The organism is Paenibacillus sp. JT22N1 (assembly GCF_059692155.1).
On the sequence record NZ_JCAUAW010000003.1, the window covers coordinates 1 to 115,343 of the forward strand.

Below are 115,343 nucleotides of genomic sequence, written 5' to 3' on the forward strand. Positions count from 1 at the left end.
GCACAGCAAGCTCGGATATTTGTCCCCAGACAAGTTTGAAACGCAGTATTACAAGCAAGCTAAACTAATTTCTTAACCTTTTTTTGTGTCCACTCTATTGACTCAAGTACATTTCGGCGCTTATCGAGCGGGCTTGCGCGGCGCAACGAGCTGTAAGCGCCTTTTCGGCGCTTATCGAGCGGGCTTGCGCGGCGCGGCGAGCTGTAAGCGCCTTTTCGGCGCTTATCGGGCGGGCTTGCGCGGCGCGGCGGGCTGTAAGCGCCTTTTCGGCGCTTATCGGGTAAATTCTTATTCATATAAAAAAAGCAGTTTGCACATGGCAAACTGCATAAATTAAGCTTTTTAAAATCGAGGTAAATTAGATAAATTGTTGCTTGGATCGCCATCTGGATAAGATCTGAGCGTTTTTTGACCTTCCCGATTCCTGCCCGTATTCACATCTTCAATCAGTCCTGCTTCTGTCATAGCAATGGCATTAGCAATATCAACCACCCTACCATCTTGGAATTGAACCGCGCTGATGCCGCCATCTCCATAATGGACGGATTGAATAATAGCTTTATTGGGGTCTATCGTGTGTGGACCTGCACCATACTGCGTTCCATCCCGCATAAAAGTGCCATATTGGGTTGGTTGGCCATTCGCACCATAGCCGGTATATCCCCCTTGAAAGCCTACATTTCTCGCATCCGCGTGGTTGATTCCCGTATTTCGCTGACCATATTCGGCATTCATGTTGCCTGAAGAACCTGGAACCGGCATTCCACCTTGGGAAGTCTGTGTACCATTGTTACGAGCTTGAGGAATAAATGGCTGCTGCCCATATTGTCCAGCTTGCTGGTACATCTGTACGTTTGGAATCGGTTGACCATTCCATGCAAAATTCCCATTATGGGTAGGTTCGACCGCATTGCTATAATTTTGAGAGGGTTCAAGCTTTGTATTCGTCAACCCATACGGTTGATTCTGCATCATCTGTTGTTGCATTGGTTGTTGCAACGGTTGTTGTCCACGTCGGCGTCGCGCCATAGATATCAGCTCCTTTGTTAATTCTATAAAGCGGCTTCCACCTATAGCATGCGTCACCTATATGCAGCTTATCCCTTTTAACCCAATTAACGCCGAAGCCCCATCATATTGCCAGAAGCGTATCGCCTGAGTCCTGTGTAAAACAAATAGATGCCTCCCAAGCAAAGCAGGCCTGTCACAGCTATGGCACCTGATATAAAAGGAATATCCAGCTGACGTAACAACCCAATGGGTAAGTAACTGATGAACCCCGCTGGCAACACAGTAAACAGTACGATTTTGCCTATCCCTCGAAATATGCTCGTTGGATACGTGGTGAATGTCAGGAGCCCATTATATAGCTGAAAACTCAACCCATCTGAACTCCCTATCCAGAACGCAGGGCAGTTCACAATAACCGTGAAAAATAAGAAAATCAGCGTCGATAACGCCATAGCTAAACCAAATTTTACAAAGCCTATCATCGATTTATCTCCAAATGCGACGTAAATGATAAGTGCGAATAAGACATCCCCAATTGCACTTACCGACATGCGGCTAATGAGAACATGAAGAAGCACCGGCTTTGGCTGAGTTAAATATATATCAAGCTGTCCGGTTGCAATCAGATTCGAAATTCGCATAGCGTTACCGAAAAACGTAGCCATAACGCCAAAGCCGCCAGCCGCTACAGCCCATAGCATCATTACATCCTGTAGTTCCCATCCATTCAATACAGGAAATCGGCCAAAATAAAGTCCCCAGAACACAATCCAAACCACATTATTGATAATCATCATACCAGCCGTGAGAAAGAAGCTCATCCGAAACTCCATAGCGCCAGCAAGATTTAATTTCCAGCATTGCCAGACGAAACGAAGTAAACGCCCGAATTTACCTGGCTGATCAAATTCACTAATGGGTGTCAATTTACGGCTATCCACCATTAACATTGAGTTTTTTCACTCCTTTCCTATAAACCAATGAGACAATTATGCCAATGATAACAACCCATATTAGCTGTGTGCAGAGCATTCTTGGCAATTGAACTGCATCAAATGTCACTGTTGTCTTGGCCGGGATGTAGACAATGGCTTGAAACGGCAGCCAACGTCCTACCCGCTGCAGCATGTCGGGAAATAACTCCAGAGGCATCAGCATGCCACCAATCGTAAATAAAAATTTGTTGTATACGAATTCCAATCCGCGTGTCTCCTCCACCCAGAAAGAGCTTAGCGCTAAAACCATATTCAACATGAAATTAACTGTGAAACCGCACAGTGCCACAATAGGCAACCATAGTAACCCATAACCAAAATTAGGCGGACCCATAATAAGCAATCCTAACAAACCGCCAAGCGCCGCGTTAACGAGAAAACGAATCACAGCTTCACTCATATATTCGACATAGTGAAAGGCGACAAAATTGACAGGCCGTACAAATTTGAAAACGATATCCCCGCTTTTCACTTCTTCCTCTACGCGTGTGCAGAGACTTGGACTGGCGAGGATCATCGATTCCGTTATAACGAGATACCACATGATCTGCTTGAAGCTGAAGCCTGCTATGGTTTCCGTTCCCTCGCCATGAAACGTTGTCTGCCATAGTTGAAGAAAAATATAAAGAATCAACAGCAGAAACAACGAGCGGATAAGAAAATCGGCCACATAAGCAAGTTGATTGCGAAGTGTGATTTTGCCGATAAAGGCATATTTAACCGATTTTCTCCAGTTGTTCATGTCCTTTCTCCTCCTTACCGAAGCTCCCGTACATACGCGTGATGATGTCCTCCATCGGCGGATCTTCAACCGTAACGTCAATGATTCGGTGCTCAGCCATGATCTGGGACAGCGCTGCTTCTATCGTCGTTAGGCCCATATCGACGGAAAGCGAAATTCTTACACCACTTCGTTCGAGTACCTTCACCCCGACAATTTCTATGGAATCCGGCTCCTCTCCCAATACAAGGCGGACCGTTTTTTGTGTCAAAAACTGCTGCTTCATAACCTCGACACGGTCATCGAAGACAATCCGGCCATGATTGATAACAATCGCCCTGTCACATAGCCGCTCAATATCACCAGCATCATGTGACGTAAGAAAAACAGTTGTTCCTTCTTCACGTTTTAATTCTAAAATAAGCTCTCGTATTCGCTGTTTAACGACAACGTCAAGCCCAATCGTAGGTTCATCAAGGAACAGCACCTGCGGGCGGTGTATCAAGGAAGCAGCGATCTCACAGCGCATCCGTTCGCCTAGCGAGAGCTTCCTCACTGCCGTATGCAAATAGGGTCCAAGTTCAAATCTCTCTATGAGATCATCACGTCGGCGTACATACTCGCTGCGCCGCAGCTCGTAAATACGGCTCATCAACTCGAAGGTATCGATGGGAGGCAAATGATACCAAAGCTGCGACTTTTGCCCGAAGACAGAGCCTATTCGATAGCTCAGCTTAGTCCTCTCTTTCCATGGACAGCAGCCTAGAACTTCAGCCTGACCTACTGTAGGATGAAGGATGCCTGTCAGCATCTTAATAGTCGTGGATTTCCCGGCACCATTCGGTCCGAGAAAGGCAAGTGTTTCCCCCTGATCCACGGAGAACGTTATGCCCTCTACGGCTGATTTGTCTACATACTCCGGCTTTAACAGTGCCCGAAAACTCGCCATAAAGCCTTCTTCTTTTTTCTTGAGTCGAAAGGATTTCCCTAATTGTTCCACACGGATCGACGCCATCTCTGTTCCCTCCACTTATTAATTCGGTAAAGCAAAAAAGACCTCAGTCCGTTTCGCCTAAACAGGCGGAACTTTCCGAAGGTCTTTTATCCCTTACGGTGTAACACGTTATGTATCCGTGTCGGCTTCGCTCGGTTCGCCACCTTGTAGGTTCGGATCCCTAGAAGCCCTTCCGTTTATTTTCCACATATTAACACATGATGTCATGTACAGACAACACTTTTTTTGCGATCTTTCCAAGCAAAAAAAGCCTGTTGCAGATGCACAGACTTTTTACGCTAACTCTCTGACGTTACGTTATTGGGTTTGATGAGATGGATGAGATTGTTGTGATTGTTGAGATTGTTGAGATTGTTGAGATTGTTGTGATTGTTGTGATTGTTGTGATTGCTGCGATTCTTGTGTCGTTTGTAATTCTTGTTTTAAATCTTCCGTCTTTTGCTGGGCCTGCTGGATTTGTCCCTGAAGATCTTGCAGCTGTTGTTCCGCTTCGGACAGTGCAGCTTCAGTCGCCTGTGAATAAATCTCCTGAGCAACTTGCAGAGTTTGTTCAGCAGCTTGCTCAGCTTTTTGGGCAGCTTCTTTTATTTGCTCAAAACCTTGTTGATTTTGTTGCGGCGTTTGTTGTTGCATTGAGATACCCCCAGCTGAATTTTTCATACCCGATTAATTTTAGTAAATGTTCCTTTTTTTATTCCTATTGAATATACTCCCCTTTCATCGTCAAAATATCAGACAGCACAGAAGTCGGAATAATAAACTCGACAACGCCCATATAACCGGGAGAGACCTCGTATTTTTGGAAAGAGATAACGAGTTGACCATTCGTATTAATGTAGAAGTTTTGATTCTTCGTGATGGTTTTGAAGTATGAATTCACCTCATTTGCGACACCCTCAACCCAATAAATCTTCTTCGGGTCCTGCTTCATCTGCTCCTTCATTTGCTCTTTAATATTTTCACTAATAACACGGATATATTCATCATCTTTAAACAAAGTTGGCAAAGTGATGAGCAATTGTTTCTTCTTGTCGATTGTGTCGTATTTGAATGTTGTTGAGGAGGATCCGACCGTATTTACCACGTATCTACCCACTGAGAGGATGTGATCGTTATCGGTTTTAATGACATAACCGCTATCTACACCTACATGACCGCCGCCATTTTGCTTCAAACTTTCCATTTCGATTATAAAATCAGTATATAACTTCTTGCCTTCTTCCAGATATTTGTTATTCAGGGTATCTTCCAAGGTTTTATTATCCAAATTCGTGATTACAGGCACTTCTAAATTAGCTTTATAGGATCCATCATTGAACTTATATTCTCTAAAAGTTAGTACCTTAACGACGTCTCCAACGAGAGGCACTTCAGACAAAGCATGGGCCAAAGTAGGACTGGTATTGATACCTGTGACAAACAAGATAGCCGCCGCTGCAACTGCAAATCCCCATTTAAAATTGCTTTTTCTTTTCTTATTTTGCTTAATGGCTTGGTTTACAATAAAATCCAATTCTTTTGGAATCGGAATATCCATATAGTGCTGTTTCATTTGTTCTATTTTCTCATTCATTTTAGTTGACCTCCTCTAACTTATCGTCGACCATTTTAATCCGGAGTAATCGGAGAGCTTGATACAATCTTGTTTTTATCGTACTGCTGTTTTCTTGTAAAACCTCGGCAATTTCATCAATCTTCAAATCCTCAAAAAATCTTAGTACTATCACACTTCTATAAATTGTCGGCAAATCATCCAATGCCCTTTCCAGATCAATATTGGGATAGGCATCTTCACTTCCTTGAGCATACGATTCCATCGTGATTTCATCAACGACTTGAATTTTCTTATGCTTCCTCAAGAAGTCCAATGAAGTATTTACAACGATCCTGTAAAACCAGCTCTTTATGGATGCAGTGTCTTTCAGAGAGCCAGCTGAAGCAAAAGCCTTATGTATGGCGTCTTGAACGACATCGAGGGCATCTTCCGAATTTTTCACGTAACTGTAAGCTAATCGATACACATTTTCTTTATGTTCAGTCATACATGCAATCAGTAACTTTTCTAACTTGCCATTCATCGTCATGAGATTAAAAGACGCTCCTTTTTCTACGCGCGTATAAGATTTGGTCTTGTATGAGTTAAGACGTGCGAGTGCGCAGAATAGTTTGGTACACTAAATAATAGCACAGGGTCTTATGCTTCGAATCGACCTTCTTCTACCAATTTCCCTTACCCACTGCTATACTAACAGCAAGAAGAAGCTAGTGAGGTGACATTTACCTATGAACATCATTAAAGTCAAAGATCGCCTTGAATTAGAAAAAAGAATCCCTACCATGCCGTGGTATATTGAGAAATTTATCAATTATAAGCTGCCAGACCTCTCTCCGTCCTCATTACTTGAGTATGTACGTGATTACGAAATCTTTCTATCCTGGCTGCTAGCCGAAGGATTAAGTTCAGCACCATCTATGAACCAAGTTCCTCTTGAGGATTTGGAGAAATTACATATGGATAGCGTTGACAACTTTCGCATGTTCCTAGCAACTCGTAAAGCTCAGGCTAATGTGAAAACGACGATTAACCGTAAGCTTTCCGCATTGCGTTCCTTATTCCACTATTTAAGCCAAATTGCCGAAGACGATAATTTCTACCCGCTTCTGAAGCGGAATGTGATGGCCAAAGTGGAGATCAAACGCTCGCATAGGCCCAAGGACAGTGCCGCTAAACTCGAGGGCAAGCTGCTTCAAGAAGAGGAGATCGTTGAATTTATTGCGTATGTGCAGCATGGCTATGAGCACGATGTAGCTACTAATAAGCAAGCTCTTTACTCCTATGAGTTGAACAAAATAAGAGATACTTGCATCATTACACTCATACTTAATTCGGGGCTTCGTGTATCGGAAGTATTCAATCTGAACGTCGATGATATTGACCTTAAGAAGAAGCTTACCTATGTATATCGCAAAGGTAAGAATGATGACACGTTCAAAACTCCCGTATACTTCCGTAATGAAGCTATTCAAGCTCTAACGGACTATATCGCCATCCGCTCAACTCGCTATAAGCCGCTCAAAAAGGAAAAAGCCCTCTTCCTTGCCATCGCAAATGGCAAAAAAGAGGGCGAACGTATGACGAAACGGGCTATCCAAGAACTCGTTATCAAGTACGCTAAGCGCTTCGGCAAGCCCTACCTGTCCGTTCATAAGCTGCGGCACTCGTTCGCCACAGATTATTACTTACAGAATGACTTGTACAAAACACAAGAGCAGCTCGGCCATGCCTCCCCTGAAACAACGCAAATCTATGCGCATCTCACCGATAAAACAATGTCCGAAGCGATTGATAAACGGCTGGAATCCTGAAGATTACTTCAGGATTTCTTCTATTTTAGCCAATTCTTCTGGAGAGAATGCTAGGTTTTTAAGTGCAGCTACGTTCTCTTCAATTTGAGACACACGACTTGCACCAATCAACGCTGACGTTACTCGCTCGCCGCGTAGAACCCAAGCTAGCGACATTTGCGCCAAGCTTTGGCCACGACTGCTCGCTATCTCATTCAGTTGATTAATTTGAGCAAGTTTCTCTTCCGTAATATCTTTCGTGTTCAGGAATTGACTCTTCCCACCCGCGCGAGAATCACTTGGCACCCCACTCACGTACTTGTTCGTCAGCAGGCCTTGTGCAAGCGGACAAAACGCGATGCTGCCTACGCCAAACTCATCCAGCACATCCTGCAGTCCATTCTCAATCCAACGATTCAGCATGCTGTAGGAAGGTTGATGAATCAGCAGTGGTGTTCCCAGACCTTTCAGAATGGTTACCGCTTCTTTCGTTTGCTCTGCCGTGTAATTGGAAAGTCCTATGTACAACGCTTTACCTTGACGAACTATTAAATCCAGGGCAGCCATTGTCTCTTCGAATGGCGTATTCGGATCCGGTCTGTGTGAATAGAAAATATCTACATATTCCAATCCCATTCTTTTCAAACTTTGATCCAAGCTGGATACTAGATATTTCTTGGAGCCCCACTCCCCATAAGGACCTTCCCACATGTGGTAGCCAGCCTTGGTAGAGATGATCAACTCATCGCGGTACGCGGCCAAGTCGCTTTTCAATACCTTACCAAACATTTCCTCAGCTGACCCTGGTGGCGGCCCGTAGTTATTAGCCAAATCAAAATGGGTAATCCCTAAGTCAAAAGAGCGAAGCAACATAGCCCTTCCATTCTCATGGAGATCTAATCCACCAAAATTGTGCCACAAACCTAATGAAATGGCCGGGAGCTTAAGTCCCGATTTGCCTGAACGATTATATTTCATTTCTGCATAACGCGTTGAGCTTGCTTGATAGACCATGTTTGTCCTCCTCAGAGTTATCGTAGATAACTTACTTCGTAAGCTTCCACTAGAGTTTTCGTAGAAAACTTACTTCGTAAGTTTCTACAAAGTTTCACCAGTAAACTGGCTTCTTAAGTACTAGTATAGGTTAACCGAGGCAACAAAAAAAGAACTGAAAAAAACGTGTCTTACTTACCTCAAGGTTAGTCATGCATTTATTTTACCTACAATCAGAAATAAAACTGCCGAATTCCTTCGACAGTTATTTCAAATTTATTTACTTTTGCCACAACCGCAATTACATTTACGATTTGATTTGTTAGCCATTTTTCCTTTTGATTTCACAGTGGACTTTGCGCTTCCACGTAATCCACCACACCGCAGACAATCCGCAATACATTGATTGCGCCCAACTACAAATAATCGTGTACATACATTACGGCAAAAACGACCACAGTTAGGCACAGCGCGAACATTTCCCAGATAAACACCTTTAGGCATACCTAAGCACCACCTTTTTCATTTGGTACTATATGGTATGCCGACCAGCCAGCTATCGGTTGTATGAATGCACCGCATCTTTACCCTATTTGAATAAAGGAAGAACAAGCTCCGAGCCATTCATTTGCAGCCACTTCGTTTTTCCATACGTATTATGAATAATATCAACGAGCACGCCTTGATCATCCACACCATCTAAGTATCTTCCTAGAAAATGGATAAATACATCCAGCCGACGAAGCTCGATCAGAAGAGGCAATAACTCAATTTCTTCCTCCTCCAAAATGATCGACTGGTGATACCCCTCATAAAAGGCTGCACAATTGCGTTGCAATTCCTTTAATGGCATAGTCGGATCGATAAGATCCGATAAACAAACCGCTAACTCCATCACTCGGACATCTAAAGTTACGAACTCAAAATCAAGAACGGCCGTAATATACCCATAGGTATCAACCAACATATTAGATCCATTGATATCACCATGAACGAGTTGGTGAGGAAGCTTTCGAAGATCAGGAATAGCCTTATAAAAAGCAGCAAATCGCCCAAATATATAGGAAAGCTCATCGTGCTGCAGCCTGAACGGTTCTGGTGGATAAAGGCAGAACTCTTGAATCGCTTCTGGTGTGCAGCGCGGATGGATATGTTCAATTTCATAATAAGGTGGATAGACAGGTTTAAGTTCCATGGAAATCGCAGCCAGTGCACATGACAATTGTCCGACAGCTTCTCCGAATTGCAATAGTTGATGAGCTTTCTCCCAAGTAGGATTGCAGCCATCTGTGAAAGTAAATAAGGCAGCCAGTTTGCCTTCCCTAGCATCTACTCGAACAACCGTCCCCCCAGTCGGGAGCTCCACTGGCACAGGTACACGAAATGGAAGTTTATCTTTTTCTTTATCTAAAGCCAGAAGAACACTATGCTCGAAAATAATCTTGTCTATGTCACGATGAGTTTCGTACAATCGAAGTACATAGGAAGTGCCTTCCACGACAACGAACCGAGTTGTATTATTCATACCTCCCGCGCCAATACGCATGGACCACGTTTGAGTAGGAAACCAATATGTTGGCAGTGAGGCTAATTGCTCCTCTTGATCTTTGACTCGCATATTTACACACTTCAACTCCTCTTCCTAAACCTGATTGTCACCCTCTACCGCAAATTCGAAATCCTCTACGTCAAAAGCTTCGACAGGAATTCCTGCTTGAACCATTCGTTCAATGAGATCTAATTGATCCGTTAACAGAGCAGCCTGTTCTTTGATCGCGGTCAGAATTAATTCCGTCTCAATCGGGTCGAAATTGTCCCCGTACTCTTCATTATCGATCGCAAAAACGACCATCAAGGTGACATGCTCATTAATTGGCAAAGGAGGGCTTTTACGCCATGGAACAGTTAACGCCTTTTCAATTTTTTTCTTATTAAACGCTTCCTCGAAGAAAGCAATCAGTTCACCAATCATTTGCTTCACGAAGCCGTCGTCTTCTTCCTCTAACATGATCGGCTCGCTGCCTGTCTGAAGTTCATATAACTCCTGAATGCTGGTATAAGGAATCACATAAGTAACAGGCCGTTCTGGCAGCATTAATTGACCATGCACCGCTAGCATAACGGCTTCGATTATAAATGTTTTGCTCATCATATTCTCCCCTTTCTCTCTAAGCTTGTAAAAGCATTACTTCGCTAAGAAACTGAAGAAATCCTCTTTTCACAACTTTCTCAACCAAACAAAACCGTCAGTTCATATGATCGAGGTGACCACTTCGAACTAACGGTTTCTATTTCTCTTATAGGATGCCATCGATAACCTCATGATTCTCATAAATTGGCTGATACGGCTTCTTTGAAAAACGATTGGCATAGGCCGAAGCTACATAACAATCTGGTTTAATAACAGGAACCATACCGACAGATTCCACTCGCCGCACCATCTCTTGAACGAATTTAGCCGTCCGGTTCTTATTCTCATCATCACCCGCATCAATATGAATAAACATATCGATTGAGGCACCTTGATACAGATAAGGAAGAATAATGTTTTCCATATCCTGTCGCTTAGACTCATCAAAGTACATCGCAATCTCTTCACTCAAAGCGGTTTCCATCGACAGCTTTTCTTTAATCGAATGTAGGGCTCGATGAACGATGACTTGACGATAACACGCCCACGCTCCTTTTCCTAACCGCTGGATCACTACACCGGTAATGAATTTCGTATGACCTGAGTGCACCTGACAATCCGTACCAATAATAAATTTGTATGTTGCTACGGGGTCGTGACGCATGAAATGGAGAATACGCTCGTGTACGGTATCTAGGTTAAGTCCTCTTTCCGTTGTGTTCCGAAATTCCAATGGATGGGGCGTCGTCGAAGGTTTCAAAGATAAGGCTTCCTTTCTCCTTAGAATGAGGAAGAAGCGAATGCTGAAGCAGCATCCGCCCCTATCTATAGTATATGGCAAAGTTCCTATGATCGAACCATCACTTATTGTAAAATACGGCCACCGTACAAAAAGCGATTTTCCCATTGCTTCCCAGCGATCTTATCCGTACGAACACCGCCGGATTCAATCGAATACGTATGCAGCATATTTCCATTTCCTAAGTAAAGACCAACATGCGTGATCGGTTCTGTAAGAACATTCACGTTATCATAATCTGTTGCTTTGCTCCCTTTGTAGCTGCTGAAGAACATCAGATCTCCACGTTTCAAAGTTGTCCAATCCTTCTTTACGGGGCCTAACGATTTAACGTAGTTACCTTGTGCCTGAGAATCACTTGGAATGGAGAAGCGAAGGGCATCCCAGAACATCGTTTGAATGAAATCCGAGCAATCGAATGTCGTGGTATCGTTACGTTCCGAACCAAACTCATAGGGTGTGCCTAAGTAAACTTGGCCAGCTGCAATAACAGCTTCTATTTCTTCAGCAAGAGGTAGACTGGGTTTAATAACTGAAAAGTTAGTGTTTATGTATTTACTACTAGAAGATAGATACCCGCTAGTTCCATTAGCGTCTTGAATTTTATACCAACTGTCATTGACTTTATCTGTAACTAGGACATCTTCTCCTTTACTGAGCATCCGAATCACTTTGGAGCCTTTTTCAGAAGAAGGAAGTGTGCGAAAGTTTACGCCATAGATGATTTCCGCATTGCTAGTTATTTTTATGTATTTACTATTTGTCGAAACATATCCACTTACACCTTGCGCATCCTTGATTTTGTACCAATTCGTCGTTACATAGTCGGTGACGGTGACGATTTCGTTTGTTTTCAATACGCGTATAACATTGCTTGATGTGCTTGGTTGATTTCTGAAGCTTACCCCTGAAACAATTTGTGCTTTTGTCGTTACTCCTTCATCTGCCTTTATTGCCGCAGGAAAAACAAAAGTAAGCGCAAGCATAAGCATTCCGATAACCATTGTCCATTTTCTCATCTTCTCTTCCTCCATAGGTGGTGTGTCTCTAGCTGATTATGGGCCTTGTATAACCGATCTGACGATATGGGTACTTGTGTCTGACACCTCCAATAGATAGTAAAAAGGACAACCCGTCAGCCTTCATCGGGTCATCCTTTTCTATTAGGAAGGTCCCATCGTATTCGGCAGCTTGCTAGCACTGTAGGCACGAGACCCTTGTTTTACCCAAGCTTTCGCTCGGATTGCCATTTCGTTGTGATGTTAATTTTTTCTTCCGTACCCTTATTATAGTTTGAGGGGGTTCTTCACGAATATAGGCGAAAGGTTGCGTTTCTTGTCGAACTCATAGTGGCTGCGTACCTATTGACGCTAGGGTTTATTTTTCCAGTTTACGGACTTCCGGTTTTCGTGTATGAGGCCAAAACACTTGCAAATTAGGGTCATTTTTCAGCTTCACATTGCAGAGCTTCATTTCACCTTCCTCGAGCTCAGTCACATGCCAAGCATCCGAATCCATTCCCCCCATGTTGTGTAGAAAAGCAGGGAATTGCTGCTCAGCCTCTTCTAAATCCGGCCAAAATTTAACGCCATAATAGGCTAATCCGTAGTGATTGACAAGTGTACATGTGAAAATCTGCTGCGATATTTTGTGCTGTAACACATAGGGCATCTTTCATTCCTCCGATAAAAAGGCACGTTCACCACAGAGGTGAATGTGCCTTCATTTTTTACCACATAAGAAAGTATAAGTTTTCGGTTTCCGAAAACCGCTTTGTTATTGGCGATAAAACCTACATCTAAACGCGGTAGCTCATCTTTGAATGACCTCGATAAAGGTTTTCTCATAATGACGACTTATAAATAAGCATTCTCATGCTTCGCTTTTAACATATTCCAACGACGTTCGACTTCCGTTTCGAATGATTTCAGGGAACCCTCATATTCAGGCTTCGTCATATGCTTCGTTTTCCCCATCGTCTTGAGCCAATCCGATAGTGGAATCTTCTTGCTCTTATCCTCTGGATTATACGTGATGGACGTAACCCCGTGCTCCACTTCATAGAGCGGGAAGAAGCAGGAATCTACCGCAGCTCCTACGATATTGGAGCCTTCCTGATCATCCGACAACCAGTTCAGTGGACAGGCAATGAGAATTTTGCCATACACCAATCCCTCATTCTGAGCGTACCACTGTGCTTTCGCGGCTTTCTTCACAAGATCCTGCGGATACGCTTCCGACCCCGTAAATACATACGGAATATGGGTAGCGGCCATGATTTGGGCTGTATCCTTGTGATGGAACACTTTACCACCCTGATGCTTCCCAACATTCGAAGTCGATGTACGATGACCCATTGGTGTCGAATAAGACAACTGAGCGCCCGTATTCATGTATCCCTCATTATCGTACTCGAGAATAATCATTTTATGATTGCGCAAAGCCGCTCCGATCGCTGGACCCATGCCGATATCCATTCCGCCGTCACCAGTGATCATCACGAAGGTGAAATCGTCCTTCAAACCCAAATGGTCGAGCTCGCCACGTCGCTTGCGCTCCCAGAACATCTCCACAACACCTGAGAGGGTCGCTGCGCCGTTCTGGAACAGATTATGAATATAGGTCGCTTTGTGAGCCGAATACGGATAACCCGTCGTTACAACCATCGCACAGCCTGTATGGAAGATCGAGACAATATCGCCTTCAATCCCTTTGAAAAACAGCTCCAAGCCGGAGAAAATACCGCAGCCTGGACATGCGCCATGCCCCGGAGCAATACGCTTCGGTTTCTTCGTCAATGCACGTAATGGCGGGATACGTACATTCAGCTTGCCCGTGTTCTCATCCGGCGTTACCGTAATGAGTCCCGTCTTCAAATCCTCATACTTCATCGGCGTCAACACCCGCTTCGGCGCTTTCGATGGATCACCTGGCGTGTGGCCGTAGTAATCGAAGGGAACTTCCACCTTGCCGCTTTGTACAGCGTCAATGGCAAATTGGAACAAACTATGCCCGTCTTCGGCATAAAAGTCCTTGCCACCTAAGCCGTAGATTCGGCTTATGACTAGCGTATCTCTGTTCCCATGTGTGAACAGCGCCGCTTTAATTTCGTTGACCATATTGCCGCCATGGCCGCCATAGGAATCCGCGCGATCGCCAACGGTGATCGCCTTCACATTCTGCAAAGCTTCAGCGATCTGCTTTGCTGGGAATGGACGGATGATGTTCGGCGCGATCGATCCGGCCTTAATGCCCTTCTCGCGGAGCTGGTCGACGACGTCCTTGATGATTTCGGAAGCCGAATTCATCAAGAAAACGGCGACTTCCGCGTCTTCCATCCGATATAGCTCAAGAATCGGATAATCACGGCCCGTCAGCTCAGCATATTCTTGCCGAATACGATCATAAACACCTTCGGCGTTATACATGGCCATGGACTGCTGGTAGCAGTTATTAATATAATCTGGCTCATTCATATAAGGACCTACGGTAATCGGATTATTACGATCCAACGTATCTGGGAAGCCCTGTGGCTTCTCTCCTACGAAAGCATGCACATCCTCTCGATGTGCGAACGTTTGTACTCTACGTTTTTGGTGAGATGTGAAATAACCGTCTGAAGCAACCAATACCGGTAAACGCACTTCCGGATCCTCAGCCAGCTTTAAAGCAATGATATTCATGTCATAGACCGCTTGTGGGTCACGACACATTACAATCGGCCAACCCGTATTTAAAGCATAGTACAGATCGGAGTGATCCCCATGAATATTCAGTGGTCCGGATACAGAGCGGCATACCAAGTTCATCACCATGGGAAAGCGTGTCCCGGATTGTACCGGCATTTGTTCCAACATGTACAAATAACCGTTGGCGCTTGTCGCGTTAAATACGCGGCCGCCAGCAGTTGATGCGCCATAACATATGCCTGCTGAACCATGTTCACCGTCTGCTGGAATGAGTACGATGTCATGTTGTCCGTTGGACTTCATAAGATCTAGAAATTGGGCAACCTCCGTAGATGGAGATATCGGAAAGTATCCCATAACATGATAATTAATTTGATGAGCCGCATATGCCGCCATCTCGTTACCTGATTCATATACAATGCGCTGTTCGACCTTGGCTTGCCCTAATTCCTTCTTGATATCAATGGACATGCGAGTAGTTCCACCCTTCTCCCATAAATACTCTCTAAGAGTTTACAGCTAGATTGAATCGATGAGGCATGCGATTTAAGTCCGCATAACCATCTTCTTCCCGCTCACTTACGAGCGCTTCGGTCGGACAAGCCTGTACACATTTAAGGCAACCCTTACAATATTGATAGTCGATCCCCTGTAAGAACATTTGAGGCCGCCCCTTCTTGTCGGGGAGTTCATCCCAAACGAAACAGAAATCCGGACACACATTATCGCAGGAAGCACAGTGAATACATTTATCTTCATGGAAATGCGGCATCATCCCCGCACGTGAAATGCTTAAATCCTTCAGAATGCTGTTCCCAGGATTCGTAATGACACCACCAATGGACTGCGTTTCATAGCCAAGCACTGGCGTATCGAAACGAACGAAATCGGGCATCGTCTCCCCTTCTGGAAGCGCATACGTTTGGAACTTAACTTCATTGTAACCGCGGTCAAACGTTCGTAGGGCTGGTGCAACAGCAAGCGGATATTTCTTTTCTAACGATTTACGAATAACGCCTCTCATGACATCTGGATCAAGGAAATCACACAACCGGAATAGCGCACCAAGCATCGCCATATTCACGCGATTCTTCTCTTCTAATGAGATTCCAATTGCATCGATAACTGCAATGGTACCGCCCCGGAGCTTCATCTTTTCCTTCAATTCATCCGGTGTTTTTGTCGAATTTACAAGTACTGTACTATCTTCATAGATGCCACTGATAACGTTTACAGTTTTGGAAAGTGATTCGTGAAAAACACCCACAACATGCGGACGTTCGACCGGCGAAGTATCCCGAATTCTCGTATCCATGTCACAGAACCTAATATGTGCTTTCACTGCTGACCCTTTCTTCTCTGAACCATAGGAAGAAAAGCTAACCCCGTTCAAACCCACCCCAACGACTCCCGCTTCCGCCAACATCTTACCCGCTAGATTTGCGCCGAGCCCACCGATGGATTCCAGTCTAATCTCAAAAAAACCGAGATCGTTCAATTTAGGTAAAGTTACCATGCTAGGTCTCCTTTCAAAAATGAACTGCATAAATAATGAATAGTATGAATAGTAAATCTACTCTCATTGTAACAAGAAATCTCTGGTAATCAACCTTTTTTTGAAGGTTCCATTCATAGCAAATAATCGATGATGAGGCCGCACCCTCCCAAATAGTAACTTCTCGGCTCTGAGTTCTCGTCTAGAGCAGCATTATCCTTCTCGGCATCCTCACAATCCTCACATACGTCAACATAATCTTCATCAATCGGATTAAAGACAACACCGCAAACCTGTGAGCACGCCCGCATCCTCATCTCTCCTTGTTTGCTAACCAACTTAGATTGTAAACGCTTGCATTGTCGTGTTCCTTTATTATACCGCGGTTTATAGGAATTACACCATAAGTCTTTATCAAATCTTTAGCATTCGAAATGCCCCATTTCCCTTGATAAGGTCAGTTTTTGTGAGATAATGTAGAAATAAAAAAGATACTGTCGGACAGCGGAAAGGATGGCATTTCATTTGCTCCATTCAATCATTTCCAATGAACTACATGGTCTCTTCTACATCATGAGTGCTATATTAATCCATCTAGTTCTTACCCCTATTTTCATTTACAAAGAATATCAGCGTAGATTTCTATTCGCAATTATTTTAATCGTACTCATCTTTTTGTACTGGAAATTTGAAGACATTGATCCCTTAATTTATTCCCTCCATTTGTTTCCGATCAGCTTGATTGCTGTGATTCTGTTTGTCGGATTTATACCAGCTTTTATTACCTGGACCTTATTTAACATAGGTTGTATGGTCGTACTGAATTACTATTGGCAACCCGCTCTAATAAGCAGTGCTGTTTTATTATTAATAGGTGGATTTCTCTTCAGAAATATAATAAATCAACCTACACTCAAGATGAAATTAACTTATGCAACGGGTATGCTGCTCGTGTACGAAGTATTGTATGCACTGTTAACGCTGAACATACAATCTCCTATTTATTTGTATGCTGCATACACCGTAATTTTTTCCTTTTTCTCTCTTTGGATGATTACATACTTACAATTTTTTGTGAAAAAGCATGAGATTCACAAACAGAGACTTGTCGCATTGGAAAAGGATCGAATGCTCGGCCAGTTTGCAGCCACCATTTCTCATGAAATACGTAATCCTCTCACATCTACAAGAGGCTTTCTTCAGTTGCTGGATCAGAAAGAGTTATCCCTCAACGATCACAAGCGGTATGTCGACCTTGCGTTGTCGGGTGTGGATCAAGCAAATGCCATCCTGGGTGATTACTTAAACTACGCCAAGCCGTCATCTAACTTACAGGAACAATTAGAACTCAAGGAAGAGATAGAAGCCATGCTGCGTTTCATCACACCATTTGCTACAGATCACCAGGTTGCTATCCATATTAGTCATGAAAATGAAGATCCCCTTTACATCCTAGGTGAATCCAAAAAGCTGCGCCAATGTTTGATGAATCTTGTTAAAAATGCGATTGAGTCTATGCCTAACGGCGGTAAAATTTCATTAAGCACCTGTAAGCTGCCTAATGCTGTACAAATTTCTATTTCTGACACTGGTGTTGGAATGAGTAAGCAGCAATTAAATTCGATCGGTATGCCTTTCTACACGACCAAAGAACAAGGTACTGGACTTGGGCTCGTCGTGGTCATGAGTATTATCAAAATGATGAACGGAAAAATCTCCTTCTCCAGCAATTTAAACCAAGGCACGCAATGCTCCATTTTATTTCAGCAAAAGTGAGCACCCAGCGCCCTCCATTAACATACTTGATGATCTGTGCTATTCTGTTAAGACTAGCGGTCATCATGACTGGTAAGGAGGGCTTTACTATGAATTCAGATTTCATTCCGATTAAATCACTTGAGGGCGACTTAAAAATGTCTCATAAAAAGAGGGATTTCGGTCTTACTGTCTCTTCCAAAGAGTTGATCCTTCACAAACCTCACATTAATTATTATTTCAAGTTGGAACATATAATTAGCATTATTCCATACGATCATTCAGCTTTCAAAGCCGTCACCTTCGTAAACTCGCGATCAGCCAATCGAGAATTCACCCATGTAGCACCTGGTTCTGATTACTTCCGCATTTATGTCCAAGCAGCTACCGTCCATAACCGCAGCGGGCTGTTCGAAATAGGGCCAACCGATGTCATTATTCCCATCCATCCGAGTATGCTCAAAGCCATATCTGAATATATGCAGCGCATCGGTATAACTATATTTTAGAACTCCTCAAAAGGAAAAAAGCAAGGGTGAAAAGAAAAGAATCTTTTCTCACACTTGCTTTTTTTATTTCATAAGGGATCATCTTACATCTTTTCTTTCTCGATGATAAAGGCTAGTAAGCGTTCGCAGCTCTCTTCGACCATCTCGTACACCTCTTGAAAATTACCCGTGTAATAAGGGTCTGGAACATCTTTATTGGCACGATCAGGTGCAAAATCCAGCAATTTATGAATAGAAGCTCGTTTCTCACCTTCAACGAAAGCAGGAGCAAAAGATGCCAGATTAGTTACATTACTCTCATCCATCGCAATAATATATGTATATTGAACAAAGTCATCGGACCTAACTTGCCTTGCTTTTAGGCCCTCATGATTAATCTGATACTGATCCAATATGTCCCTAGTTCCTTGATGTGGGGGATGTCCAATGTGCCAATCACCAGTTCCGGCAGAATCAATAGTAATTACAGCATCGAGACCCGCTTTTTTTACCTGATGACGAAAAACAGCTTCAGCCATGGGAGACCGACATATATTTCCTAAGCAAACGAATAAGACCTGGATCATACTTCACCAAAGATGAGCTTTTTTTCACGCATGGTGAGCGACCTTGCTGGAATATCCAGCACAATTTTACCTTCAGAAAGTCCCCAAATACGAGTGGCATATCTCTCCGCAAGTTCAACTTGGTGTAGAGTAGCAATGACGCTCATATTTCGATCTTTGCAAAGCGATTTCAAATCCTGCAAGATATATTCCGTTGATTTCGGATCAAGACCAGACACAGGTTCATCGGCGACAAGCACCTTTGGTCCTAGTATAAGCGCTTTAGCAATAGCAACGCGCTGCTGCTCACCGCCGCTTAGCTGACCAACCTTCTTCTCTCCCTTATCAAGCAAACCCACTTTTTCCAAATAATCCATGCTGTCCACATGCTCATCTCTTGAAGTCATGCCAGTCAAAATACGCAAAGGTGTTTGATAGACACGACCCATCATAACATTCTTGACAGCGCTTTTATTTCGATTCAAAGCAGGCTTTTCTTCAAGAAATGCAAAATCTCTACCTAATTTGAAGCGTTCGAATGGACCTGGCTTCGAGATATCATTGGAGTTATAGATCAGCTGACCACTAGTCCATTTCTCTTGATGACTGATACAGCGCAATAATGTGGTTTTCCCACTTCCACTGCTCCCAATAACCGCAATGAATTCGCCTTCATCTACTTGAAAGCTCACTTGTGAAAGTACCTCATTGTCCGGAGGATATACTTTACTTAAATTACGAACTGTAAGCATGGCTATGTCTCCTTCGAGTAAGTCTATTCTTCTGTCTTTCCGATAGAAAGACTCATTTCATAAGCTGCCCTTTTGGGAAAAAATCGCCACTCATTTCAAGCGATAAGCCTGAGTAGAGGGCGATTTTCTAATTCCCAAAGGATGTTATCTTAATCGCAAGATGTCGGAGCTTCCGCCGTGCCTGCTTCTACATTAATTTTATCCGAAATCGTATCACGAATAACCGACATAACAAGCTGCAATAAATAGTTGATGTCCTCTTGTGTTTGCTTGAATTCATTCACAATCGGAATCTCATCTAATTGATCCTGCAGCACTTCAATCTCATTCTCAATTTTCTCGATCATTTTAGCATTTTGGAAAGTCTCGAAAGCAACGACTTCCTTCTGCTTCTTTTTGATCGCACCAATTAGCACTTGAATATCCGGATTCGTAGCGATTTGCTTCTCAGCCTTTTGATAAAACTGCACCTCATTCGAAGTAGTTAACAATTCAGCCAATTCCTTGGCTTTGGTTAAAATATCTTCGCGTACGATCATTTCCGTATTTGTAAACTCCTCTACTTTAAAAGCATGAGGCTCATTATCGTTATGTTTGTGATCACATTGAGACACTTCTAAACACGCTCCTATCTGTTTCAGCTTCAAATTAAATGGACATTTTCATGGGTTTGTGTACAATCTCACCCTTCAAAATCCAAGTTTGTGCATGCGTCACTTCCACTTCAACCATTTGACCAACTAAAGATTTGTCGCCAGTAAAATGGATCAATTTATTCGTCCGCGTGCGACCAGCTAGTACATCAGCATTATTCTTACTTTCGCCTTCAACAAGCACTTCAACGGTCTGTCCTAACAATCTCTCGTTGCTCGCTTTACTGTGTTTATTTACTAGCTCATTCAAGCGATAAAGACGTTGTTTCTTTACTTCCATTGGTACATTGTCTTCCATATCGGCAGCAGGCGTACCTTCTCGCGGCGAATAAATAAATGTAAACGCGAAATCGAAGCCTACTTCCTCATAAAGAGACATGGTCTCATCGAACTGCTCATCCGTTTCACCTGGAAAACCAACAATAATATCTGTTGTCAGAACGACATCGGGCATCGTTTCTTTAATTTTACTGGCCAGCTGTAAATAATGATCTCTGGAATATTTTCTACTCATTCTTTTCAGAACCTCGGTATTGCCCGATTGAACTGGTAGATGTATATGCTCTACAAGATTACCGCGTTTACCTAGTACTTCAATCAAGCGATCATCAAAATCTCTTGGATGCGAGGTAGTAAAGCGAATACGTGGCACATCAATTTTACGAATATCGTCCATTAAATCAGCGAAAGAATACGTAATATCCTCAAAATCTTTACCATAGGCATTGACATTCTGTCCAAGCAGCGTAATTTCCTGAAACCCTTGACGAGCCAAGTCTCTAACTTCAGCAAGCACATCTTGTGGACGGCGACTTCTCTCTTTACCCCGAGTATAAGGAACTATACAGTATGTACAGAACTTATCGCAGCCGAACATGATGTTCACCCAAGCACGGATACCTTCACGCTTTTTTGGTAAATTCTCAATGATATCGCCTTCTTTGGACCAGACCTCAACGACCATTTCCTTGTTATAGAAGGCATCCTTCAATAAGGTCGGTAGTCGATGAATATTGTGCGTTCCGAAAATCAAATCTACAAAAGCATGCTTTTGCATAATTCGATTAACGACCGCTTCTTCCTGCGACATACAACCACAAACACCAAGAACAAGGCCTGGTTTCTGTGCTTTCAGTGCCTTTAAATGTCCGAGCTCACCGAACACCTTGTCTTCGGCATTCTCCCGAATCGCACAAGTGTTGAGCAGTATAACATCTGCTTGGTACTTGTCCTCTGTCGTTTGATAGCCCATTTGCTCGAGTAAACCCTTCATTACTTCTGTATCATGCTCATTCATCTGACATCCGTAAGTGCGAATCAAATAATATTTATCTTTGCCGAACTCCTGCATGTCCTCAGGAATGGTGAAGTCATAGTGTACGGCGATCTCTTCTTTTCCGCGCTTCTTTGCATCTGTCAGTGAAGGAGGCTGAAAATATTGGGAATAATCCTTGTCGGATTTCACTTGGTTAGCCACTTTCTTTCCTCCTAAAGGTTTTGCTTTAGCAAAACTAACTTCGTAAGCATAAGCAGAGTTTTCATAGAAAACTTACTTCATAAGCGTTAACTGAGTTTTGCTGGTAAACTGACGCAACTTTTATTATAGCATCTCAAGCCTGCATAGTACAAAAGGAAATTAACATATATATGAATATTTACTTACAGAATTAATCGATTAGTTCAGCTAAATCGCCAGTTTTCACACCAGCAGCATTCCCCTCATCCGTGTCAATGTGCATGTCTAATGCATAGTTATCAGATACACGCGCAATGACATTCTCGAAAATTAAAGGTCGTTCTCCATTCACTTTGACACGCAGAAGCTGTTTATCTTGAATGCCCCATTTCTCAGCATCCGAAGTATGAAAGTGAATATGTCTTGCCGCGACAATTACGCCTTTCTCCAAATCTACCTCTCCCTTTGGACCAATGACACGGAGGCCAGGAGTGTGCTCTATCTGTCCGGATTCACGTACCGGCGGGTTTATCCCTAAAGAAAAAGCATCCGTTCGAGATACCTCGATTTGTGTATTAGGTCGTGAAGGTCCAAGAATACGTACTTTCTCGATCATACATTTGGGTCCAACAATCGCGACCGTTTCTTGAGCCGCAAATTGTCCTGGTTGTGAGAGATCCTTAAACGTCGTCAATTCATAACCCAGGCCAAATAATATATCAATATGAGCGGGAGATAGATGTATATGTCTAGCTGAAACCCCTACCGGGACTGTTTTCATAGTAACCATCCTTTACCTTTTGTGATAGTAGCCAGTATTGCCGCTCAGCAAAAAAGGCATACGGAAAATCTCCATATGCCCTCAAAGGTGTAACTATTATTTGAATTCAGTAAGCATTTTGCTGAAATCAGCTTCTGAAAGCTTAAGGTCTTGTTTCGAAAGTCCTTCTTTAGCAAAGCTTGGAATGGAATCTTCATAACTCTTTTTCTCTTTGTTTTGATAGATAATACCCGTCAACATGGAGTTTGTTTCCATGATTTTGGTCATTGCCATCACGCGATTCGTATAATCGTAATCCTGAATTTCATCCAGATCCACGATGTTCTCTTTGAACCAGTCATACGTGTTTACTTTATTGAAAGTTACGCATGGGCTAAACACGTTAATCAAAGAGAAACCTTTGTGATTCAAACCAGCTTCGATAACAGCCGTTAACTGTTTCAAGTTACTGGAGAATGATTGTGCTACGAAAGAAGCACCGGCAGCCATCGCAACTTCTAAAGGCGAGATCGCAGACTCAATTGTACCTGATGGCACACTTTTCGTTTTGAAACCTTCCGCACTACGTGGGGATGCTTGACCTTTTGTCAAACCGTAGATTTGGTTATCCATAACGATGTACGTTACATCAATGTTACGACGAATCGCATGTACAGTATGTCCCATACCGATTGCGAAGCCGTCGCCGTCACCGCCTGAAGCGATAACAGTCAAATCACGGTTAGCCATTTTCACACCTTGTGCGATTGGCAAAGATCTACCGTGAATACCGTGGAAACCATAAGCGTTGATGTAACCAGAGATACGACCGGAACAGCCGATACCAGATACGATTGCTAAGCCTTCAGGCTCTAAACCAACATTAGCTGCTGCACGCTGAATTGCCGCTTGTACGGAGAAGTCTCCGCAACCTGGACACCAGTTAGGCTTTACATTGTTACGGAAATCTTTTAATGTTGCCATGCTAAAGTCAACTCCTTACATTTTTGTTCAATTTCTGCTGGCAAGAACGGGTTACCGTTGTATTTAAGAACATTTTTAATTTTATCTGCATGACCAACATGCAGTTTAATTTGATCTGCTAATTGTCCAGTTGCGTTGTTTTCAACAACGATAACTGTTTTCGCTTTTTCAACAAGAGGTCTAAGCTGCTCTGCAGGGAACGGATGAATCAAACGCACTGTAGCGTGATTTGTCTTAATTCCTTCTAGTTCAACGCGACTTCTTGCTTCATCGATCGTTCCGCCAGTTGAACCCATTCCGATAATCAGAAGATCTGGATTCTCATGAGGTGCGTCGAATTTAATGGCATCTGTTACTTGTATGTGTTTTAGCTTCTCAAGACGTTTATCCATCATACGTTGGCGGTTTTCAGTGCTTTCCGAAGGACGACCTGTTTGGTCATGCTCAACACCTGTAACATGGTGAATACCATGCTTCACGCCAGGAATGACACGCGGTGAAACACCGTTCTCAGTGAACTCATAACGTTTGAACAATTGATTCGCTTCTTGTTCAGGAGCTTCTGATACTAGCGCTCCTCGGTCAATCACAATGCGGTTGTAATCTAGCATCTCTGCAGATTGTTTACCCAGGGAAAGCTGTAGGTCCGTCATCAGAATGACTGGAACTTGATATTTCTCAGCAAGGTTGAAAGCTTCAATCGTATCATAGAAGCATTCTTCAATCGTGCTAGGGGATAGAACGATTTTCGGGATTTCACCGTGTGTACCGTATACCATTGCGTTCAAGTCGGATTGTTCTTGTTTCGTCGGAAGACCCGTACTTGGACCACCACGTTGTGTATCTACGATAACAACAGGTGTTTCAGTCATACCAGCCAGACCAATGGCTTCCATCATCAAAGATAGACCAGGACCAGCAGAAGCTGTAAGTGCACGAGCACCTGCGTAGTTAGCGCCGATAGCCATTGTACATGCTGCAATTTCATCTTCCGTTTGGATAACAGTTCCGCCCAATTTAGGAAGTGCTTTTTGCAAGTATTCCATAACTTCAGACGCTGGTGTAATTGGGTAAGCTGGCATAAAGCGGCAACCTGCTGCTACAGCTCCAAGAGCGATGGCATCGTTACCGATCATGAACAATTTTTGATTGCCGTCAGCTGGTTCCAATTGGAAGTCAGCAATAGGTCCACCGGCCAATTCTAGGACGGATTCTGCACCTTTACGAACAGCTTCAATATTTTTTTCTACAACAGCTGCGCCTTTACGACCAAATTCTTCTTCAACAGCTTTATTAAACACGTCAAGCGGCAAACCGAGCAATGCCCACGAAGCGCCTGATGCGGCCATGTTCTTAAATAAGGAAGTTCCTAGTTCTTCTGCAATCGCAGTAATTGGAACTGGAAACAAACGTGCTTTAATTCCTTCAGGTAAAACGGGGTTAAACTTAGCATCTGCAACGATAACACCGTTATCACGAAGTTCGTGTGCATTAAAATCGATACTCTCTTGGTCGAAAGCGACCAGAATGTCTAAATCGTCTGAAATTGCTCGAATCGGTTTAGTGCTGATGCGAATCTTGTTATTTGTATGTCCCCCCTTAATCCGTGAAGAGAAATGACGGTACCCATACAAATAGTAACCGAGACGGTTCAATGCAGTAGAGAAAATGCGGTCTGTACTTTCGACCCCTTCACCCTGCTGACCTCCGATTTTCCAAGATAACTGACTAATCACCGTACGTCCACTCCTTTTGATTGTAGCTGCATGAAGACCTAAAAAAGCTAATTTGTAGAAATTTAAGATAACGCTATAAAAATTTTCTTTCACTTGTCATCCAAATTCTATGCCTTTACAGAGCAAATTGCAAGGGGTTTAAACGATTCTAAAACATAGAGTTTTTAGATCGAATCCATATCAATATTAGAATGATTCCCAACTTTCATTTCGGAAGATTGGTAAGCATGAAATTCCGCCAATTTCCATAGAGGAATGCCTCCACTTGTGTTTCCTTATAGTTTTTACATAAAGCTTCTATTATATTTCCGTATTGACCGACATGTCTCAAACCTTTCATCCATTGCTCAATCCCATCAAAATCCGATCCAAAGCCAATATGCCCTTCCCCACCCAATGAACAAACATGATCAATATGCTTTAGCAGTGCCGTAATGGGAACAGCTAAATTAGCGCTATCTACAAAGTAAGGAACAAACGTAATCCCGATCAGTCCTTGACACTTGATGATAGCTTTGATTTGATCATCTGATAAATTTCTTGGATGAGGACAAACTTTTTGAGCATTCGAATGGGATGCAATAAATGGTTTAGCATACACCTCAACCAATTCCCAGAACGCCGCAACTGATAAATGTGATACATCTGCTATTATACCCATAGTTTCTAATTCTTTTAACATCAGTTTGCCTTTTCTTGTAAAACCACTTTTACGCGGCTCCATAACACCATCCGCAGCCCAATTTGCATAGTTCCAAGTCAAACCAATACTTCTAACACCTAGGTGCTGAAGAATCCTTAAATGCGTCATGTTACCAGCTAAAGCATCTAATCCTTCAAGAGTGAGAATAGCTCCAATCTGCTCCCCTGCTTCAACAGCACGCCAGTCTTCTACATTCTGAATAAATTTCATTCCTGGATGACGAACAATTTTCCGATGAAATAAATCAATCATTTGCAAAATATGATCGAATGTAGGCTGCTGAATGGAGTCTGATAAATAGATGGCAAAACACTGAACTTTTACTCCTGCTTGCTTAAGCCTTGGATAACTAACATCCAACTCCTGCTCCTCCTTATCGAAGTCCAGCTTGGGGTTCATATACAATTTCGTAAGCGCATCGCAGTGACCATCCATTATTCTCATCCTAGCAGCCTCCTATACACCATCTTATAGACAACACAAAAACCCCTAAGCAGAGGTTTGTTAGGAATTGTGAAAAACCTGTCTACTAGGTAAACAGGCTAGTTATTTTAGTATGGTACGGTGTATTACCTTGGCTCTACAATAAGTTTAATGGCCGTCCGATCTTCCCCGTCAATCACGATGTCTGTGAAGGCTGGTACACAAATTAAGTCAACTCCACTGGGCGCCACAAATCCTCTTGCGATAGCTACTGCTTTGATGGCTTGGTTTAAGGCGCCTGCACCTATAGCTTGGAGCTCAGCAGCTCCACGCTCACGCAACACACCTGCCAATGCACCTGCTACGGAGTTTGGATTGGACTTTGCTGAAACTTTTAATACATCCATGAATAGTACCTCCTCGGGAATGATGGATAGATTCCATTACCCATCATATTCTCAAGGTTGAACAAACATGCTATCGTATCCAATTTAAATGTTCACAAAATTTGGAATTATCTGCTAATCCATGAAAACTTGATCTTCATCATAGCGGATAAGGTTAATTCCTTTTGCCAAACCTGTCTGATCGTTCAATTCAATCACAACAGCATGGAAATGCCATTTGCCTTCATCCGTTACGAATCGAACTGGAAGCTGTGTTTTGAACTTTTGCAGTACAGCATTACGCTCAACGCCAAGAATACCATCACGCGGCCCTACCATCCCTACATCGGTTACATAAGCTGTTCCTTGCGGCAAAACACGGTTATCATTCGTTTGTACATGTGTATGAGTGCCGACAACTGCTGATACTTTTCCATCCAAATGCCAACCCATAGCAATTTTCTCAGAGGTTGCTTCCGCATGGAAATCAACAAATACAAATTTATGTTTCTTCTTATCTGCTTCAAGAATTTCGTCCACTTTACGAAAGGGACAATCAATCGGCGGTAAGAATGTGCGTCCTTGCAAATTAATGATCAGTAATTCCTGATCCTTGACCTTAATGACCGTATGTCCTCTACCCGGTGTTCCAGGAGGAAAGTTAGCGGGTCGAACCATCTTCTCGTCACGATCAATGAAATCAAAAATCTCTTTCTGGTCCCATGTATGATTACCCATCGTCAGAGCCTGAATGCCCATCTCATAGATTTCTTTAGCAATAGCCGATGTAATACCTTTCCCAGCAGCCGCATTCTCACCATTAGCAATGAACACTGCGTGAGGATGAGCTTGTTTTAATCTAGGCATAATATTTTTCAACGCTTTTCTTCCAACAGATCCTACAATATCTCCAATAAATACAATTTTCATAACAAATTAATAGCTCCTTTATAAACAATAGATGCAAAGGCCAGCAATTGATGAATGCAATGACCAGCCTGAAAATAAGGAAAAGTGGCTATATCAGCCACTTTTCGCATTGGTATCTTATTTAGCGTATTCAACAGCCCTTGTTTCACGAATAACCGTAACCTTAATATGTCCTGGATAATCGAGTTCACTCTCGATTTTCTTCGTAATATCGCGGGCTAGACGGAACGCTTCGGTATCATCCACTTTCTCCGGCTGAACCATTACGCGTACTTCGCGACCTGCTTGAATGGCGTATGATTTCTCAACACCTTCGAAGGATTCCGAAATTTCTTCAAGTTTCTCCAGACGTTTAATATACGTTTCGAGCGTCTCTCTGCGTGCTCCAGGTCTTGCTGCGGATAAAGCATCTGCAGCTCCTACTAACATCGCAATAACAGAGGTTGCTTCCACGTCACCGTGATGCGAAGCAATACTATTAATAACGACTGGATGCTCCTTGTACTTCTTACCAATCTCAACACCGATTTCCACATGAGATCCTTCAACCTCGTGGTCTAGCGCCTTACCGATGTCATGAAGCAGCCCGGCACGTTTCGCCAAAGTTACGTCTACCCCGAGCTCCCCGGCCATCAGACCAGCCAGATAAGCTACTTCCATGGAATGTTTCAACACGTTTTGACCGTAACTTGTTCTGAATTTTAAGCGACCCAAAATTTTGATCAAGTCAGGATGCAATCCGTGAACACCAACCTCAAACGTGGCTTGCTCCCCATATTCGCGGATACGTTCGTCCACTTCTTTACGGGATTTCTCAACCATCTCTTCAATGCGTGCTGGATGAATACGTCCATCAGCAACAAGCTTTTCTAAAGATGTACGAGCAATTTCGCGTCGGATTGGATCAAATCCTGATAAAATAACTGCTTCTGGCGTATCATCAATGATAAGGTCGATACCCGTCAATGTTTCCAGTGCGCGAATATTACGTCCTTCACGACCGATGATTCGGCCTTTCATTTCTTCATTTGGCAGTGATACAACTGAAACGGTTGTTTCAGCAACATGATCTGCAGCACAACGTTGAATGGCGAGCGTGATGATTTCACGGGCTTTCTTATCGCCTTCTTCTTTGGCTTGCTGTTCGATTTCTTTAATAAGCTGTGCGGTTTCGTGACGAACTTCCTGTTCTACATTTGTAAGAATGATACTCTTAGCTTCATCCATTGTAAGACCAGAAATTCGCTCTAACTCCGAAACTTGACTTTTATAAAGCTGATCAATTTGTGATTGTGTATCCTCGATCCGCTTCTCTTTGTTGGCAACTTGCTCTTCTTTACGCTCGAGAGATTCTAATTTTTTATCCAGCGATTCCTCTTTTTGCAACAATCGTCTTTCTTGTCGTTGAATTTCATTTCGACGTTCACGAATGTCTTTTTCAGCTTCGGACCTCAGTTTATGCACTTCGTCCTTTGCTTCCAGAACCGTTTCTTTTTTCAGTGCTTCTGCTTCCTTCTTGGCAGATTCTCTAATCTGTTCAGCGGCTGTTTCAGCACTGGAAATTTTCGCTTCTGCAAGAGATTTACGGATAAAATAACCAATCCCTAAGCATGCAGCTCCAACAATGAGAATGATCGCGATCCAGATGAATGACATCATCTTGTTCACCTCCTCGTTGGTTTCTCCAAGGTGTTAGCCTGGGGATTCCCTTCGGTTTTTTAATCCGATTTTTAATTGTTTGACTAGTCATACATACCCTACTTATTAAGAGTATGGCTTTTAAATGAATGCGCACCGTGCGTTAGAGGCACTATAGTGCTAATAATCCATAATCAACAGTGTAAAAATTGGCGGTTTCTACATCTGTCCCCTCAAAATCAATGAATTGAGTATGATTTTGAATACATTATGAAAATATACACTGTTATTTTATCTTTTGTCGAAGAAGCTTGTCAAGCGAATGTCCCTAAGATGACGGAATAAGTATTTCCAGCACTTACACAACACTTAATGCCGTTAACTAATTTGACATATAATTAATGACATTAACAATCAAATGGATCATCTGAGGTTTCAAATTCCTCTTCACTCGATTCACTGCTTAATACCCCCAAAACCTTGTTGACAATAGAGCCCGTATAACCTCTCCGCATTAGAAAAGCTCCCGTCTTTCTTTTACGATCCATTGTCTTGCCTGAGGTTTGCTTCCATTTCGTTTGGCCCAGCTTCATCGCCCCCGTATACTCATCTTCGGGATCGATAGTCTCCATAGCATTTTTGACCAATTCTTTATCAATGCCTCTTTGTTGGAGCTCCTGTCGTATGAGATTACGACCTTTTCGCTGCGAAATAATGCGATTATCTGTCCACATTTTCGCAAATTCCTCATCATTGATATAATTTTGCTGGACTAGCTTCTCACATGCCCATGCAATAATAGGCACTTCGAATCCTTTCTCTTTCAGCTTACGTTTTACTTCACTTAATGAATGAGGTCGTCTGCCTATCATGTTTATTGCCTTTATATAAGCCATATTCTGTTCCTCATCAAGCGTTATACTTTCGATTTCTTGTAGATGTATGGTTTCCCCTTTATTTAACCGATGCTTGATTAAAATGTCTTCATGAACCGAGAATGCATATTCATCATTTAGAAATATATTGTATCGATGCTTACCAAGCTTCTGTTTCTCAACCTTGGTGATGATTAACAATGGTTGTTGCTCTTCACTATTCAAAACTAACCAACTCCTTCAATGAAGAAAGCACCTTAACACTAGGTTTAAGGTGCTTTCTTGTATGCTCATTTATACTTATTCGAAATCCGGTTCCAACTCATCGTCTTCTTCGTCAACATTAAGCGGGACTGCTTTGATTAAATTACTGTTCTCTCGAATCCGCAATTCAATCGTTTCCGAAATACTTTTGTTATCTTTCAAAAACTGCTTCGAATTCTCACGGCCTTGACCAAGACGCTCACCTTCATACGAATACCAAGCTCCGCTTTTATTAACGATATCCATCTCTGTTCCGATATCAATAATACTGCCTTCGCGTGAAATTCCTTCACCGTACATAATATCCACTTCCGCTTGTTTGAACGGCGGAGCTACTTTATTCTTAACGACTTTAATTCTTGTGCGGTTACCAACCATATCATTACCCTGTTTGATAGTTTCCACACGACGAACATCTAGTCGAACGGATGAATAGAACTTAAGTGCACGGCCACCAGGTGTTGTCTCTGGGTTACCGAACATAACGCCAACTTTTTCACGTAATTGGTTAATGAAAATCGCGATAACTTTGGACTTGTTAATCGCACCAGACAGCTTACGAAGTGCTTGGGACATCAAACGAGCCTGCAGACCCACGTGAGAATCACCCATATCGCCTTCAATCTCTGCTTTAGGCACTAATGCCGCCACAGAGTCAATAACAATAATATCTACAGCACCACTTCGTACTAGTGCTTCAGCGATCTCAAGTGCTTGTTCACCGGTATCCGGCTGAGAGAGTAGAAGCTCATCTATATTAATACCAAGCTTGCTTGCATAAGAAGGATCCAATGCGTGCTCCGCATCGATAAAAGCTGCTTGTCCACCATTCTTCTGTACTTCTGCGATAGCATGTAAAGCTACCGTAGTTTTACCGGAAGACTCGGGTCCGTATACTTCAATAATTCTTCCGCGTGGAAAACCACCTATTCCAAGAGCGATATCAAGCGCGAGAGAGCCGGATGAAATCGTTTCAACTTGCATATGTGTAGATTCTCCAAGCTTCATAATGGAGCCTTTTCCGAACTGTTTTTCAATTTGACGTAAAGCATTATCAAGTGCTGCGCGACGATCTGACAAAACACTCACTTCCTTCTTCTATCATTATAGGTATATGATAACTTGTTTTCAGGTGTTTGCCAAGCATTTTTTCGAACATACATTCGACTTTTTAGCGAACAAACAAAAAACCGCAACAAAGTTATCGCTTTGCTACGGTTCTTCCGTTAACACTTAGTCTCATTATATGCGAACTCTAGCTATCTTTCAACTGTTTCCATAAATGATAGAGTGCGCTTTTGGCCGCTCTTTGCTTGATGGACTCCCGATTACCAGATAGCTGCAAAGTAATTACCCTTGTTGCTGCGTCTTTTTGAGCAAAACCTATATAAACAAGCCCTACTGGCTTACCTTCAGACGGACTTGGACCCGCTACACCCGTGACTGATAGTCCAAAGTCACTTCCGGTCACAGTAATCAATTGTTCCGCTAAGAGGGTCGCTGTCTCGCTGCTAACGGCACCTGGGGAACCCTCCCCTTCTAGCACTTCCATTGGAACACCGAGGAGCTTATGCTTCAAGGCATTAGAATAACAAATAATTCCTCCAAGAAATGATTGGGAGCTCCCCGGCACTGCTGTAACCAAATCACTAAGTAAGCCGCCTGTACAGCTTTCGGCCACAGCAAGTGTCTGGTTCTTCTCGCCAAGCAATTGCAGTACAATCGTTTCGATGGGAACATCTTGGTCGGCATAGAGATGCTCTCCTAATCGCTTTCTAATCTCTAGTTCAGTCGCTTGAAGATTCCGTTCACCTTCTGAAGCTGTCTGTGCACGCGTTGTTAAGCGAATCGTCACTTCGCTTTCTTTGGCATATGGAGCGATCGTTGGGTCCGTTTGAGCTTGGATTAGATCAAGTAATTGATGTTCTAAGTTAGATTCACCGATGCCGGCAAATTTGAGCATTTTAGAATAAAGCGGAATCTCAACAGTCATCCGTGCACGCAACCAAGGAGCCGCATACTTGGTGAACATCGGCTTCATTTCTTTTGGCGGGCCTGGTAGAAGAATAAAATGTGTCCCTTCGTATGTAAATGCAATACCAACGGCAAGCCCTGTTTCGTTATGCAAAGGATCGCTTCCCTCAATCATCATCGCTTGACGTCTGTTGCTTTCCACCATATGGATCCCGCGTGACTGGAACATATCTGTAATTGTTTTCATTGAAGGCTCATGCACAGTCAATTCACGGCCTACAAACGCAGCAAGCACATCCTTGGTCAAATCATCCTGCGTAGGTCCAAGACCTCCTGTACAAATAACGACATCAGCCCTTGAAACGGCTAATTTGAAGCTATCTAGCAATCTCTGTTCATTATCACCAACGACCGTTTGGAAATACATATCTACGCCAAGCGCAGCACATTCTCTGGAGAGAAATTGTGCATTCGTATTTACAATTTGGCCTAGTAAAAGTTCCGTTCCAACAGCGATAATTTCTGCTTTCATCTCGAATTCCCTCCTTAAAATGAGAAAACCTCTATCGAGGCCATTCAAGATGAGCGACCGCGTTTAGAGGTAGGTTTTATCGCCAATAAGAAAGCGGTTTTCGGGAACCGAAAACTTATACCTTCTTATGTGGTAGAAAAAACCAATAGGATGCCCTATTATGCCTTTTCTGAAAAATCTATGACATGCTTATTCTTTACAAAGTACTCTACACCAGAATACACGGTAATAATTGCTGCTGCCCAACTAGCTATAACATCAAAAGGGAAGTGCATAAACGTAAAAGGAAAATTATTAATAAGTAGAGCAATGATGGCTGTAATTTGAGCTGCCGTCTTCGCTTTTCCCCATTTGCTAGCCGCCATCACGGTACCTTCCAATAGAGCAATTTGGCGAAGTCCTGTAACAGCCCACTCCCTACTGATAATGACGATGACAATCCAAGCATCTACTTTATCCATTTCCACTAATGAGACGAGTACAGCCGTAACTAGCAGCTTATCCGCTAAAGGATCAAGCAGCTTGCCCAAATTGGTTACAAGATTACGTTTTCTGGCAATGTAACCATCTAAACTGTCTGTACTCGCTGCAATAATGAAAATTAAAGCAGCAATAATTTGATTATACGTTATGCTAAATTCCTCTATCCGTATATGAGGGAATTTCACCTTAATCAACAGAAAAAACATGATGATAGGTACTAATAAAATCCTCGCCACGGTGATGCGGTTGGCCAGGTTCATGCAATTACCTCCCCGGATAAGTCAAACTCATAAGAGTGGGTAATACGAACTTTAGCTAGTTCACCAATGTTAAGCTTCGCATTTGACACGAATACTTCTCCATCAATCTCAGGAGCATCAAATTGGGAACGTCCAATGTATACATCACTTCTGCCATCGTATCTTTCTATAAGCACGTCAATTTCTTGCCCGATGCGGCGTCCGCCACGCAGGTTCGAGATTTCACGCTGAATTTCCATAATCGCGTTCGCTCGATACTCTTTAACATCATCAGGGACTTGGTCCGGCAAACGTGCTGCTGGCGTATCATCTTCCTTGGAATAGGCAAAAACACCAAGACGGTCAAACTGAATGTCGCGAACAAATTGTTTTAAGTTTTCAAAATCTTGTTCAGTTTCACCTGGAAAACCTACAATGAGTGATGTGCGTAGGGCAACATCAGGAATCGCTTCACGAATTTTCCGAACAAGTTCACGCGTATCCTTCTGGCGGCCAGGTCTACGCATCCGTTTGAGAATTGAATCTTCACTATGTTGAAGTGGCATATCAATATACTTACATACCTTCGGATTAGATGCCATGACAGCAATCAATTCATCGCTAAAGAATCCAGGGTAAGCATAGTGCAATCGTACCCACTCGATGCCTTCCACTTCACTAACCTTATTAAGCAAAGTAGGCAGCATGAAACCATCATAAAGATCTGTTCCATAATTCGTGGAATCCTGCGCGATTAGACTAATCTCTTTAACGCCTTGTGCAGCAAGATTAGCTACTTCCGCAACAATGGACTCCATACTTCTGCTTTTGAAATTGCCTCGCATAATTGGAATACTACAGAATGTACATGCATTATCGCAGCCTTCTGCAATTTTCACATAAGCTGTATATCGAGGAGTAGTCATAAGTCTTGGCAGGTCCGCATCATAATTAAACACCGGATTCCCAACAAGAACCGGTTTCTTTCCGCGAAGCGCTTCATCTACGATATGGTTGATTTTATCGAAATCTCCGGTACCCACGATGCCATCTATCTCAGGCATTTCTTCCATCAACTGCTTTTTGTAGCGTTGAGTCAAACACCCTGATACGATAAGCGCTTTGAGATTCGCTGTTTGCTTTAGTTCTGCCATATCCAAAATTGTATTAACGGATTCTTCTTTTGCTGCATCAATGAACCCGCAAGTGTTCACGATAATAACAGTGGCATCTTCCTTGTTCTCAACAAGCTGAAAACCACGGCCATGAATTAATCCTGACATAATCTCGGAATCGACCAAATTCTTTTCGCATCCGAGAGTAACTACTTTAACCTTTTCTGTCATGAAAGAAACAACCTCCAATAGTCCTAAAAAACACTCCCTACCAGTATAATACAAGCCCTATAGGGTGTCAAAATGTAAAAACCCCCTACATGTAGGGGGCTGCTCTCCAAAGAACATCTTATGTATGCCTATTTCAAGTTTACAAATTGCAAATCAAGAGGAATTTCCGCCTTACGCAGCAAGGCAATAACGGCTTGTAAATCATCTCGACTCTTACCGGTTACCCGGATTTGATCCCCTTGGATTTGCGTCTTAACTTTAAGTTTGGAGTCACGAATTAGAATGTTAATTTTTTTCGAGTTCTCCTGATCGACACCTTGCTTCATGCTGATTTTCTGCCTTACCGTGGAACCAGCCGCCGGTTCTACTTTACTGTACTCGAGATTCTTAATCGAGATACCGCGCTTCGTCATTTTGGCGTGCATAATATCAAGGACATTCTGAAGCTTAAACTCATCATCGGAGGTGACAACAAGCTGGTCCTTATCCAATTTAATGCTGCTTTTACTACCTTTAAAGTCAAAGCGGGTAAGGATCTCTTTTTCCGCCTGCTGTATGGCGTTGTTTAGTTCCTGCATATCCACCTTGGATACGATATCAAACGAGCATTCTGAACTCATCTTAGACAAAACATCCTTTCCATCAAATTACAATAGCATTATAGCAAGAAGCCGTAAAAAAAGAAACATCCCAAGCCCTCTCGGCCTAGGATATCTCTTGGTATTATTCATTACCCGGGAAAGCGCAGGAAACGTCAAAAAGCTAGTTTTTTTGCAAATTGAGCTGTACCCTCTTGGGGTTTGGAGTATCCCCGACAGGAACGATCGTACCATTCACAGTAAGCTCCAAAGCACTGGCTGCACCTACATTTAAATACGCAGAACCAGTTAAATCAAAAGAGTCCGTGTCACCGGCTTTGTAAAGTTTCTGTCTAAGCATTTCTTTACCGCCTGCCTCTGTAAGAGAATCCACACGAATCCAACAGGAACCTGTTATTTTCATCTGAATATTCAGATTGGAAGCACCGGTTATCGTGTAATTATCTACACCTTTCTCGCTGCTGCTAAACTTAACCTGAACAGATGGCGTTGGTGTCGGCACCGGTGTTGGAGTAGGAGTCGCAAGAGGCGCCACTTTACCGTCACCGGACGCATTCATTGTCGTACTTGGAGCAGCGCCAGTCGCAGGATTCGTAGAATCTGTGATTCTCGGAGATTGCGTTTGAGAAGGTTTTTCATCCGCTGGCGTTCCCTTATAATTCTTGTATGTATAATAGTATACGATACCGAATATAAGCAGAATGAAACAGACAAACATCGTACCAGAAGCCCAGCGGCTCAATTTCTCGGTATTACGGACACTTGTTCTATTTTTACGAATCGTTTCTACAACTGGTTTCTCTACAGCTGGGGAGGGGTTCGTCGTTTGGTACATGCCCAAAACTTCAGCAGGGTCAAGTCCAACTGCTTCAGCGTAGCTTTTAATAAAGGCACGTACATAGAAGCTGCCAGGCAGAACCTTGTAGTTTCCTTCTTCAATCGCTTCCAAGTATCGTTTACGAATTTTCGTAACTTCTTGAAGATCGTCAAGCGAGATCTTTTTTTCCAGGCGTGTTTTGCGTAAAATGTATCCTAGATCAGACATATGGTCACCTCCTCGCAGGATCTTCTTTTATTTAATGACGTTACAGACATTAAAAAGGTTCGGACGTATACGTAAATGAATCATAATTGATTTCTTCATCCGGGCTATTTCGCAGCTCAATAATATAATCGAAGTGATTATATGTGTATTCCGACTCCCTAATAAATATATCCGGATGCTCGATAACCTTGGTAGAAGGCATACCCATAATGTCCTGTAAAAGGCTGTAATGCTTCTCATTCGAACGTATAGTGGATACGATTCCATCAATAATATATACATTATTTGGAGTCATTTCATCTTCTGATAGTTGGCTGCGTACGGTTTGTCTGAGTAACGTAGAGGAAACAAAAGTCCAACGTTTGTTTGCGCATACACTTCCTGCAATAATCGATTCCGTTTTACCCACTCGCGGCATGCCGCGAAGACCTACAACTTGGTTCCCTTCTCGTTTGAAAATCTCACCAAGGAAATCAACTAATAGCCCCAATTCATCACGAGTAAAACGGAATGTTTTGCGATCATCCGAATCACGCTCAATATACCGACCATGACGGACAGCCAAAATATCAACAAGCTTTGGGGGTCTAAGAGCGGTAATAGTAATATTATCTACTTTTCTTAACATTTTACCCATTAAGTCAATTTTTTCTTCATCATTGGTTTGTAGAAGCATACCACGTGTACGATCTTCTACCCCATTAATGGTTACAATATTAATATCCAGCATCCCCATCAAGGAAGCAATATCCCCTAATAAGCCGGGACGGTTTTTGTGAATTTTGTACTCCATATACCATTCTTTAACGTCCAATCTTTCCACCTCATCGCAATATCTGTAACGAACAAGTCGATACCTATTCAAATAATTTCTACAATTTGCGTCAATGTCCTTCTTTTATCGCGTAAAAATTCACGAATTTATTTCATTTTTAGTTCTTTAAGCTCTTGTTCATTGTAAATCATACCACCTTTTTTCCATGAACTGGTTTTCATCATAGCGAGACGATTGTCCAAGATTTGGGCCCAGTTAAGTTCAGCCGATACAGCTCCTGTAATATCCACAATCGATACTCCGATAGACTTAGCTTTCTGTACTTGTGCCTCATCTACTGGTGTATAGAAAATAATCGTGCTGGAGTGATGCTGCCTCGTTTGGAACGATAACTGCTGAAACCACTGTTCATTATTATCGAGCAAAACGATATGATCCGCTTCCTCCGAAGGTGCCCATGCAGAAGGAATGGGACGATCACTTCGAGTCACCCACTCCACGAGAACGTTTTGTGCTAATAGGTCTTGGATCCATTTATTTTTCAAGGTCTCAATCTGAAGAGAATCAATTTGTAAGAACGAAGCTTGCTCATTTACCTGACTTGTGATTCCTTTGGTATCAAGCTGACTTTGTAATAAGGTCCACTTACCCATCGAAAGTCCTTGTCCAATCACCCCATTAGCAGAAGGAAACAGTTCATTACCAATGACATATATGTAATCATACTTGCTTGCTTTCAACTTTGCTATAACGCTTTCATCCAGTTGATTCAAATCCTTGATCCAATCAAAGGCTATAAAATTAGCATCTCTCCACTGCTGAAGCGCATTTCCTACCGACTGCTTAGCCGGTTCAGACACACTAGCTCCTGTCAGCATTAACACAGATAATTTATTATCCAGCAATTCCTGCTTAATGGTTGGAATTCCACGATTTCCACACCCTGCTACGATAAAAGATAAGAGCAATAATGTAAGCGCAAAACGTTTGATTGCCATGAAGTTACAGTTCCTTTCATCCTTATAAAGCGTGCAAAAGCCTCCGAAAGAGGAGGCTTTCACATAGTACCCTATTGAATTGTAAAACGGTTATTAACCTTTGTCTACTAATTTTACCATGAGGCGGGCAATTGTAAGCTTTTCTTGCTCATCCCCTGCATCCCACAGCTCTTTGAGCACTCGCTCTTGTTCATTTTCGGGATCCACCTTATTTGCCAGAAATTCACCGATTTGAAAAGCGAGCTTAGAAATGGTTTCCTCACTCATCCCCGCATGTCCAGCCTGACTCACACGTTCAGCCAAAAACTCTTTCCACTTATCAAATACCTTAAGTACAGTAGCCATTGTAAGAAGCCTCCTTTGAGTTATGAGAAATGGTCATTACATACGTAATATTCGCTTCTCAGCTTAAAATTATGCGCGAGGCTTCCTACACTGTACTCAGGTTAACCATCCACCATTTGGACTTATGATTTGACCCGTAATATAGCCGGATTCAGGCAGTGCTAGAAAGTATACAAGCGAAGCAACTTCATCAGGCAAAGCAAAACGGCCTACCGGAATTTCATTGGCGATCGCTTCCCGCTCCTCAGGTTGAAATCCTGCCATCATTTCGGTATGTACCGCACCAGGCGCTACGGCATTCACTGTCACGCCAGAAGGAGCCAGCTCCTTCGCTAACGCCTTCGTGAAGGCGTTCAACCCACCTTTGGCTGTTGAGTATACAACCTCACAGGAGGCACCTGAGATGCCCCATATGGAGGATACGTTAATAATGCGGCCGTACTTTTGTTTGACCATTGCCGTCATGAACGTTTGTGTACAAAGAAAGGCGCCTTTAAGATTAACATTCATCACCAGGTCCCAATCTTCTTCGCTTACATCAGAAAGCATACCAAAGTGAGAAATCCCCGCATTGTTCACGATAATATCAGGGACCATGTCTCTTTGTTCCAGCTTTTCTTGCATCTTGTTGATTTGCTCACGAGATTTTACATCCGCGGATACGGTTAACACCTTGGCACCATGCTTCATGCAGGATCTGGCCACTTCATTAGCAGCTTCATGTGACTCACGGTAATGAATAACAACATTCATGCCTACCGCGGCAAAACGCTCAGCAATAGCTGCACCGATCCCCCGGCTAGCTCCTGTTATAAGAACTGTTTGTTCACTGAATGGCTTAGGAAACGTCACGATGGCTTACGACTTTGCACAATCGAAATAGCAAGTCTGCTCCAGTCAAAATGCTCGCGGAACCGACGGTTCACGTCGTCTAGTGTAATTTGCTCGTAAACAGGCAATATATCGAATAAATCAATATCTTTGAAACGGTATTTAGTGAATTCATTCGCTATGGATTCCGGTGAGTTCATCATCCGTAGGAAATTACCAATTTTCTTCTTACGACTCCGCTCGAAGGTGACTTCATCGAGTCCTGAATCCTTACGTTTCTCAACCTCTTCGCGTATGCGCGCTACAAGTTGGTCAGGATCTTTAGTATCTCCGCCAAGAATGGAGAAAGCATAACCCTCACTGCAATTATATTCATGACCAAAATTATCAGAAATCAATTGCTCATCATATAGTGCCTGATAAATATCAGAGCTTGAACTGAACAAAACATCCAACATTAATTTTGTCGTCAATTCTCTAACAAGTAAGTCTTTCCCACTTACAGAAAGCGCAGGCTCCTTAAATCCCATTAAACATTTTGGCATTGAAACAGGAAGTAATGTTACTCTGCGCGATTCTTTCACTTCTAATGGCTCTTCTGGGAAAAATCGTTGGATATTTCCTTGTGGTGGAAAAGTTTTTGCAGCTTGATTCCCTTTAACTAACGAAATAACCTCTTCTGGATCTACACCTCCAACCACAAACAGGCTCATATTGCTTGGGTGATAGAATGTGTTGTAGCACTCATACAAGGTTTCTTTTGAGATTTCGGCAATGGACTCTACTGTACCAGCGATATCGATATGGATGGGATGTTTAGCATATAAGGATTCAATTAATCCATAATAGCTTCTCCAGTCCGCATTATCTTCGTACATTTTGATCTCTTGACCAATAATGCCTTTTTCCTTTTCTACATTTTCATCTGTAAAATAAGGGTTTTGCACAAAATTAATTAATGTCGTTAAATTTGTTAAATAGTGATCTGTGGATGAAAATAAGTACGCTGTCCGATCAAAGCTTGTAAAAGCGTTTGCCGAAGCGCCGTTTGAAGCGAAAGTAGCGAAAATATCACCTTCAGGCTCTTCAAACATTTTGTGCTCCAGAAAATGAGCAATGCCATCCGGAACTTGGACTGCCTCTTTCCCTTCAACTTGAAAAAAGTTGTCAACAGATCCGAATTGCGTCGTGAACGTCGCATAGGTTTTCTGGAAACCATCTTTGGGTAGTACAAACACATGTAGCCCATTATCAAGCTTCTCGTGATAAATGGTTTCACCAAGGTGTGGATAAGGAATAACCTGCATCTTCTACTCTCCCTTCTGGTCCCGCAAAAAGTATATCGTATCCAGTTGAACACGCTTAGCAGCTTCTGCAATAGCCGTAATATCTACCTGCTGCACAGATTCAATCAAGCCTGAAACCGTACGTTCTTTTCCAGATAAAATAGCATTAAAGTCAAATGAAATTAATTCAAATGCGGAATCCTGAATTTCACGCAGTTGATTGGCAATCATGGCACGGGTTTGATTCCATTCAATATCACTGATCTCACCTTGCTCCATGGCAGTCAGCTGCTTTTTAATGATATCAACCGCTTTCTCATAATTCGCCATTTCAATCCCCGATTGAATCGTCAGAATGCCTTTGTGACCATCAAACCGAGAAGAGGCATAATAGGCTAGACTCGCTTTCTCACGAACATTCGTAAACAATTTGGAGTGTGGGTAACCTCCGAGAACCCCATTATACATAAGAGCTACAGGGTACAGCTCATCTCGATACGAAATATTGGTACGTAGTCCCATGTTCAGTTTCCCTTGATTAACATCCAGACGTTCAACGATAGTCTTTACATCACCAGAAGCCCCCCGCGGGGCAGATGTTACATAGCCAACATCCACTTTACGTTCAATGGAGAATGCCTGCTTTACGATACCCTCTACTTCAGAGAGCGTCGTATTTCCAACGACATAAATATCGATAGGAGCCGTTTGAAGCCATTGTTTATATTGTTCGTAAAGTTGCTCAGCATTGATAGGGTCCAAATCATCTATTTTACCCAAAGGGTGAAGCCGATAAGGATCATCACTGCACATTTCTTCGATACAGCGTTCAGCCGCGTAACGAATTTTATCGTTAATGACTGATTCTATACGCTTCTGGAGAGTCTGCTTCTCAGCATCCACATATTTGTTACGAAAATGTCCTTCTTCGAGCGCAGGCTTCGTCAAAGTTTCTCCAACGAATTCAAGTCCCTGCTTTAATAAAGATTGTGCTGATTTCACGAATCGGTCGTTGATGATATCCATGCGTAACTGAACAATTTGGTAATCGCCACGTTTATAAATATCAAAGCCGAATCCTGCACCATATAAATCATCTAAATATTCTCGAAATTGCTTCGTTTCTGGGCGTAATTCCGTACCTCTACGCAGTACAAAGGGTGTTAATGCGGTACTCGTGACCGTATCTTCCTCTAGAGGACGGCCTATGTACACTGAAATGGCAAACGTTTTAAACCGATCTGTCGGCAGCACATGTAAACGTATATGATTCCATGTAGTGCGCTCAAATTGTATATGCTTCAAAGGTCGGTCTCCCTTCTTTTTCCCTGATATAAATCCATTATATTCCTATACGAAGAGGAGAAGCAACCAAAGCTGGTTCCTTCTCCTTGTCCTTTGTCTAAATTATTTACAGAAGATATGCTTCCCAATAGTTTTGACTTGCTGTCTGCTCCAAATCCATTTGGATGTTGCCGTTACCGGGTTGAAATAATAGATGCACCCACCCGAAGGATCCCATCCATTCAGTGCATCTTTTACGGCCTTTTTCGATGATTCGTCAGGTGTTAACCATATTTGGCCATCCGCTACGGCTGTGAAAGCACCAGGCTGAAAGATAACACCAGAAACTGTATTTGGAAAACTAGCTGACTTCACTCGATTCAAAATGACGGCTGCAACGGCTACTTGGCCAATATAAGGCTCTCCGCGAGCCTCCCCATGCACCGCATTCGCCATAATCTTCAGATCCTGTTCAGACAAGCCCAGGTTATTCGAAGGCAGCAAATTGGCTGGTTTTTGATTTGAAGTAGCCGTTTCTTTGCCTGCGCCGCTCTGTCCTCCTGTGGTTGGTGCTGTAGGCTTCCAATTCTTCGTAGCTTCCCACAGTTTAAGCTTGGTCTTGGGACCTACAACGCCATCTACTTTCATCCCAAACTCACCTTGGAATCGCTTCACTGCCGTTAAAGTCTTATACCCATAATCACCGTCTATACTGCCGTTATAGAAGCCAATGAACTTCAATCTGCCTTGCAGCTCGTTAACGTCAGCTCCTGTGGCTCCATAACGCACTTCATTTTTACTAAACGTTTCTTCTGCAGGTGGATTGAACTTTCCCTTCAACTGAAAAGCGACAACTAGTACGAAAACAATACAAACTGTAAGTACAATTAATCGTTTATTCATTCCCCTTCTCAACCTCACTTTTCAAATTACAGCCTTTTCTTGCTTATTATGAGAAAGGGACTCTCTGTTTATACAAAAAAAAACACTCTCTTGAGGAGAGTGCTTGTACAATCGTCTTTTTAAGCTAGGAACTGATCCGATTATGATGGTATTGTTCAATCGACATCAGCACCTCGCGAGGCTTACTGCCTTCGTACGGACCGACGACCCCTTTGGCTTCCATAGAGTCAACCAGCCTTGCCGCACGAGTATAACCTACTCTCATACGTCGTTGCAGCAGGGAAACAGAGGCTTGCTTGGCTTCCAATACAATTTGAACAGCCTGGTCGTAAAGCTCGTCTTCAAATTCATTTTGCTGCTCCGGCATATCTTCAACATGTGGGACCATTTCTTCTTGGTAATTCGCCTGCTCCTGCGTGCGTACAAAGCCAACCACATGTTCAACCTCTTGGTCTGATAAAAAGGCACCCTGAATACGAACAGGTTTGGATGCACCTACTGGCAAATAAAGCATATCCCCTCGACCTAACAGCTTCTCGGCTCCGACCATGTCCAAAATGGTCCTTGAGTCCACTTGAGACGAAACACCAAACGCAATACGCGATGGAATATTGGCTTTAATTACGCCTGTAATAACATCAACGGATGGTCGTTGTGTAGCAATAATTAAATGAATACCTGCTGCGCGGGCCATTTGAGCAAGGCGTGTGATTGAATCTTCCACATCATTAGCAGCAACCATCATTAAATCGGCTAACTCGTCCACAATAACCACGTAATATGGCAGAGGGACTGCTGTACCGCTTTCTGTCAACATTGCATTGTAGCCCTCAATATTTCGCGTTCCGCTTTTCGAGAATAGTTCATAACGCTTTTCCATCTCAACGACGACTTTCTTTAGTGCTAATGAAGCTCGTCGAGGATCAGTTACAACTGGTGCCAGTAGATGTGGAATCCCATTGTAGACATTCAATTCAACCATCTTCGGATCGATCATAAGAAACTTCACTTCATTAGGTTTTGCTTTATACAAAATACTCGTAATAATCCCATTAATACAGACGGATTTACCTGAACCGGTGGCTCCAGCTACAAGTAAGTGAGGCATTCTTGCCAAATTCCCGACGATTGGTTGTCCAGAAATATCACGCCCAAGTACAACCGATAGCCGCGAGCTGGATTCTTGAAAAGCGGATGTTTCCATGACTTCACGCATGGTCACGATCGAAACCTCCAGATTAGGCACCTCAATGCCGATCGCAGCTTTACCAGGAATCGGCGCTTCCATCCGAATATCCTTGGCGGCAAGCGCCAATGCGATATCATCGGTCAAGGAGACGATTCGGCTGACCTTCACACCCACGTCAGGCTGTATCTCATAGCGTGTCACGGCAGGGCCTCTGACGACCTCCAGAACCTTGGCACGAACCCCAAAGCTCTCCAATGTGGCTTCAAGCTTCCTTGCATTCGCTTTGTAGTCGGCCATCTCGCTACCTTTGCCAACAGCAGGTTTCGCTAATAAATCAAGGGAAGGCATTTCATATGGCCGTGTTTGCACAATTGGCACATTCTCCTGAAATTCCAGCGTAACTGGCTCATCATCCGTGTCAACAGCCCCTGCTCCCTGAACTTTAGAAGCCGGCGCTGTAGAGGAAGCTGCAGGATGTTTGACTGCCTGCTGAGCTTCTTGAAAAACCTGCTCCTGAAAATCACGAATAATGGGTGTGATTGGTTGATCTGTGGATGGTGAATCTGATTCAGCTGCTTGCTTCCCGCTTGACTTATAAAGAACTTGCTCGGTTACATCAGCTGCATCTAAATCATTTAATTCATCTGCATTTGAATTATTCTCGACTGCATCCTTTTTCCGACTTTCCTTATTAGGACGAAGCAGCTCCATGAAAAGTGGTGTCTTCTTCGCCCGTTTAACAGGCTGAAAAACCTCTTCATCGAATTCATCATCAACAGGAACATAAGAGGATTTCTTCGCCTTAGTTGCACTAGCACCTGTGGAGACTGTTTGGGGCTGACGTGTTTCGCGATCCTGCAGCCACTCTTTCATTCTATCTTTAAAATTTTGGCCAACATTACTGAATCGACCCTTCACGATATTGCCAACGTCCACGTAAGAAATACCTGTTGCCAGAATAAAACCCATGACAAACAGCGCATATTGAATTAATCTCGCTCCCAAATAGTCGAACAGAAAGTAAAGGACACTGTATAGCACAGCGCCAATCATGCCGCCGCCAATACCATTCTCGAGTGCCGCTTTGCCTGCTTCTGTTGGTTTCAGACCATCTAACATGGCATTCCATGTTGATGCAATGACTTTACCAGACGTGAAACCGCCATCAGGATATAATTGAGCGAACAAATCAATATGATTTTTTATTAGTAGTCCAAGAATGAACAGCAATATGCCTGCTTTCTTGGGCGTAACCATCTGTGGCCATGCTCTCTTGATCATCGCATATAAGGCCACATATATGAAAATCAGCGGTATAAGTGAATACCACGTTCCCACAAAAAATCGAAAAAGGTAAATCAACGAATTCCCGACATGCCCTTGATGAGCAAGTGCAATGACCGAGAAGATTAGAATGAGAATACCATATAACTCGAATAACAAGCTTGTTTTTAGAGCCTTACCTTTTTTCTTGCGTTTCGCCACGCTTGCCACCCCCAAGTCCACATTATACCATATTTGACTTGGGGGATGATACAGGAAGAGCAAGCTAGAAAGTTAAAGTTGCCTCTACTACAGGACTATATGAAATAATAGTTCCAGGGGCATATTGATTATTCAAATAATCCTGAGGATTACAACTAAACAGCCTGACAATTCGTGCCTGAAATCCACTAATCGGTTCAACTTGCATTTTGACTCCACCCTGATCGATTTCGATAAATTTGGGTTCATAAGTCTCCATTCCTTCAAAAATCACATCCATCGGTATAACGGAGTAATGTATCATTGTACAATGCCTCCGCTCGCCGCTGCTTTCTTAATCTCTATACGCTGATTAAGCTCTCGGATTGCATCACCGATACCGCCCACTTGATCTATCAATCCATATTTAACGGCGTCTATCCCAATGACCGTAGTCCCAATATCCCTTGTCAACTCACCAGTCTTAAACATCAACTCTTTAAACTTTTCTTCTGTTACATTAGAGTGCTTCGTTACAAACCGCACAACACGTTCCTGCATTTTATCCAAATATTCAAATGTTTGTGGGACTCCAATAATTAAACCATTTAATCGAATTGGGTGAATCGTCATTGTTGCTGTTTCGGCAATAATCGAGTAGTTCGCTGATACTGCGATTGGAACACCAATGCTGTGCCCACCACCTAGTACCAAAGCAATAGAAGGTTTCGATAAAGTTGCAACCATCTCCGCGATGGCAAGTCCTGCTTCTACATCTCCCCCTACCGTATTTAAAATAATCATAACGCCTTCAATCTTCGGATTCTGCTCTGCGGCGACTAATTGCGGAATTAGGTGCTCATATTTGGTCGTTTTATTCTGGGGAGGGAGAACGATATGTCCTTCCACTTGTCCAATAATGGTGAGACAGAAAATATTAGATTCGCCAGAAAGCGTATTAGTTTGACCTAACTGTTGAATATTTTCGAGGACTGCGTTTTTCTTGCCTTCTTCAGTTTCCGGTTCTTGTTGTTTCGGTCCTGTGGGTGCTGCCACTGAAAATCCCCCTTCGAGTTTTGCTTTTGCAAAAACAGCTTTGTAAGCTTAAACTGCATTGTGCTAGCAAACTTTGCATGTACTGTTCATAATCTCCCATAGTATGAATAAATTTGCGTATTTTCATGCATTCGCATCCTACGAACTATAAGAAAAAAAGCTCCCTCCAGTGATGGAGAGAGCTTTACTATTGCATAGGTTCAAGTGACTTGTTCGAGCCTAGACTTCCATGATAATAGGAAGGATCATCGGTCTTCTTCTGGTTTGTTCATATAAAAAGCGTCCGAGAACATCTTTCACGTTTGTTTTTAAAGATGCCCATTCATTTACATTTTCATTCATTAATTTCGTTAACGTATTCGTTACGATACGATTGGCTTCTTCCAAGAGACCCTCAGATTCACGTACATACACGAACCCGCGAGAAATAATATCTGGTCCAGATAAAATTTTGCCATCTTGTTTGCTGAGTGTAACTACGACCACAAGGATTCCGTCCTGAGACAGTAATTTACGGTCACGCAACACAATGTTGCCTACATCTCCAACACCCAGTCCATCAATCAGAATGTTGCCGCTTTGAACTTTAGATCCTTTGCGAGCAACGCCATTTTGAATTTCCACTGTGTCACCGATATCGCACATAAATATATCTTCTTTAGGAATGCCGACAGACTCGGCTAGGATGCCATGTTGACGCAGCATGCGATACTCGCCATGAATCGGAATAAAGTACTTAGGCTTTATAAGATTGAGCATTAACTTCAATTCTTCTTGACTACCGTGACCTGATACGTGTACGCCAGTAACAGAACCTGGACCGTAAATCACATTAGCGCCAATACGGAATAACTCATCTACGGTTCGGCCTACATAACGCTCATTCCCTGGAATTGGAGTTGCCGCAATAATGACCGTATCACCAGGTAAAATATCGATTTTACGATGGGTTGAACGTGCCATTCTTGTAAGAGCAGACATTGGCTCTCCTTGGCTTCCTGTGGAAAGAATGACAACGCGATCAGCAGCAAGCTTGTTAACTTCCTCTGGCTCGATTAGCATGCCATCCGGAATGTGCAAGTACCCTAACTCGCTAGCGATCGATACCACGTTAACCATACTGCGACCGATTACTGTTACTTTACGATTTGTTGCTGCGGCTGCATCAAACACCTGTTGAACACGGTGAATGTTGGATGCAAAAGTCGCAATAACAACTCTTTGCTTAGCTTTACGGAACACTTCTTCAATCTCAACCCCAACACTACGCTCAGAGCCTGTATAACCAGGACGTTCTGCATTTGTACTGTCAGAAAGCAAGGCAAGTACGCCTTTCTTCCCAATCTCTGCCATACGATGCAAGTCCGCATATTGATCATTTACAGGAGTTTGATCGAACTTAAAGTCTCCTGTATGAACAACAACACCTTCTGGTGTATCTAAAGCGACACCCACAGAATCAGGAATACTATGATTGGTTTTGAAGAATGTTGCAGTAAGAACGCCTAAGGATAGAACGGATTCTGAATTAATGAGGATCCGGTTCGTAGTACCGAGTAAATTTGCTTCCTTCAGCTTAGCTTCGATAAGTCCCATTGTGAGCTTAGTTGCATAAAGTGGAACGTTAAGATGCTTAAGTACATAAGGTAAGCCGCCAATATGATCTTCGTGGCCGTGAGTGATGATAATGCCGCGTACTTTATCCCGATTCTCCGTTAGGTATCCAATGTCTGGAATGACGATGTCGATTCCAAGCATGTCCTCCTCTGGAAATTTCAAACCACTATCAATGACGATGATATCGTTCGCATACTGAACGCAATACATATTTTTTCCGATTTCGCCCACGCCGCCAAGAGCGAAGATCAAAAGTTTATCAATATTTTTTTTGGACAAGAATATACCTCCTTCTAAGATTGGACGACGAATTTTAAATGAAAAAACCGAACTAGTCACTTGCAACCATTATACATGAAAAAAAACAACAAATACAAGTTAATACCTATTACTTTAGATTCCCCAAAAAAAGAAAACCGATGCCAGAAGCACCGATTCATTAGGCGTTATCATACAAAAAGTGATTGGATGAATTGTCCTTCTTGCTCGGATACAGAAACTAACGGAAGTCTTACGCCTCCAGTTTGAATGCCTTTCAATGCGAGAGCATGCTTAATTGGAGCAGGACTCGGCACACGGAAAATGCCAGTAAAAACTGGATGAAGCTTACGATGAAGTTCTGCCGCTTGCTGAGTGTTACCTTCTAAATAATACTTTATCATAGATTGCATTTCTTTTCCAATCACATGACTAGCAACACTAATAATTCCCTGACATCCTACCGCTAGAGCAGGCAGTGCACTGCTGTCATCCCCGCTGTACACAAGAAAATTAGGAGCTGCATCATTAAGTATACGTGTCAATTGATCCGTGTTAGCGCAATCTTTGGTAGCCACGATATTCGGAATTTGGGATAGACGAATAGTTGTCTCCGCATCCAAATTCACACCTGTGCGTCCCGGTACATTATAAAGCATAATAGATACCTGAACTGACTCAGCTACTGCTTTAAAATGTTGGTACAACCCTTCTTGGGAAGGGCGGTTATAATAAGGAGCTACGATCAGTATGGCATCGACTCCAAGTTTCTCAACTTTTTGGGAAAAATGAATGGTGTGCGCAGTGTCATTACTTCCTGTTCCTGCAATGATCTTGCAGCGCCCACCAGCATAACGAACGGATAGTTCGATAAGTTTCAGCTTCTCATCGTCTGTTAATGTTGGTGCCTCACCAGTCGTGCCACAAATAACAAGGCTATCCGACTGCTGCTCTTCGATCAAATAGTTAATTAATGGTTCCACTTGCTCCCAGTTTACTTGTAAGTTCTCGTCAAAAGGAGTTACCATAGCTGTAATTACTCTTCCAAAATCCAACGTTATACCTCCTCAATCTCACATTTTCATTTATATAAATTGAATTTATGATGTAGTGCCCTAACAGATTTAATCATATCAACACCATGGACAAGCACCCAAATCGTTGTATTTGAATCGGCTGATTGAAGGATACGTATGTCCTCCATCGTTAATGCCTCAACAATTTGCGCCATAATACCTGGTACTCCGTTCATACCGCCACCGATCACCGAAACTTTCGCACATCCACTCACGGCCTTAGGATCATAGCCTTGACCTCTGAGCAGTTTTAGAGCGCGTTCCGCTTCATGATCGAACACCGTATAAACGACTCCCGATGGATTGACGTTTATAAAATCAACACTAATCTGATGCAGCGCCATCGTTTTAAATACACGAAGCTGAAGATCGAATTGGCCTTCAACCGCAGCAACATGAATTTGAGTAATGTTCGTAAAATGGGCAATTCCCGTAACGAATCGATCCCTCACTTGACTCATATCCGTAGGGATACTGTCTGAAGTTGTAACCAACGTTCCTTCTTCTTTGGAAAACGTAGATCGCACGCGAATCGGAATATTAGCCTGCATGGCTACTTCTACCGCGCGTGGATGTATAACCTTAGCACCATTATGTGCCATATTGCAGATTTCAGCGAAGCTTACGCGAACTAGCGGTTTAGCATCCTCAACGATCCGTGGATCCGCTGTCAATATTCCGTTGACATCCGTGAAAATATCTACAATTTCAGCTTTAAGGGCAGCCCCAAGAGCAGTAGCCGATGTATCACTACCCCCGCGCCCTAATGTTGTTAGTTCGTCTAGACTTGTTTTACCTTGAAATCCGGTAACAATGACTACCATATCTTGTTCCAACAATTCAAGGATCCGGTTAGGCTGCATAGCTACTATCTGGGCATTACCATGAACATCATTCGTAAGAATACCAGCTTGCCCACCTGTCAAAACCGTAGAACGAATACCTGTTGCTTGTAATAAGCTGCACAAATGTACCGCAGAAATTAACTCTCCGCAGCCCAATAACATATCGAGTTCCCGCGCTGGCAGCCCATCCCCGTTCTTTCGAACGAGGTCTAAGAGCGTGTCAGTCGCATAGGGTTCTCCTTTTCTTCCCATCGCGGATACAACAACAACCAATTTATAATGATTGATAAGTGCGTCTTGAATGTGTCCAATGACGTGTTCTCTGGCATGAGCGGTGGAAAGCGAAGTGCCTCCAAATTTTTGTACAAGGATTCGCATGAGTTTCCCCCATATTCACTGCATGATGATTACGGCAGTCATACTTGCTGATTATTGTTCTATAGCAATATATTCAGCAATTTGTACAGCATTCCATGCAGCGCCTTTAAGTAGGTTGTCAGAAACAATCCACATATTTAGCGCTTTTGGATTGCTCAAATCACGGCGTACACGACCAACGAAAGTTTCCAGTTTACCCGCTGCATCTGTAGCAAGTGGATATTGCTGCTCAGCCGGATTATCAACAAGAACAATACCAGGGGCATTAGCAAGTAACGTCTTCACTTCTTCTACGTCGAAATCTTCTTTTAATTCAACATAGACAGACTCAGAATGACCATAAACAACCGGAATACGGACACATGTAGCTGTAACTTCAATGGACTCATCGCCCATAATTTTTTTCGTCTCAAGAATCATTTTCATTTCTTCATTCGTAAAACCGTTATCGAGGAACTTATCGATTTGCGGAATCGCATTGAAGGCGATCTGATGTTTCACTGGCAAAGAACCAACCGGCAAAATATCCGGATTCGCATCATTTCCTTCAAGCACTTCTTTCGATTGTCTCAACATTTCGTTAATCGCTTTAGCGCCTGCTCCAGAAACAGCTTGGTACGTAGATACGATGATACGGGAAATCCCATAACGGTCATATAGAGGCTTAAGTGCAGCTACCATTTGAATCGTGGAACAATTCGGATTGGCAATAATACCTTTATGCTCGTTAATTTTCTCAACGTTTACCTCAGGTACCACAAGTGGTGTTTCAGGATCCATGCGGTATGCACTCGTATTATCGATACAGATCGTACCCGCCTTAACCGCGTGAGGAGCTAATGCCTTCGTAACATCGCCTCCAGCACTAAATAAAGCAATATCAATGCCTTCGAAGCTTTCTGATGTCGCTTCTTGAACGGTTACTTCTTGACCTTTAAAAGAAAGCTTTACGCCCGCTGAACGAGCGGAAGATAGTAATTTCAATTCCTTGATGGGGAAATTCCGTTCTTCCAATAGACGGATTATTTGTTCTCCTACTGCGCCTGTAGCGCCTACGACTGCAACGTTAAAAAGCTTCTGGTTCGACATGAGCTGGACTCTCCCCTTCAAGATGTTATATATGAATTAGTATAGAAATCTCTCAATAATCATGGGCTGCAATTGCTTACCTTCAAGAGCAGCTTCGCAGGCTTCCATAATCAAGTCCATCCGAGCTACCAACGAATTTGGCTTCGCTCCAGGTGCATCTTGACCATAGGGCACAAAATAAATGTTTTTGGTAATGAGAAGCTTTGCGATATTCATCGCGTTCAAACCCAGCCCATCATTGGTCGAAATCGCTAAAACTAGCGGCCGCAAATTTCTCATTTGTGCTTTTGCAGCCATAAGTACTGGACTCTCTGTCATCGCGTTTGCTAGCTTGCTAGTCGTGTTCCCTGTGCATGGCGCAATAACCATCACATCAAGCAGCTTGGATGGACCTAGAGGCTCTGCGGCTACAATAGTAGATATAATTTCGTTCCCTGTTATATCCTTTATCTGTTGCTGCCAATCATCTGATTTGCCAAAACGTGTGTCGGTGGTCATGACTGTATTCGATACAATCGGAATGACACGTGCACCTGCATCTACAAATCTCTTAATCTGCGGCATGACTTCTTCCAACGTACAGTGAGAACCAGTTAAAGCATATCCGACTGTTTTCCCTTGCCAATTCATTCCACATCGCTCCTGTCTTTGAAGTCTTCCTCGATCAGCTGACTGAGTGTGTTTGCCATGATGCGGCCAGCTGTTTTGGGGGCGACGATGCCAGGTAAACCGGGCGCTAGCAACGCTTTGATGCCTCTTTTCTCGGCAAATCGGAAGTCCGTTCCGCCGGGTTTAGAAGCCAAATCGATGATGAGCGCGCGATGTGGGATATTAGTAATAACTTGCGCTGTGACTATCATAGTCGGAATTGTATTAAAAAGCAAGTCAATATTCCCCACTTCCGGGTACAGGTCCTTAGTATAAAAAGGCTGAAAACCCATCTCCCACGCCCTTGCAAAATGCTCCGGTTTCCTCACGCCAACCTTCACGGTTGCCCCTAATCCCTGCAACGTTTTGGCCATTGTAAAACCTGTACGACCAAAACCTAAAACCATACTAACTGAACCATGGATGGTAATATCGGTGTTCTGGATCGCCATCATAAGCGCTCCCTCGGCTGTCGGAATGGAGTTATAAATCGCTATATCATCACGCTCGAATAGCTCCACTACCTCAATCCCATTTGCTGCACAAAGCTTTTTCAGAAAGCTTTTGGCCATTCCTGTATACACTTTGGCGTGCTTTGGCATTGAAGACATAAGATCGTCTGTCAGTCTCATTTCTTCACTCGAGAATATAGATTCCACTTGTCCCGAATCATCCGTACCTACTGCAGGTAAAATAAGTACATCTACGGTTTGAAACAACACGGGATCGAGTCTAGCATTGGAAACACCGCTAAATTGCCTCCCTAAATTGTCAAAGCCGATTAATGTCACCGTAGCATCAAGTTCAGTAAATTTCTGAATTACTTCAAGCTGCCGGGCGTCTCCACCCATAATAGCAACCGATATCCCAGTGAGCATTCTTACACCCCTTTCTCGGTCCGTTTCGATACGTTATAGTATGCGTTCGCCTAAGGATGGGTGACTTTCCGTGCTCAGTTCCTTGGAAAACAAAAAGAACCCCTTCAATTAGAAGGGGTTCTGACATTTATGCTTACGTATGAAATAGGTCTTTTACCGTCCAGTATGGCCAAAACCGCCTGATCCTCGCTCCGTCTCCGTTAATTCCGAAACCTCATTGAGCTCAATCTGTGGCACAAGCTGGAAAACCATCTGCGCAATTCGCTCATTCCGCTGAATGGTGAAAGGCTCCTGCCCATGGTTAATTAGCAGAACTTTTACTTCCCCGCGGTAGTCGGCATCAATCGTTCCCGGTGAATTCAGTGTTGTAATGCCATGCTTGTAGGCAAGCCCGCTCCTCGGCCGGATCTGAGCTTCAAGCTCAGGCGGCATACTTAATGCAAAGCCTGTCGGGATGAGTTGACGCTCACCTGGACCTAGCACTATCGGCACGCTCACAGCAGCATGAAGGTCAAAGCCACTGGCTGCGGCGGACATTTTCTGAGGTAGAAGGATATCCTCCTGTCCGGATACCCGTTTAATTTGAACATCAAAGTTATAGAGAGACAAGCTGATCCCTCCTGAAGCCGTTAATTACATCATCCGAATTTCCCACCATAGACAGAGCAAAAGGTGCCCCGAATAGCGTTTTCGTCAATTGACGAATGTTCTCCATCTGAACGCTTTCAATTCGCTCGATCATTTCGTCGAGACTGTAATGCTTACCAGTCATCAGCTCATTTTTCCCGAATCGGTTCATACGGCTGCTGGTACTCTCCAAACTAAGGATTAAGCTGCCTTTCAGCTGCTCTTTTCCTTTCTTTAGTTCAGAATCCGTCATTCCATTCACCGCAATATCATGCAGCAGCTCCATAGTCACTTTGAGCACTTCTTCCGTCTGCTTCGGTGCTGTGCCTGTATAAATCGTGAACATGCCGCTGTCGATATGCGAAGAATGGTACGAATAAACGGAATAAGCAAGCCCCCGTTTCTCGCGAATCTCCTGGAACAATCTAGAACTCATTCCACCGCCAATGGCATTATTGAGCAATACCATTGGATATAGATTCTCTTCTTGAAGCGAAAGACCTGGAAGCGATAGACAGATGTGATTTTGCTCCGTTTTTTTCGCATGGAAAATCAGTTCTCCAAGGAAATTCGGTGCGTCATAACTTGTTTCCACGCCCGTTTGAGCGAATTCACCGAAATGCTTCTCAATAAGCTCGCGCACGCTATCATCAATATTGCCAGCAATACTAAGAACTGTATTTTCGGTATTATAATATTGCTTCATATAGTTACGCAGATCTTCGGATTTCATTTTCGATAAATTATCCTGGGTTCCGAGGATCGTATACCCCAGCGAATGTGAGCCATAAGAAGCTTTGGCCAATAAGTCATGAACCAAATCATCCGGTGTATCTTCATACATAGAGATCTCTTCATAAATGACGTTCTTCTCTTTTTCTAACTCACTCTCATCAAATGCAGAATGGAAAAACATGTCCGAAAGCATATCCATGGCAAGAGGCAAATGATCATCGAGAACCTTTGCATAATAGCATGTGTACTCTTTGGAGGTGAATGCATTCACATTTCCTCCGATTCCATCAAATATCTCCGCGATATCTTTGGCTGTATGGCGCTCTGTCCCCTTGAACAACATGTGTTCAATAAAATGCGAAATGCCGTTATTATCTTGAGACTCATTACGCGAGCCCGTCTTCACCCAGATCCCGAACGTTACCGATCGAAACGTAGGAATTTGTTCCATGACAACTCTCAAGCCATTATGTAAGCGATATTTGATCACCAAGGTTCCTCCTCGAATTGTAGCACCTAAAGTCCTTTTCCCCAATTATACTTACTCAGTCTAACAAAAATGTGCCAACGACTCAACTTTGCAGCTGATTCACCAATTAATTCGCGATTTGACCCGGTTCAGCAACACGTTTAGAGGATAAAAGCTCAGATACGGTGCCAACCGTCAATCCTTTATTTTTAATGATACGAATCATACCTTGCAGTGCTTCCTTGGATGAGATCGTTGGATGCATCAAAATAAGTGATCCAGGCTCGACACTTGTCGATAACCGTTGAAGGATTCGCTCAGACCCTGGATTTTTCCAATCTACCGTATCGAAAGTCCAAAGTACAGTTTGCAGACTGAACTCCGATGCTACTTGAACCGTTTCTTGGTTAAAATAACCCGAAGGAGGCGCAAACAGCATGTTCTTTACACCAAGCTGCTGCTTCAACAGATCCTCTGTTTTAGAAATTTCCTCAACAGCTTTACTTCGCGTTATACTTCTCATATCCTTGTGCGAATAAGCGTGATTAGACAATTCATGCCCTTCGCTTTGGATCTTTTTGGCCATTTCTACGTTCTTCTTCAACCACGAGCCATCCAAAAAGAAAGTCGCATGTACATTTTCTTTGCGGAGAGTGTCTAGCATACTAGGCAAATACTCATTTCCCCAAGCAACATTGATCATGAAAGAAACCATTGGCTTCTTGGGATTCCCTTTATATATCGGATTCGGACCGAGATCGTTCAATTGAATACTAGGCTGCACTTCTTTCATTACATAATTGATTTTATTCGGCGTTAAGTGATGCTCTGCTAGCTTGAGCGTCTCCTCAATATCGACTTCTAATCCATTGTAACCGGGAATAGCTTTCCAAACGGGATCAATTTTAGCATTAATGGGGGCAATCTTTCGTTTCTCAGCTTCTTTCATAATCGTTTCTAGTAAAATACTTTGCTTTGACTTCTTAAGTTCAGTTGAATTAATAGTGGAAGAGGCAAAGACAGGGAGCGCTTCTTCATCCCTCCAATTATTATCTGCTAGATACGTAATTTGATTATTCTTCACTGCATTGATGTAAGTTCCTACGCTAGGGATTGCATCCAATGTAAGCAAAACCATAGCAAAAAAACTTCCAAGAAGAAGCCATTTTTTGTGGAGCATACACAGATCCCCCTTTCTTATCTCCTGATTTTATGCAGGAAAGGACAAGAGTAGAACGAGGCATGTCCAGGTATGTCTAAAAAGCAAAAAAGAGACAGATTGATCTGACTCTTTATCCAAAACTATTTAAAAGGGACTTCACAAGTCACGCGGCTTAAGTTTGAGCCGGGACTTGCGAAGTTAATGTCGCTTTGCGAGAAAGATTAACTCTTCCTTGTTGGTCAATTTCGGTAACTTTGACGGTGATTTGATCGCCAATGTTCACTACATCTTCCACTTTCGCTACACGCTCTGTGGAGATTTGTGAAATATGAACCAAACCTTCTTTACCAGGTAAAATTTCTACGAATGCTCCGAATTTCTCAACGCGTTTTACGGTACCCAAGTAAGTTTCACCCACAATAACCTCGCGTACGATGCCTTCGATAATAGAACGTGCTTTTTCGTTCATCTCTTGGTTGGATGATGCGATGAATACACGGCCATCTTGTTCGATATCAATTTTCACGCCAGTTTCTTCAATAATTTTATTGATGATTTTACCACCGGCACCAATGACATCACGGATTTTGTCCGGGTTGATGTTCATCGTAAGAATCTTAGGCGCGTATTTGGAAAGAGTCTTCTTAGGCTCAGAAATACGAGATACCATTTTACCTAAAATGTGCAAACGGCCTTCTTTGGCTTGCTGCAAAGATTGCTGCAGAATGCTGCGATCAATCCCATCGATCTTGATATCCATTTGCAGGGCTGTAATACCTTCAGCCGTTCCCGCAACTTTAAAGTCCATATCGCCAAGATGATCTTCCATACCCTGAATATCGGATAAAATGGAGAAATGATCTCCGTCTTTGATCAGACCCATTGCAATACCAGCAACCGGAGCTTTAATCGGAACACCAGCATCCATAAGAGCAAGTGTGCTTGCACAAATACTAGCTTGGGATGTTGAACCGTTCGATTCCAATACTTCAGATACAAGACGAATTGTGTAAGGGAATTCAACTTCATTAGGGATGATCGGCTCAAGAGCTCTCTCTCCTAATGCACCATGTCCGATTTCACGACGACCCGGTGGACGAAGCGGTCTTGCTTCCCCAACGGAAAACGGAGGGAAATTATAGTGATGCATGAAACGTTTGGTTTCTGTAAGGTCCAAACCATCCAATATTTGAACATCGCCTAAAGCGCCTAATGTACAGATACTAAGAGCTTGTGTTTGTCCACGTGTGAACAAGCCTGAACCGTGAGTACGCGGTAACAAATCAATATCACAATCAATTGGACGAATTTCTTCTGGTTTACGTCCATCTGGTCTCACTTTATCATGTGTGATCAAACGACGTACTTCTTCTTTAACGATATCATAAAGCGTTTCTTTCACATCACCTAGTAAGCCAGGAGTTTCTGCATACAAGGCTGTAAAATGTTCCACAGCTTCGGCATTCACAACATCGATTGCTTCTTGTCTAGCATGCTTCTCAGGAATTTTAATCGCATCAACTAGTCTAGCTTGAGCAAATTCACGAACAGCACGATTTACCTCGGCATCAACCGTATGAAGTTTGACCTCCATTTTCGGTTTACCCGCTTGTTCAACTAATTCTTCAATCACTGCAACAATCTTACGGATTTCATCGTGTCCAAACATGATAGCTTCGAGTACAACTTCCTCTGAAACTTCGTTCGCACCAGCTTCTACCATCATTATCGCATCTTTGGTGCCGGCAACTGTCAAGTGAAGATCACTTTTCTCTGCTGTCTCACCCGTCGGATTAATAACGAATTGCCCATCTACTCGTCCAACAATCACGCCACCAACAGGACCATTGAAAGGAACGTCAGAGATTGCTAGTGCAGCAGAAGTACCAATCATTGCTGCCATTTCTGGCGGACACTCTTGGTCTACGCTCATTACTATAGAAACGATTTGCACGTCATTACGGAAGCCTTCAGGGAAAAGAGGGCGAATCGGACGATCCGTTAAACGGCTCGCTAGGATTGCTTTCTCACTTGGACGTCCTTCACGTTTAATAAAACCACCTGGAATTTTACCAACCGAATACAATCTTTCTTCATAATTAACCGTTAACGGAAAGAAATCCAGATCTTTCGGTCCGCTTGAAGCAGTTACTGTACTAAGCACAACCGTATCGCCATAACGAACAGTTACAGCTGCATTGGCTTGTTTGGCCAGTCTTCCCGTTTCAAGAATGAACGGTTTGCCGCCAAGTTCCATTTGTACTCTTTTCTCCATAACATCCTCCTAAGGAATTGTTCTATTCAATTCATATGTGTTTGATAAACATGCACAGAAAGTAAGGTTTAAAACCCTTTAATATTATGCTCCGTATGTACTCAAAAATTGCCTAACGCTGGAGTCATCCACTATTTCTGCGTAATGTCTAGTATTTCCTTCTTTTTCCGTTTTAAAAATACAAGAAAAAGCAACCTCGTTGCTTTTCTTCGCCAAAGCTTTATCAAGCCCAGCAAAGGAGCAACAGGTTGCTTCTCATTGTCGGTTTTATCGACGCAAACCAAGCTTTTCGATCAAAGCACTGTAACGGCTCACATCTTTGTTCTTCACGTATGCTAGCAGCTTACGGCGTTGACCAACCATTTTGAGCAAACCACGGCGGGAATGATGATCTTTCTTATGAGTCCGCAGATGATTTGTCAGGTTGACAATGTTTTCTGTAAGGATTGCTACTTGTACCTCAGGTGAACCCGTATCGGTATCATGTACCTTGTGAGTTTGAATCAGTTGTGTTTTACGCTCTTGAGTTAATGCCATGATTGTTCATCTCCTAAATTCTATTGTATCCCCGCTAGCCTAGAAATCGCCGATGATAGCGCATGTCCAAGCTAAGGTTCATGCCAGAAGGTATAGATCCTTTTGGCAACGTTATTCATTATATCATAATCGCACAGTAGAAGTAAACGCTTGTTTCAACTGCAACGTTATAATTTGTTCTTGGCCGTTTCGACATCAAGTTTAATTTGAGTAACCAAATCGTCTAGGGATGAGAATTTCCGCTCTGGTCGAAGGAAAGCTATAAGCTCAACATTCATATGCTCGCCGTAAATTTGTTCGGAGAAATCAAATAAATGAGCTTCGAATGAGGGCTTCAATTCACCGGTTGTGAAGGTAGGTTTTACACCAATATTCATAACCCCTTTATAGGTTTCCCCTTTAACAGATGCTTTAATCGCATAAACTCCATTGGTAGGGATGACGTAAGACTCATCCAGTTGAATATTAGCGGTAGGAAAGCCAAGTGTTCTCCCACGCTTCTCTCCATCCACAACGATGCCGCTTATACTATAGGGACGCCCAAGAAGTCTGGTAACTGTGTCTATGTCCCCTTGCTGTAATGATTCACGAATGAGTGTACTGCTAACTTTTTCGCCATCCATATGAAAGGGTCTCACCACTTCTACAGAAAATTTCCCATGACTCAACTCACAAAGCGAATCCGGGGTACCTTTACCTTGAAAACCAAACGTAAAATCAAAACCACAAATGACACTTTCAACACCAAGTCGATCCAATACTTGATCCACGAAATGTTCCGGGGATAACCGCATTAAAGACGCATCAAAAGTAACAACGTAGGTATGATTCACACCCAGGGATTCAAACATCTTCATTTTCTTACTCATCGGAGTTATAAGATCCGTATATCTATCTTGACCCATTACTGCTCTAGGATGTGGGTGAAAGGTCATAATAGCCGCCTTCAGCCCAAGATTCTTAGCCGTGCGTAGGGCTCGTCCGATGACTTCCTGATGTCCCAAATGTACACCGTCGAAATCGCCAATTGCCACCACTTGCTCTCCTACAATTAGGTCCAAATCATCCATATTAATGGGATATGATATTGGTATTATGCGCATAAGTTCATTTCACCTACCCATTTTAACCTGTCCCGTGACGTTATAATTAGAGGAAAACTTTGGCTGGGATCAGGACTTGGCTAGCGCTGTTCCATTCATACAAACCAAGAAACCGTTCATCAGGCGAATAAGCCCTGAAAATGGTTTGTGATGCATCTGCATGAGCCGTCCGATTCGCAGTCATAGCTATTTTCTTCCCCTGTAGTGCATGTACGGCTTCCCCGGCAGATAGTTCAATGAATGGGATATGTGAAATCGCCTGATCCATAGGAATCATATGCGCCTGCAGTAATCCTTGAACCTTCATTTGTTCAATCTGTTCAAATGTTAAGCACTGCTCTTGCCGAATACTGCCGGTAGATGTACGTATTAGACTTTTCATCACCGCCGGATATCCGAGAGCCTTGCCAATATCCACACACAAGGTTCTTATATAGGTTCCTTTGGAGCAAGAAGCACGAAATTGAATCTCTGGATGCTTTTGCTTTAGGTCCATATGAAGAATGTCTAGCTTATGAATCGTCACTTTACGTGACTTACGCTCTACTTCTTTGCCTTCACGGGCTAATTCATAGAGTCGTTTCCCATCAATCTTCACTGCTGAGAACATCGGTGGAACCTGTTCGATTTCCCCGACAAAAGAATGAAGTACCTCACGGACTCTCATTTCATCCAAAGTCACCTGTGGAACTTCTTCCAACACAGTACCCGTCATATCTTCCGTATCGGTAGAAAGACCAATTCGGAGCTCAGCTTCATATTCCTTAGGCAGCTCCTGAATGTACTCAACCATTCGAGTTGCTCTACCTATACATAATGGCAATACCCCGGTTACTTGCGGGTCAAGCGTTCCCGTGTGGCCGATGCGTTTGATCCCAAGGATACCTCTAACTTTGGCTACAACATCATGAGAAGTGAAGCCCGCTGGTTTCCATACAGGCAAAATGCCTTCTAACGTCATATGAGTTCGTTCCCTACTTCCTGAACCATTTTGGCTACTGCTTCCTCAAGCGTACCTTGGATTGTACAGCCTGATGCACGAACATGGCCGCCACCGCCAAGTGATTGCGCAATCGCAGCAACGTCAACAAGTCCTGATGAGCGGAGACTTACTTTAATTACACCGACCGCTTTCTCTTTAAATAGCATGCCCACTTCCACACCTTCCACATTACGCGGATAGTTGACAAGCCCATCCAGATCGTCACTCGAGGCACCAGTTAACTCTAAATCCGCCAGAGAAACAGCAAGCCATGCTAATTTACGATCATTGGCAAATGAAAGTGTTGATAAAGCTTTCTGCAGAAGTACGATTTGCGAATAAGTGACTCTTTCCAGCACTTGCTCAGCTATGACAGATCCCTGAACACCAAGTGATAACAGCGTTGCTCCAATCTGCATAACCTCAGGCGAGGTATTCGAATACCGAAAACCACCTGTGTCTGTCAGCAAGCCAGTGTAGATACAATCACCAAACTCCAAATTCGGTACAAGCTTCATATGTATGGCTAAATCATACAAAATTTGAACAGTTGCAGCGGCATCATGTTTTATCAAATGACACGAACCAAATTTATCGTTCGTTGGATGATGATCAACATTGAGCAGCCGTGCTTGGTCATCAAAAAGAGTGCTGATCCTACCCATTCTGGAGAAATCAGCACAATCTACACTTATGATGGTTTGATAAAGTCTTTCTGGAACTTCTTTGCCATAATCAAGAACTTGATCACTTCCCCATAAATAGGAAAATTTAGAGGGCATAGCGCCCTCATTGATCATTGTAAAGGATTTTCCCAGTTGCTTAAGAATCCAACCGGTTGCATACGTAGAACTGGCGGCATCCCCATCCGGTTGGATGTGAGATACCACCAGGAAATCATCATGCTGCTCGATAAACGTAGCTGCTGCTGCCAGCTGCTGGCTGTATTCGGTGGCATGTTTCATTCCACTGCTCATACGCTTGAATTTCCTTCCTGATTAAGCTTGTGCAATAAGTTATCGATATGACTTCCATAATCAATAGAAGCATCGAACTTAAATTGCAGTTCCGGAATCTTACGTAAACGAATTCGTTTGCCTAATTCCGAACGAATATATCCAGAACCTACAGAAAGCGCCTTAAGTGTTGCAGCTTTCTCTTCTTCTGTGCCCATTACGCTAAGAAAAACGCGAGCTAAGGATAAATCGTTCGTTACCTCTACACCAGTTACGGTTAAGAAGCCAATACGTGGATCTTTCAATTCGGACTGAACGATCTGGCTTAATTCTTTCTTGATTTGTTCGCCAACTCGACCTACACGAACTCTGGCCATTTGTCATCACCTCTCAACGGACTCCATGATGAAGGCTTCAATAATGTCGCCCTCTTTAATATCATGATAACGCTCAAGAGATATACCACACTCATAACCTTGTGCCACTTCTTTTTGGTCATCCTTGAATCGTTTCAGGGAGTCAATTTTACCTTCGTGCACGACAATACCGCTGCGAATCAAGCGTGTTTGTGCATTACGAGCAATTTTGCCTGAGATAATCATACATCCAGCAATTGTACCTGAACCCGTAATTTTGAACACATTACGTACTTCTGCTTGACCAAGTACAACTTCTTTAAAGATAGGATCCAGCATGCCCTTCATAGCTTGCTCGATTTCTTCAATTACATTGTAAATAATGTTATGCAGACGGATATCAACTTTCTCTTGATCTGCTGTTGCTTTCGCAGCAGGTTCAGGACGAACATTGAAACCGATAATAATCGCATTAGATGCAGAAGCCAGAATAATATCAGACTCCGTAACAGCACCAACACCGTTGTGAAGAATTTTAACGCGAACGCCTTCCACTTCGATCTTCTCAAGTGAACTTTTCAGAGCTTCAACAGAACCTTGAACGTCACCTTTGATGATTACATTCAGCTCTTTGATTTCGCCGTCTTTAATGTGTTTAAAGAGGTCATCCAACGTGACGCGTGAGTTCGCCGTCATCTCGGATTGTCGAAGTGCAATGGAACGACGATCTGCAATGTCTCTTGCCTTACGCTCATCTTCATAAGCAAGGAATGGATCCCCAGCTTGTGGTACTTCTGTAAGACCCGTGATTTCCACTGGTGTTGAAGGACCCGCTTCTTTCAAACGTTTACCTTTATCATTCACCATCGCTCTTACGCGGCCGAAGCACACGCCAGCTACGAAGCTATCTCCGACTTTCAATGTACCATGTTGAATCAGGATTCTGGCAACTGGACCACGGCCTTTATCCAACTCGGCTTCGATTACAGTCGCTCTAGCACGTTTGTTCGGATTAGCTTTATACTCTTGGACTTCCGCAACAAGCAGAATCATCTCAAGCAGATTTTCAAGTCCAATCCGTTGTTTCGCGGAAATTTCACAGAAAATCGTATCTCCGCCCCACTCTTCCGGAACCAACTCATAAGCAGTAAGTGCTTGCTTGATTTGATCTGGATTTGCGCCTTCTTTATCAATCTTGTTAACTGCTACAATGATCGGAACGCCTGCCGCTTTAGCATGGTTAATAGCTTCAACGGTTTGTGGCATTACGCCGTCATCAGCAGCAACAACGATAATTGTAATATCGGTTACTTGTGCACCGCGGGCACGCATGGTTGTAAAAGCTTCGTGACCAGGCGTATCCAAGAAAGTAATTTTCTTTTGGTTAACTTCAACTTGATAAGCACCGATGTGCTGCGTAATACCGCCTGCTTCACCCTCGGTTACACTTGTTTTACGAATAGCATCAAGTAAAGTTGTTTTACCATGATCGACGTGACCCATGATCGTAACAACTGGCGGACGCTCAATCAGATCTGCCTCATCGTCAATTTCCTCGAAAGTCTCGAAATTGTCTTCTTCGACTTTAATCTTAATTTCAACTTCAACGCCAAACTCGGATGCAATCAATTGAATAGCTTCCAAATCAAGCTCTTGGTTGATTGTTGCCATTGTACCCAAGAACAAAAGCTTTTTAATAACTTCAGAAGCATCTTTGTGAAGTAATTTCGCTGTTTCACCAACGGTCATACTGCCACGAACGATGATTTTCTTAGGCGTGTTGTCAATTTTCTCTTTTTTAACAGTTTCCTGTTGGTATCTGCCTCTATTGTTACCGCGTTGATTGCCTCTGTTTTGCCCACCAGGCCCACGATTACCGCCGGAACGGTTATCATCAAAACGCTTAGGTGTTGGTTTGGATTTCTTAGTTGTAATAACACCTGCTTTAGCTGCTGCATCATCCAATTCAGCTGCTGTTGCTCCAACGTGGAACTGCGGCTTCGCTTCTTGAATGACAGGTCTTCCGCTTTGATTATTGTTGCGGTTATCAAACGGTTTAGACTGACGGTTTGGACCAGCACTGCGGTTCGGGCCAGCATTTTGCGGACGGCCGCTATTTGCGCTTTGTCCACCACCAGCTCCCGGTCCACCAGTCCCCTGACTTGGACGGGAACCTGCATAGTTACTATTCGTGCGTGGAGCTCCGCCTTGGCCTTGGCCTTGGCTGTAGCCTTGACCGCCGCTAGGACGTTGGCTATTGTAGCCGCCAGTAGAACCACTTGGACGCTGTCCACCTGGATTGGAACCTTGATAACCCGTACGTTGTCCACCTTGGCCCCCGCCTTGACCACTTGGACGCTGTCCACCTGGATTGGAACCTTGATAGCCCGTACGTTGTCCACCTTGGCTTGAACCTTGGCCGCTAGGACGCTGCCCGCCTGGATTGGAACCTTGATAACCTGTACGTTGTCCACCTTGGCCTTGACTGTTTGGACGTTGCCCACCTTGCGATGATCCTTGACCACTTGGGCGTTGGTCGCGCCCAGGTTGAGTAGGACGACTAGCCGTATTAGGCGTAGATTGTCCTTGAGGCGCTGTTACTGCACCATTTGTAGTTGTGCTGTTCGTTGGTTCTGAAGCAACTGGCTTCGAAGCCGGTGTTGCTGCACCTTTATTCTCTTGTGCTGGAGCCTGCGTTGCAGGATTCTGATTCGTCGTAGATGAACTCACATTTCCTCCGTCCGTAGCTGCTCGTTTGGCAGCCGCATTGGCTTTAATATCACGAAAAAACTTTTCTACACTGCTTACTGCGTCATTTTCCATTACACTCATATGATTGTTAACGGGAATATTTAGACGTTTGAGGATGGTAATAATTTCTTTGCTGCTCATATTGAGTTGTTTTGCGTATTCGTAAACGCGAGTCTTATCTTTATTGTCTTGTTTATTGGTCAATATGTTTCACCTCCGCAGGATTATCTTGACTCTTCTGCAGCATCTGCGCGAAGCCTCCGTCCAATACACCTATGGTGACACGCATTTCTTTCCCAATGCTGCGGCCCAATTCATACTTCGTACCTATTTCCATGAGTTTAATCCCATAGAATTGGCATTTGTCTTGAAATTTCTTACGTGTATTAGCGGATGCATCCTCCGCCATAATGACAAGTTTGGCTTCTCCCGAGCGAATCGCTTTAAACACACCTTCATCACCGGTAACTAGCTTCCCTGCTCGCATCGCCAAGCCCAACTGGGATAGAAATTTAGGATTCATCCTCCGACTCCTCCTCTTTAGAAGAGAGGAACTCATCTTCAACACGAATGAAATCTTGCTCCAATTGGTCATAAATATCGGCACCAACGGCATGCTTCAATGCTCTATCCAGGGCTTTACTTTTCTTTGCCAATTTAAAACAAGAAACTTTACCGCACAGGTAGGCACCGCGCCCAGACTTTTTCCCTTTAAGATCTATGAGGATTTCATCTTCAGGCGTTTTGACGATGCGGATCAAGTCCCTCTTCGGCATCATTTCCTGGCAGGCCACGCATTTTCTCAGAGGGATTTTTCTCTGCTTCATTCCGATCACCCCTTGCTCCAAACAAAAACTTAATCGACACTCACAGAATCTTGATGCATTTCTTCTGAATAAGTTTTCACTCTGCCATATTCTTGTTCGGCTTGTGTTTCACTTTTGATGTCTATTTTCCAACCTGTCAATTTGGCTGCAAGACGAGCATTTTGCCCTTTGATTCCAATAGCCAAAGAAAGCTGATAGTCAGGTACAATGACACGCGCCATTTTTTCATTTTCATGAATTTGCACTTCAAGCACTTTGGAAGGGCTAAGCGCATTGGCGACGTATTCTTCCACGCTTTCCATCCAACGAACGATGTCTATTTTTTCGCCGCGCAGTTCGCTTACAATCGTTTGAACACGTAATCCTTTAGGACCTACACAGGATCCTACTGGATCAACTTCAGCGTTGCGAGAATGAACAGCAATTTTGGATCGGAAACCGGCTTCACGCGCTACCGAACGAATCTCGACCACACCATCAAAGATTTCAGGCACTTCCAGTTCAAAAAGACGCTTCAACAGTCCTGGATGTGTTCTTGATAAAATGATTTGCGGTCCTTTCGTCGTATTTTCCACTTTCGTGATATACGCTTTAATCCGATCGCCCTGTTTGAACTTATCAGTAGGCATCAATTCAGTCAAAGGCAGCACAGCCTCAACTTTACCCAAGTCCACATAAATGTTACGTTGATCTTGGCGTTGAAGGATACCTGTAACGATATCTTCTTCCTTATCGATAAAAGCATTATAAATTAAGCCACGCTCGGCTTCACGAATACGCTGAGTCACCACTTGTTTGGCAGTTTGAGCAGCAATACGTCCGAAATCACGAGGAGTCACTTCAATTTCAACGATATCTTCCAATTGGTAATTCGGATTAATTTCACGAGAAGCGTGAAGTGAAATTTCCAATCTTGGATCTAATACTTCCTCAGTTACGGTTTTACGGGCATATACCTTGATGAGGCCAGTATGGCGATTGATATCAACTCGCACGTTCTGTGCGGTGTTGAAATTACGTTTATAACTTGAAATCATCGCTGCTTCAATCGCATCGATAAGTAACTCCTTTGAGATACCCTTCTCACGTTCAATTTCCGACAGCGCTTCGATAAAATCCGTGTTCATTTGAACTGAGTCCCCCCTTTCAATAAGTAACGGTCACTAAAAAACGATAGCTAGACGAGCGCTTGCTACTTTAGCGAACGGGATAATTATTTTCTTTTTGCCAATTTCAATAACGAGTTCTTCCTCGTCAAAGGAAAGCAGCAAACCTTCAAATTCCTTGGAACCGTCTATCGGTTCATAGGTGGTAACAAATACATGACTATTCACAGCCCTGTGATAATCTTGAGTCTTCTTAAGCGGACGTTCCGCGCCTGGTGAAGATACTTCCAAGAAATAGGCATCAGCGATGGGATCTTTTTCATCCAATTGAACACTTAAGTATTCACTGATGCGGCCGCAATCATCTATATCAATTCCGCCTTCCTTGTCTGCATAGACACGAAGGAACCAGTTGCTGCCCTCTTTGACATATTCAATATCCACGAGTTCAAATCCATTTTGTTCAATGAAATCCTTCAGCATGTCCTCAATGACGGATTTGATTTGCGCTTGTGTAGCCACAGATAAATGTACCTCCTAAATTGACTTTCCCATATCGTATTCCGAAAAGTCCTATATCAAAATGTAAAGAGTGGGTTTCCCCACTCTTTAATCACAAGATGATATCCTCATTATTGCCAATAAAAATTATACCATAACCATTCTTTGCATTACAATAGCAAACTTGTTAATCATTTTCACTTGACAGCTAAGAGTTTTTCAAAGAAAAACTGGCTTCGTAAGCATCAACTTAAAAATTTTCTTTAGAAAACTTACTTCGGAAGCCTTAGAATAAGGATAATTGATTCGATTCCGGCAGTCCGCGGAAACATCCCATCGAGCTGAGCATCTCTATGACCGTCTTTGAGGCCTTGGATCGATTCTGGAAATCTTCGATGGAAAGGAAGTCGCCCTCATCTTTGGCAGCGGCAATATTTTTGGCTGCGTTATCTCCAATACCTGACATTGCCGCAAATGGTGGAATAAGTGACGTACCATCGATAATAAACCGCGTCGCATCCGAACGATAGATATCGATCGGTTTGAAACTGAAGCCACGAGACGTCATTTCTAGTGACATCTCCAAAATGGAAACCATCGCTTTTTCTTTCGGCAGCGCCTGGAAGCCTTTCTCTTCAATCTCAATCAACTTTTTAAGAATGGCATCATATCCTTGGCACAGAAGCTCTAGATCAAAGTCAGCCGCACGGACACTAAAATAGGTCGCATAGTAGGCTATCGGATGATAAACCTTAAAGTAAGCTGTTCGAACAGCAGAGATAACATAAGCAGCAGCATGCGCCTTTGGAAACATATATTCAATCCGTTCACAGGATTCAATATACCAAGCTGGCACATTACAGCGTTTCATCTCATCTTTCCATTCATCTGTAAGCCCCTTACCTTTACGAACACTCTCGGTAATTTTGAAAGCAAGACCTGCATCCATTCCCGCCTTATAAATCAAGAAGAGCATGATATCATCCCGACAGCCAATAACGGTCTTAATGTTGCATATCCCTTTTTTAATTAACTCTTGTGCGTTCCCCAACCAAACTCCCGTTCCATGTGACAAACCGGAAATTTGCAGTAAATCGGCAAAGGAGCTTGGCTGCGTTTCCTGAAGCATCTGACGAACGAATTTGGTTCCCATTTCCGGAACGCCATAAGTGGCTACTGGAGATCGGATTTGATCCGGTCTGACCCCAATCGCTTCCGTCGAGTTGAAGATACTCATCGCTTTCGCATCATTCATTGGAATTGTTGTTGGATCAATACCTGTTAAATCTTGCAGCATCCGCATCATCGTCGGGTCGTCGTGTCCGAGAATATCAAGTTTCAGCAAATTGGCGTCAAAGGCATGATAATCAAAATGGGTCGTTTTCCATTCCGAATTCTTATCATCTGCTGGGTATTGTACGGGTGTAATATCATCAACTTCCATATAATCCGGTACTACGACAATACCACCGGGATGCTGACCTGTACTTCTCTTCACACCTGTACAACCCGCAGCTAATCGGCTAATTTCAGCACCTCGCCACTTCTGGCCTTGTTCTTCCTCGTACTTCTTGACGAATCCGAATGCCGTCTTCTCGGCGATAGTACCGATGGTACCCGCCCGGAATACATTCTTCTCACCAAAAATTTCTTTCGTAAAATTATGCGCAATAGGTTGATAAACGCCAGAGAAGTTCAAATCGATATCGGGAACCTTGTCCCCTTTAAAGCCAAGAAACGTCTCAAAGGGAATGTCGTGACCTTCACCTTTTAAATTACCGCCGCAATTCGGGCAAACTTTGTTCGGAAGATCGAATCCACTCGGAACGCTCCCGTCCAGGAACCACTCACTATGCTGACATGATACACATATATAATGAGGAGGCAGCGGATTAACCTCGGAAATGCCTAACATCATCGCAACGACGGAAGAACCAACGGAACCCCTTGAACCTACGAGATAACCATCTGCATTGGACTTTTTCACAAGACGCTCGGAAATCAAATAGTTGGCAGAGAAACCAAACTTAATAATAGGAACGAGTTCTTTCTCCAAACGTGCCACGATAACTTCCGGAAGTTCATCACCATAAATTTTCTTCGCTGTATCGTAGCAAGTGGTACGAATTTCTTCGTCGGCACCTTCAATGATGGGTGTAAACAGTTTGTCAGGGAAAAGCTCAATGACTTCAAACCGATCCGCTAGGTCATTCGTACTGCGAATAACAACTTCAATCGCCTTCTCTTCACCAAGAAACTTGAATTCTTCAAGCATCTCTTTGGTCGTACGGAAATGAGCATCAGGTTTTTTCATGGCTTTAAGTGGACTAAACCCGGTAATTCCATTAATGGCAATATCTCTGCATACTTTCTCACGGGGATTCAGATAATGCGCGTTCCCTGTAGCAATAACCGGTTTGCCAGTCTTATAACCAATTTCACAAACACGTCGTACAGCATTTTCTAAATCTTCGATACTCCCCACGAGGCCTTTCTCTACCAGATGCATGTTATAGCTCACAGGTTGAATCTCGAGAATGTCATAGAACTCAGCCACTTGCTCGGCTTCTTCGATTGATTTATTCAGAACGGCTTCAAAGAATTCCCCTTTTTCACAGCCAGAGGTGATAAGAAGACCTTCTCTATGCTCTACTAGAACACTTTTGGGAATCGTAGCAGACCGTTGCAAATAGGTTGTATGGGATAAGGATATAAGTTTGAATAAGTTCTTCTTCCCAACGGCATTTAGCGCGTAAACACAACAATGGAAAGGACGCTGATTGGACAAATCTTTTCCTACATAATCATTTAATTTAGCAAGATTCGTTATTTGTCGATCATTAGCCTCGTTAATTAAATGATATAAAACGAAACCTAAGGCAATAGAGTCATCAATCGCGCGGTGATGGTTGTCCAAGCCTACTTTAAATTTATCCGATAAGGTATTCAAACGATGGTTTTTCATTGAAGGAAATAAAAATCTAGCAAGTTCTAGGGTATCCAGTACGGTGTTCGTAACCTCTGGCAATCCGATACGTTTCAAATTCGCTTGAAGGAAACCCATATCAAATCGTGCATTATGGGCTACGAGAACACAATCACCAACAAACTCAACAAACTTAGGAAGCTCATCCTCGATATCAGGCGCATCTTTTACCATATCATCGTTAATGTTCGTTAATTGTTGAATGTTATATGGAATTTTCTCGTGGGGATTAATGAACGTTGCAAACCGTTCAATTTCTTTACCGTCCTGCATTTTAACACCTGCAAGCTCGATAATTCGGTTATTGGTAACAGAAAGCCCCGTTGTCTCTACGTCGAATATCACATATGTTGCTTGCTTCAGATCCATATCTCTACCATTCATCACAATAGGAACAGAGTCATTCACAACGTTTGCTTCCACACCATAAATCACTTTAATCCCGTGCTTTTTGGCTGCTTTTCCTGCATCAGGGAAACATTGAATGTTACTATGATCGGTAACCGCGATGGCTTTATGTCCCCATTTAGCGGCCATTTTCACATATTGATCAATAGGTGTCAAAGCATCCATGGTACTCATTGTCGTGTGTAAATGAAACTCAACACGCTTCTCAGCTGCATCGTCCATTCGATCCCTAGGAGCCATAACTTCGTTCAGATCGTTTGGAATCATGACAAGTTCAGGAATTTGCATGAAACGATCGAACTCGACCTTCCCTCTCGCTCTAATCCATGTTCCATTTGCAAGAAGGCTCATAATTTTCACATCATCTTTGGTTTTCGCAAATACTTTCATCGCCAAAGAATCTGTAAAATCGGTCAGGTTAAATGTAAATAACGTATTTCCATTTCTTAATTCCTTGACGTCTAATCCAAATACGGTACCCTGAACCGTGACTTTCTTCTCTTCTTCTTGAATGTCCTTGAGTGGCGTCGGCACCTCTTTGATATCATAGCCCATGACAAGCTTGAGATCCGTATCTGGTAATGAGGATGCTTCTTCTTCCATGTCGATGGACATCATGATCTCTTGGGTGATGGTCTTCTCGCCTTGCTCGCGCTGCTTCGCAAATTTCTCGTACTCAGCTTCGATCTCGGTAGAATCACTCATCGCATACTTTACGGTTAATTCTGTTTGAAAAAAGTTATGAAAAAAGTTCCTTATAAACATATCTACATTTTTCTTTTTAGCAAGTTCAAGCCCAATCTGATCTAACATTATAAGCGTTAGCGTATGACCTTGTACCTCAAACCTTGCTTTGGACATCCAACCATTAATCGATGCTACTTCACGCTGCAGCCACTCCATAAATAGGCTCCAGTATTCATCCACCAAAGCAGCAGGTTCTACTTGCTCATATTTCCAAATAAAACGAATCTTCGCAATTTGAGCGAACTTCTCTTGAATCATTTTACAAAAAGAGCGGTAAATATTCTGAGGCACTATTTCATTTTTCACCAAATAAAAGGTCCAGTCGCGATTTTTACGACTAATTTCTACTTGCTCGATGTAGCCTTCCGCAAAAAATGACCGCACGATATCGGCTGGAATCTCGGCTTGCTGCATCAAAAGCTCAAAGCGATTCCGTTTATCAGCCAAATTACTCATGAACAGCCTCCCCATAAAAATACGAAGGGCAATGGAATTGTTGCTTCCATTTGCCCTTGATTGTAATTAATAACTTCGGCCAAAAACGACCGTATGTTTAGCAGAATCGCCGCAAACCAGACATGTTGATTTCGTTTCTGAAGGTGTGAATGGAATATTTCGGCTCGTTGCCCCCGTCTCTTCCTTCACTTGGTCTTCACAAACGTTAGACCCGCACCAGCCAGCCAAAGCAAATCCGCGTTTCGTCTCTAAGAATGTTTTGAACTCATCAATAGAATCTACCGCAATGTAATGATCGTCACGGAACTGCTTCGCTTTATCATACATCTGCTGATGAATCTCAGCAAGTAAATTTTGAATTTCCTGAACGAAGTCTGTTTGCTGAACTGTTTTCTTCTCCCCGCTTACTCGAGAAACGAGAACAACTTGTCCATTTTCCATATCACGAGGACCTAATTCAACACGGATTGGTACACCGCGCATTTCATATTCATTAAATTTCCACCCCGGGCTTTGGTCAGCTCGGTCATCCACTTTAACTCGAACGCCTGCTTTCTTAAGCTCTGCATACAATTCATCTACCCGTCCAATAACTTGTTCCCGCGTTTTTGGAGGACCAATCGGAATCATGATGACTTGAGTTGGGGCAACTTTAGGCGGCAATACCAACCCACGATCATCGCCATGAACCATGATAAGTGCACCGATGAGCCGAGTACTAACTCCCCATGAAGTCGTATGAGCAAATTGATGCTGATTTTCACGGTCCAAGAACTTGATATCGAAAGCGACTGCAAAGTTCGTACCCAGATAGTGTGAGGTGCCAGCTTGCACTGCTTTCCCATCTTTCATCATCGCCTCGATAGAGAACGTATCGATAGCACCCGCGAACTTCTCAGAAGGAGTCTTCTGCCCAACAATAACAGGAATTGCTAAGAAATTTTCCGCAAATTGACGGTATACATCCAGCATCTGCATCGTTTCACGGCGAGCATCCTGCTCATCTTCATGAGCGGTATGGCCTTCCTGCCACAAGAACTCCGTAGTCCGAAGGAAAGGCAATGTGCGCTTCTCCCATCGAACTACGTTAGCCCATTGATTAATCAAAAGGGGAAGATCACGATAGGAGTTGATCCATTCCGAATACATGTGACCAATCATCGTTTCCGAAGTTGGACGAATAGCTAGACGTTCTTCGAGCTTCTCTCCACCTGCTTCAGTGACCCAAGGCAGCTCTGGATTAAAGCCTTCCACGTGTTCTTTTTCTTTCTGGAAAAAACTCTCTGGAATAAACAAAGGGAAATAAGCATTTCGGTGACCCGTTTCTTTGAATTTACTATCGAGCTCACGTTGAATGTTTTCCCATATTTCATAGCCATCCGGTTTAAACACGATACAGCCGCGCACTGGCGAATAGCTCATCAAATCAGCTTTCTTGATCACATCTATGTACCAACGGGAGAAATCCTCTCCCTGTGGTGTAATCTCTTTAACAAACTGTTTATCGTTTGACATAAACCCTCCTACAATATTAGGACTATCCCTTTATTAATCTTAAAATATCATTGTAAGTAACTGCCACCATGAGCAGCATTAGCAGTGCAAAACCAACAAAATGAACCATACTTTCTCGATTCGGATCAATTGGCTTCCCGCGTAATGCCTCTAGACCCATAAATAGAAGTCGGCTTCCATCTAAAGCTGGAATAGGCAGGAGATTAAATATACCTAGATATAAGCTTAATGTAGCTGCCCATGAGATTAAGTAAGTTATTCCCATCTTGGCAAATTCAGCTGATACTTGAGCTGTCCGGACAGGACCGCCAAGATCATCAAGTTTAAACTGCAGCATAACAAGCTTCTTTAAACCGGTCACGATGCCAATCGTTGTTCCAACGACTTGATCGTATGTGCCAGTTAACACTTCGCTAAAGGTTGCGCTTCTGCGATCCCCAGAAATGACTACGCCGAGCTTACCAGCTCCTGCCTCCATTTCAGGTGTAACCTGAAGTGTAATTGGATTACCAGAACGATCCACAACCCAGGTCATCGGCTTTCCTGCAGATGATTGAATCGAGGTGACCAGCTTCTCGCGGTCATCACCAATCGGTTGATTATCAATCGATATGATGATATCCCCTTTATGGAGACCCGACTTCTCGCCTGCCTTACCAGCAAGCACAGAATCTAGCTTAACGTTCGTAAATACGCCCGACATAATAACAACGATAAAGAACAACACAATCGCGAGTATGAAGTTCATCACAGGCCCCATCACAATAGCAATTGCTCTCTGGCCAACCGTTTTCGAACCAAACTGACGATCATATGGAGCAATCTGTGTTTCTGTCCCTTTGGTCACCATCATAGCTTGTGGATCAATGGGATAAGTAACACTTTCTCCGTCAACATCAAGTGATACTTGAAGCGCTCTTTCTAAATCAATTTGTTCCACGACACCAATGATAACATTCGAGCGTCGATCTAGTTGATCAAGATAAAGGGATGACACTTGATTTTGTTTATTTAATTTAACGGCAACCGATTGTCCAGGGTTCACTTGGACGATTTCCGGGTCTTCCCCTGCCATGCGAACGAATCCACCAATTGGCAAAATGCGCAAGGTATAGCGAGTTTCCCCTTTTTTATATGAGAAAATTTTGGGTCCAAAGCCGATTGCAAATTCTCGAACTAAGATGCCTGCACGTTTTGCAAAGTAAAAATGACCCCATTCATGAATCGTAACGAGAACGAAAAACAACAAAATAACCTTCAATCCAACTTCTATGGCTGACAAGTCGTATTTCCTCCTTCGAGTTTTCTTCAGAAAACTTACCTATGTTTGCAAAAACCATAACGTTTTCGTTTGAAAACCTGCCTTCTGAGCATCCACTTATGGACAGCATGTTCTTAGATTAACATTATTGAACTGCTGAATACAAGCTATGCCCTTTTAGCACAGTATACGAGCTGGGAGTTTGAATTAGACTTTACTTTACTTTATTAAGCGCCTAGGTTATAGATTGAAAAAAGAGCCGAGCCAACCTCGCTGACCTAAGCTCTCATGAAATTAAAATACGATGGATGATGCAAAGGCTCTTGCCCAAATATCCTGCTCATGAATGACGTCTAGATGAGGGTTTGAATGGGATTCGTGTTTCTGCAAAACAAGTTCAATGATCTGTTCAATTTGCAAGAACGTAATCTCACCTTTGAGGAAGCGTGCAACAGCGATTTCGTTCGCTGCATTATAAACAGTAGGTGTAGTACCTCCCTGTTTACCGCTCTCAAAGGCCATTCGTAAACACGGATACCGATTGTAATCCATTTCACGGAAATGAAGCTTTCCAATGGCAGCCAAATCTAGTCGATTGGTCGGCGTTTGATATCTGTCTGGGTAGGTCAATGCGTATTGGATAGGAACTCGCATATCCGGATTACCAAGCTGAGCAATAACACTGTTGTCAACAAATTCTACAAAGGAATGAATGACACTTTCAGGATGAATGAGGACATCTATTTGGTCATAGGAGAGATCAAATAACCAATGAGCCTCAATGACCTCCAGACCTTTATTAACCATCGTCGCTGAATCTATCGTAATTTTGGCTCCCATCGACCAATTCGGATGTTGGAGGGCTTGTTCGACCGTTACTCCCTCTAACTCTTCACGAGATCGATCTCGAAAGGAACCACCAGAAGCCGTAAGCGTTATTTTCGCAATTTGTGAGCGATTCTCACCATTCAAACATTGAAATATAGCCGAATGCTCACTATCAATAGGCAGCAACGACACACCTTTTCGACGAATTGCATCCTTTACAATATGGCCTGCACTCACTAATGTCTCCTTATTTGCGAGTCCGATGTGTTTGCCAGCTTCAATCGCGGCCATTGTAGGCTTAAGTCCCTGACTCCCTACCAAAGCTGTTACAACCAAGTCTGCATCTGTTGATGCAGCAACTTCCATTAATCCTTCTTCACCATATAACACCTTGGTCGATGACGAAACATTCTTGGAAACTTCCTCGGCAAGCTCCTTGGTCGCTACTGATACTACTTTTGGGTGAAACTTTTTAACTTGTTCAATCAATAATTGACTATTATAACCGCCAGATAATGCTTCAATCTGAAATTTATCTGAGGCATGCTGGACAATATCTAGGGTTTGTGTACCAATAGACCCTGTTGAACCCAGAATGGCAATTCGTTTCATCATATTCCACCTCGCCTATGACTATTAGTGAGTAAGAATTCCAAGCCAATGAATAAATGGAAATACGATAAGCCAACTATCCATCCGATCGAGTACTCCACCGTGCCCCGGAAGTAAGGTTCCCGTATCTTTAATACCCTTTACTCGCTTATAAGCCGACTGTATTAAGTCTCCGACTTGTCCAACAACCGCAATTACGAAGCCTAGCACCAATGCCTTGCCAAACCCAAGCAAATCCGGTGCATACAAGGCGAATCCTAGTGCCACAATCATCGAAATAACGACGCCACCTACAGCTCCCTCAATTGACTTCTTAGGACTGATTTGAGGCCATAGAAGATGTTTTCCCAGCTTCGAACCAACAAAATAAGCTCCTGAATCCGAAGCCCATATACATACAAACACAACTATTGACCAAAATAAGCCATGCTCCATTAAGCGTGAAGCAATCATATAATTGAATCCAAAACCTATGTAAATGACACCAAGTAAAATAACAGAAACCTGATCGATTGTGATCGTATTTTTTGAAGCGACTGTAATGAAAAGTAAGACAAACATGGTTAACCAAATAATGGCGGTCGAAGAAACGGGAAGTGAACCACCAAACGCCTCCCACGGCACCGTTAAGTATAACAAGGAGATTAAACCAACAACCGCTGTTAATTTAAACTTCGTGTAACCATTCATTTGCATATATTCACGATAGCCGATAATAGACAGTAACACGATCAACCCAGCGTACCAATAACCACCCAATACTAATAACGTAATGAAAACGATCCCGGCAATGACTCCCGTGACGATCCTTTGCTTCAAGTTGAATCCCCCTAGATGAACACGCACCGGAAACATACGAAGTAATTAGACACCTCCGTATCTTCTCCCGCGGCGCTGATATTCTGCAATTGCTTGCATAAATAATGATTCCGTGAATTCCGGCCAATACGCCTCCGTAAACCAAAGCTCCGAATACGCTAATTGCCAAAGAAGAAAATTGCTTAGTCTGAGCTCACCACTTGTTCGAATTAACAAGTCTGGATCTGGTAAATCCGAAGTTAACATATAGGAAGAAAAACTTGCCTCATCCAAATCTTCTATTTGTAGTTTGCCATTTTGAACATCACGAATCATATCCTGAACACCAGCAATCATTTCTTTACGCCCACCATAATTTAAGGCAAAGTTCAGAATGAGTCCTGTATTATCTTTCGTCCGTTCTATAGCTCCCTCAATCGCTTTGAGTGTGTAATCAGGTAAGCCTTCTTTCCAACCCGTCATTCGGATACGAACATTGTTTTCGATCAGTTCTTCAATTTCTAAAGGAAAAAATTCTTGAGGAAGTTTCATCAGAAATTCAACTTCTTCCTTCGGTCTTTTCCAATTTTCAGTTGAAAAAGCATACATCGTTAGCACCTTAACACCGATCTCATTTGCAGCCATCGTAATTTTCTTAACATTTTTCATGCCGGAATGATGCCCTGCTACGCGAGGTAAACCTCTTTGCTTAGCCCAACGACCGTTCCCGTCCATAATGATAGCGACATGTGCTGGCACTTTATCTAATTCGATAGCTGGTATAGCTGAAGAAACAGACTTAACATTGATTCCTAACCATTTCTTAATTAGCTTGAGCACAGTTGTTCCTCCCAACTAGGGAAAGATGAAAAACCCCCAGCGAATACCCGGGGGCATATCTATCTTATACTTCCATGATTTCTTTTTCTTTAGCAGCCAAAACTTTCTCAACTTCAGCTACGAATTTATCAGTGAACTTTTGGATATCCTCTTGATGTTTGCGGGACTCGTCTTCGGATATCCCAGCTTTTTCTAACTTTTTGATCTCATCGTTGGCATCACGACGGATGTTACGAATTGCAATCTTTGCTTCTTCGCCAAATTTCTTTGTCATTTTCACAAGATCGCTACGACGCTCTTCTGTTAAAGCCGGAATAACAATTCGAATAACCAAGCCGTCGTTAGATGGCGTTAATCCTAAGTCAGACTTCATAATCGCTTTCTCAATCGATGTCATCGAACTTTTGTCCCATGGTTGAATGAGTAAAGTACGTGAATCAGGTGTTGTTAAATTCGCAAGTTGATTCACAGGTGTCATCGCTCCGTAATATTCCACTTGGATGCGATCTAATAAAGATGGCGTAGCGCGGCCTGCACGAAGAGAAGTTAAGTCTCTTCTCAATGCACCAATTGCTTTATCCATCCGATCTTCTGCATTCTTTTTTACTGACTGTGGCATGGTTTAGACACTCCCTTTAACTGTAGTCCCAATTTTCTCGCCAAGGACCACTCGTTTGATATTCCCTTTTTCTGTGATATTGAACACCACTAACGGGATGTTGTTATCCATACAAAGGGAAGATGCGGTGGAATCCATGACACCAAGATTGTTACTGATAACTTCCATATAGGTTAACGTCTCGAATTTCTTCGCTGTTGGATCTTTGAATGGATCTGCTGAGTATACGCCATCCACTTTATTCTTGGCCATGAGAATAACTTCTGCTTCAATTTCAGCAGCTCTTAAAGCAGCTGTTGTATCCGTTGAGAAGTATGGATTCCCTGTACCTGCCGCGAAAATAACAACTCTACCCTTTTCAAGGTGACGCATTGCTCTTCTACGGATGTATGGTTCAGCCACTTGCTGCATAGTAATGGAAGATTGAACTCTTGTAGGCACATCGAGATTCTCTAGTGCATCCTGCAGAGCCAATGAATTCATGACGGTTGCAAGCATACCCATGTAATCCGCTGTCGCACGATCCATACCCTTCTCACTACCTGCAATACCACGCCAAATGTTTCCACCGCCCACTACAATAGCGACTTCTACATTTAACTCCACAACATCCTTCACCTGTTGGGCAATGGAAGTAATGACTTCCGAATCAATGCCATAACCCTGCTGTCCTGCCAAAGCTTCGCCGCTCAATTTTAGCACTATTCTTTTATAAAAAGGTTGACCCAACTTGTATAACCTCCGTTTCAATGCGTGAACAGATCTCTTATTGGCTAAAAAAGAAGGAACACCAAGTGTTCCATCTTTTTTAAATGCCTATTATAGTTTAACTTGGGACATAACTTCTTCCGCAAAGTTCTCTTGTTTTTTCTCAAGACCTTCACCAAGGCCGAAACGTACGAAACGACGAATGGAGATGTTCTCGCCGATTGCTGCGATTTTTTCATTCAACAATTGGTCGATTGTTTTGTCTGGATCTTTAACGAATTGTTGCTCCATCAAGCAGAACTCTTCGTAGTATTTACCAATACGACCTTCAACCATTTTGTCAATGATTTTCTCTGGTTTGCCTTCATTCAAAGCTTGGTTACGAAGAATTTCTTTTTCTTTCTCCAAAGCTTCTGTTGGCACTTCTTCACGACGTACATAAGTCGGGTTAGCCGCTGCGATATGCATTGCGATGTCTCTGCAGAAAGTACGGAATTGCTCTGTTTTACCAACGAAGTCAGTTTCACAGTTGATCTCAACAAGTACGCCTACTTTACCGCCAGCGTGAATGTAAGATTCTACTGCGCCTTCTGTAGCAATACGGCCTGCTTTGTTAGCTGCAGCAGAAAGACCTTTCTCGCGAAGCAATTCGCCTGCTTTGGTGATATCACCGTTTGCTTCTTCAAGCGCTTTCTTACAATCCAACATCCCTGCGCCTGTTTTTTCACGTAACTCTTTCACTTGTGCTGCTGTAACTGCCATTGAAAGAAACCTCCCGATAGTTGTTATTGGTATGTAATACCTGTTGATTCTTTAAAAAAAGGGTGGTGACAGGCTGTTACACCTTCCAACCACCCTTTTCACATTACTATAGATTAAGCTGTTGTTTGCTCGCCTTGGTGTGCTTCGATAACTGCATCAGCAATTTTTGCTGTTAATAATTTAACGGCACGAATCGCATCATCGTTACCTGGAATCACGTAATCAATTTCGTCCGGATCGCAGTTTGTATCAACGATACCAACGATTGGGATACCCAATTTGCGAGCTTCCGCAACAGCAATACGCTCTTTGCGTGGGTCGATAATGAAAAGTGCACTAGGCAGACCTTTCATGTTCTTGATTCCGCCCAAGAATTTCTCAAGACGGTCTTTCTCTTTACGGAGAATGATAACTTCTTTCTTAGGAAGAACTTCGAAAGTGCCGTCCTCTTCCCATCTTTCAAGAGTTTTCAAACGGTCAATACGTTTTTGAATTGTTTGGAAGTTTGTTAGTGTACCACCCAACCAACGTTGGTTGATGAAGTACATTCCGCAACGTTCTGCTTCTTCAGCAACGGAATCTTGTGCTTGTTTTTTCGTTCCTACGAAAAGAATCGTACCATTATCTTCAGAAACGGATTTAACAAAGTTGTAAGCTTCTTCAACTTTTTTAACCGTTTTTTGTAGATCGATAATGTAAATACCGTTTCTTTCTGTAAAGATGTATTTGTCCATTTTCGGGTTCCAACGACGTGTTTGGTGACCGAAATGTACGCCAGCTTCTAAAAGCTGTTTCATGGAGATAACTGCCATCCCCAATCCCTCCTCTAAAATGGTTTATTTGGTATCCGCCGCCTGTCGCATCTTTGCATAAAACTTACCGAAGTAAGCACCATTATGCAAATTGACGGGCGTGAGTTTTTAACACCGTGAATAAATATACCACAACTGAAATGCCTATGCAACCTTTTGTCATGATAGTCATTTTGTCCTACAAAAGGCATGTATATGTACAGAAACAACAAAAACAGACCTTATAATTAAGATCCATTTGTCGGACTATCTTATTGAACTGTAATTAAATTGGTCACGACTTTTGGGATATCCGTAACACCTTCGAAAACATGGTAACCGATTTGAATTTTGGTGTTGCCACCTTGTTTTTCAAGCTCCGTAATGAAAGCTTTACGATCGGTAATAATGCCAGATTTCACGAGAAGTTCACTGACAGCTGTCGCATCAAGATTTGGCTGTACATATATAATTATTTTCGGAGTAACTTCAGGTGTATTTGCTTTGGGTTGTTCCTGAGGTTTAGCAGCAGCCAATTTGTCTGTTTCCTCTTTGACCTTTTTTAATACGGCTCCATCGAACTCAGTTTGCGTAAATACTTTTGTATTCTTATCGAAAACTTGGTAGTATTTCGTAGCTTCGACCTTTAACTTCTGAGGATCCATTTCATCCAATGCAATGCCCGTTTGACTAGGTGCACTAGCCCGCAGAGACATTATTTGCAAAAGTAAGGCTCCTACGATAATTCCAGTCCCTATTCCAAAAACGTACGACCTATTTTTAAACACGGGCCCTTTCCTCCTGTCTGGATAATTGAAGGATTAGACTGACCTCGCCTTTATTCATGCCTAGCTTCTTAGCAATGGCTTCGACACCTTTTCCTTGATCATGCAGTGAAAATAGCTCGCTGTATCTACTCTTCATGCTCAATCCAGTGTAGATGGGTTCTTCCACTACCGATTCTTTAGAAGGCGCAACAAGTTCAGAAGAGGTGACTTGAACAGAATGGGCTGGATTAGCAATAGGAATTTTCGAGATAACAGCATGCTGATCATCAGAAAGCACGTCAATTGCCGCATTTGTTCTTTGATTCACTTGATGATTGACATGCACTTTCGTTAATTCCTGTGACAGTTCATGCTTTTGCTTTTCCAATGATTCCAGTCTGCCTGCAAGCTTAGCAAGCTCTATCTCGTAATCTTGTTTCGTTTTGGAGAAAAGATTGAGCAGCGTTTGATTTTGTTCATCCATCTCAGCAGCGAAATGCTCGATGGTTTCCTCGATCTCTTGGACTACGTTCGTCTTATTGGACGCTGACGCTTGCTCCTTAGGCAGGAAACGTGCATAAACAATCAAGACAAGTCCTAGAAGTACGACATAGATCCACGGCTGCATAGCCATTGGGTTCACCTTTTTCTATATAAGAGATAACTAGTTATAAAGATAAATCAATATGATGCCCTTTATACGGATGATCTGGCTGATGACTGCCTTCAAGGGAAGCGGAAACTGTTTTAACTTTGTTCTTTGCCTTACCCTTATTAGACTGTTGACGCTGGTCACCATGATCCTTGATATCTGTACGAACGCTCTCTTCAAGCTTGCTGCTACGATGGCGATCCTTCTCCGTTGTTTGGGCAGCTTGATTCTCCAAGATCGTTTCGTCCTGCCGCGGTTTTTGCATAAGCTGATTTTGACGGATGCCCGCTTCATCGTTTTTGTGTACGGCGAACTGTAAATCGATGGCTTTAAAACTCATCGCTTACCCTCTCCTTCACTCACACATAGGCACTCATAGAAATATCTCCTTCACTTAAACGGAACGTCATGCGGTTTGTTGGATCTTTGACAAATTTAGTATATCGACCAATAACAATCTTCGTTCCTCCATAAATGGTAGACAATACTTCTACTTTCGCTTTTTCGGAGTCCTCTAATGATTTCTCAATCTCAAAAATACGCTCTTTAATGGCATTTTGCTCTTCTAATGCTTGCTTTTTCGTATGAGTTAACTTGATTCGCATGGCCACTTTATCCGGGCTTAGTTGACCTGCTGCTGCTAGTTGATTTAATAACGTAAGCGCTTTATCCGTTTTATCCATATTTTCCACGTACACCTTCAGTTGGTTGCGTAGATCAATCATTTCATTACGAAGCTCTGGTAAAACGCCAACTTCAACAACTGTAGTCGTTGACATCGAATTCCCTATTGTCCTCGCAGTAACACGCTCTCCGGCTTGTATGGTGCCTCCAACAATGAGTCCTTTGGAACCATTACAATTTACAGCCTTGCCTGCTCTAATCGTTGAATGCATGATACTCTGAGAAACCGTTAATTCTCCAGTAACTTCAACAATAGCATCCTGAATGAAGGAACTTTTTACATTCTTCCCTGCTTTAACATGTGCTTTATTCTGCCCTACAATGCCTGCACTAATTTCAATAGAACCTTCAGCTTCAAGTTCAGCTGCTTCCACGCCACCAGTGACACGAATATCCCCAGCTGCACGGATTTTAAAACCAGGAAGAACATTTCCTCGAATAACCACTGTACCGATAAAATCAATATTCCCAATATTATAATCAACATTTCCATTCACTTCATAGACAGGAAACACATTAATTTTGTCACGATCAGTTCTTACTACCATTCCATCAATTGTAGAATAAAGGCCCATTTGTTCAGCGTCCGTTACCACATTCTTGCCTAATTTAAATCTAGCTTCTTTCCCCGTTTTAGTAAAAAGTGTCTCACCTGTAACGGCTCTTCCCGGTGTACCTTCCGTTGCCAGAAAACGCTGTCCGATAAGCTGTCCTTTTCTTACATTATGAAGAGATACAACTTCTTTATAATTTACCCTGCCGTCATCCAGCTCTAGCGGTTTTTTTTCATCCTCATCAAAATCAAAAATAAATTTAATATAGCCGCTCTGGCCTTCAATTGCCTTCGTCCCCGTTGCAATCGCTACTTTTTGATGATAAAAAGGTTTCGGATTTGCAGCTATTTGAGCAAGTAAAGGTCGATTTAAACCGTGAACGATATGATTCGTTTGAACTAACTCTTCCAATTGTCCTGCTGTTACTTGAAAGTCGTCATCAGCATTGTTAATTAACAAATAAGCTGTTAATTTGTCATCCGAGATGGAAATACTAATGTAAAAATCCAAAGGCATGTTCCTCTCAAGCATAGACAAACCACCTTTCATACCTTCTGATTGTATGTTATGTATCTTGAAATAATTGCGTCTTAAATCGACCAAGTACGCCTTTAAGCCGAAGAATTGCTTTCGAATGTAATTGTGAAATACGAGATGGAGACAAGCACATAACCTCAGCAATTTCACTTAAGGAGAGCTCTTCGAAATAGAATAACGAGACAACCGTTCTCTCTTTCTCCGTTAATCTTTCAATAGCCTTCGCCAAAGACTCCTTCAAATAAAACTCATTTACTTGAAACTCTGGGTTCTTGGCCTTTTCGTCAACAAGTAATGAAAGACGCGTTTCCGAATCTTCCTCTCGGATGGGATCATCAATCGAACAAACGGTTGTAATCGAAATATCCTGAAGCATCTGCTGAAAATCTTGCTCACTAATTTGCAAATAGTTGCTGATCTCTGCATCCGTAACGGAACGTAGATACTGCTGCTCTAGCTTCTGGTAAGCATCTTCGACCTTCTTGGCTTTTTCTCTCACAGAGCGAGGTACCCAATCCCCTTGCCGAAGTCCATCAATAATAGAACCACGAATTCTCCAAGAAGCATAAGTTTCGAATTGCAGTCCGCGTGAATAGTCAAATTTCTCCACAGCATCGATAAGGCCCATCACACCAAAGCTCGATAGATCCTCTCTCGAAACACTTTTGGGAAGTCCTATTGCCATACGCCCGGAAACATAATCAACTAAGGGCAAGTAACTCTCGATAAGCGACTGCTTAGCGGGAACCCAGCCCTGCTCCTTCCATTGCTTCCATAAATCGATATTGACTAGTTGTGATTGCTTTTGTTCGATCATGATTTATGTTTCACCATCCTTAGTCTTCAGACATTCGCCTTAAGGCACCCGCCAGTTGTTCAGGGTCCAAATTATTCTTGGTGACTAGCTTAGGTGGATTCAGTGGTGAAAATTGCGCTTCGTTAGATAGTAAAGAGTTATTACTGCCCAGGTTAGCCTTCATCAGCTCACGTGTTTCCTCATCCTCATTTGGTGTAGTCAAATCCAATGATTGACCAACGGACGATTCTATCGTGGGATTCGCATAAGATGCTCCGCCTGCAGCATGTTCAGCTCCTATCATTACACCCAACACCCATCTAAAACAAAATGTCAGAACGAATAAAATAAGAAAGCTGTATGTACTTTTAAGACAAGTAGAAAGTAATAAATTATTGCCGATCGATAAGGCAAATGTAAATAAGCCCGCCAATAATGCTACGACGACATTAATTCGAATGGTTCCAATCATCATCAAATTTCCTTTACTCCTAATTGGACACTTCGAATAACCAGGATGCCGGTTTCACTATAGAATTCTATCGTTCGACCGTAATTAGCCCCAGTATCCTCAGCACGAATCGGAATTTTGTATTTATTCAACATTTCCTTACAAGATTCTACATTTCTTGGACCAATTCTCATCGTATCATTATTTCCAGCAAATGCAAACATTTGAGCACCGCCAGCAAGCTTAGCTTCTAGTCTATTCACAGTAGCTCCTAGCTTTTCCATTCTGGAAATTAACTCAGGAATAGCCGTGTCCGCGTATTTAGCAATGTTCAGCGAGCCTTCACGAGCTATCTCGGAGGAAGGCAGCATCACATGAGCCATACCTGCCACTTTTAAGCGGCTATCATATAATGTTACACCCACACACGAACCCAGCCCTGTTGTCTTCAATACACCTGTCTGGTGAGCAACATTCAGGTCAGCCATTCCTACTTTAATTAAATTATCTAACGTCATGGAGACTCTACCCCTAATGCCGAAAATATTTTGCCAAACGATTCCGGATCAGGAATTAAGAAGAAATGTCCTTGTACTTCATTTTCCCCTTCCATAAATTTGGTATCAATGAGAAGTGCTTGATCTCCCATCTGACCAAATTGCAATAATCCATAGCTTAGAATAGCACCGGCCATGTCAATTGCTAATGCAGGGACAGTAGGCTGCATATTCAAATTCGTAAAATCAGCAAGAGAGGATAAATACGAACCAGCTAGAATATTCCCGATTTCATTCAAAGCAGATAATTCCAGTTCTGAATACTCTTCTTGATCTTCGATATGTAACCCAATCAAATCCCTTAGCATATTTTTGGCGGCAACTAAATCAAGAATAAAAAACATATTTCCAGGCGCGTCTCCATCCACACGCAAGAAGATAGCAAGAACTACCGTCTCCGCTCCGCCAACACTGTCGCAGATTTCTTCGAAAGGAAGCATTCTAACCTTTGGAACAAGCATATCAATTGGCTTATCAAGCAAAGTAGATAGGGCGGTAGCAGCGTGCCCCGCACCAATGTTACCTACTTCCTTGAGAACGTCCATTTGAAAATCCTCTAAACGACTAAACACATCCACAAGCTATTCCTCTACTCTTTCTAACTGTTGAAGTTCATCGCGATCCAAGACTTGCTCTAAATTCAGCAAAACAAGTAATCTTTGTTCGCCGACACGTGCGATACCGTCCAGATACTTGGCTTTGATACCGCCCACAATTTCTGGTGGATTATCAATATTGTCTGTGTCCAGATCAATAACATCATTCGCTGAATCTACAATAAGACCAACTTCAAAGTCACCGGCAGATACGATGATAATACGAGTAGCATCTGAGTTAACTTGCTCTTCAAGTCCGAATCTTGAACGAAGATCAATAATAGGAATAACAACACCGCGAAGATTAATAACGCCTTTAATAAATGCCGGCGCTTTAGGTACGCGCGTCATTGGCTGCATTCTTTCGATCGTTCTAACTTTCTCGACTTCCACGCCGTACTCTTCCGTTCCAAGTGCGAAGACGATTACCTTTTTCTCTTCTCCCATTGTGAAACCCTCCTTAAAAGTATGTAATTATTTAATCAATGCATTCGGATCAATGATCAATGCGACTTGTCCATCCCCTAGAATCGTTGCACCGGATATTGCAAATAGTCCGGATAAATATTTACCTAATGTTTTGAGAACGATTTCTTGCTGACCAATAAATTCGTCTACCATCAAGGCAACCTGTTTGTCCCCTTTGCGCACAACAACAATCTCAGTCTCTTCCTCAAGATCCTCATTGAAATCAGGTACATTAAACAATGTACTGAGCGATACAAGAGGAATAACAGTCTTACGATACTCCACCATTTTGTTACCATGAATGTTACGAATCTGATTCTTCTGAATAGCTGAAGTTTCAACAATGGACGACAACGGTATCGCATATTTTTCGCTGCCAAGACGCACAAGCATGGCAGAAATAATAGATAGGGTCAGTGGTAATTGGACAGAGAACTTACTTCCAAAGCCTGGTTTGGAATCAACTTGAACATGTCCACCCAACATTTGAATCTTCGTCTTTACAACGTCAAGACCAACGCCACGTCCAGAAATATCAGAAATTTTCTCAGCTGTACTAAAACCAGATGCGAACAACAAGTTATATACTTCCAAATCACTTAACTTCGCTGCTTGTTCTGCTGTTACAAGGCCATTCTTGAGTGCAGTTTTCAATACTTTTTCTCTATAAATCCCTTTACCATCTTCTTCAATTTCTATAAAGACATGATTTCCACTATGGAAAGCACGTAACTGAATGGTACCTTGCTCACTTTTGCCAGCAGCCAATCGATCGCTGATTGACTCAATACCATGATCCACAGCATTACGAAGTAAATGAACAAGTGGGTCACCGATTTCATCAATTACGGTCCGATCTAATTCCGTTTCTGCACCTGTGATGACCAAATCTACTTTTTTATCTAGCGATTTAGCCAAGTCTCTTATCATCCGTGGGAAGCGATTGAATACAGAATCCACAGGAACCATCCGGAGCTTCAAAACGATATTTTGCAAATCACTGCTGACCCTAGACATATGTTCAACTGTTTCAGTCAGATCATTACGTTTAACCTCGCTAGCGAGTTGTTCTAATCGTACGCGATCAATTAATAGTTCGCTGAACAGATTCATAAGTGCATCTAAACGTTCAATATCAACACGAATTGTACGACTTGCAACAGGAGCCCCACCGGCCGCTGGTTTAGCTACAGCTGTAACTGGCTCTGCATTATGTATAGCTTCAACAGATACAGCTGGTATGATTGCTTCTGCTACCGCTGCAGCTATTTCTTGTCTTGCCGCCTCAACTTCAGTTCTTGGACGGGATAATTCGGCAAGCGATTCTGAATCAACTGTGATAATGACGGCTGATTGGATCTCGGAAACGTTCAAAATTTCTTTCTCTAACGTTACTTGATCAACCTTAGAAATAAAATAAAGTGAGAAAGAACGATCAAATTTCTCTTGTTCGATTTCTTGTACGGATGGCGTCGCTTTTACGATTTCGCCCATTCTCTCCAGTGCATCGAACACCATATATGCCCTTGCTGCCTTAAGTACACAATTCTCATTTACACGTACTTCGATATAGAATACAAGGAATCCCGAGTCAATCGATTGTTGAAGAATAGAAAATTGAAACTCATCAACTTCGATCCCTTTTGCTGGTTCCTTCGCAGCTGTTACTGCCGGAGCTTGTGCGGTTTTATAGTCACCTGTCACGATGGAACGAAGAGCAACGACGATTGGTGAAACATCCGCTTTCCCAGTACCACCTTGAATAATATCTTCGACCATGGATTCCAATGAATCAAGACTTTTGAAAATGCAGTCAAAAATGAATGGGTTCATTTCTATTTTGCTGTTACGTACCAAGTCCAACACATTTTCCATCTCGTGCGTTAGGGCAGCGATATCCTCGAAGCCCATTGTTGCGGACATCCCTTTCAACGTATGAGCAGAGCGGAAAATGTTATGAACAATACTAATATCCTGAGGATTGCTTTCTAAATTAAGTAAGTTCTCATTCAAAGATTGCAAATGCTCTTTCGATTCATCGATAAACATGGATAAATATTGACTAAGTTCCAAAACCACACACCTCCAATAGGATCATTATGTAACCTGCTTGCTAAATTTCACTTAATTAAGTACGCATTGAGCTAATCGAGTTGCAATATCCTGCAGTGGCAATACATGCATCGCAGCTTGGATCTCTACAGCAGCTCTAGGCATCCCGTATACGACACAGGTTTCTTCGCACTCTGCAATGGTTGTTGATACGCCAGATTGCTTTAATGAGAGCATTCCTTTAGCTCCATCGCTGCCCATGCCTGTCATCAGGACGATGTGCCTCTTCAACTCACTCATACCAAGCAAGGACTCAAACATGACATCCACTGAGGGGCGGTGGCCAGAACGAGGTTCTTCCTTGTTCAATCGAATTTTGTACGTTTTGTCCGTATCTTTGTAGATGACCATATGCCATCCTCCCGGTGCTACATAAGCTGTTGCCGTTTGGAGCACATCCCCTTCCGCAGCCTCGACTACCTGTATCTGAGAAATGTCATTCAGACGTTGGGCTAATGATTTGGTGAAATTAGGTGGCATATGTTGAACAATTAAGATCGGCGCAGGAAAACCTGCAGGAATATGAGAGATCACCTGATGTAAGGCACGAGGCCCTCCTGTAGAAGTACCTATGGCTACTAGATGATCGAAATACGTTGAACCAGACTTTACTGCAAGTTTAGTATCGGGTGCTTTCATCAAACTGGCGTTACTTTTGGGTATTATTGGTTGAGTAACCCGCGGAGACACAGGCTGCTGCTGTACCGGTCTTAACTTCGTTCGAACTGCCATATGCAGCTTCTCATGAAGAAGTTGTTTAACTTTATACAGGTCAAGGGATATGGAGCCTGACGGCTTTCGAATAAAGTCGACAGCTCCCCACTCGAGTGCTTTAATCGTTTCAGAAGCACCCTCCTGGGTTAAGGAACTTAACATAATGACAGGCGTTGGTTGTTCTGCCATGATTCTCTGCAAAGCATCCAAACCGTTCATTATTGGCATTTCCACATCCATCGTAACGGCATCGGGGCGTAATAGCTTCACTTGTTCAATGGCTTCTTGTCCATTTTTTGCTGTTCCTATGACTTTGTACTGAGGATTATCTGAAATCAAATCGCTTATAATTTTTCGCATAAAGACGGAGTCGTCTACGACTAGAATGTTATATGGTGCCATGCTGCTCCCCTCCCTCTTATGTGCTTATTCGACACGATTTGCGAAAATCCTATTTTAAAAGTTTCATCATTTTATTTAAAAAGCCCTTGACACCGGATGTTGGTGTGTCGATTACTCGATAACCATTAATATAATTAGCGACTAATAATTGAAGACTTCGTGATGCAGCCGAATTCGGAAAAGCAACAGTAAAAGGTATCTGCTTTTTAACCGCCTTAGATACAGCCGCATCATCGTCAACGAATCCTAATGTAGGGATTTGGATATCCAGAAATTGTTTAGCTACTAAAGAAATTTTATCGGCCGTGTGCTTGCCTTCCTTGGCATCGGTTACTCGGTTGATAACTAGTTTAAAAGAAACGTCATGTCCCATTGAGTTAACCATTTTTATAATGGCATAAGCATCCGTTATGGAAGTAGGCTCGGGCGTCGTGACAACAAACGCTTCTTCGGCGGCAAGTATAAATTTCAACGTTTCTTTGGACAATCCGGCACCTGTGTCAAAAATGATAAAATCAACATACCCGTTGAGCTGCATGACTTGCTCGGCAAAATAGTTCAGTTCTTCATCGGTTAGTCGTAGTAAATCGTTAAATCCAGATCCACCAGCTATAAAATCTAAATCATTGTAGCCTTTCTGGATAATTTCCCAGATCGTTTTTTCCTTTTTCAACAAGTGATACAAATTGTATTTGGAGGAAATCCCCATCAGCACATCAATGTTGGCAAGCCCAATGTCTGCATCAAAGACAAGAACCTTATAACCTTGGGACTGAAGCGTTAAAGCAAAGTTTAGCGTAAAATTTGATTTACCTACGCCTCCCTTTCCGCTAGTCACGGTAATAATCCTGGTTGCTTTTGTTCCTTTGTTGTCATTCTGTATCTGTACCAGGTTCCGCAACCCTTCTGCTTGATCCTTCATGCTCTAGGTTCCTCCAATAACAAATCGATGATTTGCCACTCATTCAATTCCGTAATATCATCGGGTACGCTTTGACCGTTCGTAACATACGAAAGCTGCAGTGAGAACTCGTGAACAACATTTACAATAGCACCGTAGGAGTCTGTTTCATCCATCTTGGTGAATAATACTTTGTCCAACTTAAACTTATTAAAATTGTTCGTGATCGCTCTCATGTCCCGATACTTTGTTGTTAAGCTCAGAACCAGAATAGTCTCGCTATTTCCTTGTGTTTTAAGCAACGAGTTAAGCTCCGAAACATACATTTCATTTCGAAAATTGCGTCCAGCCGTATCCATGAAAATAACGTCACATTCTTCTAGATTATGAAATGCTTTCGCTAAATCCTGCGGTGAGAAAACAACTTCAAGGGGAACATTCAAGATGGTTCCATATGTTTTCAACTGCTCAATTGCCGCAATTCGATACGTGTCCGAAGTAATAAATCCAACCTTACGTTGATACTTCAACACTTGTTCCGCTGCTAACTTTGCTATGGTTGTCGTTTTTCCAACACCTGTTGGACCTACGAAATGTACCACGCGTGTTTGTGTTGAAATTTGTTTGCTGCGACTGGGCTGAAGCACCTGCCCAAGCTTGGATCGGACAACTTGAAGAGCTGACTCATCCGTTACAGGCTCATCTGCAAGCTGAAAATCGGCCACTACTTCATCCATAATTTGACGAACTAACGTAGGATCTACTTCTTGGTCAAATAATCGTTGTTCTATCTTCTGTAATGGTTCAGGGAGATTTGACACGTCGGATGCGTGAGTAAGCTTTCTCATCATTTCCTTCATTTGTTTGAGCTCCTCCATGAGGTGCTCATCTTTGAGATTAACTCTATTAGGGGCATTTACCGAAACAGGTGAGTAAGACTGCTGTGATGTATAAGTCTGTTGCGTCTCAACGCCTGCGCTAACGGTAACGGGTACTTTTTTTGCTGTAACAGGAGCGATCACATCTGGGACATCAGGAAAATCTGATAGATGCGTTTGGGCTCTTGCAGGTTGATCTTGATTCATGACTTTCTGTTGTTGAGGCTGAGGTGCAAACCGCTGAGCGGCCCCACCTGAATTTGTGTTTGCTCCATCAATTGCAGCGATAACTTCAATCTTTTTTTTACCGAATAGACCAAGAAAACCACCTGTGCGAATTTCCTTGGTATTGAGGATTACCGCATCCTTGCCTAAATCCGTACGAATTTTTTGCAAAGCGTCCGGCATGGAATCGACAACATATCTTTTTACTCTCATAAATTGACTACCCCCATACTCTGAATTTCAACGCTAGGCTCTAATTCGCTGTAGGATAATACAGGTATATCTTGCAAAGTTCTCTCAAGCAATTGTCTTAAATACATCCGAATCGTTGGTGAAGTTAAAATAACAGGCTGTTGTCCGGATTGAATCAATTTAGTCACTTGCTCGCTGACGCGATGATAAATAATTTGTGAAGAGGATGGGTCAAGTGCTAAGTAACTTCCTTGATCTGATTGCTGAACAGAATCGGCAATTTTCTTTTCCACAGAAGGACCAACCGTAATCACTTTTAAGGAATCACCTAGAGATGTAAACTGTTGAGTAATTTGTCTTGATAATGATTGTCTAACATATTCAGTCAGTATTTCAGGATCCTTTGTATAAGTGCCATAATCCGCAAGAGTTTCCAAAATCGTTACCAAATCACGTACAGAAATTTTCTCGCGAAGTAACTTTGCCAACACCTTCTGAACGTCCCCAACCGACAAAACGGAAGGAATAAGATCATCAACAAGTGCTGGATAAGACTCACGAACATTCTCAATAAGTGCTTTAGTTTCTTGACGACCCAGAAGTTCATGTGTATGTTTCTTAATAATTTCGGTTAAATGAGTAGCCACTACGGAAGGAGGATCAACGACTGTGTAGCCAGATAGCTCCGCTCTTTCTTTGGTTACTTCATCTATCCATATAGCAGGCAACCCAAAGGCAGGCTCAGTCGTTTCTATACCTGCTATTGAATCATCATCAATACCAGGACTCATGGCTAAGTAGTGATTAAGAAGTAGTTCGCCGCGTGCAACTGTATTGCCTTTTATTTTGATGATATACTCATTCGGTCGTAGTTGAATATTGTCACGGATGCGAATAACGGGTACGACAACCCCAAGCTCAAGCGCACATTGTCGGCGAATCAAAATAATCCGATCTAGTAAATCCCCGCCTTGTTGAGTATCAGCAAGAGGTATTAAACCATAACCAAATTCAAACTCAATGGGATCGACTTGTAACAAGGAAATAACACTTTCAGGACTCCGCACTTCCTCGATTTGTTGCTCCTCCACCAATTGTTCTTCTTTGATCGCTTCGCGTTCCAAGTTCTTCTGCATTTTAAAAGCTGCGTAAATTAACAATCCAGCAATCGGGAACGTAGTGAACCAATGAATTGGCGTGAATAAGCCAAGGACCATAAGTGTACCAGCAACAATATAAAGAAGCTTAGGTTGTGCGGTTAACTGCTTAGTGATATCGTGACCTAAATTTCCTTCTGATGATGCCCGTGTTACGATAATACCCGCAGCAGTTGAAATCAACAGGGCAGGAATCTGGCTGACGAGTCCATCACCAATGGTTAGGATCGAGAATGTTTCTAGTGCTTTAGAAAAAGACATCCCTTTCATCGTCATCCCAATAATAAAGCCACCAATCAAATTAATGACGAGGATGATGATGCCGGCAATGGCATCCCCTTTAACAAACTTACTTGCACCATCCATTGCTCCGTAGAAATCAGCTTCTCGTTCAATCTTTTGTCTGCGTTCACGAGCTTGGACCTCATTGATTAACCCTGCATTCAAATCTGCGTCAATACTCATTTGTTTGCCCGGCATCGCATCGAGTGTAAATCTCGCTGCAACCTCGGCAACGCGCTCAGAACCTTTGGTAATTACGATGAATTGTACTAAGACAAGGATGAGAAACACAACGAATCCCACGACGATATTGCCTTGAGCAACGAAAGAACCAAAAGTTCTGACCACGTCGCCTGCTTCTGCATGCGACAAAATGTTCCGCGTAGTTGAGACGTTTAACGCCAACCGAAACAAAGTCGTAATCAGGAGTAAAGAAGGGAAGATTGAGAACTGAAGAGCTTCCTTTGTATTCATAGCAACCAAAATAATCATTAAGGCAATCGATATATTAATAATTAAAAGAAAATCCAGCAAAGGGATTGGAACCGGTACAATCATCATTAATACAATACCGATAATACCTATAAGAACCAATAAATCCTTGATCTTCATCTGATTGTACCTCCCTCCTCATTAGTTCGTTTTGCCCTTCACTTTATATACATAAGCCAATACTTCTGCGACAGCCTGGAACAGCTCAGCGGGAATGGAGTCACCAATTTCCACCTGTGCAAAGATCGCTCGAGCAAGCGGTTTATTTTCCATTGTCATAATACCGTTTTTCTTCGCAACTTCTTTAATCTTTAAAGCAACATAATCCGCGCCCTTAGCAATAACTGTCGGGGCTTGCATATTGTTCGAATCATATTTCAAAGCAACCGCAAAGTGGGTTGGATTGGTAATAATAACATCTGCTTTGGGGACTTCTTGCATCATGCGCTGCATGGCCATCTGGCGCTGCTTCGCACGGATCTTTCCTTTGATAAGTGGATCCCCTTCACTCTTCTTATACTCATCCTTGATATCCTGTTTGGACATTTTGAGACTTTTCTCGTACTCATACTTTTGATATATGAAATCAAAAATGGCAAGGACAATTAAAATCGCTCCAATTTTGATCCCTAGTTTTAGCGTGACTGAGGCAATAAATGAAAATGTACTCTCCAGAGGAGCATGGCCAAGACCTAGTAATTTAGCTTTTTCCCCCATTAATGTCGTATACACGACATAACCGATAATTAACATCTTCATTGTCGACTTAAGAAAATCCATGACGGTTCGGAGTGAAAAAATTCGTTTGAAACCCTCAATTGGATTGATCTTGTTAAACTTCATCATCAAGGGGTCGCCAATGAACATAAAGCCAATTTGTGCATAATTTCCAATAAAGGCTACTAAAACTACAAGGATGAAAATAGGAGCTAAAATGATTAACCCTTGTTGGACTAAATCTACGAATAATACCTGAACGTTTGCGGCTGTAATGTCCATCGTCAGTTGATTCTCATAGACGTTACGAAAGATGTTTACCAACTTCTCTTTCATATAACCACCGAACATGAGGAATGAAAGAAATGAAAAGAGTAATATAAATGCCGCAGGTAGGTCCATGCTCTTCGCAACTTGACCCTTTTTACGAGCATCTTGCCTTTTCTTTGCTGTCGCAGGTTCCGTCTTTTCCCCAGCAAACCATTGTAAATCGAGCTTCAATCGAAATGTTTGGGACACGGCTTACCTCCTACTTAGGTGATGGTTGCTGTGTGCCGCTAATCAGTTGAAGCAACTTCTCCATGTAATCAAAAATTGTTGCAAATAAATGTTGAAATTGTGATATTAATTCAGGAAAAAGAATGACTAGCAGGAAAAAACCAAGAATCATTTTCAAAGGTGCGCCAATAACGAAAATATTAAATTGCGGAGCCACCCTCGTTAAGAGCCCTAGTCCTAAATCTGTCAAAAAAAGGGCTGCTATGATAGGAGCAGCGAGTTGAAACGAAAGGTAAAACATTTTAGATAGCGATTGAAACAAGAAATTCGAAATTTGTCCATCATAGATGCGTGAGAACAGTTGATTGTCCAGTGGTATCCAGCGGTAACTGTCAATAATTGCCCTGATCAAAAAATGGTGTCCATCAAAAGAAAGAAAAAGCAGCACGGCGACCATGTATTTAAGGTTACCTAACATTGGGGTTGAGGCCCCCGTTAGAGGATCAATCACACTCGCCATACTGAAGCCGATTTGCATATCCATAAAAGAGCCAGCTGTCTGGACAACCGTAAAGAAGATATAGGCGAGAAAACCAAGTAAAACGCCAACAAGCATTTCACGAATGATCAATAGAATGTATTCACCATCCATGGGAATGGGTTTATCCAACCCCATAGTCGCAAAAATGATTAACGAGATGAATACAGATAGACCGACTTTGAACATCATCGGAACATTTCTTGAAGAAAGAATGGGGACTACGACAAAGAACGATGTAATTCGACAAAAAATAAGCAGATAGATAGGGATAACTTGGAAAAAGTATGTCATATCGCTCACAACCTATCCAACGAATTTGTAAAGGTTGTTGAGTAAATTAAAGGTAAAATCAACCAGTGTATTCATGATCCAAGGTCCAAATATTAAAATAGACAGCAGAACCGCAACAATTTTGGGAACAAACGCTAGTGTTTGTTCTTGAATCTGCGTCGTAGCTTGAAAAATACTTATGATCAGACCAACGACAAGCCCAATAATAAGCATGGGCGCACTTGCTTTAAGCACAGTATAAACAGCCTCACCAGCAATCCGTATTACAAATTCCGATCCCATTTAGAAACCTCCGATATCTTGATCCTTAACCATAGCTTAGGAGTAATGATCTCACCACAAGATACCAACCATCTACAAGTATAAAAAGTAGAATTTTAAAAGGGAGTGAAATCATAACAGGCGGTAACATCATCATTCCCATTGCCATTAAGGTACTGGATACAACCATATCTATGACCAGAAATGGGATGAAAATCATGAATCCCATCTGGAAAGCTGATTTCAGTTCACTTATTGCGTATGCCGGAACTAATGAAGTAATCGGTATATCTTCTACGCCTGTAGGTGCTTTAGCTTTGGTGTAGTCTAAGAACAACTTTAGATCCTTCTGACGTGTATGCTTGAACATAAACTTCTTCATTGGTAAGGAAGCTTTCTCAAAAGCCTGGGTCTGATTAATTTCACCCTTCAGATAAGGCTGCAGCGCTGTCTGATTAACCTCTCCCAAAGTAGGAGACATAATAAAAAAGGTTAAAAACAGAGCTAGTCCGATTAAAACCTGATTAGGCGGCATCTGCTGGGTTCCAAGTGATGTTCGAACGAATCCAAGCACGATGACAATTCTTGTGAAACTAGTCATTAAAATAAGAAAAGATGGTGCAAGACTTAAAACGGTTAATAAGAGCAATAACGTAACTGTGTTAGAAGATCCACCGGCAGTGCCACTAGTCCCAATATTCACATTTAACCCGGGTATCGGATTGGTTGGAACTGTTTCAGCAGCAGAAGCTGTCAGTGATAAGAGGAACACTGAAATCATGACAATCAGAAGCGTAAGAACTAATTTATTTCTTTTCATTCATCATTCAACCGATCTGTTTGTTTTTGATCAGAAAGCCATTCGTGAGCATCTTTATTACGGTTTGATACTCGCTGCAGCCTATCGTGAAATACTTGTTGAAAGGATGAAGTAATTTCTACTTCTTCCTCGATCTCTTTCTTTCTAACAGGAAGTTTGCTTATCCATTTGCTTATTGCACCAAAGCCCACCCGATCATCCTGAGAAGATGTAAGCAATTCCGAAATATACGCAACTTCATCGGCGTCATTGATCTTATCCAACAACTGAATGTTCTCACCGACGCCAACCACGAAGAGCGAATGACCAATTTCAACAATCTGAATAGATTTATTTTGCCCGAGGGGAACTCCACCTAAAGAACGTATTGAGTTCCCGAACATAGTCCCTTTATTTTTCTTAGCTATGTACTTCATAAGCATAAAGAATAAGAGAATAATTAATATCAGAAAGAATATGACTTTAACAACCATGCCAAACGAATTAAATGAGTCGGTAGTCGGAAATTCCGATGTTGGAAGACCTTGTCCCGGCTCTGTTTCAGCAAAAGCAATGGATTTGGTATATAACATTGTGACTACACTTAATATTGCAGTAATCAGTCGTTTCGATTGGAGTCTTCTCATAGTCACAACCCTTTCGGTTTATGTAAGACTCAACCGAACGTAGACGGCTTAACCTAGAGTCTTTTTAATCGCTTCGATAACACGGTCTGCTTGGAATGGTTTCACGATAAAGTCTTTTGCTCCTGCTTGAATGGCATCAATAACCATCGCTTGCTGCCCCATCGCGGAACACATAATGACCTTTGCAGTAGGTTCAATTTTTTTGATTTCTTTCAATGCTTGAATACCGTCCATCTCAGGCATCGTAATATCCATTGTAATTAAATCAGGTTTCAATTCCTTGTATTTTTCAATGGCTTGTGCACCATCATTCGCTTCTCCACAAACCTCATAACCATTTTTAGATAAAATATCACGAATCATCATTCTCATAAATGCAGCATCATCAACAATAAGAATACGGTTAGCCATGAGTAAAATCCCCCTAAATTTAAATTATTGTAACTTTTGAATTCGTTCCCACTGGTTAACAATGTCTGTAACACGAACCCCAAAGTTTTCATCGATGACGACAACTTCGCCTTTGGCAATCAACTTATTATTTACTAAGATATCTACAGGTTCACCTGCCAGCTTATCCAATTCAATGATCGAACCCTGGGAAAGTTCTAAGATGTCTTTAATCACCTTATGCGTTCTGCCTAATTCAACAGTCACCTTAAGAGGTATATCCAGTAGTAAATTAAGGTTTGTATCATCAGCCTGTCCCAACGAACCCGATTGTAAATTCCCGAATTGTACGGGTTGAACATTTACATTCCGATTCGGCATCCCACCATAAGCTGCCGGAGGCTGCTGATACATGGGTTGCTGTGGCGGGTACATAGGCTGTTGTGGTGGATACATCGGCTGTCCCATTGGTGGCTGTTGATACATTGGTTGTTCATACACGGGCTGCTGTTGTTGGTACATAGGCTGCTCGTATATCGGACTTGGAGCTGGTGGAGGCGGTGTATGAGCTTCCTGTGCAGGTACTTGTGACGGTACTGATGACGGAGCCGGTGCTTGAGCCGCAGGTGCAGCTTCCATTGAAGAGTCAGAATCACCACCCATGAGAATCGATACCATTTCTTTGGCGAATGGAACAGGTAATAATTGCATGATGTTAGAATCAATAAGATCGCCAATGGCTAGTCGGAACGATATCTTTATAAATACGTCCTCGTCGGGTAGTTTTCCTTCTCCTTTCGACAAATTTAATATGTCGATTCCTGGAGGAGAGATATTGACAAATCGATTAAAGATAGTAGACATAGACGTAGCAGAAGATCCCATCATCTGATTCATGGCTTCTTGCACTGCGCTGATGTGAATTTCACTAAGATTTTCATCACCGCCAGTACCATCCCCACCCATCATTAAGTCAGCAATGACCTGGGCATCACGTGTTTTAATGACAAGTAGATTAATACCATCAAAACCATCAACATAATTCACATGAACGGCAACATGAGGTCTTGGAAACTGCTCTTCCAATTCTTCTTTGCCAATAATTGAAACCTTTGGTGTCGTAATGTCTACTTTCTTTCCAAGCAATGTCGAAAGCGCTGTGGCCGCACTACCGAAAGTGATATTACCAATTTCACCAAGTGCATCCTGTTCTAGGGGAGATAAGTAGTCTTCAACTTTAGGAGGCCCGTTATAAGAAGAGGCCGAACTATCGTCCGATGACTGTCTCAACAAAGCATCGATCTCTTCCTGGGACAAATAATCTCTGTTATTCGTCATAATCTTCTTCTCCTTCGTTTACGATTTCTGTAATTTGTACAGCCATCTTCCCTTTTAAGGTACCGGGGCTTCCGAGATATTTCAGCTTCTCGCCCACTTTGACTTGAAGCGAATCTTCGACGGATTTATGCAGCGGGATTACATCGCCAGGCACTAAGCCAAGGAAATCACGTATTGAAATTTCGGACGATCCCAATTCTGCAATAAGAGGCAGCTTGGTTTTTTCCAAGCGCGATTGAAGTGCTTCCACTTCTTCAGGTGCTCTCGTCTTCTTCTGGGAGACAAACCAGTGATGCACAGAAAGTCGAGGCATAATGGGTTCGATGACCACGTGAGGGATACACAAGTTGATCATCCCAGTTGTATCACCGATTTTGGTACTAAGTGATATTAGCGCAATGGTTTCATTAGGTGAAACAATCTGCATGAACTGCGGATTTGTTTCAAGAGCCTCTAAACGAGGTTGAATATCAATGACAGTCTTCCATGCCTCTTGTAAACTATCGAATGCTCTGCTAAAAATACGTTCCATCACAATCGTTTCAATCTCAGTTAAAGCATTAATTTTGGTTGGGGTCGTACCTGCACCACCCAACAAACGATCCAACATAGCAAATGCGACATTGGGATGAACCTCAAGCACCATTCGACCCTCTAAAGGCTCCGCTTCAAAGATGTTCAAAATGGTCATTTTCGGGATCGAACGAATAAATTCGTCGTAGGGCAGTTGTTCAACCTGGACAACACTAATCTGTACGAACGTACGGAGCTGAGCAGAAAAATACGTTGTCAAAAATCGTGCAAAGTTTTCGTGAATCCGGGTTAAGCTGCGAATATGATCCTTTGAGAAACGTACTGCTCTCTTAAAGTCATAAGCCCTTACCTTCTTCTGCGTATCCTCTTTTTTAAGTTCATCCGCATCCATTTCGCCTGAGGACAAAGCAGCTAACAAGGCATCGATCTCATTTTGCGACAGAACATCAACCATTCGAGTCACCTCCTTTAAGCAAAATCAAAAGCGAGTTATTGAAGTACTTTATCGGTTATCCAAATTTGTTTAATTTTACCCTCATGTAACAAGGGGTTAAGCTTGTTCATTAACGTAGAAGTTAAACTATCTGAACCTTTACTACCTTCAATTTGTTCCTTTGTCAAATCCCCTAACGCTTGAACAATTGTGCCTTTAACAGCAGATTCTAGTAAACTGTCAAATTCTGTTTTAGTCTTCGAGTTCTCTAACTCAAAAGCGAAGCTAATTTTAATGAAATTTTGACTACCAGATAAGTTTGTCAAAATATCTTTAATAATCGCTGTGTTTGCCTTTACTGCCTCAGCCGATGGTGCTTTCGTTGGCTTCACGCTTGCAACAGCTTCCTGAGCTTGTACCGCAGGGTCTTTGGATTGATTATTTTTCTCCATAAAGTTCCACAATACGAAGGCAGCCGTCAAAATCAAAGTAATTGCAATTAGAATGGAGACAATGAGTATGAAAATTTTGTTCTTAAACACTTACGAACCCTCCGCATCCCTGGACTTTATTGTCGCTCGCACTGAGCCAATCTCCTGCATGTAGGTCCGCACTAAGCTTACCACAACCTCTGCCTTTTCGAGTACTGTGATTTTCTTACCTGTTGTCAACGTGATCATTGTGTCTGGAGTCTCTTCAATAAGTTCGATCAGTATGGCATTCAGGATAATGGCTTTACCGTTTAAACGAGTGAGAGAAATCATGTTTCTCCTCCTGTATCAGGATAAGGGGAGACTAGCTCCCCTCTTTCACATCACCTTAAGATTAACGTTTAAGATTAACGACTTCTTGTAACACTTCATCTGAAGTCGTGATAATCCGAGAATTCGCTTGGAAACCACGTTGAGCAATAATCATTTCGGTGAATTCACCTGTTAAGTCAACGTTCGACATTTCCAATTGTCCTGAAATCAGAGTCCCTGTTCCCGTTTCTGGATTACCTGGTGCACCAACTGCAATTGTCTCTGGGTCTGGGTTCGCATTAGCTGTCATGCGATACAAATTCCCACCAATTTTCTCAAGACCAGAAGGGTTAATTACTTTAACGACGCCAACTTTCTGACCTGTAGTAACCGTTGCTCCTGTATTGTTAACACCAATAATATCTCCGTTTTGTGCTATTGAGAATGAAACAATATCATCAGGAAGCACTATCGGACCAGCACCTTCAGCACCCATAACATGAAGTCCTTCAGCATTAACAAGATTTCTGGAAGCATCTAAAGTAAAATTACCTGATCTTGTCAAGTATGGCGCGTCAACCTGCTCCGTTGTCCCTACAGCAAAGAATCCGTCACCGTTTATACGCAAATCAGTAGTCACATTCGTTGTCATTGCACTTCCAGCCGTATGTATTGTATCAATAGCAGCCAAACTAACACCTAATCCTACTTGCTGAGCATTGACACCACCGCGGTTCTCATCGGCAGCACTAACACCAGCAACGGTTTGACTAAGAATATCTTTGAACATAACACGGCTGCCTTTGAATCCGATGGTATTTACGTTTGCGATATTATTACCGATAACATCTAATTTCGTTTGAAAACCACGCATACCTGAAACGCCTGAGTACAAAGATCTTAACATCTAATAGGCCTCCTAATCGGATTAAAAATAAAATGAGCTGCTTCAATCGTTCCACAGCCCCAGGCTTCCTGCACGGTCGAGCCTGATGGTTAAGAAATAATAATGGCACTATCTATTTGTGTAAAAACATGTTCATTCATTGCATTTCCATCAAGCGCCGTCACAACAGTTCGGTTAGGAACATTAACAATTAAAGCATTGCCACCCAGAATCATAAGCGCATCCTTAGCACCTTTAGCAGCAGCCTTGTCGATTGCTTTGTTAAGCTTATCCAATTGCTCTGGCTTTAATTGAATGTCTCTCTCTTTCAGTCTAACCTCTGCATGATGACTGAAACGAACAAATTGCTCCTGAAGAAGTTTCTGAAAAGGTGGAATACCGGAATTGGATGCCGGCTGCTGTACAGGTGTTCGTCTCGTAGACGCAGGAGAAACCGCATTAGGATAAAGCTGCCCTATGGATATTCTCTCTGTCATTTGGTTTCTCCAACATTCTCAATTTTCTTGAGCTTGTCAAGAGAAATTTCCACTCCCTTCACATTGGCGTATTGATTTCCGTCTTTGAATGTAATGGAATCAATAACACCAGACTTTTCGACAGATGCTCCAGATGAGTCGATATCCGTCCATGTGATCGATTTCCCAATCAAACCTGATACAAAACCAAGAGATTGACGCATTAGCTTCATTTCACCGGCCATGTTCGTAAGTTGCTCTACGGATGTGAATTGCGCCATTTGTGCAATAAACTCTTTATCTTGCAAAGGTTGCGTGGGGTCTTGATTTTGAAGTTGAGTAATCAAGATTTTAAGGAAATCATCTTTGCCTAATGTATTGTTGTCTTTATCTTTGCTTTTTGCATTTTTTCCAGCATTGATCAAATCGGTAACATTACCTGAAATCGGGGCTGTAGCCACACTTTCACCTCCAACTTCTTCACATTGATTGTTTTTTAGGCAATAACATCGAAGGAGTTTCCATTAACTGCAGTTCGTATTTGAGCTACATTTTCTATTTCTTGAATAAAATCAAGTGAATCTTCATCGTAGTTACTTGATCCATTTTTGCTTTGACGCTGAGATTGACCAAATGTTTGCTGTTGACGTTGATCTTGGAACATACTGGATTGCATGTTTTGATTTTGAGTGACCTCAAGCTTCTCAACTTGCAAACCTTGTGTTTGAAGTGCTTGTCTTAACTGTGGAAGCTGACTTTCCAACATCTGTTTACCAGCTAAGGAATCCGCAGCAAATTGTGCAATCAGTTGTCCATCCTGCATCGAAATTCTTACATCAATATGACCGAGATTTTTAGGGAATAAAGATAGTTTAGCTTCAGAAAAACCGCCAGCCATTGTAATCTTCATATTCTTCAATACATGCTCTGTCATTTCTTCTGTAAAATTCGCTGCATTAATCGTTGTTGTTGGCACTTTATCAACTGTAATAGAGGCCTGTTGTGATTTCTGAAGATCACCGATCGTAACGATGGTATTCGTTGCAGTAGCGGTTTCAGTTGGCAAATCAACTAGATCTACTAATGACTCTTCGGATGTTGTAGTTGACTCGATAACTGGTGCGTGAATTACATTCTTTATTGCTAAAAGCTCAAGCTTTGACTTGGTTGGTTGCACAAGTGTAAATGAATCTCCATCTATCTTCTGCTCAACACCAAGCTTTTTCGCCTGTTTAACATGATTAGCTCTGTCAATAGATGAGGTATCACTTTTACTTCCTTCTACTAAACCTTCAATGGTCTTAGACGTATTCGTAGTTGCAGCAGTTATTGATGTTGGTCCCTTCAGAGTCGCCATCAGTTCTGGAAGCAAAGGCCCAATAGTGCTAAGTAAATCCTCGTTCAAAAACTTCAAAATAGGATTGTCAGGCTGCTGTTTCGTCAGAGTTGTCAGTGTAAGCAAAGTATTCTGAGCCTGTAAGTTTAATGTATCTGCAGGCTGAAGATTCAATCCATTCGGTAGTGCGAAAGCCGCGTTAGATTGAGCATCGCCAAGTGTACTTAACAACTGCTCAGCATCTTCAAACCACTTCTTTACATTAGGATCTTGTAATAATTGTTCAGCTAGTGCAGGATTACTGTTCATTGCCTCCAAAAGCATTTCTGGTAGAGGTTGATCTTTCGTCCCTTGTTCGACCTCCTGTACAGCGGCACCTTGAAGCGGCAATACCAAACTTTGAAGCATTTGAAGCAGCATGTTCAGAGAAAGGGCTGGATCGGAAGCATTTACATCACCAGAAGCACTCTCTTGTACAATTTGACCATCTAATACTTGATTAAAAGAAGTATCTTTGGTAGCCGTTTCAGTCGTACTTGCTTTACTTGTTGCTGTTGAAGCCGTATTTCCAGTAGGTACTGTTGGCATTTGTACGTCCATTTTTTTCACCTCCCTTCGTGAAATCAATGACATTACTGAACAAGCTTAGCTGTAATTGAAGCTGCGATTTCTTTATTTGCGTCTGACAAAGAAGACATTACTTTAGAACGAGAAGCATTATCCATTCCACTGAGAATTGCTAGCACTTTATCAGGATTGGATTTATTCATTTCCAGTAGAACATTTGAAGCACTTTTTGGCGTCATGTTGGCAAAAGTTTGCCCTAAATCTGTTTTGCTTACGGATGTTGCAGACTTGGTCGAGTCTTTTGCTCCATTCGTTGCCAATCTCTCTTGCAAGGCAGCGATTTGTTTATCACGAGCTGGAACAACATCCTTAACCCCAATAGAAGCCTCAGCCGCTTTCGTCGGATCCATTTTTTCAAGAATTGCTCCACGACTATCTGCTTTCATCATTGAAAAGACTAGTACCATTTCTTTAGGCGTCAATGCTTCAATAATCGGGGCAGCTTTACTTGGGTTCATTTTGGCATACATACTCGCAAGTTGCGAAATTTGATTGTTGTATTCTTCTTCGGTTTGCGTCTTATTCTTCAGCTTCTCTTCCAGTTCGGTTAACTTCGCCTGAGCATCTTTCAATGAAAGATCCTTCTGTTCGGTTGTCGAATCAGCTTTCTGCAAAGCCGTTTGAAGTTCAGCAATTCTTGTGTTTAGCTTCGTAATCTCTTCATCTTTATTCTTGATGCTTTGCTCAGAAGTCGGTACTTTACCATCGCTAGTCACTACTGCTTTGTCTTTGGGAGCAGGGACGATTGTCCCAATGACCGGTGTATTGTGCAGCGCCTTCTGTATACTGCTTTTGATATCATAATCAAATATTGACAAGAGTACGAAAAGCAAAACTGCCGTAAACACAAAGGGGATGACAAACCATATCAGAAATCGTTCCAGTGCACTATAAGATGCACCCTCTATGCTTGTATCGGCCATCTCCTCTTCCTCCTTTACCTTCTTCAATACGTAAGTCGTCTGAAACGGTTGGTGGCCATTTCATCTAGAGCTTCTTGCTCTTTTTTGGCGACAAAAGATTGAAATTGGTTGTAAGCCTTCTCTCTTGCCTTCGACCATACCTTCTCATCAATCATTCTTTCCGAAAGATGTTCCTGCTTTTTGAGCACGACATGCTGTGCTTGCTGCACATCCAAATGCTTACGAGCAATCTGTTGATCAACATGATTCATGTAGTTTTGCATCAACAGCATCTTGGAGATGGATACCGAACTGCTAGATACAGTTGCCATTTCGTCATGAAGGCTATCTTTTTGCTCAAACAATCCATGCAAGCTCGTTTCTTCGTTCCTTAGTTGCCCCATTGCCTCAGACAGAATCCACTCAGCCTGTGTTCGTTCATTGTTTTTCAAATCGACAATTTGCTGGAAAGAATAACGAAAATTCATTCAGGAGCCTCATCCCTTATAAAATTCATGAATCAAACGTTGTTGAGCTTCTTCAAACGTTAACTTTTCAGAGGTTTTTTGCTTCGTGAAATCCCATATTGCCTCGATATTATCCATAGCGATATCAATATTTGGGTTAGAACCTTTTTGGTACGCCCCTATATTGATAAGATCTTCCGAATCTTTATATATAGAGAGAAGTCGCTTCAATTGATCAGCTGCTTCCATGTGTTCAGTAGGAACAATTTCTTTCATGACTCGGCTTACGCTGGATAAAACATCGATGGCTGGATAATGACCCTTATTAGCAATACTTCGATTAAGGACAATATGTCCGTCCAAAATACCTCGCACAGCATCAGCGATAGGCTCATTCATGTCATCCCCATCAACAAGCACGGTATAAAAAGCGGTAATGGAGCCCTTTGGCCCCGTACCTGAACGCTCCAGAAGCCGCGGAAGCATTGCAAAAACCGAAGGCGTATAACCACGTGTGGCTGGAGGTTCTCCAACAGCAAGTCCGACTTCACGCTGCGCCATAGCAAAACGAGTGACTGAATCCATCATCATCATGACATTTAAGCCGCGATCTCTAAAATACTCGGCAATACTAGTTGCAATCATCGCACCTTTGATTCGGATCAAAGCGGGTTGATCTGACGTTGCAACAATCACAACGGATCGGGCAAGTCCTTCAGGACCTAAATCTCTTTCAATAAAGTCCAGAACCTCTCTACCACGCTCACCAATAAGAGCAATTACGTTGACATCAGCGGATGTATTACGGGCAATCATACCCATCAGCGTACTTTTACCTACACCAGAACCAGCGAAAATCCCGACACGCTGACCCTTACCAATTGTTAATAAGCCATCAATACAGCGAACACCAACCGAAATTGGATTCAGAACACGTGGACGTGTTAATGGGTTTCCGGGAACATTATTCGTTGAATATTGTGCCATTCTAGAAGGTAGGAATGAACCATCTAAGGGTTGTCCCAAACCATCTAAAACCTTACCAAGCAGCTCATGGCCAACTTGGACAGTAAGCGGCTTTCCGGTACCTACGACATCGCATCCAGGACCAATTGCATCCAAATCACCGAGCGGCATCAAGACTACTTTATTGCTGCGAAATCCAACGACCTCAGCCTTTAGCGGCTTGTTAGACTTGTGTGGATATATGTAGCAAAGATCGCCAATGCTTACATCAGGACCTTCTGACTCAACTGTCAGCCCTATCACCTGCGTCACTTTACCGTTTACTCGAATCGGATCAATCGTATGTAGATGCTCCTTGTATTTATCAGCATTTGGCAGCTTGCTGCTCATAATTCGGATACCTCACTTTGAGTTGCCAATTGTCTTAACGCCGACTTAATCTCTTTTAACTGAGTATCAATTCTGGCATCAATGCTTCCAAATGAGGAACGAATCACACAGCCACGGTCTTGTACCGTAGAGTCCGGGATAATTTGTAACTCAGCTTGAGAATCAATGGAAGTTAGTAACTCTTCGCGTGCATCTTGTATATACGCAAACTGTGAAGGCGCTACACAAAGCGCGATGATTCCTTTTTCTCGCCTACGTGAAAGTACCATCTGAATTAAATCAATAACCCATTCTGGATTTAAAGTTAACTGACGCCCAATTACTTTTTCAGCGATGGAAGTGCTAAGTTCAATTAAGAAAGGTTCTGATTCTTGAATGATTTGCTGCTTAAGCTTGTAGGCTTGTTCCAAAATGGCTCGAGCCTCTGATAACATTTCACCGTATTCTTGACGGAGATTATCTTCGGCTTGGACAATTCCTTGTTCGTATCCCTCTTCAAATCCTGATTGTCTGGATAGCGCGATGTGTTCTTCATCTTCAGCACGGCGGCTCTCCCACCAACTCGTGATTTCCGCATGCGTTTGTTCACGAAGTGCAGAACACTCCTGCATAGCCTGATCGATTTGTTCATGGGCAAAAGTCTCAGCGTCTTGAAGGATCTGCTCCTTCATACTTGTGGCTTCTGTCAGTTCCTGCTGTTGCTCAGGTGTCAATTGATTGGCTTCATCCGTTAACATACCTGCGCGTAATAATTCAAGTGGTGAAACAGTTTCTACTAATTTCTTATCATCTAACGGAAAGTAAGCAAATGATTTAATGACATTAGACAATAATATCATCTCCTCCACCACGTGCGATGATGATTTCACCAGATTCTTCTAAGCGACGAATCGTTGCAACAATTCGGGTCTGAGCTTCTTCAACATCACGTAAACGTACGGGTCCCATAAATTCCATTTCTTCCTTAAAGGTATCCGCCATACGTTTGGACATATTCTTGAATAATGCATCGCGAACTTCTTCGCTTGCAACTTTAAGGGCAAGCTGTAAATCTGCATTCTCAATGTCGCGAATAATTCGCTGAATCGAACGATTGTCAATATTAACAATATCTTCGAAGACAAACATCCGCTTCTTAATTTCTTCCGCAAGTTCCGGATCCTGAATTTCGAGGGAATCAAGAATGGTACGCTCTGTACCCCGATCGACACCATTTAGAATTTGAACGATGGAAGCAATACCACCTGCATTTGTGTAATCCTGAGTTACCGTTGAAGATAGCTTTTGTTCAAGAACGCGTTCTACCTGACTAATAACTTCAGGTGAGGTGCTATCCATTAGTGCAATACGCTTAGCAACATCAGCTTGCTTTTCCTGTGGTAATGACGACAAGATGATCGATGCTTGATCTGCTTGCAAATAGGATAATACCAAAGCAATTGTCTGAGAATTCTCATTTTGAATGAAGTTAAGAATTTGAGCAGGGTCTGCTTTTCTTGCAAAATCGAAAGGTCTCACTTGCAGAGTTGCTGTCAGACGATTGATAATATCAAGCGCTTTTTGTGATCCCAATGCTTTTTCCAAAATATCCTTGGCGTAAGCAATACCACCTTGAGAAATAAACTCTTGGGCTAAGCAAATCTGATGAAATTCAGATAAGATAGCTTCTTTTTCATAAGAATCTACTTTTCTAACATTTGCAATCTCTAGCGTTAACTGCTCAATCTCTTCTTCTCGCAAGTGTTTAAATATTTGAGCAGACACCTCAGGGCCTAAACTGATCAAAAGAATGGCTGCCTTTTGTCGTCCGGTTAACCCTTGCAGAGCAGCTTTGGCCATACAAGTGCACCTCTATTCGTCTACTAACCAAGTACGAAGCAAATTGACAAAGTCTTCTGGTCGCTTTTTGGCTAGAGTTTCTAGCTGCTTGCGTACTTGATTGTCATTAGTAACATTTTCGATATCAATCGTTGGAAGCTCTGCCTTACCTGCTGCAATATTCATTTCTTGTTCCAATTGTTGCTGCGCAGCTTTTCTACGTTTTCTAATTGCGAACCCTGCAATTAATCCAATTGCAAGCGCCGCTAAAGCTAAACCTGCATACGTTAAGTAAGTTGTCGTTTTCGAAGCGAGTGTATCCGGTGGTCTAGCGAATGAATGTGCGAATACTGTAACTTTTTTCTGTAAATCTTCGTCTGTATATGTAACTTTATTATCTGCTAAAGCAGTTCTTACAATGTTTACCAATGCACTTTGTACCGCAGCCTTGGTCTCAGCCGTTAATGAGTTGGGATCATCTTTAACCGGAGGCTCAATCCCTACATTAATACTTAAATCTTTCACAACATACGGTGTAGAGATAATATCGTTAGTAATTCGATTGACTTCATAATTGACAGTCTTATTATTTTTCTCTGAGTTAGACTTGCCTGAGCTAGCTGCCCCCGGATAGCCTGGAACATCTGTAGTCCCTGTACCTGGTACACCACCTGTATCAGCCCCATTGTTCTGATACGACTCACTTGCTTCCTGCAGGGAAATTTCCAACCCTTTTTGATCCACTTGATTCGGAGCGCTGACAAGCTGCTCTTTGCTTTTCTTTTGATCAAAATTCATTGTTGAGAATACACTTACATTCACTTTGTCACGGCCAAACATCGTACCCAGCATTGTATTGATATTCTTCTGCAAATCATTTCGGAACTGGTTATTAATATCCGCTTGACTAGTGACTAAACTCGTGGATGACGTTCCGCCTACCTTCGAAGATACAAGACTCTGTCCATACTGGTCTGAGATCGTTATATTCTCTAGAGGGAGATTCTTAACACTGTGCGATACTAAGTTATAAATCGTATCAACCTTTGCTTGATCTAATGTATAGCCCTGTTTGGTTTGCACGACAACAGATGCCGTTGCTTTCTCTTGCTGTTGCTGTAAGAAAGGTCCTTCTTCTGGAAGTGAGATGAGAACTTTAGAACTAGCGATTGCTTGATTAGAGTTAATCAACTGTTGAAGCTCGCCTTGTATCGCGTTCAAATATTTCACTTTGAATTCGTTGTCAGTAATACCAAATGAGCTGCTGTCGCTAAATGCCCCAAAGCCTAAAGAGCCGTTCTTATTTAAACCTTGAGACTCAACACCAAGCTTTACATTTGCTACTTCGCTTGTTGGTACTTCGATACTTTTACCATCAGCACTAAGATGGTACGGAATCTTTGCTGTATCTAGATATGATTTAATGGCTGAAGCATCACTTGGCTGCAATTCTGTAAATGCGAGTGAATACTCCGTTTTTGATAAATTAATACTTATAATTGCCGCAGTAAGAATCAGTAGGACTACCGTTGCTATAAAAGTGATTTTCGTAGTTCTACTATATCGATTCCAATATTGCTTCACCTTTTCCCAGTACTGGAGCAGGTTCTCGTTCACTCTGTCACCTCATCGAACCAAAATTTAGCAGCATCTAAGTCATTCACAGCTGCATTCTCATCATTTCTTGGTAAGCTTCAAGAACTTTGTTTCTGACTTGTACAGTCAACTCAAGTCCTAGCGATGCTTTCTCAGAGGCTATTGTCAGTTGATGAACATCGGAAAGCTCACCTTTGATGAAACTCTGATTCAAATTGTCTACTTGTTTTTGTTGCGTGTTTAAGTTTGTCATAGCGTCATTCAGGAACGAACCGAATCTTTTACCAAGGTCAGCAGCCCCTTCACCGGAGTTATCCTTTGGTTGAATGGAACTCATGATGTTTAATGGACTGTAACTTATTTTGTCAATCATGATGCAACCTCCTGTAGTGGTTATCTACCAATCTCCAAAGCTTTGGTTATCATTGATTTACTTGCATTAAGGGCGGTTACATTCGCTTCATAAGATCTAGTAGCAGAAATCATATCGACCATTTCTTTAAGTACATCAACATTGGGCATGTAAACGAATCCATTCCCATCTGCATCTGGATGAGTTGGGTTATAGACTTGTTTCAAAGGTGACTTATCTTCAAAAATTTTATTCACCCGCACACCTTCACCTGTACCATCAGCCATCGCCGAATTAAGCGATTGCGCAAAGCTGGGCTGAGCTTTCGTTTCAAAAGCAACTAACTTCCTTGTATAGGGAACCCATTTCCCATCTACGAACTTAGCACGTGTTGTATCCGCATTCGCTATATTAGAAGAGACAACATCCATTCTTAATCGCTGAGCAGTCAGTGCCGATGAACTGATGTCAAATCCATTGGTTAACCTCATTGGTTATTACTTCCCTCCTAAGACTGTGCGCATTTTTTTAAATTCGCTGTTCATTTGCTGAATCATTGCATTGTATTTAAGTTGGTTTTTAGCCATTAACGACATTTCATAATCCATATCGACATTGTTCATATTGTTGTTAATCGCTGTCGATTCATCTGTTTTTATTTCTGACTTTGGCTGATTTGTGGATTTCCCTATTAAGAAATGCCTAGGGTCTGTCCGATAACCTTCTATAGAAGGTGTTGATGAATTCATCTGACCTTGTAAAAGTTCTTCGAACACGACATCCGAACGCTTAAAGAAGGGTGTATCCGCATTGGCTACGTTGTTTGCTACAACCTTTTGTCTTAGAGTCGATGCATCAAGCGATCGCTCCATCAAGTTCCAACTTGGTTTGTCTAACAAAGACATTTCGATACCCCCGACTATAGAATATTTGACATATACTTCAACATTGTATTTATCGATTCCTTCTTATTTCGACATTATTTTCATAAAATAATTTGAAATGGTCCTTATTGTAGAAATATGTAAAACATTCGCCTAACCTTTCTTATCATCTAAGATATTACGATAACTTACAATAAGAAAAAAGCCCTATCTTTTACAAGACAGGGCTTTTCTATGTGTTTATCTACAATTTTGTTTTTAATTGCTCGATACTTTGTATTAATTGCTCATTTAAAATACGGATATAAGTGCCCTTCATACCAAGCGAGCGAGTTTCAATAACTCCGGCACTTTCCAGTTTACGAAGTGCATTAACAATAACAGAACGAGTAATGCCTACCCGATCGGCAATTTTACTCGCTACCAAAAGACCTTCCTTACCGTCTAGTTCTTCAAAAATGTGTTCCACCGCTTCCATTTCACTGAAAGATAAGGAACCAATCGCAACTTGAACGACCGCTTTGCTTCTAGCTTCTTCCTCAATTTCTTCGGCACGTTCTCTTAATATTTCCATCGCGATAACGGTAGATCCATATTCAGCCAGAACTAAGTCATCATCAATGAAAGTTCCTTCACTACGACTTAAAATAAGCGTTCCCAAACGAGAGCCACCACCAATAATTGGTACTAAAGTCGTATGCGTATATGGAAACATATCTTTCATTTGCTCCGTGTAATAGAAATATGGACTGTCAGGTTCTGCTGTTGATGATGTTTCCTCAATCTTCAAGAGCAGATTGTTGGACTCCATCGGAAATCTGCGTTCAATTAATATGGTCTGATTCATTTCCGGTGAAACAGGATCATTCGTTACCGCATATCCTAAAATTTTGCCTTTGCGGCTAACGACGTAGATATTTGCAATAACAATATCACGCAGAACCTCGGCCATATCCATAAAGCTAACTGCATTGCCAGCTTCTTTTTGCAGCAAGCGATTTAGCCTTCTTGTTTTATTTAATAAACTCATTTAACTGCCTCCTACTTACATAACCATGCGATAGTTCTTTATTATAAGATATATTGACTTAAATCTCGGTTTTGTACAATATCACTAAGCTTCTCACGGACATATTCGGGGTTAATTACAATGGACTCCAATGTAATCTCAGGGGCTTCAAAGGATAAATCCTCCAGCAATTTTTCTAAAATAGTGTGTAATCGCCGAGCACCAATATTCTCCGTATTCTGATTAACTTCAACCGCGATACGAGCTATTTCATAAATAGCTTCGTCCGCAAACTCAACCGTTATACCTTCCGTTTGCAACAATGCTGTATATTGTTTTGTTAATGCATTTTTGGGTTCTTTTAAAATAGAAACAAAGTCTTCCAAGGTCAAGTTACTTAATTCTACTCGAATTGGGAACCTTCCCTGAAGCTCTGGAATTAAATCAGAAGGCTTAGCAATATGGAAAGCACCTGCACCAATAAATAAGACATAGTCCGTCTTCACGGGACCATATTTGGTTACAACCGTTGAACCTTCTACAATCGGCAAAATGTCTCGCTGAACACCTTCTCGAGAAATGTCCGGTCCGCTACCGCCGCGGCTATTACTAGCGATCTTATCGATTTCATCAATAAAAATAATACCTGATTGTTCAGCACGGTTAACAGATTCTTGGATCACTTCATCCATGTCAATCAATCTTTGCGCTTCTTCTTGAGCTAGCACTTTCCTAGCTTCTTTTACAAGCAGCTTACGTTTCTTCATTTTTTTCGGGAGAAGATTGCCGAACATCTCCTGCATATTCATACCAGCTTGTTCATTGCCTTGACCAGCTAGCATATCCATCATCGATGGTGAAGAGTCTTCCACCTCGATTTCTACAACTTCATTCTCTAATTTACCATTAGTCAATTGCTCAGCGATTTGAGCCCTTTTGGCGGCAAGTGAAGGATCTGGAACACTTTCTTCTTGATCCGGTTGGTTTTGCCCACCAAACAGCATTTCAAGAGGGTTACGCTGTGTTTTGGAACGAGTAGGACTTGGCGCCAGCAATGTAACAAGACGCTCGTTAGCGAGCCTCTCAGCGCGGTCTTTAACCTTTTCCATCCGCTCAGCCTTAACCATACGCACGGAAGTTTCGATCAGATCACGTACCATTGACTCCACATCGCGACCAACATAGCCGACTTCTGTGAATTTAGTGGCCTCTATCTTAATAAATGGTGCGCCAACCAACTTAGCTAGTCTGCGCGCAATTTCAGTCTTTCCAACGCCGGTAGGCCCAATCATGAGTATATTCTTCGGAACAATCTCATCCCGCATAGCCTCATCCACGAGGTTTCTCCGATAACGGTTTCGCAAAGCAATTGCAACCGATTTCTTCGCTTTTTTCTGACCTACTATGTATCGATCCAATTCTTGGACAATTTGTTTAGGTGTAAGGGAGCTGTTTGCCATTTTGTACCCTCCTAAAAGTTTTGCTTAAGCAAAACTAACATCGTAAGCATTAACTTTTCAATCGTTAACTATTCAATTTCTTCCACAATAATATTATGATTCGTAAACACACAAATTTCAGCTGCAGTTGTTAGGGCGGCGTGGGC

118 protein-coding genes (1 of these 118 running past the window's edge) are annotated in these 115,343 nt (G+C 42.5%); 3 read left to right on the forward strand and 115 right to left on the reverse strand.

Annotation, left to right across the window (positions count from 1 at the left end; all coding sequences use genetic code 11):
• Positions 1-59: 59 nt before the first annotated feature.
• The 8 genes from AC58UU_RS06255 to sigV form a co-directional block, all read right to left on the reverse strand.
• The gene (locus tag AC58UU_RS06255) at positions 60-386 is read right to left on the reverse strand and encodes a hypothetical protein (protein ID WP_497314912.1); all 327 of its coding nucleotides are present in this window, start codon (positions 384-386) and stop codon (positions 60-62) included.
• Positions 343-975 (reverse strand): DUF3892 domain-containing protein, encoded by a 633-nt coding sequence (locus AC58UU_RS06260; RefSeq protein WP_497314023.1) that lies wholly within the window; start codon positions 973-975, stop codon positions 343-345. The genes AC58UU_RS06255 and AC58UU_RS06260 overlap by 44 nt, the downstream gene beginning before the upstream one ends.
• 140 nt (positions 976-1,115) lie before the next feature.
• Positions 1,116-1,961 carry an ABC transporter permease gene (locus AC58UU_RS06265; protein ID WP_497314025.1) on the reverse strand — a complete coding sequence of 282 codons (846 nt, stop codon included), beginning with the start codon at positions 1,959-1,961 and terminating at the stop codon, positions 1,116-1,118.
• Entirely contained in the window at positions 1,945-2,748 is an 804-nt protein-coding gene (locus AC58UU_RS06270) for an ABC transporter permease (RefSeq protein ID WP_497314026.1), read from the reverse strand. Before AC58UU_RS06270 ends, AC58UU_RS06265 begins: the two co-directional genes overlap by 17 nt.
• Positions 2,723-3,742, reverse strand: a complete 1,020-nt coding sequence (locus AC58UU_RS06275) for an ABC transporter ATP-binding protein (RefSeq protein WP_497314028.1) — start codon at positions 3,740-3,742, stop codon at positions 2,723-2,725. Before AC58UU_RS06275 ends, AC58UU_RS06270 begins: the two co-directional genes overlap by 26 nt.
• A 297-nt stretch (positions 3,743-4,039) precedes the next feature.
• A complete protein-coding gene (locus tag AC58UU_RS06280; protein ID WP_497314030.1) occupies positions 4,040-4,375 on the reverse strand; it encodes a hypothetical protein in 336 nt (111 codons plus the stop codon).
• A 64-nt stretch (positions 4,376-4,439) separates the two neighbouring features.
• Positions 4,440-5,315, reverse strand: a complete 876-nt coding sequence (gene rsiV / locus AC58UU_RS06285) for an anti-sigma-V factor RsiV (RefSeq protein WP_497314032.1) — start codon at positions 5,313-5,315, stop codon at positions 4,440-4,442.
• Between the two features lies 1 nt (position 5,316).
• Positions 5,317-5,820, reverse strand: a complete 504-nt coding sequence (sigV, locus tag AC58UU_RS06290; RefSeq protein ID WP_497314034.1) for an RNA polymerase sigma factor SigV — start codon at positions 5,818-5,820, stop codon at positions 5,317-5,319.
• Between the two features lie 205 nt (positions 5,821-6,025).
• On the opposite strand from sigV, the gene xerS reads away from it, so the two are divergent.
• The gene (xerS, locus tag AC58UU_RS06295) at positions 6,026-7,108 is read left to right on the forward strand and encodes a tyrosine recombinase XerS (protein WP_497314036.1); all 1,083 of its coding nucleotides are present in this window, start codon (positions 6,026-6,028) and stop codon (positions 7,106-7,108) included.
• Positions 7,109-7,111: 3 nt separating this feature from the next.
• Here xerS and mgrA read toward each other — a convergent pair whose 3' ends face one another.
• From mgrA to AC58UU_RS06340, 9 genes are all read right to left on the reverse strand, one after another.
• The gene (mgrA, locus tag AC58UU_RS06300; RefSeq protein WP_497314038.1) at positions 7,112-8,101 is read right to left on the reverse strand and encodes an L-glyceraldehyde 3-phosphate reductase; all 990 of its coding nucleotides are present in this window, start codon (positions 8,099-8,101) and stop codon (positions 7,112-7,114) included.
• A gap of 568 nt (positions 8,102-8,669) precedes the next feature.
• Positions 8,670-9,698 (reverse strand): phosphotransferase, encoded by a 1,029-nt coding sequence (locus tag AC58UU_RS06305; protein WP_497314040.1) that lies wholly within the window; start codon positions 9,696-9,698, stop codon positions 8,670-8,672.
• A gap of 24 nt (positions 9,699-9,722) precedes the next feature.
• Entirely contained in the window at positions 9,723-10,229 is a 507-nt protein-coding gene (locus AC58UU_RS06310) for an ADP-heptose synthase (RefSeq protein ID WP_497314042.1), read from the reverse strand.
• Positions 10,230-10,377: 148 nt separating this feature from the next.
• On the reverse strand, positions 10,378-10,971 hold the full coding sequence (locus AC58UU_RS06315; protein ID WP_497314043.1) for a ribonuclease H-like YkuK family protein: 594 nt from the start codon (positions 10,969-10,971) through the stop codon (positions 10,378-10,380).
• 104 nt (positions 10,972-11,075) lie between these two features.
• Complete coding sequence (locus AC58UU_RS06320) at positions 11,076-12,029, reverse strand: C40 family peptidase (RefSeq protein ID WP_497314045.1); 954 nt, start codon at positions 12,027-12,029, stop codon at positions 11,076-11,078.
• Positions 12,030-12,387: 358 nt separating this feature from the next.
• Positions 12,388-12,681: a hypothetical protein gene (locus tag AC58UU_RS06325; RefSeq protein WP_497314047.1), complete on the reverse strand. Its 294-nt coding sequence runs from the start codon at positions 12,679-12,681 to the stop codon at positions 12,388-12,390.
• Between the two features lie 185 nt (positions 12,682-12,866).
• Complete coding sequence (locus AC58UU_RS06330; RefSeq protein ID WP_497314049.1) at positions 12,867-15,170, reverse strand: thiamine pyrophosphate-dependent enzyme; 2,304 nt, start codon at positions 15,168-15,170, stop codon at positions 12,867-12,869.
• 34 nt (positions 15,171-15,204) lie between these two features.
• On the reverse strand, positions 15,205-16,215 hold the full coding sequence (locus AC58UU_RS06335; protein WP_171688207.1) for a 2-oxoacid:acceptor oxidoreductase family protein: 1,011 nt from the start codon (positions 16,213-16,215) through the stop codon (positions 15,205-15,207).
• Positions 16,216-16,328: 113 nt separating this feature from the next.
• The gene (locus AC58UU_RS06340) at positions 16,329-16,505 is read right to left on the reverse strand and encodes a hypothetical protein (protein ID WP_497314051.1); all 177 of its coding nucleotides are present in this window, start codon (positions 16,503-16,505) and stop codon (positions 16,329-16,331) included.
• 262 nt (positions 16,506-16,767) lie between these two features.
• On the opposite strand from AC58UU_RS06340, the gene AC58UU_RS06345 reads away from it, so the two are divergent.
• Both AC58UU_RS06345 and AC58UU_RS06350 read left to right on the forward strand, forming a co-directional pair.
• Entirely contained in the window at positions 16,768-17,970 is a 1,203-nt protein-coding gene (locus tag AC58UU_RS06345) for an ATP-binding protein (protein WP_497314053.1), read from the forward strand.
• Between the two features lie 89 nt (positions 17,971-18,059).
• A complete protein-coding gene (locus AC58UU_RS06350; protein ID WP_497314055.1) occupies positions 18,060-18,458 on the forward strand; it encodes a hypothetical protein in 399 nt (132 codons plus the stop codon).
• An 83-nt stretch (positions 18,459-18,541) separates the two neighbouring features.
• Here the strand turns inward: AC58UU_RS06350 and AC58UU_RS06355 are convergent, their stop codons facing one another.
• The 98 genes from AC58UU_RS06355 to hslV form a co-directional block, all read right to left on the reverse strand.
• Positions 18,542-19,024 (reverse strand): low molecular weight protein-tyrosine-phosphatase, encoded by a 483-nt coding sequence (locus AC58UU_RS06355; RefSeq protein WP_497314056.1) that lies wholly within the window; start codon positions 19,022-19,024, stop codon positions 18,542-18,544.
• Complete coding sequence (locus tag AC58UU_RS06360) at positions 19,021-19,755, reverse strand: phosphonate ABC transporter ATP-binding protein (RefSeq protein WP_497314058.1); 735 nt, start codon at positions 19,753-19,755, stop codon at positions 19,021-19,023. The genes AC58UU_RS06355 and AC58UU_RS06360 overlap by 4 nt, the downstream gene beginning before the upstream one ends.
• A 149-nt stretch (positions 19,756-19,904) precedes the next feature.
• Complete coding sequence (locus tag AC58UU_RS06365) at positions 19,905-20,294, reverse strand: YlbF/YmcA family competence regulator (RefSeq protein WP_307449832.1); 390 nt, start codon at positions 20,292-20,294, stop codon at positions 19,905-19,907.
• Between the two features lie 109 nt (positions 20,295-20,403).
• Complete coding sequence (gene miaB / locus AC58UU_RS06370; RefSeq protein ID WP_497314880.1) at positions 20,404-21,873, reverse strand: tRNA (N6-isopentenyl adenosine(37)-C2)-methylthiotransferase MiaB; 1,470 nt, start codon at positions 21,871-21,873, stop codon at positions 20,404-20,406.
• A 202-nt stretch (positions 21,874-22,075) separates the two neighbouring features.
• Entirely contained in the window at positions 22,076-22,645 is a 570-nt protein-coding gene (gene pduL / locus AC58UU_RS06375) for a phosphate propanoyltransferase (protein WP_497314059.1), read from the reverse strand.
• A 96-nt stretch (positions 22,646-22,741) separates the two neighbouring features.
• Positions 22,742-23,608: a 2-oxoacid:ferredoxin oxidoreductase subunit beta gene (locus AC58UU_RS06380; protein WP_497314061.1), complete on the reverse strand. Its 867-nt coding sequence runs from the start codon at positions 23,606-23,608 to the stop codon at positions 22,742-22,744.
• Positions 23,596-25,344 (reverse strand): 2-oxoacid:acceptor oxidoreductase subunit alpha, encoded by a 1,749-nt coding sequence (locus AC58UU_RS06385; RefSeq protein ID WP_307443420.1) that lies wholly within the window; start codon positions 25,342-25,344, stop codon positions 23,596-23,598. Before AC58UU_RS06385 ends, AC58UU_RS06380 begins: the two co-directional genes overlap by 13 nt.
• 205 nt (positions 25,345-25,549) lie before the next feature.
• Positions 25,550-26,491 carry a dipeptidase gene (locus tag AC58UU_RS06390; protein WP_497314063.1) on the reverse strand — a complete coding sequence of 314 codons (942 nt, stop codon included), beginning with the start codon at positions 26,489-26,491 and terminating at the stop codon, positions 25,550-25,552.
• Between the two features lie 125 nt (positions 26,492-26,616).
• Positions 26,617-26,877: a stage V sporulation protein S gene (locus AC58UU_RS06395; RefSeq protein WP_028558349.1), complete on the reverse strand. Its 261-nt coding sequence runs from the start codon at positions 26,875-26,877 to the stop codon at positions 26,617-26,619.
• A 114-nt stretch (positions 26,878-26,991) separates the two neighbouring features.
• On the reverse strand, positions 26,992-27,786 hold the full coding sequence (locus AC58UU_RS06400) for a TIGR00282 family metallophosphoesterase (RefSeq protein WP_057301498.1): 795 nt from the start codon (positions 27,784-27,786) through the stop codon (positions 26,992-26,994).
• 117 nt (positions 27,787-27,903) lie between these two features.
• Positions 27,904-29,445, reverse strand: a complete 1,542-nt coding sequence (gene rny / locus AC58UU_RS06405; RefSeq protein WP_307443427.1) for a ribonuclease Y — start codon at positions 29,443-29,445, stop codon at positions 27,904-27,906.
• A 386-nt stretch (positions 29,446-29,831) separates the two neighbouring features.
• Entirely contained in the window at positions 29,832-30,524 is a 693-nt protein-coding gene (locus AC58UU_RS06410; RefSeq protein WP_497314066.1) for a regulatory protein RecX, read from the reverse strand.
• 75 nt (positions 30,525-30,599) lie between these two features.
• Positions 30,600-31,643, reverse strand: coding sequence for a recombinase RecA (gene recA, locus AC58UU_RS06415; RefSeq protein WP_047672987.1), 1,044 nt, complete (start codon positions 31,641-31,643; stop codon positions 30,600-30,602).
• A gap of 175 nt (positions 31,644-31,818) precedes the next feature.
• A complete protein-coding gene (locus AC58UU_RS06420) occupies positions 31,819-33,069 on the reverse strand; it encodes a competence/damage-inducible protein A (protein WP_497314068.1) in 1,251 nt (416 codons plus the stop codon).
• 158 nt (positions 33,070-33,227) lie between these two features.
• A complete protein-coding gene (pgsA, locus tag AC58UU_RS06425; protein ID WP_497314070.1) occupies positions 33,228-33,812 on the reverse strand; it encodes a CDP-diacylglycerol--glycerol-3-phosphate 3-phosphatidyltransferase in 585 nt (194 codons plus the stop codon).
• Positions 33,809-35,137 carry a 30S ribosomal protein S12 methylthiotransferase RimO gene (gene rimO / locus AC58UU_RS06430; RefSeq protein WP_171688220.1) on the reverse strand — a complete coding sequence of 443 codons (1,329 nt, stop codon included), beginning with the start codon at positions 35,135-35,137 and terminating at the stop codon, positions 33,809-33,811. Before rimO ends, pgsA begins: the two co-directional genes overlap by 4 nt.
• 128 nt (positions 35,138-35,265) lie before the next feature.
• Positions 35,266-35,757 carry a YajQ family cyclic di-GMP-binding protein gene (locus AC58UU_RS06435; RefSeq protein WP_047672977.1) on the reverse strand — a complete coding sequence of 164 codons (492 nt, stop codon included), beginning with the start codon at positions 35,755-35,757 and terminating at the stop codon, positions 35,266-35,268.
• A 142-nt stretch (positions 35,758-35,899) separates the two neighbouring features.
• Positions 35,900-36,781: a helix-turn-helix domain-containing protein gene (locus AC58UU_RS06440; protein ID WP_497314072.1), complete on the reverse strand. Its 882-nt coding sequence runs from the start codon at positions 36,779-36,781 to the stop codon at positions 35,900-35,902.
• 49 nt (positions 36,782-36,830) lie between these two features.
• On the reverse strand, positions 36,831-37,574 hold the full coding sequence (locus AC58UU_RS06445; protein WP_373291262.1) for a DUF3388 domain-containing protein: 744 nt from the start codon (positions 37,572-37,574) through the stop codon (positions 36,831-36,833).
• A 128-nt stretch (positions 37,575-37,702) separates the two neighbouring features.
• Complete coding sequence (locus AC58UU_RS06450) at positions 37,703-38,554, reverse strand: hypothetical protein (RefSeq protein ID WP_497314074.1); 852 nt, start codon at positions 38,552-38,554, stop codon at positions 37,703-37,705.
• 93 nt (positions 38,555-38,647) lie between these two features.
• Entirely contained in the window at positions 38,648-38,899 is a 252-nt protein-coding gene (locus AC58UU_RS06455; protein ID WP_047672971.1) for a DUF3243 domain-containing protein, read from the reverse strand.
• 96 nt (positions 38,900-38,995) lie between these two features.
• Complete coding sequence (ymfI, locus tag AC58UU_RS06460; protein ID WP_497314075.1) at positions 38,996-39,751, reverse strand: elongation factor P 5-aminopentanone reductase; 756 nt, start codon at positions 39,749-39,751, stop codon at positions 38,996-38,998.
• The gene (gene yfmH, locus AC58UU_RS06465; RefSeq protein ID WP_497314077.1) at positions 39,748-41,037 is read right to left on the reverse strand and encodes an EF-P 5-aminopentanol modification-associated protein YfmH; all 1,290 of its coding nucleotides are present in this window, start codon (positions 41,035-41,037) and stop codon (positions 39,748-39,750) included. The genes ymfI and yfmH overlap by 4 nt, the downstream gene beginning before the upstream one ends.
• 3 nt (positions 41,038-41,040) lie before the next feature.
• Positions 41,041-42,321 (reverse strand): EF-P 5-aminopentanol modification-associated protein YfmF, encoded by a 1,281-nt coding sequence (gene yfmF / locus AC58UU_RS06470; RefSeq protein ID WP_497314079.1) that lies wholly within the window; start codon positions 42,319-42,321, stop codon positions 41,041-41,043.
• A gap of 102 nt (positions 42,322-42,423) precedes the next feature.
• The gene (sleB, locus tag AC58UU_RS06475) at positions 42,424-43,203 is read right to left on the reverse strand and encodes a spore cortex-lytic enzyme (protein WP_497314080.1); all 780 of its coding nucleotides are present in this window, start codon (positions 43,201-43,203) and stop codon (positions 42,424-42,426) included.
• Between the two features lie 124 nt (positions 43,204-43,327).
• The gene (locus AC58UU_RS06480; protein WP_497314082.1) at positions 43,328-45,877 is read right to left on the reverse strand and encodes a DNA translocase FtsK; all 2,550 of its coding nucleotides are present in this window, start codon (positions 45,875-45,877) and stop codon (positions 43,328-43,330) included.
• Positions 45,878-45,941: 64 nt separating this feature from the next.
• Positions 45,942-46,181, reverse strand: coding sequence for a YlzJ-like family protein (locus AC58UU_RS06485; protein WP_497314084.1), 240 nt, complete (start codon positions 46,179-46,181; stop codon positions 45,942-45,944).
• On the reverse strand, positions 46,178-46,912 hold the full coding sequence (locus tag AC58UU_RS06490; RefSeq protein WP_497314086.1) for a ClpP family protease: 735 nt from the start codon (positions 46,910-46,912) through the stop codon (positions 46,178-46,180). The genes AC58UU_RS06485 and AC58UU_RS06490 overlap by 4 nt, the downstream gene beginning before the upstream one ends.
• A 219-nt stretch (positions 46,913-47,131) precedes the next feature.
• Entirely contained in the window at positions 47,132-48,808 is a 1,677-nt protein-coding gene (locus tag AC58UU_RS06495) for a ribonuclease J (RefSeq protein ID WP_047672953.1), read from the reverse strand.
• Between the two features lie 170 nt (positions 48,809-48,978).
• Positions 48,979-49,842, reverse strand: a complete 864-nt coding sequence (dapA, locus tag AC58UU_RS06500) for a 4-hydroxy-tetrahydrodipicolinate synthase (RefSeq protein ID WP_497314089.1) — start codon at positions 49,840-49,842, stop codon at positions 48,979-48,981.
• Between the two features lie 26 nt (positions 49,843-49,868).
• Positions 49,869-51,086, reverse strand: coding sequence for an aspartate kinase (dapG, locus tag AC58UU_RS06505; protein WP_497314091.1), 1,218 nt, complete (start codon positions 51,084-51,086; stop codon positions 49,869-49,871).
• A gap of 51 nt (positions 51,087-51,137) precedes the next feature.
• Positions 51,138-52,175 (reverse strand): aspartate-semialdehyde dehydrogenase, encoded by a 1,038-nt coding sequence (locus tag AC58UU_RS06510; RefSeq protein ID WP_497314093.1) that lies wholly within the window; start codon positions 52,173-52,175, stop codon positions 51,138-51,140.
• A gap of 36 nt (positions 52,176-52,211) precedes the next feature.
• A complete protein-coding gene (locus AC58UU_RS06515) occupies positions 52,212-52,805 on the reverse strand; it encodes a dipicolinate synthase subunit B (RefSeq protein WP_171648901.1) in 594 nt (197 codons plus the stop codon).
• Positions 52,802-53,701 carry a dipicolinate synthase subunit DpsA gene (dpsA, locus tag AC58UU_RS06520; protein WP_497314095.1) on the reverse strand — a complete coding sequence of 300 codons (900 nt, stop codon included), beginning with the start codon at positions 53,699-53,701 and terminating at the stop codon, positions 52,802-52,804. Before dpsA ends, AC58UU_RS06515 begins: the two co-directional genes overlap by 4 nt.
• Before the next feature lie 153 nt (positions 53,702-53,854).
• Positions 53,855-54,310 carry a dUTP diphosphatase gene (gene dut / locus AC58UU_RS06525; RefSeq protein WP_497314097.1) on the reverse strand — a complete coding sequence of 152 codons (456 nt, stop codon included), beginning with the start codon at positions 54,308-54,310 and terminating at the stop codon, positions 53,855-53,857.
• On the reverse strand, positions 54,297-55,553 hold the full coding sequence (locus AC58UU_RS06530) for a M16 family metallopeptidase (protein WP_497314099.1): 1,257 nt from the start codon (positions 55,551-55,553) through the stop codon (positions 54,297-54,299). The genes dut and AC58UU_RS06530 overlap by 14 nt, the downstream gene beginning before the upstream one ends.
• Positions 55,554-55,659: 106 nt before the next feature.
• Entirely contained in the window at positions 55,660-56,712 is a 1,053-nt protein-coding gene (locus AC58UU_RS06535) for a polysaccharide deacetylase family protein (protein WP_497314101.1), read from the reverse strand.
• A 154-nt stretch (positions 56,713-56,866) separates the two neighbouring features.
• On the reverse strand, positions 56,867-58,969 hold the full coding sequence (locus tag AC58UU_RS06540; protein ID WP_497314103.1) for a polyribonucleotide nucleotidyltransferase: 2,103 nt from the start codon (positions 58,967-58,969) through the stop codon (positions 56,867-56,869).
• Positions 58,970-59,236: 267 nt separating this feature from the next.
• On the reverse strand, positions 59,237-59,506 hold the full coding sequence (rpsO, locus tag AC58UU_RS06545) for a 30S ribosomal protein S15 (RefSeq protein ID WP_029195252.1): 270 nt from the start codon (positions 59,504-59,506) through the stop codon (positions 59,237-59,239).
• A gap of 167 nt (positions 59,507-59,673) precedes the next feature.
• Positions 59,674-60,609 carry a bifunctional riboflavin kinase/FAD synthetase gene (locus AC58UU_RS06550; protein ID WP_497314106.1) on the reverse strand — a complete coding sequence of 312 codons (936 nt, stop codon included), beginning with the start codon at positions 60,607-60,609 and terminating at the stop codon, positions 59,674-59,676.
• A 46-nt stretch (positions 60,610-60,655) separates the two neighbouring features.
• Positions 60,656-61,570: a tRNA pseudouridine(55) synthase TruB gene (gene truB, locus AC58UU_RS06555; protein ID WP_497314108.1), complete on the reverse strand. Its 915-nt coding sequence runs from the start codon at positions 61,568-61,570 to the stop codon at positions 60,656-60,658.
• Positions 61,567-62,556 carry a DHH family phosphoesterase gene (locus AC58UU_RS06560; protein ID WP_497314110.1) on the reverse strand — a complete coding sequence of 330 codons (990 nt, stop codon included), beginning with the start codon at positions 62,554-62,556 and terminating at the stop codon, positions 61,567-61,569. The genes truB and AC58UU_RS06560 overlap by 4 nt, the downstream gene beginning before the upstream one ends.
• An 8-nt stretch (positions 62,557-62,564) precedes the next feature.
• Positions 62,565-62,924: a 30S ribosome-binding factor RbfA gene (gene rbfA / locus AC58UU_RS06565; RefSeq protein ID WP_057301522.1), complete on the reverse strand. Its 360-nt coding sequence runs from the start codon at positions 62,922-62,924 to the stop codon at positions 62,565-62,567.
• Positions 62,925-62,930: 6 nt separating this feature from the next.
• The gene (gene infB, locus AC58UU_RS06570) at positions 62,931-65,858 is read right to left on the reverse strand and encodes a translation initiation factor IF-2 (RefSeq protein ID WP_497314112.1); all 2,928 of its coding nucleotides are present in this window, start codon (positions 65,856-65,858) and stop codon (positions 62,931-62,933) included.
• Entirely contained in the window at positions 65,848-66,177 is a 330-nt protein-coding gene (locus tag AC58UU_RS06575) for a L7Ae/L30e/S12e/Gadd45 family ribosomal protein (protein ID WP_171648885.1), read from the reverse strand. The genes infB and AC58UU_RS06575 overlap by 11 nt, the downstream gene beginning before the upstream one ends.
• Positions 66,167-66,481 (reverse strand): RNase P modulator RnpM, encoded by a 315-nt coding sequence (gene rnpM, locus AC58UU_RS06580; protein ID WP_029195245.1) that lies wholly within the window; start codon positions 66,479-66,481, stop codon positions 66,167-66,169. The genes AC58UU_RS06575 and rnpM overlap by 11 nt, the downstream gene beginning before the upstream one ends.
• Positions 66,482-66,510: 29 nt before the next feature.
• Positions 66,511-67,608, reverse strand: a complete 1,098-nt coding sequence (gene nusA, locus AC58UU_RS06585; RefSeq protein WP_047672911.1) for a transcription termination factor NusA — start codon at positions 67,606-67,608, stop codon at positions 66,511-66,513.
• 36 nt (positions 67,609-67,644) lie between these two features.
• Positions 67,645-68,109, reverse strand: coding sequence for a ribosome maturation factor RimP (rimP, locus tag AC58UU_RS06590; protein WP_497314115.1), 465 nt, complete (start codon positions 68,107-68,109; stop codon positions 67,645-67,647).
• Between the two features lie 265 nt (positions 68,110-68,374).
• Positions 68,375-72,685, reverse strand: a complete 4,311-nt coding sequence (locus tag AC58UU_RS06595) for a PolC-type DNA polymerase III (protein ID WP_497314117.1) — start codon at positions 72,683-72,685, stop codon at positions 68,375-68,377.
• A 66-nt stretch (positions 72,686-72,751) separates the two neighbouring features.
• On the reverse strand, positions 72,752-74,200 hold the full coding sequence (gene proS, locus AC58UU_RS06600) for a proline--tRNA ligase (RefSeq protein ID WP_497314119.1): 1,449 nt from the start codon (positions 74,198-74,200) through the stop codon (positions 72,752-72,754).
• 22 nt (positions 74,201-74,222) lie between these two features.
• Entirely contained in the window at positions 74,223-75,482 is a 1,260-nt protein-coding gene (gene rseP, locus AC58UU_RS06605) for an RIP metalloprotease RseP (protein WP_497314121.1), read from the reverse strand.
• 273 nt (positions 75,483-75,755) lie between these two features.
• Positions 75,756-76,901, reverse strand: a complete 1,146-nt coding sequence (locus AC58UU_RS06610; RefSeq protein ID WP_497314882.1) for a 1-deoxy-D-xylulose-5-phosphate reductoisomerase — start codon at positions 76,899-76,901, stop codon at positions 75,756-75,758.
• Between the two features lie 24 nt (positions 76,902-76,925).
• Entirely contained in the window at positions 76,926-77,720 is a 795-nt protein-coding gene (locus AC58UU_RS06615) for a phosphatidate cytidylyltransferase (RefSeq protein WP_497314123.1), read from the reverse strand.
• Between the two features lie 45 nt (positions 77,721-77,765).
• On the reverse strand, positions 77,766-78,539 hold the full coding sequence (gene uppS, locus AC58UU_RS06620) for an undecaprenyl pyrophosphate synthase (RefSeq protein WP_497314125.1): 774 nt from the start codon (positions 78,537-78,539) through the stop codon (positions 77,766-77,768).
• A gap of 64 nt (positions 78,540-78,603) precedes the next feature.
• Complete coding sequence (frr, locus tag AC58UU_RS06625) at positions 78,604-79,158, reverse strand: ribosome recycling factor (RefSeq protein WP_029195236.1); 555 nt, start codon at positions 79,156-79,158, stop codon at positions 78,604-78,606.
• A 3-nt stretch (positions 79,159-79,161) separates the two neighbouring features.
• Positions 79,162-79,887 (reverse strand): UMP kinase, encoded by a 726-nt coding sequence (gene pyrH, locus AC58UU_RS06630; RefSeq protein WP_029195235.1) that lies wholly within the window; start codon positions 79,885-79,887, stop codon positions 79,162-79,164.
• A gap of 90 nt (positions 79,888-79,977) precedes the next feature.
• A complete protein-coding gene (tsf, locus tag AC58UU_RS06635) occupies positions 79,978-80,628 on the reverse strand; it encodes a translation elongation factor Ts (protein ID WP_029195234.1) in 651 nt (216 codons plus the stop codon).
• Positions 80,629-80,741: 113 nt separating this feature from the next.
• The gene (rpsB, locus tag AC58UU_RS06640) at positions 80,742-81,440 is read right to left on the reverse strand and encodes a 30S ribosomal protein S2 (RefSeq protein WP_029195233.1); all 699 of its coding nucleotides are present in this window, start codon (positions 81,438-81,440) and stop codon (positions 80,742-80,744) included.
• A gap of 251 nt (positions 81,441-81,691) precedes the next feature.
• Complete coding sequence (locus AC58UU_RS06645) at positions 81,692-82,144, reverse strand: hypothetical protein (protein WP_497314128.1); 453 nt, start codon at positions 82,142-82,144, stop codon at positions 81,692-81,694.
• A 55-nt stretch (positions 82,145-82,199) separates the two neighbouring features.
• Complete coding sequence (locus AC58UU_RS06650; protein ID WP_497314130.1) at positions 82,200-82,820, reverse strand: hypothetical protein; 621 nt, start codon at positions 82,818-82,820, stop codon at positions 82,200-82,202.
• 34 nt (positions 82,821-82,854) lie between these two features.
• Complete coding sequence (locus tag AC58UU_RS06655; protein ID WP_171648870.1) at positions 82,855-83,178, reverse strand: hypothetical protein; 324 nt, start codon at positions 83,176-83,178, stop codon at positions 82,855-82,857.
• A 19-nt stretch (positions 83,179-83,197) separates the two neighbouring features.
• Positions 83,198-84,607: a flagellar assembly protein A gene (locus AC58UU_RS06660; protein WP_497314132.1), complete on the reverse strand. Its 1,410-nt coding sequence runs from the start codon at positions 84,605-84,607 to the stop codon at positions 83,198-83,200.
• Positions 84,608-84,641: 34 nt separating this feature from the next.
• Complete coding sequence (locus AC58UU_RS06665; RefSeq protein WP_171648868.1) at positions 84,642-85,430, reverse strand: FliA/WhiG family RNA polymerase sigma factor; 789 nt, start codon at positions 85,428-85,430, stop codon at positions 84,642-84,644.
• Positions 85,431-85,449: 19 nt separating this feature from the next.
• Positions 85,450-85,887 carry a hypothetical protein gene (locus AC58UU_RS06670; RefSeq protein WP_497314134.1) on the reverse strand — a complete coding sequence of 146 codons (438 nt, stop codon included), beginning with the start codon at positions 85,885-85,887 and terminating at the stop codon, positions 85,450-85,452.
• Positions 85,884-86,378: a chemotaxis protein CheD gene (locus AC58UU_RS06675; protein WP_497314136.1), complete on the reverse strand. Its 495-nt coding sequence runs from the start codon at positions 86,376-86,378 to the stop codon at positions 85,884-85,886. Before AC58UU_RS06675 ends, AC58UU_RS06670 begins: the two co-directional genes overlap by 4 nt.
• A complete protein-coding gene (locus tag AC58UU_RS06680; protein ID WP_497314138.1) occupies positions 86,375-86,962 on the reverse strand; it encodes a chemotaxis protein CheC in 588 nt (195 codons plus the stop codon). Before AC58UU_RS06680 ends, AC58UU_RS06675 begins: the two co-directional genes overlap by 4 nt.
• A gap of 36 nt (positions 86,963-86,998) precedes the next feature.
• Entirely contained in the window at positions 86,999-87,460 is a 462-nt protein-coding gene (locus AC58UU_RS06685) for a chemotaxis protein CheW (protein WP_171648864.1), read from the reverse strand.
• Positions 87,461-87,487: 27 nt separating this feature from the next.
• Positions 87,488-89,554 carry a chemotaxis protein CheW gene (locus AC58UU_RS06690; protein ID WP_497314140.1) on the reverse strand — a complete coding sequence of 689 codons (2,067 nt, stop codon included), beginning with the start codon at positions 89,552-89,554 and terminating at the stop codon, positions 87,488-87,490.
• A gap of 51 nt (positions 89,555-89,605) precedes the next feature.
• On the reverse strand, positions 89,606-90,709 hold the full coding sequence (locus AC58UU_RS06695) for a protein-glutamate methylesterase/protein-glutamine glutaminase (RefSeq protein WP_497314142.1): 1,104 nt from the start codon (positions 90,707-90,709) through the stop codon (positions 89,606-89,608).
• Positions 90,710-90,758: 49 nt separating this feature from the next.
• A complete protein-coding gene (locus AC58UU_RS06700; RefSeq protein ID WP_497314144.1) occupies positions 90,759-91,631 on the reverse strand; it encodes a MinD/ParA family protein in 873 nt (290 codons plus the stop codon).
• The gene (gene flhF / locus AC58UU_RS06705) at positions 91,628-92,926 is read right to left on the reverse strand and encodes a flagellar biosynthesis GTPase FlhF (protein WP_497314146.1); all 1,299 of its coding nucleotides are present in this window, start codon (positions 92,924-92,926) and stop codon (positions 91,628-91,630) included. Before flhF ends, AC58UU_RS06700 begins: the two co-directional genes overlap by 4 nt.
• Positions 92,923-94,956 carry a flagellar biosynthesis protein FlhA gene (gene flhA, locus AC58UU_RS06710; RefSeq protein WP_497314148.1) on the reverse strand — a complete coding sequence of 678 codons (2,034 nt, stop codon included), beginning with the start codon at positions 94,954-94,956 and terminating at the stop codon, positions 92,923-92,925. Before flhA ends, flhF begins: the two co-directional genes overlap by 4 nt.
• 21 nt (positions 94,957-94,977) lie before the next feature.
• The gene (gene flhB, locus AC58UU_RS06715) at positions 94,978-96,072 is read right to left on the reverse strand and encodes a flagellar biosynthesis protein FlhB (RefSeq protein WP_171648852.1); all 1,095 of its coding nucleotides are present in this window, start codon (positions 96,070-96,072) and stop codon (positions 94,978-94,980) included.
• 10 nt (positions 96,073-96,082) lie between these two features.
• Entirely contained in the window at positions 96,083-96,883 is an 801-nt protein-coding gene (gene fliR, locus AC58UU_RS06720; protein ID WP_497314884.1) for a flagellar biosynthetic protein FliR, read from the reverse strand.
• A gap of 12 nt (positions 96,884-96,895) precedes the next feature.
• Entirely contained in the window at positions 96,896-97,165 is a 270-nt protein-coding gene (fliQ, locus tag AC58UU_RS06725; protein WP_029195371.1) for a flagellar biosynthesis protein FliQ, read from the reverse strand.
• A 25-nt stretch (positions 97,166-97,190) separates the two neighbouring features.
• Positions 97,191-97,964 carry a flagellar type III secretion system pore protein FliP gene (fliP, locus tag AC58UU_RS06730; RefSeq protein WP_171688254.1) on the reverse strand — a complete coding sequence of 258 codons (774 nt, stop codon included), beginning with the start codon at positions 97,962-97,964 and terminating at the stop codon, positions 97,191-97,193.
• Entirely contained in the window at positions 97,961-98,536 is a 576-nt protein-coding gene (locus AC58UU_RS06735) for a flagellar biosynthetic protein FliO (RefSeq protein WP_497314151.1), read from the reverse strand. The genes fliP and AC58UU_RS06735 overlap by 4 nt, the downstream gene beginning before the upstream one ends.
• 102 nt (positions 98,537-98,638) lie before the next feature.
• Positions 98,639-99,001, reverse strand: a complete 363-nt coding sequence (locus AC58UU_RS06740) for a response regulator (RefSeq protein WP_029195368.1) — start codon at positions 98,999-99,001, stop codon at positions 98,639-98,641.
• A 24-nt stretch (positions 99,002-99,025) separates the two neighbouring features.
• A complete protein-coding gene (fliY, locus tag AC58UU_RS06745) occupies positions 99,026-100,318 on the reverse strand; it encodes a flagellar motor switch phosphatase FliY (protein WP_497314153.1) in 1,293 nt (430 codons plus the stop codon).
• Positions 100,308-101,306, reverse strand: a complete 999-nt coding sequence (gene fliM / locus AC58UU_RS06750) for a flagellar motor switch protein FliM (RefSeq protein ID WP_497314155.1) — start codon at positions 101,304-101,306, stop codon at positions 100,308-100,310. The genes fliY and fliM overlap by 11 nt, the downstream gene beginning before the upstream one ends.
• Before the next feature lie 35 nt (positions 101,307-101,341).
• Positions 101,342-101,827 (reverse strand): flagellar basal body-associated FliL family protein, encoded by a 486-nt coding sequence (locus AC58UU_RS06755; protein ID WP_171688258.1) that lies wholly within the window; start codon positions 101,825-101,827, stop codon positions 101,342-101,344.
• Entirely contained in the window at positions 101,828-102,049 is a 222-nt protein-coding gene (locus AC58UU_RS06760; protein WP_029195364.1) for a flagellar FlbD family protein, read from the reverse strand. It abuts the gene before it with no gap.
• Positions 102,050-102,110: 61 nt separating this feature from the next.
• Positions 102,111-102,935 (reverse strand): flagellar basal body rod protein FlgG, encoded by an 825-nt coding sequence (gene flgG / locus AC58UU_RS06765; protein ID WP_497314157.1) that lies wholly within the window; start codon positions 102,933-102,935, stop codon positions 102,111-102,113.
• Between the two features lie 89 nt (positions 102,936-103,024).
• On the reverse strand, positions 103,025-103,411 hold the full coding sequence (locus tag AC58UU_RS06770; RefSeq protein ID WP_497314159.1) for a TIGR02530 family flagellar biosynthesis protein: 387 nt from the start codon (positions 103,409-103,411) through the stop codon (positions 103,025-103,027).
• A complete protein-coding gene (locus AC58UU_RS06775; RefSeq protein ID WP_497314161.1) occupies positions 103,408-103,851 on the reverse strand; it encodes a flagellar hook capping FlgD N-terminal domain-containing protein in 444 nt (147 codons plus the stop codon). The genes AC58UU_RS06770 and AC58UU_RS06775 overlap by 4 nt, the downstream gene beginning before the upstream one ends.
• A 35-nt stretch (positions 103,852-103,886) precedes the next feature.
• A complete protein-coding gene (locus tag AC58UU_RS06780; protein ID WP_497314163.1) occupies positions 103,887-105,326 on the reverse strand; it encodes a flagellar hook-length control protein FliK in 1,440 nt (479 codons plus the stop codon).
• Between the two features lie 32 nt (positions 105,327-105,358).
• The gene (locus AC58UU_RS06785; protein ID WP_497314164.1) at positions 105,359-106,276 is read right to left on the reverse strand and encodes a hypothetical protein; all 918 of its coding nucleotides are present in this window, start codon (positions 106,274-106,276) and stop codon (positions 105,359-105,361) included.
• Between the two features lie 23 nt (positions 106,277-106,299).
• Complete coding sequence (gene fliJ / locus AC58UU_RS06790; RefSeq protein WP_497314166.1) at positions 106,300-106,743, reverse strand: flagellar export protein FliJ; 444 nt, start codon at positions 106,741-106,743, stop codon at positions 106,300-106,302.
• Positions 106,744-106,752: 9 nt separating this feature from the next.
• Complete coding sequence (gene fliI / locus AC58UU_RS06795; protein WP_497314168.1) at positions 106,753-108,078, reverse strand: flagellar protein export ATPase FliI; 1,326 nt, start codon at positions 108,076-108,078, stop codon at positions 106,753-106,755.
• Positions 108,075-108,908: a FliH/SctL family protein gene (locus AC58UU_RS06800; RefSeq protein WP_497314170.1), complete on the reverse strand. Its 834-nt coding sequence runs from the start codon at positions 108,906-108,908 to the stop codon at positions 108,075-108,077. Before AC58UU_RS06800 ends, fliI begins: the two co-directional genes overlap by 4 nt.
• Positions 108,901-109,917 (reverse strand): flagellar motor switch protein FliG, encoded by a 1,017-nt coding sequence (fliG, locus tag AC58UU_RS06805; RefSeq protein ID WP_171648839.1) that lies wholly within the window; start codon positions 109,915-109,917, stop codon positions 108,901-108,903. Before fliG ends, AC58UU_RS06800 begins: the two co-directional genes overlap by 8 nt.
• Before the next feature lie 12 nt (positions 109,918-109,929).
• Complete coding sequence (gene fliF, locus AC58UU_RS06810) at positions 109,930-111,513, reverse strand: flagellar basal-body MS-ring/collar protein FliF (RefSeq protein ID WP_497314172.1); 1,584 nt, start codon at positions 111,511-111,513, stop codon at positions 109,930-109,932.
• Positions 111,514-111,556: 43 nt separating this feature from the next.
• Positions 111,557-111,865, reverse strand: a complete 309-nt coding sequence (fliE, locus tag AC58UU_RS06815) for a flagellar hook-basal body complex protein FliE (protein ID WP_171648836.1) — start codon at positions 111,863-111,865, stop codon at positions 111,557-111,559.
• A gap of 20 nt (positions 111,866-111,885) precedes the next feature.
• The gene (gene flgC / locus AC58UU_RS06820) at positions 111,886-112,335 is read right to left on the reverse strand and encodes a flagellar basal body rod protein FlgC (RefSeq protein WP_497314174.1); all 450 of its coding nucleotides are present in this window, start codon (positions 112,333-112,335) and stop codon (positions 111,886-111,888) included.
• A gap of 6 nt (positions 112,336-112,341) precedes the next feature.
• The gene (gene flgB, locus AC58UU_RS06825; RefSeq protein ID WP_497314176.1) at positions 112,342-112,749 is read right to left on the reverse strand and encodes a flagellar basal body rod protein FlgB; all 408 of its coding nucleotides are present in this window, start codon (positions 112,747-112,749) and stop codon (positions 112,342-112,344) included.
• A 223-nt stretch (positions 112,750-112,972) separates the two neighbouring features.
• Positions 112,973-113,758, reverse strand: coding sequence for a GTP-sensing pleiotropic transcriptional regulator CodY (gene codY / locus AC58UU_RS06830; protein ID WP_029195350.1), 786 nt, complete (start codon positions 113,756-113,758; stop codon positions 112,973-112,975).
• 41 nt (positions 113,759-113,799) lie between these two features.
• On the reverse strand, positions 113,800-115,197 hold the full coding sequence (hslU, locus tag AC58UU_RS06835; RefSeq protein WP_497314178.1) for an ATP-dependent protease ATPase subunit HslU: 1,398 nt from the start codon (positions 115,195-115,197) through the stop codon (positions 113,800-113,802).
• 68 nt (positions 115,198-115,265) lie between these two features.
• A protein-coding gene (hslV, locus tag AC58UU_RS06840) for an ATP-dependent protease subunit HslV (protein ID WP_047672807.1) crosses the window boundary here: on the reverse strand, positions 115,266-115,343 show its 3' portion. The gene runs 477 nt beyond the window's last position; the window shows 78 of its 555 coding nt (coding positions 478-555); its start codon lies off the right edge, out of view; it ends in the stop codon at positions 115,266-115,268.

What these genes read in the sequence shown, in the direction of transcription:
- truB (WP_497314108.1), bottom strand. Translation starts at nt 61,570, where the DNA reads ATGACGTTAGAAGGCATTTTGCCTGTATGGAAACCAGCGGGCTTCACT.
- frr (WP_029195236.1), bottom strand. Translation starts at nt 79,158, where the DNA reads ATGCCACAGTCAGTAAAAAAGAATGCAGAAGATCGGATGGATAAAGCA.
- flgB (WP_497314176.1), bottom strand. Translation starts at nt 112,749, where the DNA reads ATGTCTTTGTTAGACAAACCAAGTTGGAACTTGATGGAGCGATCGCTT.
- fliM (WP_497314155.1), bottom strand. Translation starts at nt 101,306, where the DNA reads ATGGTTGATGTTCTGTCGCAAAATGAGATCGATGCCTTGTTAGCTGCT.
- AC58UU_RS06450 (WP_497314074.1), bottom strand. Translation starts at nt 38,554, where the DNA reads ATGGCAATCAAACGTTTTGCGCTTACATTATTGCTCTTATCTTTTATC.
- AC58UU_RS06740 (WP_029195368.1), bottom strand. Translation starts at nt 99,001, where the DNA reads ATGGCTAACCGTATTCTTATTGTTGATGATGCTGCATTTATGAGAATG.
- AC58UU_RS06540 (WP_497314103.1), bottom strand. Translation starts at nt 58,969, where the DNA reads ATGGAGAAAAGAGTACAAATGGAACTTGGCGGCAAACCGTTCATTCTT.
- rpsO (WP_029195252.1), bottom strand. Translation starts at nt 59,506, where the DNA reads ATGGCATTAACTCAAGAGCGTAAAACACAACTGATTCAAACTCACAAG.
- AC58UU_RS06760 (WP_029195364.1), bottom strand. Translation starts at nt 102,049, where the DNA reads ATGATTTCTCTCACTCGTTTAAACGGTAAAGCCATTATCCTGAATGCC.
- AC58UU_RS06575 (WP_171648885.1), bottom strand. Translation starts at nt 66,177, where the DNA reads ATGAATCCTAAATTTCTATCCCAGTTGGGCTTGGCGATGCGAGCAGGG.
- AC58UU_RS06265 (WP_497314025.1), bottom strand. Translation starts at nt 1,961, where the DNA reads ATGTTAATGGTGGATAGCCGTAAATTGACACCCATTAGTGAATTTGAT.
- pduL (WP_497314059.1), bottom strand. Translation starts at nt 22,645, where the DNA reads ATGAAAACAGTCCCGGTAGGGGTTTCAGCTAGACATATACATCTATCT.
- AC58UU_RS06380 (WP_497314061.1), bottom strand. Translation starts at nt 23,608, where the DNA reads ATGGCAACATTAAAAGATTTCCGTAACAATGTAAAGCCTAACTGGTGT.
- rbfA (WP_057301522.1), bottom strand. Translation starts at nt 62,924, where the DNA reads ATGGCCAGAGTTCGTGTAGGTCGAGTTGGCGAACAAATCAAGAAAGAA.
- AC58UU_RS06700 (WP_497314144.1), bottom strand. Translation starts at nt 91,631, where the DNA reads ATGAAGGATCAAGCAGAAGGGTTGCGGAACCTGGTACAGATACAGAAT.
- tsf (WP_029195234.1), bottom strand. Translation starts at nt 80,628, where the DNA reads ATGGCAGTTACAGCAGCACAAGTGAAAGAGTTACGTGAAAAAACAGGC.
- fliJ (WP_497314166.1), bottom strand. Translation starts at nt 106,743, where the DNA reads ATGAATTTTCGTTATTCTTTCCAGCAAATTGTCGATTTGAAAAACAAT.
- AC58UU_RS06675 (WP_497314136.1), bottom strand. Translation starts at nt 86,378, where the DNA reads ATGACGTTAGATAATTTAATTAAAGTAGGAATGGCTGACCTGAATGTT.
- AC58UU_RS06350 (WP_497314055.1), top strand. Translation starts at nt 18,060, where the DNA reads ATGAATTCAGATTTCATTCCGATTAAATCACTTGAGGGCGACTTAAAA.
- AC58UU_RS06345 (WP_497314053.1), top strand. Translation starts at nt 16,768, where the DNA reads ATGAGTGCTATATTAATCCATCTAGTTCTTACCCCTATTTTCATTTAC.
- AC58UU_RS06785 (WP_497314164.1), bottom strand. Translation starts at nt 106,276, where the DNA reads ATGGCCGATACAAGCATAGAGGGTGCATCTTATAGTGCACTGGAACGA.
- AC58UU_RS06365 (WP_307449832.1), bottom strand. Translation starts at nt 20,294, where the DNA reads ATGATCGTACGCGAAGATATTTTAACCAAAGCCAAGGAATTGGCTGAA.
- AC58UU_RS06515 (WP_171648901.1), bottom strand. Translation starts at nt 52,805, where the DNA reads ATGAATTGGCAAGGGAAAACAGTCGGATATGCTTTAACTGGTTCTCAC.
- AC58UU_RS06595 (WP_497314117.1), bottom strand. Translation starts at nt 72,685, where the DNA reads ATGAGTAATTTGGCTGATAAACGGAATCGCTTTGAGCTTTTGATGCAG.
- AC58UU_RS06455 (WP_047672971.1), bottom strand. Translation starts at nt 38,899, where the DNA reads ATGGCTACTGTACTTAAGGTATTTGATAAGTGGAAAGAGTTTTTGGCT.
- dpsA (WP_497314095.1), bottom strand. Translation starts at nt 53,701, where the DNA reads ATGCTCACTGGGATATCGGTTGCTATTATGGGTGGAGACGCCCGGCAG.
- hslU (WP_497314178.1), bottom strand. Translation starts at nt 115,197, where the DNA reads ATGGCAAACAGCTCCCTTACACCTAAACAAATTGTCCAAGAATTGGAT.
- rsiV (WP_497314032.1), bottom strand. Translation starts at nt 5,315, where the DNA reads ATGAATGAGAAAATAGAACAAATGAAACAGCACTATATGGATATTCCG.
- flhA (WP_497314148.1), bottom strand. Translation starts at nt 94,956, where the DNA reads ATGAAGATCAAGGATTTATTGGTTCTTATAGGTATTATCGGTATTGTA.
- flgG (WP_497314157.1), bottom strand. Translation starts at nt 102,935, where the DNA reads ATGTTAAGATCTTTGTACTCAGGCGTTTCAGGTATGCGTGGTTTTCAA.
- proS (WP_497314119.1), bottom strand. Translation starts at nt 74,200, where the DNA reads ATGTCAAACGATAAACAGTTTGTTAAAGAGATTACACCACAGGGAGAG.
- rpsB (WP_029195233.1), bottom strand. Translation starts at nt 81,440, where the DNA reads ATGGCAGTTATCTCCATGAAACAGCTTTTAGAAGCTGGCGTACATTTC.
- AC58UU_RS06770 (WP_497314159.1), bottom strand. Translation starts at nt 103,411, where the DNA reads ATGACAGAGAGAATATCCATAGGGCAGCTTTATCCTAATGCGGTTTCT.
- AC58UU_RS06665 (WP_171648868.1), bottom strand. Translation starts at nt 85,430, where the DNA reads ATGATCGAACAAAAGCAATCACAACTAGTCAATATCGATTTATGGAAG.
- AC58UU_RS06305 (WP_497314040.1), bottom strand. Translation starts at nt 9,698, where the DNA reads ATGCGAGTCAAAGATCAAGAGGAGCAATTAGCCTCACTGCCAACATAT.
- AC58UU_RS06780 (WP_497314163.1), bottom strand. Translation starts at nt 105,326, where the DNA reads ATGGACGTACAAATGCCAACAGTACCTACTGGAAATACGGCTTCAACA.
- AC58UU_RS06260 (WP_497314023.1), bottom strand. Translation starts at nt 975, where the DNA reads ATGATGCAGAATCAACCGTATGGGTTGACGAATACAAAGCTTGAACCC.
- fliG (WP_171648839.1), bottom strand. Translation starts at nt 109,917, where the DNA reads ATGGCCAAAGCTGCTCTGCAAGGGTTAACCGGACGACAAAAGGCAGCC.
- rimO (WP_171688220.1), bottom strand. Translation starts at nt 35,137, where the DNA reads ATGACAGAAAAGGTTAAAGTAGTTACTCTCGGATGCGAAAAGAATTTG.
- fliQ (WP_029195371.1), bottom strand. Translation starts at nt 97,165, where the DNA reads ATGGGATCGGAATTTGTAATACGGATTGCTGGTGAGGCTGTTTATACT.
- AC58UU_RS06510 (WP_497314093.1), bottom strand. Translation starts at nt 52,175, where the DNA reads ATGTCGAACCAGAAGCTTTTTAACGTTGCAGTCGTAGGCGCTACAGGC.
- AC58UU_RS06275 (WP_497314028.1), bottom strand. Translation starts at nt 3,742, where the DNA reads ATGGCGTCGATCCGTGTGGAACAATTAGGGAAATCCTTTCGACTCAAG.
- AC58UU_RS06255 (WP_497314912.1), bottom strand. Translation starts at nt 386, where the DNA reads ATGGCGATCCAAGCAACAATTTATCTAATTTACCTCGATTTTAAAAAG.
- AC58UU_RS06685 (WP_171648864.1), bottom strand. Translation starts at nt 87,460, where the DNA reads ATGGGAGAAGAGAAAAAGGTAATCGTCTTCGCACTTGGAACGGAAGAG.
- AC58UU_RS06610 (WP_497314882.1), bottom strand. Translation starts at nt 76,901, where the DNA reads ATGAAACGAATTGCCATTCTGGGTTCAACAGGGTCTATTGGTACACAA.
- AC58UU_RS06420 (WP_497314068.1), bottom strand. Translation starts at nt 33,069, where the DNA reads ATGAAAGCAGAAATTATCGCTGTTGGAACGGAACTTTTACTAGGCCAA.
- AC58UU_RS06735 (WP_497314151.1), bottom strand. Translation starts at nt 98,536, where the DNA reads ATGTTATATACCAAATCCATTGCTTTTGCTGAAACAGAGCCGGGACAA.
- AC58UU_RS06485 (WP_497314084.1), bottom strand. Translation starts at nt 46,181, where the DNA reads ATGATACATTACTCCGTTATACCGATGGATGTGATTTTTGAAGGAATG.
- fliI (WP_497314168.1), bottom strand. Translation starts at nt 108,078, where the DNA reads ATGAGCAGCAAGCTGCCAAATGCTGATAAATACAAGGAGCATCTACAT.
- AC58UU_RS06550 (WP_497314106.1), bottom strand. Translation starts at nt 60,609, where the DNA reads ATGCGCATAATACCAATATCATATCCCATTAATATGGATGATTTGGAC.
- sigV (WP_497314034.1), bottom strand. Translation starts at nt 5,820, where the DNA reads ATGAATGGCAAGTTAGAAAAGTTACTGATTGCATGTATGACTGAACAT.
- AC58UU_RS06360 (WP_497314058.1), bottom strand. Translation starts at nt 19,755, where the DNA reads ATGCTTACAGTTCGTAATTTAAGTAAAGTATATCCTCCGGACAATGAG.
- fliR (WP_497314884.1), bottom strand. Translation starts at nt 96,883, where the DNA reads ATGACATACTTTTTCCAAGTTATCCCTATCTATCTGCTTATTTTTTGT.
- AC58UU_RS06680 (WP_497314138.1), bottom strand. Translation starts at nt 86,962, where the DNA reads ATGGACGTTCTCAAGGAAGTAGGTAACATTGGTGCGGGGCACGCTGCT.
- AC58UU_RS06335 (WP_171688207.1), bottom strand. Translation starts at nt 16,215, where the DNA reads ATGGTAACTTTACCTAAATTGAACGATCTCGGTTTTTTTGAGATTAGA.
- AC58UU_RS06650 (WP_497314130.1), bottom strand. Translation starts at nt 82,820, where the DNA reads ATGGCTATGCAGCCGTGGATCTATGTCGTACTTCTAGGACTTGTCTTG.
- yfmH (WP_497314077.1), bottom strand. Translation starts at nt 41,037, where the DNA reads ATGCAGGTTATTCCTTATCCACACCTTGGTGAAACCATTTATCACGAG.
- AC58UU_RS06390 (WP_497314063.1), bottom strand. Translation starts at nt 26,491, where the DNA reads ATGAGAATAATGGATGGTCACTGCGATGCGCTTACGAAATTGTATATG.
- AC58UU_RS06695 (WP_497314142.1), bottom strand. Translation starts at nt 90,709, where the DNA reads ATGGCACCATATAACATTCTAGTCGTAGACGACTCCGTCTTTATGCGA.
- mgrA (WP_497314038.1), bottom strand. Translation starts at nt 8,101, where the DNA reads ATGGTCTATCAAGCAAGCTCAACGCGTTATGCAGAAATGAAATATAAT.
- AC58UU_RS06535 (WP_497314101.1), bottom strand. Translation starts at nt 56,712, where the DNA reads ATGCTCCACAAAAAATGGCTTCTTCTTGGAAGTTTTTTTGCTATGGTT.
- AC58UU_RS06325 (WP_497314047.1), bottom strand. Translation starts at nt 12,681, where the DNA reads ATGCCCTATGTGTTACAGCACAAAATATCGCAGCAGATTTTCACATGT.
- AC58UU_RS06445 (WP_373291262.1), bottom strand. Translation starts at nt 37,574, where the DNA reads ATGGAGTACAAAATTCACAAAAACCGTCCCGGCTTATTAGGGGATATT.
- flgC (WP_497314174.1), bottom strand. Translation starts at nt 112,335, where the DNA reads ATGAGGTTAACCAATGGATTTGACATCAGTTCATCGGCACTGACTGCT.
- nusA (WP_047672911.1), bottom strand. Translation starts at nt 67,608, where the DNA reads ATGAACACGGATTTTATCGAAGCGCTGTCGGAAATTGAACGTGAGAAG.
- fliY (WP_497314153.1), bottom strand. Translation starts at nt 100,318, where the DNA reads ATGACGAATAACAGAGATTATTTGTCCCAGGAAGAGATCGATGCTTTG.
- pgsA (WP_497314070.1), bottom strand. Translation starts at nt 33,812, where the DNA reads ATGAACCTGGCCAACCGCATCACCGTGGCGAGGATTTTATTAGTACCT.
- rny (WP_307443427.1), bottom strand. Translation starts at nt 29,445, where the DNA reads ATGATGTCATTCATCTGGATCGCGATCATTCTCATTGTTGGAGCTGCA.
- AC58UU_RS06355 (WP_497314056.1), bottom strand. Translation starts at nt 19,024, where the DNA reads ATGATCCAGGTCTTATTCGTTTGCTTAGGAAATATATGTCGGTCTCCC.
- sleB (WP_497314080.1), bottom strand. Translation starts at nt 43,203, where the DNA reads ATGAATAAACGATTAATTGTACTTACAGTTTGTATTGTTTTCGTACTA.
- fliE (WP_171648836.1), bottom strand. Translation starts at nt 111,865, where the DNA reads ATGATTGACAAAATAAGTTACAGTCCATTAAACATCATGAGTTCCATT.
- AC58UU_RS06270 (WP_497314026.1), bottom strand. Translation starts at nt 2,748, where the DNA reads ATGAACAACTGGAGAAAATCGGTTAAATATGCCTTTATCGGCAAAATC.
- AC58UU_RS06440 (WP_497314072.1), bottom strand. Translation starts at nt 36,781, where the DNA reads ATGTCTGATCTAGGATACATTTTACGCAAAACACGCCTGGAAAAAAAG.
- AC58UU_RS06320 (WP_497314045.1), bottom strand. Translation starts at nt 12,029, where the DNA reads ATGAGAAAATGGACAATGGTTATCGGAATGCTTATGCTTGCGCTTACT.
- dapG (WP_497314091.1), bottom strand. Translation starts at nt 51,086, where the DNA reads ATGCGAATCCTTGTACAAAAATTTGGAGGCACTTCGCTTTCCACCGCT.
- AC58UU_RS06560 (WP_497314110.1), bottom strand. Translation starts at nt 62,556, where the DNA reads ATGAAACATGCCACCGAATACAGCCAGCAGCTGGCAGCAGCAGCTACG.
- AC58UU_RS06310 (WP_497314042.1), bottom strand. Translation starts at nt 10,229, where the DNA reads ATGAGCAAAACATTTATAATCGAAGCCGTTATGCTAGCGGTGCATGGT.
- AC58UU_RS06655 (WP_171648870.1), bottom strand. Translation starts at nt 83,178, where the DNA reads ATGAGTTTTAAAGCCATCGATTTACAGTTCGCCGTACACAAAAACGAT.
- codY (WP_029195350.1), bottom strand. Translation starts at nt 113,758, where the DNA reads ATGAGTTTATTAAATAAAACAAGAAGGCTAAATCGCTTGCTGCAAAAA.
- AC58UU_RS06330 (WP_497314049.1), bottom strand. Translation starts at nt 15,170, where the DNA reads ATGTCCATTGATATCAAGAAGGAATTAGGGCAAGCCAAGGTCGAACAG.
- fliP (WP_171688254.1), bottom strand. Translation starts at nt 97,964, where the DNA reads ATGAAAAGAAATAAATTAGTTCTTACGCTTCTGATTGTCATGATTTCA.
- AC58UU_RS06660 (WP_497314132.1), bottom strand. Translation starts at nt 84,607, where the DNA reads ATGCTTGAGAGGAACATGCCTTTGGATTTTTACATTAGTATTTCCATC.
- AC58UU_RS06400 (WP_057301498.1), bottom strand. Translation starts at nt 27,786, where the DNA reads ATGAAAATTGTATTTATTGGAGATATTGTAGGATCTGTTGGAAGAAAA.
- AC58UU_RS06340 (WP_497314051.1), bottom strand. Translation starts at nt 16,505, where the DNA reads ATGCGGGCGTGCTCACAGGTTTGCGGTGTTGTCTTTAATCCGATTGAT.
- AC58UU_RS06280 (WP_497314030.1), bottom strand. Translation starts at nt 4,375, where the DNA reads ATGCAACAACAAACGCCGCAACAAAATCAACAAGGTTTTGAGCAAATA.
- AC58UU_RS06435 (WP_047672977.1), bottom strand. Translation starts at nt 35,757, where the DNA reads ATGAGTTCAGAATGCTCGTTTGATATCGTATCCAAGGTGGATATGCAG.
- rnpM (WP_029195245.1), bottom strand. Translation starts at nt 66,481, where the DNA reads ATGAAGCAGAGAAAAATCCCTCTGAGAAAATGCGTGGCCTGCCAGGAA.
- flhF (WP_497314146.1), bottom strand. Translation starts at nt 92,926, where the DNA reads ATGAGAGTAAAAAGATATGTTGTCGATTCCATGCCGGACGCTTTGCAA.
- xerS (WP_497314036.1), top strand. Translation starts at nt 6,026, where the DNA reads ATGAACATCATTAAAGTCAAAGATCGCCTTGAATTAGAAAAAAGAATC.
- AC58UU_RS06395 (WP_028558349.1), bottom strand. Translation starts at nt 26,877, where the DNA reads ATGGATGTATTAAAAGTTTCAGCAAAGTCCAATCCAAACTCCGTAGCA.